This window comes from Micromonospora sp. NPDC048894 (assembly GCF_040649765.1).
Taxonomy (GTDB): Bacteria; Actinomycetota; Actinomycetes; order Mycobacteriales; family Micromonosporaceae; genus Micromonospora; species Micromonospora antibiotica.
Genome location: NZ_JBEZFY010000006.1, coordinates 271732 through 385430 on the forward strand (window position 1 = coordinate 271732; position 113699 = coordinate 385430).

Genomic DNA, 113699 nt, shown 5'->3' on the forward strand with positions numbered 1-113699 from the left:
GCAGCCCATGCGACGTCCCGCAGCCCCAGTCCGTCGGCCCCCCCGCCCCCCCCCCACGGCCGGGACAGGCCGAGTCCCGTCCACCGGTCCGAGGTCACGGTCGGGCCGGGTCGACCAGGAGGGAATGATTTCCACCGGCCGGGATCACGCTCCGTCCGCGTCGGGTTTGCGACCCGGTCGGGTGGGGCACTGCTGGGAGGACGGGCGGACGACCGGGCGGGCGAGTACCGTCACGAGCCGCAGAGACGTCGAAGTCCGAAGTGGCCGCAGACTTCGGCATTCGAGGAGGTAATCACGATGTTCGGCAGCAACCTTCTGGAGCGCCGCAGCAAGCCCGAGCGGATCGCCGACCAGGCCTGGCACCACCTGCTCTCGGCGGTCGACTCCGCCGGTGACAGCGTGCGGGACGCCGCCAGGTCGGTCCGGGACTCGGGACTGGCCGACGCCGGTGACCTGGTCGGCTCGACCGCCGACGAGGCACGCCGACGGGCCACGCTCGCCTTCGACGCGCTCGCCGGCCGCCGCCCGGCCCTGCCCTGGACCCTGCTGATCAGCGCGGCGCTGGTCGGCGCGGCGATCGGCTGGGCTGCCGGCACCGCCGCGCGGGCTGCCGGCAGCAGAGATGACCGGGCCGCCGACGACATCGAGTTCGTCGACGTGGACCGGCCCAACTCCCCGGTCGGTCTGGACGACTGACCGTCCCACGGCACGCACAGGCCCCGGTCGCGCCCTTCGGCGCCGACCGGGGCCTGTGCCGTCTTCGATCCACTCCGTTGGGGCGATGTTGCGGTAGAGACCCGGGGTCGACGCCGCACCATCGCCGCCACTGAGTCGATCAGCCACCGGCCGGGCGGGTCCCAGGCCGGACACGCGCCGGCTCCCCCGACGGGATCGGGGGAGCCGGCAGGTGTCGGATAGTTGATAGTCGTCAGCGGCTGGTGCAGGTGACCGCCGGGACGGTGTTGCTGCCGGTGACGTTGGCGGTGAAGCCGACGCTGGTGGTGGCCCCGGCACCGAGCGCGCCGTTCCACCCGGCGTCGCGCACCGAGACGCGCGCCCCGGTCTGGGTCAGGGTGCCGCCCCAGAGCGAGTTGATCGTCTGACCGTTGGCGAACGTCCAGCTGAGCGTCCAGCCGGCGATCGGCGCGGTGCCCGCGTTCCGCACCGTCACCTCGCCCTGGAAGCCACCCGGCCACGACCCGGTCACCTGGTACGTCGCCGCGCACCCACCGGTGGGCGGCGGGGTCGTCGGCGGCGGGGTGGTGGGCGGAGGCGTGGTGGGGGGCGGCGTGGTCGGCGGAGGCGTGGTCGGCGGAGGGGTGGTGGGGGGCGGCGTGGTGGGGGGCGGCGTGGTCGGCGGAGGCGTGGTCGGGTTGCTGCCGAGCCGGTCGGCGACCAGGATGCCCCGGCCGTTGGTGCCCAGGTAGACCCGGCCGTAGACCCTCGGGTCCCCGGTGAGCGCCTCGCCCGCGTTGCCGTACTGGTGCTGGTCGTCGTTGATCCGCACCCAGGCCCCGCCGGTGTTGTCGGAGCGGTAGACGCCGGCCTTGCCGTCGACGGTGCCGAAGGTGAACACCGCCGGGTACGTCTGCCCGGGGGCGGCCTTGCCGAAGCCGACGTTCACCGCCGCCGACACCCCGGCCAACTTGGTGAAGCTGGCCCCGGAGTCGGTGGAGCGCCACAGCCCGCCCTCACCGGCCAGCCAGACGTCGCCCTCCTTGCCGGGCACCGCCTTGAACTTCACGTTCCCGGTGGCCGGCAGGCCGGTGGCGGCGGAGGCGGTGAAGCTGGCCCCACCGTTGGTGCTGACATAGAACTTGCCGGCGCTGAAGCCGTAGAACTTGTTCTTGTTGACCCGGTCGGACTCGACGACCGCGTTGGCCGGGATACCGGTGGCGGCGGTCCACGAGTTGCCGAAGCCCACCGAGCGGATGACCTGCTGCCCGGCGTCACCCGGGGCCCAGACGAACTGGCTGCCGTCGGCGGCGGCGGCGACCGTGCCGCCGTTGTTGACCCCGCCCGGCTCGCTGCCCTGGAACCAGTTCGCCCCGCCGTCGGTGGAGAACGCGATGTGGCTGTCGTTGGGGCGGTCGGCGTCGGTGAAGTTGCCGGCCCGCACCATCGTCGCCGGGTTCGCCTCGGCGTAGTCGAGGCTGGTGGTGGTGGTGAAGACCGGCTGGGTGAACAGCATCGGCGGCACCGCGTCGAGGTCGGTGTGCCGGAACCCGCCGATGTCACCGAGCCCGCTGATCAGCGGTGCCCCGGTGGGCGGGCTGATCAGGTCCTGTACGGCGGTCTCCTCCAGGCCCTTGACCATCGGCTTGATGGTGAGCTGGCCACCGGTGTCCCACTTGGTGAGGTCGGTGCTGCCGTAGATGGTCGCGCCGGTGCCGTACATGAAGCGGTTCGAGTCGAACGGGTCGATCTCCACCGACTCGTTCATCCAGCCCAGCTTCGGGGACTCCTCCGGCGGGGCCGGGTTGGCCCCGAAGGTCAGCCACGGCACCGAGCTGATGTCCATCTTGAACTTCTTGGTGCGCTCCGGGTAGCTGCCGAACTCCCAGATCCGGCTCCAGGTCGCGCCGCCGTCGGTGCTGCGCCAGAAGATCGCGTCCGGCCACCAGGAGATCTGGGTCGCGACCATCAGGGTGTTCGGCTTCTGCCGGTCGATGGTCAGCCCCGAGTAGCCGAAGTAGGCGTCGCTGCTGGACGACGGGATCGGGCTGATCTGCGTCCACGCCCCGGTGGCCCGGTTGAACTTCCACACGTCACCCTTGCCCCCGTCGTACGGGCCGCCGGTGTCGCTGGTGGCGATGTAGAGGAAGCCGCCGACGGGGTCCACCACACCCTTGTGGGCCAGGTAGCCGGTGGGCTGACCGGCGATCCGCTCCCAGCTGGTGCCACCGTTGGTCGAGCGGTACACCGGGTTCGCCTTGTCCGCCACGCCGACGTAGATGGTCTGCGTGGCGTTGCCCACCGTACCGGTGCTCTTGTCGAAGGTGACCCAGGTCAGGCCCTGGTTCTGGCTCTGGTAGCCGGTGGTGTCGTTGGGGTCGGCCCGGTAGTTGCCGACGTTGGGGAAGTTCGCCACCTTGGCCCAGGTGACCCCGAAGTCGGTGCTGCGCCACAGGCCGTTGCCGCCCTCGGCGCCGTAGTAGATGACGCTGTTCTTGTTGGGGTCGACGGCGAGCCGCTCGCCCATGCCCCGGCCGGGCATGTTGCCGCCGTTCTTGAACGGCAGCGCGGTGGCCTGCCAGGTGGCACCCTTGTCCGAAGAGCGCAGGATCGCGCCGTTGTTCGGGTCCCAGTCGTTGGTGTACATGCCGACGGCCGCGTACACCCGGTTGGTCTGCACCGGGTCGGTGGCCAGGCTGACCACGCCGTTGTAGCCCCACTTGTCCGCGCCGACCCAGTCGAGCAGCGGCGTCCAGGACTGGCTGGCCTGCTCCCACCGGTACGCGCCGCCGATGTCGGTGCGCGCGTAGATCAGGTTCTTCTCGGTCTGGTTGAAGACGATGCCGGGGACGAAGCCGCCACCGTCGATCCGGACGTTCTTCCAGCTGTACGGTTCGGCCGCCGCCGCGGCGGCCTCGGTGGATGGTGCGACGGTGAACTGTACGGCCACGACGGCCGTGGCAGCGGCCAGCACGGTGGTGACCGCGCCGACGAGACTTCTCCGCATCTGCGGTTCCTCTCGGGATGCCAGGGTGAGGGTGCGACGCCCCGTGGGGACGTCGACGGGTGCGAAGAGCTGCCCTGGCTCCCCGCCGGCACGCTTGGCTCCCGCTGCCGAAGAAGAAGTCAACAGTAACCGCTGCGCCGCCGAATTAGGAAGCGCTCCCAACTAACTCGGCCATCAGAGCCGGTAGATGACGTCCTCGCCGACCATTTCCCGACTGATGCCCAACCCGTCCACCGGTCGGGCGGCCACGTCCGCCCACGGGGTGCCGGGCGCCCAACCGGGCAGCAGCACCACCGTGCGCACCCCCACCTGCCGCAGGTACGCCACCGAGGTCGCGTCCGGGAAGGTCATGCTCGCCGCCCGGATCCGCTCCTGGGACTGTGGGGTGAACGAGGCCAGCCCGTTGACCACCTTGGGGAACCCGTCGGTGGACCACAGCATCACGTGCAACTCCCGGATACCGTCGCTGGGCAGCACCAACGCCGGGCCGGTCAGCCCGCGCAGCACCGCCGGTTGCACCGGTGCCGGCACGTGCGGGGTGCGGTTGACCCCTTCCAGCAGGACCAGCACCAGCGGCACCAGCAACGCCAACCGGGCCAGCCGCCACTGCCCGCCGTCCCGCTTCGGGGCCGGCTTCCGGGGGGCCGTCTGCTCGGCCGCCGGTTCGGACCACGCCGCCGACCGCAGCATCGGTCGCGCCGCCGCCTGCGCCTGCCCCGGTACGACCACCTCCGCCGGCACCGCCGCCCGCACCGGTACGGCCCCCTCCGCCGAGGGTGCCAGCGCTCCCCGGTCCGCCGCCATCGCGACGGCCGGGTCCGCCGGTCGCAGCGTCGGCGGCGCTCCCGGTTCCACCGCCCCGGACACGACCGACTCCGCCCCCGGCACGGCCGACTCCGCCCCCGGCTCCGGTGGTTGCCCCCCGGTCGGCCCCGGTGCCGGTTCCCCGTCCCGCACGGCCCGGGAAGCCGGCTCGCGCACCGTCAACGCCCCGGCGGCGAGCAGGCCGAGCAGCAGGGTCGTCCACAGCACCAGCCGGCCCGGGGTGCGCACCCCGTCCCAGCCCGGGGCGTGCTCGACAAGCGTCACGTAACCGGGGTTGCCGTCACCGCCGAACGTGGTGCCCGCCGCGAGCGCCACGCTGACCAACGCCGCGCCGGCCAGCATCAGCCGGTGCCGCAGCCGCCACGCGGAGAAGAACAGCCCGGCCATCGCCAGGGACAACAGCACCACCCCGGGCAGCAGGGTCATCTCACCCGGGAAGCCGAGCGTGGCCCGGGCCGCCTCGTGCCGCTCCCCCCACAGCCAGGACTCCGGCGGCGCGGTGACGAACCCCCGCCACGGCGGGGAGAACATCTCGATCTGGGCCACCGTGCGCCGACCGGACGGGTTGCGGGCCACCACCTCGAAGTACGGTGCGGCCATCGCCAGGGTCACCACGGCGAAGCCGATCCCCCCGGCCAGGTCGGCCAGGAGCAGGCCACGCGGCACCGCCGGCCGGGACCGCCGCCGCCGCCACACCACGGCGTACGTCACCGCCACGCCGAGGCAGATCAGTCCCAGCGCGTACGCGAAGGGCAGGCCGATGCCGAAGCCGAGGGTGACCTGCCAGGCGGCGACCGCCCACCCGGCGACCGCCCAGCCGGGGCGGACCCGGTCGGGCCGGTGGCCGTGCCGCAGCGACCAGCCGTGCCCCCGGGCCAGCATGGCCAACGCGAGGGCGATCCCGCCGATGCTGATCACGTGCAGGTGACCGGCCTGGGCGAGCTTCCACGGGGCGTACGCGAAGGACACCCCGGCCACCGCCGCACCCGCCCGGCCGGCCCCCACCTGCCGGGCCAGCGCGTACGCCCCGAACAGGGCGAGGGCGTGGGTCAGCATGTAGAGCAGGTTGTAGCGGATCACGGCGGCCACCGGACCGTCCCCGATCATCCCGAACGGGGCGTACCCGAGCAGGGTGTCGGAGTAGGCATAGGTGTACGGCTCGGGATAGAACGTGTTGGAGTGCCAGACCTGGAACGGGTTGGTGAGCAGGGCGTGCCCACCCCAGGCCACCTGCCACGCCTGGAGCGTCGGATCACCGGTGTCCTGCGGGATGGTGCTCGCCGGATCCCGCAGGGTCGGCCAGGTCAGCACCACGGCCAGCAGCAGCGCGGCGACCGCCGCCAGGGTCCATTCGTGCCGGGCCACCCGCCACGACACCCCCGCCAGCCGGCGGCCGAACACCCGAATCTGATCGACGTCCATCTCTCCACCCCGTCCTTTGCCGTCCGTCAGACTGCCCGAGTCCGATCCGGTTGTCGACACCGTGACCCGCCCGATTTTCAGCCCGGGCTCCCCTTCGTCGTCCGAATCCGATCCGCTGGCGACCACCGGATCGGACTACCGGTTCGGGTCCGGGGCGACCACCGGGGCGGGTTCGGCCCGGTCGCGGACCACCAGGGCGGATCCGGTCGCGGACCACCAGGGCGGGCCCGGTCGCGGACCACCAGGTCGGGCCCGGTCGCGGACCACCAGGGCGGGCCGGTCGCGGAGCACCAGGGCGGATATGGGCGGACCATCGGGGCGGGTCCGGGCGGACGAGGACCACCCGGGTCGGGTGAGTCGGCCTCACCCGGGCTGCCGGAGGGTGGGAGGCATGACTGGACCCGACGGACTGATCCGACCCGGGACGCCGGCCCCCGAGTTCACCCTGCCGGCCACCCCGGACGGGCGACGGACCGGCCCCGGGCAGTTCCGTGGCCGGCCGGTGGTGCTCGCCTTCTATCCCGCTGACTGGTCCCCGGTCTGCGGCGACCAGATGGCGCTCTACCAGGCCGCGATGCCGGAGTTCGAGCGGTACGACGCGGTGGTGCTGGGCGTCTCGGTGGACAGCCTCTGGTCACACCGGGCCTTCGCCGAGGCCCGGGGCGTCCGGTTTCCGCTGCTGTCCGACTTCGAACCCAAGGGTGAGGTGGCCCGGGTCTACGGGGCGTACACGCCGCAGGGGCAGGCCGGTCGGGCCCTGGTGGTGCTCGACCCGGCCGGGACGGTGACCTGGAGCTACCTGTCCCCCGCCGAGGTGAACCCGGGTGCCGACGGCATCCTCGACGCGTTGGACCAGCTCGGCACCGGGCGGCAGGTGGTGGCCCGATGAGCACCCCGTTGCAGGTCACCGCCCGACTCCGGGTGCCGGTGACGGAAACCGACCACATCCGCGGGCCACTGGACGCACCGGTCACCATCGTGCAGTACGGCGACTTCCAGTGCCCGTACTGCGGGGCCGCCCACCCGAACCTGACCGAGGTGCTGCGGCAGCGCCAGGACACCGTACGGCTGGTCTACCGGCACTTCCCGATCACCAACCTCCACCCGTACGCCGAGCGGGCCGCCGAGGTGGCCGAGGCGGCCGGCCGCCGGGACCGGTTCTGGGAGATGCACGACTGGCTCTACGAACACCAGGACCAACTCGACCCGGTGCACCTGTCGCTCGGCGTGGCGCAGGTGGGTCTGCCGCCGGACGAGATCGACGCGGAGGTCGACCGGCACGCGTACGGCGACCGGGTCCGTCACGACTTCACCGGCGGCATCCGCAGCGGGGTGAACGGCACCCCCACCCTCTTCATCGGCGACCACCGTCACGAGGGCCCCTTGGACCTCCCCACCCTCCTGACCGCAGTAGACACCACCACCCCCTGACCCACCCACCCCACCCAGCCCCACCCACCCACATTGATCAAGAGGTTTGCGTCAACCAACCCACCTCCGCCCCGTTGATCAAGAGGTTTGCGTCAACTTGAAGATCGAACTTGACGCAAACCTCTTGATCAACGGGGCGGCAGGGTTGGCGGGGCGGGGGTGGCGGCGGCGGGGGTGGGGCAGGGGGCAGGGTGGGTGGGGTGGGGTTGTTAGAGGAGGCGGAGGGAGCGGGCTCGGCGGACGGCTTCGCGGCGGCGGGTGGCGTCGAGCTTGCGGTAGATGTTGCGGACGTGGGTCTTGACGGTGTTGACCGACAGGGAGAGTTCACCGGCGATCTCGACGTTGGACAGGATGCTCTGGAGATACCGCAGAATGGTCAGCTCCCGCTCGGTGAGCGGCTCGGGGAGCGCCCGTTCCGGACCGCCCGGCCTACACTGCGGGTCACCCGATCCGTGCTCGGTCGGTTGTTCGGCGTCGCGTACCAGGTCGCTGACCGCCGGCCAGTGCGCCGTACCCGAGTCCAGGTGGGCGGCGAGCAGGTCCCGGACCTCCGGTTCGGCCCGGGTGAACACCCGGCGGTAACCGTGTCGGCCGGACAGGTCCAGCACCCGTTCCAACAGCCGACCGGCCCGGCGCTCGTCACCGGACCGCCGGGCCAGCACCGCGTCGAGGACACCGGTGGCGAGCCGTACCGACAGCGGCCAGCCGGCGGCGTCCGGGGCGTCCCAGTCGGGTAGCGCGTGACCGGCGGCCCGGACGTCGCCCGCCCGCAGCTCCACCCGGGCCAGCGCCAGGCCCAGCACCGGGTCGGGGTCCGGCTCCCGGGACCGCTCGGCGAGCAACCGGCGGGCGGTGTCCAGGTCCCCCTGTTCACCCCGTAGGTCCGCCTCCAGCGCGAGCAGCCGATCGGCCAACCCTCCGCCCCCCACCAGCCCTCCACCCCACACCCCGTCTCCGGCCAGCCCTCCGTCCCCGGCCGGCCCCACATCCCACACCCCGACCTCGACCAGCCCCCCATCCCCGGCCGACTCTCCGCCCCCGGTCAGACCTCCACCCCACACCCCACCCCCGGTCAGCGCTGCGCCGGGGAGGGTACGGGCTCCGGTCAGCTCGTCCCGGGCCCGGCGCACCACCTCGATCGCCGCCGCCGGCTCGCCGGCGTCACGCAGCAAGGTCGCCCGACACAGCGCCACCACCGCACCGACCGTGCCCCCGCCAGGTGCCACCCCGACCATGACCGGAGCAGCCGCCGCACCGACCCCCACCCCCGCCCCACCCCGAGCAGCCGCCGCACCGAACGCCACCCCGGCCCCGACACGAGCGGACGCCACCCCGAACCCGACCGGGGTAGGCAGCGCACCGATCGCCGCGTCGGCCGTAGGGGTGCCGGATGTCGTACCGCCCGCACCGGATGCCTCGCCCGGCATGGCCGCGCCGGCCGCCGCCAGTTCGGCGGTCGCCTCCGTGGGCTGGTCCCGGTGCAGCGCCACCAGGGCCAGGGCCAGATGGGCGTAGCCACAGTCGACCCGACTCGACCAGCCCTGGCAGGGGGGCATGACCAGCGCCGCGTGGGCGGTCTCTTCGGCTGGCGCAAGCTCACCGGCCAGGGCGAGCAGCAGTGCGGTGCGGGTCGCGTCGACCAGTTCGGTCCGGGGCCGCCCGGCCTGCCGGGCCGCCGCCAGCGCCCGGGTGAACCATGCCCCGGCCGACCGTAGTTCCCCCTCGGCCAGCTCGACCAGGCCGAGCGCGGTGCCGGCCACCGCCAGGACGTCCACGTCCTCGCCGGTCCGGGGGTCGTCGCCGGTCGGTGCCACCGCTTCGGGGTGGTCGCCAACGACGGCCGGCCGGTGGGTCGGCGTCGCGGCGGGCCGGCAGGGCGGCGGAGTCGGCGGCAGGGCAGGCCCGGTGACGGTGGCGAGCAGTCGGGCGGCGGCCCGGCGTACCCCCGGATGGTCGCCGGCCAACCGGGCGAGGGTGAGTTCCAACGCCAGGGCCAGCCGGTGGAACCGGTCACGGCGCGGAGCCGGCAGCGAGCGGGCCGCCGCCACCGCGTCGCGCAGCCAGGCGGTCGCCGCCTCCCGGTCGCCCGCGTACGCCCGCTCGGTGCCGGCGGCCAACGCCAGCTCCGGGTCCCGGTGCACCGCCTCGGCGGGCGGCGGCGCGGGCGAGGCCACATCCGGTGTCCCCCGGTCGTACGGCAGCAGCTCCGGCCAGTGGGTCAGCAGCAACCCGGTGGCCCGGTCCCACTGCCCGGCGGTGAGCGCGTGGCGCAACGCCTCGGCCGGCCGGTCGTGGTCGGTGTGCCAGTCGGCGGCCCGCCCGTGCAGCTCGGCGCGTTCCCCGTCGGCGAGGTCGGCGAGTTCCTCGCGCAGCAGGTCGGCCAGCAGCGGATGCGGTCGGTACCAGGGTGGGTCGCTGTCGTCGCGGTGCAGGAATCCGCCGTCGCGGGCCAGCCCGGCCAGCAGGTGCCCGGCGTCGGCACGACCGGTCAACGCGTCGGCCAGGTCGGCGCGGACCGCCGGGCCGACGGCGCAGCGCCGCAGCACTTCCCGGGCCGGCGGCGGCAGCTGCCCCAGCACCTCGGCCCGCAGGTACGCCGCCACGTCCGGGTGGTCACCCCCGAACCGGGCCGCCCACCGCTGCGGATCGGACTGCCCCCGGGCGGCGAGCGCGGCGAACCGCAGACCCGCCGGCCAACCACCCGTGCGGTCCCGCAGCCGGGCGACCGCCGCCGCAGGCAGGGGCACCCCGTGCGCCACCAGCAGGTCGGCCACCTCGTCGGTGGTGAAGGCCAACTCGTCGGGGCCGATCTCGGTCAGGTCACCGGCCAGCCGTAGCCGGTGCAGGGCCGGTGGCAGGTCGGTGCGGGCGGCGGCGATCAGGCGCAGCCGGCCGTCGGCGTGCCGCAGCAGGAACTCCAGGCCGGTGAGCACCGCCGGGTCGGTGACCCGGTGCAGGTCGTCGACGACGAGCCGGACCGGGCGTTCCCGGGCGGCCAGGGTCGCGGCGAGCGCCTCCAACTGCTCCGACCGCACCGGCACGACCGACGGCTGGGCGGCCGACGCGCCAGGCCGCCCGGCAGGCGGTGCGCCAGGCAGGGCGGCAGGCGGTGCGCCAGGCAGGGCGGCGGGTGGTGCGTGCGGCGGTGGCTCGGCCGCGCCCCGCAGGGCTGCCGTGAGGTACGCCCAGAGCCGCTCCCCGCTGTCGCCCGCCTCGACCTGAACCCAGGCCGGGGGGTCCTCGTCCGCCGCTCGCGCCCAGGCGGTGAGGATCGTCGTCTTGCCCCACCCTGCGGCGGCCCGGACCAGGGTGAGGGTGCCGGCAGCTCCGGCGTCGAGGCGGGCCGACAGCCGGGGACGCCACAGCATCGGCTCCGGCGGGGCGGGCGGGGTGAGCCGGGACGCCAGCAGCGGCGGGCCGGCGGGCACCTCGGCGCTGTCGTGCTGCTGCGGCATCCGCCCTCCCCCGGTCAGCGCGTTCCGCCCCGGTCGGCGCCCTCCGGCCGGTCGGCGCGTTCCTCCCGGTCGGCGCGCTCCGGACCGGTCGGCGGCGGTTACCCGGACCGGACCGGTTCACCCCTTCGGGACGAGTCCGGTTCACCCGGTCCCCACCGAGGATGGGCGGATCGGGCAGCCGGTGTGGCGTGACCGGCTGCTGCGCACCGGTCCCGGCGAAGAGGCGGGTGGTACGGATGGGACGACTGACCCGTGGCGGGTTCACCCTCCTTCGGGCGCACCGGGCGGGGGTCGACGCCCGGTCGGGCCGCTGGCAGGTGGTCACGGTCGGGGTGTCGGCGGCCGAGCTGATGCCCGACGGGCGGTGGCCGGAGCCGCTGCGCCCACTGGCTGACGCGGTGGAGCTGCACCTGCGGCCGGCCCCCGGTGGGCGGGGCACCGAGCTTTCGGTCCGCCCCCTCGGCGGGGTGGCGACCCTGCCCGGGATGGCCGCCCACCTGGTCGGCGACGATCCCGACGGCTACCTGCGGCAGGTGTTGCGCACGGTCCGGCAGCTCGCCGAGACCGGTGAGGTGCTACGCGCCGACCGGCCCGCCGCCGAACGCCCCGCGACCGCGCCACCCGGGACCGGGCCGCACGCGACCGGGCCGCCCGCGACCGGGCCGCCCGCGACCGGGACCGGGCCGCACGGGACCGACGGCCCGGTGGTGCCCGGATGAGGGCGCTGTGCTGGGAGGGCGTCGACCGGCTCGCGGTACGCCAGGTGCCCGACCCGGAACTGCGCAACGCCCACGACATGATCGTCCGGGTCCGGCGCAGCACCACCTGCGGGGCCGACCTGCCGATGCTCGCCGGCCGGGTGCCGGGCCTGGCCGCCGGGGACGTGCTCGGGCACGAGTTCCTCGGCGACGTGGCCGAGGTCGGCCCGGCGGTCCGGCGGCACCGCGTCGGTGACCGGGTGGTGGTCTGCGCGGCCGTGGCCTGCGGGAACTGTTGGTACTGCCGGCAGGGGCTCTACTCGTGCTGCGACAACGGCACGGCCACCGGGACGGTCGGCGAGGCGGCCTGGGGGCAGCCCACCGGCGGCTGCTACGGCCATCCCCGGACAGCGGGTGGGTTCGCCGGCAGCCACGCCGAGTACGTCCGGGTGCCGTACGCCGACGTGGGGGCGTTCACCGTGCCCGACCCGGTCAGCGACGACCGGGCGGTCTTCGCCTCGGACGCCGCCCCGGCCGGTTGGATGGGTGCCGAGCTGGGTGCGGTCCGCCCCGGTGACGTGGTCGCGGTCTGGGGGGCGGGTGCGGTGGGGCAGCTCACCGCGCAGGCGGCGACGGTGCTCGGGGCGGAACGGGTGATCGTGATCGACCGGTACCCGGAACGGTTGCGGATGGCCGAACGGCACACCGGCGCCGAGACGTTGCACTACGAACACACTGATGTCCCCGCCGAACTGCGGGAACGCAGTGGTGGCCGGGGGCCCGACGTCTGCGTGGAGGCGGTGGGGGTGGCCGACGGCGGGGGCCGGCCGGTCTCGCTCGCCGACCGGTTCACCGGCCGGGGCGGCCCGGTCGAGGACCCCCTGGCGGTACGGGAGGCGGTGCACGCCTGCCGCAAGGGTGGCACGGTCTTCGTCTCGGGCACCTTCACCGGTTTCGTGGACGCCTTCCCGCTGGGCGCGGTGATGCACAAGGGTCTCACCCTGCGCAGCGCCCGGCAGCACGGTCAGCGGTGGATTCCGATGCTGCTGGACCGGATGGCCCGCGACGAGCTGCGTACCGAACACCTGGCGACGCACCGGTTCGACCTGGACCAGGCCCCGACGGGGTACGCGCTGTTCCGGGACCGCGCCGACGGTTGTGTGCGGGCGGTGTTCAGCCCGCACGGCTGAGTCGTCCGGGTGGGTGCCGGTCGCCGCGGTGCGGACCGGTCCACCCCCGGTGCCCAGGTGAGGGCCGGATGCGGGTGGCACACTCGGCGGATGTCCCACGACCGCCCGTACGACATCGTCCTGTTCGGCGCGACCGGCTTCACCGGCGGGCTGACCGCCGAATATCTGGCCCGGCACGCCCCGGTGGGGTTGCGTTGGGCGTTGGCCGGCCGCAACCCGGCGAAGCTGGCGGCGGTCCGGGACCGGCTCGCCGCCATCGACCCGGCCCTGGCCGGGCTGCCGCTGCTCACCGCCGACGTCACCGACGCCGGGTCGCTGCGGGTGGTGGCGGAGGCGACCCGGGTGCTCGCCACCACCGTCGGACCGTACGTGCACCACGGGGAGCCGCTGGTCGCGGCGTGTGCCGCCGTCGGCACCGACTATCTCGACATCACCGGTGAGCCGGAGTTCGTGGACCTGATGTACGTGCGGCACCACGCCGAGGCGGTGCGTACCGGGGCCCGGTTGGTGCACGCCTGCGGTTTCGACTCGATCCCGCACGACCTGGGCGTCTGGTACACGGTCCGGCAGTTGCCGTCGGACGGGCCGATCATGGTGGACGGGTTCGTCCGGGCCGGGGGGAAGTTCTCCGCCGGCACGTACCATTCGGCGCTCACCGCGTTCTCGCGTACCGCGCAGACGAAGCAGGCGGCGCGGGCCCGGCGGGCGGTCGAACCCCGCCCGGACGGACGCCGGGCCCGCGCGGTGGCCGGGAAGTTGGGCCGGTCCGCGGCGACCGGCATGTGGGCGGTGCCGCTGCCCACCATCGACCCGCAGGTGGTACGCCGGTCCGCCGCGGCCTGCCCGGAGTACGGCCCGGACTTCCGCTACCGGCACTTCGCCGCCGTCAAGCGGCTGCCGACGGTGCTGCTGGCCGGGGTGGGGATGGCCGGGGTGGTCGGGCTGGTGAAGCTGCCACCGACCCGGCGCTGGCTGCTCGGCCGGCTCGCCTCCGGGCAGGGTCCGAGCGCCGCGCAGCGGGCCCGGTCGTGGTTCCGGGTGCGGTTCGTCGGCGAGGGCGGGGGCCGCACCGTCCGCACCGAGGTCTCCGGCGGTGATCCCGGCTACGACGAGACCGCCAAGATGCTCGCCGAGTCGGCCCTCTGCCTGGCGTACGACGAACTGCCCGCCACCAGCGGGCAGCTGACCCCGGTGACGGCGATGGGCGATGCGCTGCTGGACCGGTTGGTGAGGGCCGGCATGACGTTCCGGGTCCTCCCGGCGCGGAGCTGACCGGGGCGACGACCCGACGGCTTGACCCTCGACCTGGTGGAGGCGACAGCATCATGGGCGTGGAGAGCGAACTGCTGAGTATCGGCGAGCTGGCCCGGGCCAGTGGCCTGACGGTCAGCGCGTTGCGGTTTTACGACCGGTGCGGGGTGCTGACGCCGACGCTGGTCGACCCGGTGAACGGTTACCGCTGGTACACCGACGCGCAGGTGACGCCGGCCCGGCTGGTGGCCGGGCTACGTCGGGTCGGTATGCCGCTGGTCGAGATCACCGCCGCGCTGCGGCTGCGGCACGAACCCGCGCGGGTGGGGCGGTTGTTCGACGCCCACCTACGCCGGTTGGAGGACGGTCTCGCCGACGCCCGCCGTGAACTCTCCCGGGTCCGCACCCTGATCGATCCCGAGGAGTACCCGATGACCACCACGATCGTGCTTGCCCGCGCCGACCTGGCCGCTGCCGTCGACGCCGTCCGGTTCGCCGTCGGCACCGACCCCGATCTGCCGATGCTCACCGGTGTCCTGTTGGACGTGGAGTCCGACGGCGTACGACTGGTCGCCACCGACCGGTACCGGATGGCGTTGGCCCGGGCCGGCGGTCGGGTGGACGGCCCGCCGGTGCGGGCGCTGCTCCCGGCGGCGGCGGTCGACGAGTTCCGGGCCCTGCTGGATGCCGACACGCAGGAGCAGGCGCACCTGACGCTCGCCGGGGGCCGGGTCGCCGTCACCGTCGCCGGTGCCGTGGCCAGCTCGGCGGTGTTGCCGTACGAGTTCACCGACTACCGCCGGCTGCTGCGCCGACCGGCGGACGCACCGGCCCGGCAGGTACCGGTCGACGTGGCGAGGCTGCGCGCCGCGCTGCGGGCCGGTACCCCCACGGTCACCCGGGTGCACGAGGGGGTGCCGCTGCCGGTGACCGTGCTCGGGGTGGACGACCACGACGGGCTGCGCCTGGTCGACGCGACCGAACTGGCCGGGCCGGACCGGACCGACCTGCTGGTCGGCGTGAACGGGGACTTCCTGCTCGATGCCCTGGAGGCTGCCGGTGGCCCGCAACTGATGCTGGAACTCGACGGCCCGATCGCCCCGCTGGCCGTCCGGCGGCCCGGTGACGAGGACACCTTCTCCATCCTGATGCCGATCCGCCTCTGACGGTCATGGGCCGGCCGGCCGGCAGCCCAGCCGGCGTTCCGCGTCGGCCTCGGACCCAGCGGGTCCGGTCCCACACCGGCCGCACCCCGTTTCGCCTCGCCCCGGCGCAGCACGATCAGGTGCCGGGCGGTCGCCGGGTGACCCGCCTTGGCACCGGGCCTGCCGGAGAGTGACCTGCGGCGGGCACCGGGCCCGCCGGTGCGCCATCGACGGACAACGACACCCCACCATTACGGAGGGTAGCTACAACCCTCCCCCCACCTACTCCCCTGTGCACGCTTTGCTCTGCTGCCACCGAAGCAACAGGCACGGCGGGTAACCGTCGCGCCGGTGGCAGCAGAGCAAAGCGTCGGAGTGGGGGTGGTGAGGGGTGGCGAGTCGATGCGGCATTTGAGCAGCTCAGAGGGGATCTGCCGCTGGAAGCCCATCCGGGCACGGTAAGAACAACACCCCAAGGATCACCCAGAGTGACAAAATGGGGGTCGGCGTCGACTCATCACCGTAAGTCACCGCTCGGGTCGACGGCGTCATCTGTCGGGATCGGACCGGACGACCGGGCCCCTGCGGCGCGGCCGGCCGGCGGTCCCACCGGCGCGGACACGACCGCTCCGGGGACGGCGGTCAGCGCGGCACCGGCCGGACAGCACCCCGGCCACACCACGCACGGCAGCGCCGATCGGACCCGTGGGACCGGTGGGGCCAGAGCAGCGCCGATCGGACCGGTCGGGCCAGCAGCACCGATCGGGCCGGTGGGGCAGCGCGGGTGAGGCCATGCCTCCGGCCGGGGCCGGATGGCGGCAGGCGCGACGGTAGCATCGGAGGGTCCCACCCCGACCGCCTGGACGGAGCGTACGGAGCAGCATGCTCGACATGGAGTTGATCCGCAAGGATCGCGAGGCGGTGGCGACCGCGCTGGCGAAGCGTCTGGCTCCCGCCGAGGTCAATCGGATCCTGGACGAGATCCAGCGACTCGATCAGGAGCGTCGCGCCCTGATCACGGAGATCGACGCCGAGCGGCAGCGCCGCAAGGCCGACGCCCGGGCGTACGCGCAGGCGAAGCGGGCCGGCACCACGCCGGAGTCCGTCGCGCCGGAGGTCGAGCGCAAGCAGCTCGCCGACCTGGAGTCCCAGCTGGACGAGGTGCAGTCCCGGCTGCGCGGCACGATGAGCGAGCTGCCCAACCTGCCCGCCGACGACGTGGTGCCCGGCGGCAAGGAGGCCAACCGGGTGGTGAAGACCTTCGGCGAGCCCCCGGTCATCGAGAAGATCCGCGACCACGTGGAACTGAGCCGCGCACTCGGCCTGGTCGACCACGAGCGCGGCGTCAAGCTCGGCGGTTCGGGCTTCTGGATGTACACCGGCCTGGGCGCCCGGCTGGAATGGGCGCTGATCAACTGGTTCATCGACGAGCACGTGCGGGCCGGCTACGAGTTCCTGCTCCCGCCGCACCTGCTGCTGGACACCGCCGGCTTCGCCGCCGGCCAGTTCCCGAAGTTCTACGACGACGTCTACCACCTGGACCGGGAGTCCGCCCCGCGCGGGCAGTTCCTGCTGCCCACCTCGGAGACGGCCATCCTCGGGGCCTACCAGGACGAGATCCTGGAGACGTCGAAGCTGCCGCTGAAGGCGTTCGCGTACACCCCCTGCTACCGCCGCGAGGCGGCCGGCTCGCACTCCGACGAGCGCGGCACCGTGCGTGGGCACCAGTTCAACAAGGTGGAGATCTTCCAGTTCACCCTGCCGGAGCAGGCAGACGCGGCGCTGGAGGAGATGCTCGCCCACGCGGAGAGCCTGGTCGAGAAGCTGGGCCTGCACTACCAGCGCAGCCTGCTGTCCGCCGGTGACGCCAGCGCGTCGATGAAGAAGACCCTCGACATCGAGGTGTGGATGCCGAGCACCGGCAAGTACAAGGAGGTGTCGTCGGTCTCGTGGGCCGGTGACTACCAGGCCCGCCGGGCCGCCATCCGCTACCGCGAGCCGGGGGGCAAGCAGACCCGGTTCGTGCACACCCTCAACGGGTCGGCGCTGGCCACCAGCCGGCTCTTCCCGGCCATCCTGGAGCAGTTCCAGCAGCCCGACGGCTCGGTAGTGGTGCCCGAGGTGCTCCGCGACCGGCTCGGCACCGACCGGCTCACCCCGCTGCGCTGAGGCTCGCGGTGCGGGGCGGGGCCTCCGGGCCACCGCCCCGCACCACACCACCCGGCCCGCCGCACACCCGGCCCGCCGCACACCCGACCGACATCAGCCAGCCGCGCACCAGCCCGGCGGGGTCACCGGCCGGTTGTCTCACACCCGTTCGGTGTCACCGGTCCGGGTACGGCTGCGGTGCAGCAGCGCCGCCACCGCGAGCAACCCGAGCAGCAGCCCGGCGAGCACCATCGGCCCGGCCGTGTCCAGGGCCGTCACCAGCATCCGTTGGACCCGGGCCGCACCTACCACCACCGGGTCGCCGAAGGCGTCGTGCCGACCCTGGGCGAGCCGGACCTCGTACCAGCCGTACCAGGCGACGTAGCCGCCGGCGACGAGCAGCACCAGGCCACTGAGGCGGGGCACCCAGGCGCCCGCCCCGCGCAACCCACTCACCACCCGCCCGCGCAGCAGCGCCACGCCGAGCGCCGCCACCGCCACCACCAGACCCATCCCGAGCGCGTACGCGACGAACAGCGCCAGCCCGCGCAGGGTCGAGCCGGCCTGGAGGCTGGTCACCACGATCGCCAGGAACGGCGCGATCGAGCAGCTCAGCGACGCCAGCGCGTACGCCATGCCGAACAGCGCCATGGACGGCAGCGAGCGGGTCAGCCGGGGCGCGCGGGCCGACGGACGCGGGGTGGGCAGGCGGCGTCCGGCGAGCAGCCACAACCCGAGCGCCAGCAGGCCCAGCCCCAGGGTCACGGTCAGCCACGGCAACCGTGGGCGCAGCCAGTCGGCCAAGGGTGCCACGGCCAACCCGAAAGCCCCGAACACCACGACGTACCCACAGGTCAGGCCGGCCGCCGCGGTGAGTGCCCGGCCGATCGCGCCGCGGCCGTCCGCGGGCCCGGCGACCAGCAGCGACAGGTACGCCGGCAGCATCGCGAAGCCGCACGGGTTGACCGCGCCGAGCATCCCGGCGGTCAGCGCGAGCAGCAGCGGGCCGGTCATCAGCCGGCCAGGGCGGCGACCCGGCGGGTCAGGTCCTCACCGTCGAGGAAGCCCTGGTGGACGACCTTCCCCTCCCGATCGATGATCAGGAAGGTGCTCTGTTCGACGATCTCGAAGCGCCGCCACAACGCGCCGGCCCGGTCGTCGATCTGCGTGGTGCCGCCGAGTTCGAACTCGGTGACGAAGCTGTGCATCGCCTTCTGCTCGCCGAGGCCGGCCACCCCGACGATCGGCACGGTGTCCCGGTATTTCGGGGCGATCTCGGCGACCGTCCACGCCTGGCTGGCGCAGGTGGCGCACCACGGCGCCCAGAACCAGAGCACCACCGGCCGGCCGGCCAGGGCGGCGGCGGAGAACGCCGTACCGTCGAGGGTCTTGGCGGTGAAGCGCAACGCGTCGGGCACCGGGGCGGGTGCCCCGGTGGTGGCGGGTGCGGCGGTCGGGGTCGGCTCGGCGGGCAGCGGCGACGAGGTGGCGATCGGCACGGCGACCTCGGCGGCCGGTTGCGCCGTCGTCGGCCCGACGGCGCACGCCGAGGCGGCCAGCAGGGTGCCGGCCAGGGTGGCGGCGACGGCGAGCCGGACGGCCGGTCGGCCAACCGGCCGGGTCCTGGGGTACGACGACCGCATCCGAATCTCCTCTCGGTGGTGCTACGTGACCCCGACGGTGCCGGGTGACCTCGACGGTGCTACTTGACCTCGACCAACCGCAGCGCGAGCTCGGGGCAGACCTTGACGGCCTTCATCGCCCCCTCCTTCAGCCAGGTCGGCACGGGGGTGGGCGGGAAGGCGGGGTAGCCGTTGCCGTCGAGCCGGATGAAGTCCGGTACGACGTGGGCGCAGAGTCCGTGCCCGTCACAGCGGGACCAGTCCAGGGTGAGCATCTTCGGGTTGGCGTCGGGGGCACCGGGCAGCCCCATCACGCCCTTGACCCGTTTGCCGCACCCCTCACCGGTGGTGTGCTGCCGCAGGTCGTCGGCGAACACCTCCATCGCGGAGAGCGCGAAACGGGAGGTGCCGTCGGGGTGGCTGCACGCGCCCCGGCCCTTCACGTCACCGGCGGCGGCCCGCACGACCTCCACCGGGGCGCTGCCGGAGACCGCCAGGTCGACGGCGCGGGCCAGGTCGGGCAGGCCCCGCTTGCACGGCCCGCACTGGCCGGCGGACTCCCCGGCCAGGTAGCGGACCACCTGGGCGGCTTCGCCGAGCGGGCAGGTGTCGCGGCCGAGCGGGATGATGATGCCGGCGCCGAGGGTGCCGCCGACGCTGGTGAGGCTCTTGCGGGTGATCTCCGCCCGCTGCGCCGCCTCCCAGGTGATCCAGCGGCCGTGGTAGCCGCCCATCAGGATGCCCGGCCCCTCCGGCACCTCGCACAGTTCGAGGATGTCCCGTAGCGGGGTGCCGGCGGCGCACTCCACCACGGCGGCGCGTTTGGCCTGGCCGGTCACGGTGAGCAGGACGGTGCCCGGCTCGTCGTCGGTGCCGAGCGCCGCGTACTCGTACGGGCCGAGCCGGGCGGCGATGGCCACCTGGGCGTACGTCTCGGCGTTGGACAGCAGGGTGGGCAGGTTGCGTACGCCCGAGTCGCTGGACCGCTTCTTGGTGCCCGGCGGGATGTGCGGCAGTCCGTTGATCCCGTTGACCAGTGCGCCGCCCTCGCCGGAGATGAACCGGTGCGGCACGGTGACGATGGTGGTGGGGACCGGCATCCGACGTTCGGCGAGTGCCTCGGTGAGCGAGTCCCGGCCGATCAGGTCGTCGGCGACGCAGAGCACGATCTCCTCGGCGTCCAGCGCGTAGGCGGACAGGGCGGCACCGTCGAGGATCAGGTGCGGGGCCCGGGTGAGCAGCACCTTGTCCTTCCAGCTCGCCGGTTCCCCCTCGGTGGCGTTGACCACCACCACGGCGGGCAGGTCCTGCCGTTCACAGGACTCCAGCACCGCCTTGAACTTCCGGTAGAACGGGAAACCCGCGCCGCCCTTGCCCTTGAGCTGGATGGCCTCGGCCAGTCGGAGCAGGTTGGCCGGTTCCATCGGGCCGATCGGGCCGTGCACCGTCTCGTGTGCCATCAGGTCCAGCCGACCGAACTCGGCGAAACCGGCGGTGAGCCGGGGCTCGCCGATGCAGGCGACCGGGGGCACCTTGGTCCGCATCACTTGGCTTCACCGCGCAGCCCGGCCCAGTACGCCCCGTCGACGGCGTCCGCGTTGGCTTTGCCCTTGCGCCGGCTGCGGCCGTCGCCGGTGGCCTTGCGGGCCCGCCGGGAGGCCAGGTCGACCAGGGTCGGGGTGTCGTCGACCGGGATGTCGTCGGCGACGTAGCGGGCCGGCGGACGCCAGTAGTCCGGCTCCTCGGGCACGTCCGGCTCGACGCTGTGCCGGCCGGAGCCGCTGCGCGGGGCGGCGGAGATGGGTTCGGCCGAGACGGGCCGGCTGGACTCCCACCGGTTCGGGCTGTCCCACGGCTCCTCGGGCTCCTCGGTGCGCCGCCGGGGCGGGGCCGAGTAGCGGGCGGCCAGGTCGTCGTCGTCGCGTCGGGCCCGCCGACCGGTGGAGACCGGGGCGATGTCCTCGTCCTCGTACCGGGACCGGCGGGTGCCCGACACGGGGGCCACGTCCTCCTCGTACCGGGACCGGCGGGTGCCCGACACCGGGGCGACGTCCTCCTCGTAGCGGGACCGGCGGGTGCCCGACACGGGGGCCACGTCCTCCTCGTACCGGGACCGGCGGCCACCGGAGACCGGGGCGACGTCCTCGTCGCGGCGGCGACTGCCGGACACCGGCGCGACGTCCTCCTCGTAGCGGGCGCGGCGACTGCCGGACACCGGGGCGACGTCCTCCTCGTAGCGGGACCGGCGACTGCCGGAGACCGGGGCGACGTCCTCGTCGCGGCGGCGGGGCCGTTCGTCGCGTTCGTCGCGCTCGACGGTGCGGCGTCGGGCGGCCGGTTCCAGGTCACGCTCGCGGCGGGGGGCCGACGTCTCCCGGGCGGGTCGGCCGCCCCGGACGGGTTCCCGCAGGGTGCCGGGCTCGGGCACCACCGGAACGGTGAACCGCTCGGGGTCACGACGCCGGGCAGTGCCGGTCGGCGCGTTCCAGGACGGGGTCAGGGTGGTCTCGGCCCAACCGGTCCGGCTGTCCTTGGTCTCCTCCTCCTTTTTACGGCCGAGGCCACTGAGCAGCGTCCGCCCCTTGCCCTCGTCGGTCGCCTTGGCGGTCATCGCCTTGTTCAGCGCGGCGGCCTGCTGCTGCTCACGGGTGCGCTTGCCGAGGTAGACCGACAGCCGCACCATCAGCGCCACCACCACCAGCAGCACGCACGCCAGGTAGCTGAGCACCACCCAGGACTTGGCGGCGCGGCCGGCGTTGAGGCCGTGGAACAGGGCGAACGGCCAGGAGAGGTACGCCAGGGAGTGCAGGCTGCGCCAGAACCACTTGGGGCCGACACCGGCGAAGCGGACCCGGACGATGCCGGTCCAGAACACGCTCACCATGAGGAACGCGGCCACCGTGCCGAGACCGACGTAGAGCCCGCTGCCGCCGATGAACGGGACCACGGCGTCGGTGGGGCCGGCCCGACCGATCGCGATCTTGGTGATGACGTGGAACACCAGGCCGGCGACACCGAGGACACCGGTGGCCCGGTGCGCCGACTGGAGCAGCACCCGGTGCCGGATCATCAGGACCAGCCGGTCGGTGGCGAGCAGGCCCATCATCACGGTGAGGCTGAGCGCCACCAGGGCGACCACCCCGGCGAAGAACTCGGTGAAGAAGAACCCGTACGCGTACATCACCGTGCCGTTGCCGGTCATCTCGACGCCGGCCCAGAGCAGGCCCAGCGCGGAGGCCACCATCAGGGCCAGCACGGATTTCGACACGGTCCGGACACCACGGCTACTGGTGGAGGTCCGGACGGTCGCGGCCTTCTCGTTCTGCTTTGCCCGGGCCATCTGCTCCTCGATCGTCTAACGGCGGCGCCACCACCGGCCGACCTTGCTCCCACCTCCAGTACGGACCTCCGGGGCGTACGGATCAGTGCGGCTGGTGAAAATTCTCGGCGGAGTGTCGAACCACCCCGGCCCGGCGCGCGTGTAGCCCCCGGCGCACCGCGTCGACGGCGCACCGGCGCAGCGACGACCGTCCATCCGTTGACCGGTGGCGCCCCGTCGGGCGAACCTGTCCGGACGATTCACGCCGACCGGAAGCTATGCACCCGTTAGTCTTTGTTTGTGCTGTTTGACCGAATGATCGACCGGTGGGGGCGGGGTCCACTCGCCGCCGTCGTCGGCGTACCGGCGCTGCTGGTGCTGGCCGTGCTGGTCGGCGCGGCACTGCGCTACGACGCCCCCGCGCCGACCCGCCGGGCCGCCCCGCCACCGGCCGCGACTACCGCCCCGGCCGAGGACGAGACCGTGCCGCCCGCCGCACCGGCCCCCGCCGGACTACCGGTGATCGACTACGAGCCGGCACCCGCCGGCTTCCCGGCCGACCCGCGCCCGCTCGACGTCACGCCGTTGACCGAGGGGCTCACCCCGACCCGGAACATCGCCGCGTACGACGCCCCGGGCGGACGACCCCGCGCCCTGCTCGCCCCCACCATCAACGGGGTCGAGCTGACCATGCCGGTGGTGGAACGCCGCACCGGCTGGACGGCGGTCCTGCTGCCCTCGGCGAGCCGCCGACTGGCGTGGCTGCCGGCGGGCGGCTGGACCCCGGTGGCCCTGCGTGACCAGCTCGTGGTGCAGCGGCGGACCCACCAGCTCACCTGGTACCGGCACGGCAGCCCGCAGCACACCTGGCCGGTCAGCCTCGGCCTGCCCGGCCAGGAGACCCCGCTCGGCCGGACCTTCATCCTCGGCACCACTCCCCCGCCCGAGCCCGCCTACGGCGGGGTGGACGTCTTCGCCCTCGGCGCGATCCCCGACGACCTGGACGCGGTGCCCACCGGCCTCAAGGGCGCGCACATCGGCCTGCACACCTGGCAGGACGACGACACCCTCGGCGAGAACGTCACCAACGGCTGCATCCGACTCACCCGTACCGCCCAGCAGACCCTCCTCGACGAGGTCCGCCCCGGCACCGAACTGGTAGTCGTCGACACCCTCCCCACCTCCTGAGCCAGCGCACCGCCGCCCCCGCCGCCTCGCCGCCTCCGCCGGCCCCGCCGCCCCCGCCGCCCCGCCGGCCCCGGTGATCAAGAGGTTTGCGTCAAAATCTGGCCGTCGGATGACGCAAACCTCTTGATCACCGGGCGTATTCGGGCCCGCCGGATGGGGTGGGGGCATTGCGGGGTGGGAGGTGGGTATGCGGCCGGGGTTGGGGGTGGGTGAGGTCGGGGAGGACGGCATGGGGAACACGTCGAATGCGCGGGTCGACACGGTGGTGCTCGTGCACGGGCTGTGGATGACACCACGTAGTTGGGAGGGGTGGGTCGAGCGGTACGAGGCACGCGGGTTCCGGGTGCTCGCCCCGGCCTGGCCGGGCTTCGACCGGGAGGTGACCGCGCTGCGCGCCGACCCGGGCACGATCGCCGGCACCACCCTGCGGCAGGTGATCGACCACTACGCGGCGGTGATCCGTGAGCTGCCGAGCCCACCGATCGTGATCGGCCACTCGTTCGGCGGGCTGGTCGCCCAGGTGCTGGCCGACCGGGGGCTCGGCGCGGCCACCGTGGCGGTCGCGTCCGCGCCGGTCAAGGGGGTGCTCCGGCTGCCGATCAGCACGCTGCGGGCGTCGTACCCGGTGCTGCACAGCCCGGTCAACCGGCACCGGGGGGTGCAGATCAGCCCGGACGAGTTCCGCTACGCCTTCGGCAACACCCTCCAGCCGGACGACTCCGACCGGGCCTGGCGGCGTTACGCCGTACCGGCCGCCGGGCACGTGCTCTTCGAGGGGGCGTTCGCCAACCTCGACCCGCACTCCGCCGCGACCGTCGACACCGGGCGCGACGACCGGCCGCCGCTGCTGCTGATCGCCGGTGGCGAGGACCACGTGGCCCCGCCGTCGCTGGTGAAGGCGAACGCCGGGCTCTATCAGAAGTCGCGGGCGGTGACCGCGTACCACGAGTTCCCGGGCCGCTCCCACTTCACGGTGGGTGAGCCGGGCTGGGAGGCGGTCGCCGACCACGCCCTGGACTGGGCGGTGCGGATGACGCGGACCCCGGCGACGGCGGGCAGCGCACCCCGCCGCTGAGCCGGACGGCACCGCAGCGTCACGGCCGGTCGGCCCGGACGCGCGGCACCGCCCCTCACCGGAGCCCGCTCACCGCCACCCGCGCCGCCGGGAGCACTCGCCGTCGTGGTCGGGGCGGAGCAGGCAGCGCCGACCACCGGAGAGCAGCCGGTCACAGAACACCCAGTGGCGGACGTTCTGGTCGTCCTCGACGGAGACGGTGGTGCCGCCCGGGTCGGTCTGCGGCAGGACGTGCGTCCAGTGCGCCACCACCCGGGCCAGCCGCTGCGCGGAGAGCAGATCGTCGGTGACCACCGGCAGGTGGATGACGAAGCGCCCGGTCACCGGTCCCACTCCCGCTCGTTGCGGCCGTGCGCCCGCTCGGCTTGCAGCTGGCACAGCGCGATCCTGACCCGGCCGGCCTCCCGCCGGCTCTGCCGCAGCGCGTCGTAGGCGGCGGCCAGCTCACCGGCGACCTGGTCGAGGAACTCCCGCACCTCCTGCGGGTCGAGCCCGCGCCGCCCGAACCGCGCCGGCCGGAACCGCCGCTCCCGCACCTGCCACGGCAACAACCGATTGGGTACGCCCGGACGACGCCCCACCGACGCCGGCAGCGGTCGTCGGCTCTCCGGAATCCGGCGGAAGAAGTCACGCATGACGGAACCTGCCTCTCCTGACGATCGACCCGGGCGGGGGTGGGTCCACCGGCCCGCCGCGCACCGGCGGACCCACCCCGTGCACCCGCCGTCGCAGCGCTCACCAGCCACCCGACAACGGGGATCAGATGGCCGCTGAGCAGCGGGAACTTCCCAGCGACCGCCGAAGCAGTCAAACACCGGAAGCCACTGATTGCAACGTCTCAATTGCGCTGCGCGACCGCACGGCTAGCTATAGACACGCACTCTGTGTAATGTGTCCATTACTGCGGAGACGCGGGGCCGTCGAAAATGGACGGGAGGGTGTTCAGGCCAGCCGAGCCGGGAGGACGATGGTGTCACAATCCGTGACCGGGACGACGATGCTCCGCCGCCAGATCGGGCGGAAGTTCGAGTCGTTGCGCAGGGCGGCCGGGCTGACGATGGAGCAGGCCGCCGAGCAGTTGGACCGGGCACGGGCCACCCTGCACCGGATCGAGAACGGTGCCGAGCACGTCCGCTACCGGCAGGCCGACGTGCAGCAGATGCTCGACCTCTACGGTGCCTCCACCGAGGACAGCGAGTTGCTCCTGGCCATGACGGCGGCCACCCGGGAGAACAAGAACTGGTGGCACGACTACGTCGGCTCCGGCCTGCCCCGCTGGTTCCAGCTCTACATCGGACTGGAATCGGCCGCATCACACATCCGCCAGTACGAGGCCGAGTTGGTCCCCGGCCTGCTCCAAACCCGCGCCTACGCGGAACATGTCTCCCGACTCCCCAGCGGCGGGATCGACACCAGCGACGACGAGACGCATCAGCGGGCTGTTCAACTTCGGGTGGAGCGACAGGCGTTGCTCATCCGGTTCTCCCCGCCGCAACTCAGCGTGATACTCAACGAGGCCGTGCTACGTCGGCCGGTGGGCAGCAAGGAGATCATGGCTGAACAGCTTCATCAGATCATCAAGGCCGCAGAACTACCCAACGTCACCGTAAGAATGATGGAATTTTCTGCCGGACTACACGCCGGAATGACGGCTGGAAGCTTCTCGATGCTGGAGTTTCCGCAGGACGCCACCGGCAGGGAGGTGGAGCCGCCCGTGACCTACATCGAGTCCGCGACGGGGGCGATCTACCTGGACAAGCCGCACGAGACGGCCGTGTACGGCGCTATCTGGGCCGACATGACGAGCCGTGTCCTCAATGAGTCCCGGTCAATGAGCCTGATCCACCGAATAGCAGAGGAGCACTCCCGTGCCTGACCTGACCGGTGCCGTCTGGCGCAAGTCCACCCGCAGCAACGCTGGCGGCAACTGCGTCGAGGTCGCCGACAACATGCCCGGCGTCGTCGGACTCCGCGACAGCAAGGACCCCACCGGCCCAGTCCTCACCTTCGCACCCCGAACGTGGACGCGTTTTCTGGCGAGCCTCAAGCAGCAGCCGCCCCGGTACTGAAAGGGACACCGCACAGACCGGGCTGCCCTGCCCCCGATCTGGTGCCGGTGCGCGACGCGGATGGCGTCAGCTTTGCGACACCCACCTCGACACGCCAGACCGAACGGCACACAATCGGCCGCCCCGACCTGCATAGGTGAGGGCACGTCGAATTCGCCGCCCGGAAGGTGCACCGTGTCACGCTACTTCGGCTGGGTCAAGGATCATCAGAAGTTGGCTCTCGCCGGAGTCATCATCGGCGCGGCGAGCCTCTTGGTGGCGACACTCGGCTTTGGGCGTGATCTGTTCGGCATCGAATTCTCGCAGGCCAGCCATCCCGCACCTACCTCAGCGGCCGGGCCGAGTCCTTCCGCGTACCTGACGCCGCCGGCTTCCGAGGACCCGACCTTCGACATCTCGGAGAGCCCGAGCGATGAGGCGCGTCCCACGCCCACCGAGACGGTCGACCCCACACCCACGCCGGAGGACAGCCCTGAGGAAGTCTCGGTCCGCTACCTCGACGAACTCGACGCGGAGGACCGCAACGGGGGTTATGTCAAAGGGCTGGTGACCATGGGCAACAAGCCCTACGACCGGAGCATCGAACTCAGCTGCAACGGCACCAACACCTACTTCGTCTTTCCCGTCGCAGGGATGCGGACCCTCGACTTCTGGCTGGGCATCGACGACAACACCCCCGGTGCCTCCGGGCTGGTCGCCGACGTGGCCTTCTACCGGGACAGCGGAGGACAGCTCGACAGCAACAAGGTGGCCAAGCTGGGGCCCGCCACCCATGTCAAGGTCGATATCACCGGTACCACCCAGTTGAAGATCCGCTGCACCGGCCGGAATGCCAACTCGGGCCGTCAGGCCAACGTGGCCCACGTCGCCTTCGGCAAGGCGGTGCTCACCGCTTCCCCGCGCTGACCGGTACCGTCTGGCGCAAGTCCACCCCGCAGCAACAACGGGACCGACTGCGACGAGGTCGCCGACGACCCTTCCGGAATCGCCGGGCTGCACGACAGCGAGGACCCAACCGGCCCCACCTCCACCTTCACACCCCCGGCGTGGACGCGCCTCCTGACGAGCACCGCGCTCAAAGAGACCGGACCGTCCCGGCTGCACCAGCACAGGCCAAGCCTGACTGACCGTTCGACCGTGTCGGCCTACCCGCCGGGCAGGCCGGCACGCGCCGTCACCGCCGGCACCCGCTCGCTGTCGTGGTCGGGCCGGCGCAGCGAGCACTTTCCCGGGAACGTCAGTCCCAGGTCTCGCTGATGTCGAGGATCTCCATTCCCGGGGGCAGCGCCGGCGTCAGGGCCTTCGGATCCCGGGTGACCAGATAGCAGCGGTAGAGCACGGCGGTGGTGACGGCATGCGCGGCATCCAGCGACACCTGTGTACGCGCCGCCAGCCGCGCCACCCGCCGGCTCGTCGCGGCATCGTAGACGGCCACCTGAATGTCACGGTCCTCGGTGAACAGCAGGTCGAGCAGGGCGGCGGAGGCGGTACCCGCCAGTTCGAGCTGTGCCTGCCCGAGGCAGAGCGCGGGTACCCACAGCTGCTGCTCCGGGTCCTCCTCGGCGAGGGTGAGCATGGCACCGGGCTCGACGCTGGTTCCCGAGGCGTAAGCGAGCAGCGCAGAGGTGTCGAGGACCAGGCCGTTCACGCCGCGGCGCTTCCGTCCTCGTCGAACTGGCGAAGCCATTCGAGATTCCGGGCATGCTGCTCGTCACTGATCGGTGGCAGAGCTGCCAGACGACTCCTCGTCGATTCCACGTCGTCGTCGGTGACGACGTAACCGAGCTGCGCCCAGCGCGCCCGGAGGTCGTCCGCCCGCATCTTCCGACGGAGGACTCCCGCGATGAAACCGGACGTGTTGCCCTGGGTGCGTTCGACGTAGGCGGCCACGTCGTCGGGCAAGCTGATGGTGATACGGCGAGTCATACTCTCAGCATAACTGCTGCATACCGACGATCGGCCCATCACGTCATGACGCGCCGTCACCACCACGTGCGGGCATCCCCACGTGCACCCCGCCGGAGATGTCGCGCGCCTGCACCACCGGGCCGGTGACCTGACCCGACACCGTGTTCGTCACCGCGTCGGCCCGTACGGTCGTCGGCTGGAAGGTCTCCCAGCGGCGGCGCAGCTCCTGGTCGAAGTCCGGATCACGGGCGGCGGCGTCGCCCAGTGCCCGACGCAACTCCACGGCCCGGTCGTCGCCCTCGGCGGATGTGGGCTCGGCGACGAGCGAGGCCCGAAGCTCCCGGTGGCCGGCCGCCTTACGGCGAACGAGATGCATCAGCGACGCGAGGGCCTCCCTGCCCGCATCGGTCAGGCCCTCGACGGCACGGGTCGACAGTGCCACGGCGATCGCCGTGAGAATCGGGTCATCCATCCTGTTCCCCCTGCTGTTCCGGCACGGCGTCGTGGTGGTCGAGGGCAGCCAGGCGTCGTCGTACGTCCGCCGCGAGGGGGTCGTCGAGTTCCAGCAGCGTCAGCAGCGCGTCGGCCAGGGCTTCGCGGGCGGCGTGCGGCTGGTGGAGCTGGAGGTGGGCGTCGCCCTCGTACGCGCGGGCCAGGGCGGCGTGCCGGCGGTCACCGAGTTCGCGGAACAACGCGGCGGCCGAGGTCACCGCCGCCAGCGCCGGCGCGGGCTCACCGGTGTGCAGCAGCGTCTGCCCCCGGTGGAGCGCGACGAGCCCCTGACTCCACCGGTTGCCCAGCCGCTCGAACACCGTCATCGCGTCGTCGTACGAGACGAGGGCCTCAGCGAAGCGACCGGCGCCACGTTGCGCGTTGCCGAGGCTCATCAGGGCCAGTCCGGTGCCGCGTTCCTCGCCCAACTGGCGGAAGGTCCGCAGCGCCTCCCGGGCGTAGCGGGTCGCCTCGGGGAAGTCTCCCCGGTCCTCGTCCACCAGGCCGCATCCGCGCAGGGCGTACCCGGTGGTCCACGCGTCCCCGACCTCCCGTGCCGCGTGCAGCGAACCGGCGTAGCAGCGCCCGGCCTCGTCGAGGTCGCCCCGGTCCCACCAGGCATCGCCGAGGCTGAGCAGCAGCCATCCTTCGGCACGACGGTCGCCGAGGTGACGGGCGCAGTCCAGGCCCGCCAGGTGGCTGTCGATCCACGCCTTCCAGTAGGACCTACGCTCGAAGAAGGCCATGCTGGCGAGCGCGATCTGCCAGCCGAGCCGGTGATGGCCCCACTCGGGCGCGGCACGGATGACGTCGAGCAGGTTGAGCCGTTCGTGTTCGCACCACCGCAGCGCGTCGTCGAGCGTCGCGTCGGGTGGGACGTCGACGTCGGGCAGGGGCCGGCCCTGCGGAAGGATCGCCCGGTAGGCCGCATAGGTGTGGTGCAGATACCACCGCAGCAGCCGCTCCCGGGCGGCGTGGACGGCCTCCGGGCTCTCGTCGAGGGTCGCTCGCTCCATCGCATACAGCCTCAGCAGATCGTGCAGGCGGAACCGGTGCGGTCCGCTGCGGGTGAGCAGGTGCAGTCCGACAAGCGAATCGAGGTGGCGACGCGTGACCGAGGGGGCGAGCCCGGTGAGGCGGACCGCCGCGTCGAGCGCGATGTCGGCTCCGGGGTGCAGGCCGACCAGCCGGAACACCCGGGCCGTCTCGGCGGCCAGCGCCTGGTAGGACCAGGAGAAGACCGTCCGGACGGCCGACAGGTCGTCCTCCTCGACGGCCAGCGCGTCGAGGCGGCTCTCCTCGGCGGTCAACTCCTCCACCAACTCGGCGAGCGGCCGTTCCTCGTCGAGCCGGGCGCGGTCGGCGACGATGCGCAGGGCGAGTGGCAGATGGGAGCAGAGTTCGATCAGCCGGTCCACCATCTCGGGTTGCCGGTCCACCCGATCGGCACCGACAGTCACCCGGAGCAGCCGGGTCGCGTCGTGGCTCGACAACACGTCCAACACCGCCCGGATGGCGCCGTCGCGGACGGTCAGCCCCGACAGCCGGCTGCGGCTCGTGATGATCACCATGCAGCTCGGTGCGGCGGGGAGCAGTGGCCGCACCTGCTCGGCGGTGGCGGCGTTGTCGAGCAGGATCAGCATCCGCCGGCCGGTGGTCAACGACCGGTAGAGCGCGGTGCGGTCGTGCAGGTCGCGCGGCACCTTCTCGGCGGGCACGTCCATCGCCCGGAGGAATCCGTCGAGGGCCTCGTGCGGGGTCAGCGGCGGAACGGCGTCATATCCGCGCAGGTTGATGTAGAGGTCACCGTCGGGAAAACGCTCCCGTACCCGGTGCGCCCAGTGCACGGCCAGCGCCGTCTTGCCCACCCCGGCGCTGCCCGAGATCGTGGAGATCGTGACGACGGGCAACCGCGACTTGTCGGTGATCAACTCAACCTCGTCGAGGAGCGAGTCGAGTTGCTGAATGTGCACCTCGCGGTCGATGAAACCCTTGGTCGCGGGTGGCAACTGCCGGGGCGACGGCAATGGCGTCTCCGTGACCGCACGCAGGTTCACGTTGCCCTGAATGAGCCCGGCCTGGATCACCGCCCCGCTGCGGCCGGAAAAATCGTTGTCCACCCGGCCCCGGTCGTCACTCATGACACCGTCTAATGGGGAATCGACGGGCCGGGAGAGCGCCGATCGCATTGACGTCCGGCAGTCCGTGTCGACCTCGCAACATCGTGGTGCCGATCAGGCCGCTGCCGCGACGGTGGGCGGCAACGCCGAGAAGGGAATGGCCCTCGTCCAGGCCCGGTCGCGGCACTGGCAGTGCTTCAACACCTCGGCCGGATCTTCGGTGGTGCTGAAACCCACGAACTGGTCGTCGTCGGTGAAGTGCAGGAACGCGACCAGTTGCGAGTCGAACAACCAGAAGTCGTACTGCGGCAGCGCCAGCTCGGTCGCCCGGCGGCGGTCGAGGTAGCGGATGTCCTCGCCCGCCGCGATGTTGTGGGGCGTCACCGACATCTCGAAACGCAGGTAGTCGCTCGGTGGCTCGTCGACGACCCGCACCCGCTCCACCCGCTTGCCCTTCGCCGTCTCGGCCCGCATCAGGTCGAGCCACGACCGCAGCCATCCGACGCCCGGGTCTCCCCCGGCGAGAAAGACCTGGAACGGCTCGTCCTCGGACGGCACGCCGTACGACCGGCGGACCTCCAGCTTGAAAGCGGCGTGGTGGAAGTCCTCGAAGAGGCGCTGGAACGTGGCGGGGTCGGTGACGAGCGACCCCATGTCAGTCTTTCTGCTCGAACCAGGACATCAGTGCCCGGGGCACCACGACGAAGGTCTCGTCGGGCAGCACGTCCCGCAACTGGGCGAGCGCCTCCGGATCGGTCAACCGGTAACCCTGCACCACGATGTCACCGTCATCGGTCTCGTACAGGCTCGGGCACGAGCCCGAATTGCTGGAAGTAGCGAGGAATTTTATCTTCACGGTCCCCCCCCCGAAGTCGACAACTACAGATAGTAGTCAACCGGGTACCGCAATTCAATAGGAGCCCACCCATCGAGTCGCCTCGCCGACAAACGTGAATAATGTCGAGGAAACTAATTCATCTCAATCGCGGAAGTCCCGTGCCCGCCGATGTCGATGGTCTCTATTCCCGCAAAGTGAGGGATCGCCCCGTCAACACAGCCGTCACCGGCCACCCAGCCGTTGCCACAGAAAGCGCCACGTCAACGCCGACAGGAACGCCCGCTGCTCGTTGTTGCTCGCCGCCCCGTGCCCGCCCTCGACGTTCTCGTAGTACGCCACGTCGTGACCGTGCTCGCGCAGCAGGGCCGCCATCTTCCGGGCGTGCCCCGGGTGCACCCGGTCGTCGCGGGTCGAGGTGACGAACAGGACCGGCGGGTACGTCACCCCGGGCCGCACGTTGTGGTACGGCGAATAGTCCCGCAGGTAGGCCCAGTCGGCCGGATCGTCCGGATCGCCGTACTCGGCCATCCAGGAGGCCCCGGCGAGCAGCAGGTGGTAGCGGCGCATGTCCAGCAGCGGCACGTTCGCCACCACCGCGCCGACCAGCGTCGGGTAGCGGGTCAGCATGGTCCCCATCAACAGGCCGCCGTTGCTGCCGCCCTCGATGCCGAGCTTCTCCGGGGTGGTGATCCCCCGGGCCACCAGGTCGGCGGCGACGGCGGCGAAGTCCTCGTACGCCCGGGGGCGGTTCCCGCGCAGCGCCGCCCGGTGCCACTGCGGGCCGTACTCCCCGCCGCCGCGGATGTTCGCCACCACGTAGCTGCCGCCCCGGGCCAGCCAGGCCCGGCCGACGACCCCGTCGTAGTGGGGCGTCAGCGATATCTCGAACCCGCCGTACCCGGTGAGCAGGGTGGGCCCGGCGGACGCCGTCGGGTCGCCGACCACGGAGTAGGGCACCCGGGTCCCGTCGGCGGAGGTGGCGAAGAACTGGCGCACGGCCAGGCCGGTGGCGTCGAAGGACGCCGGCTCCTGCTTGAGGGTCTCGACCGGGCCGCCGATCCGCCCCAGCCGCAGCGTCGCCGGCCGCAGGTGGCCGGTCGAGGCGATCAGGTAGTCGTCGCCGACGTCGGGGTCGGTGTCCACGATCCAGGTGTCGTCGTCGGCCGACACCCCGGCCAGCGGCTCCCGCCGCCACCGGACCCCACCGGCCGCCGCCCCCTGACCGTCGCCGGACCCCGGACCGCCGCACGACCCCGGCCCGCCGGGACCCTGCCGGCCGTCGGGACCAGGCGGGACATCGCGGGCCGGCGGGCCGGCGGGGGTCAGCACCTCCAGCCGCCGACGTACGTCGACCAGGGTGGCCAGGATCAGGTGGTGCCGGGTCCAGACGTGGTAGCTCAGCGCCGTCCGCTCGTCGGGTTCGAACAGCACGGTGAGGTCGCGGTCCCCGGCGAGGAAGTCGTCGAACCGGGCCACCAGCAGCGCCCCGGCGGGGTAGGTGACCCCGGCGACCTCCCACGGCGAGCGCGGCCGGATCAGCAGCCACTGCCGGTGCACGTCCCACCGGGCGTCGTCGGGCACCGGGACCGGGACCTGCCCGCCGTCGGGGGTCAGCAGGAAGCTCCGGGTCCGGTAGAAGTCCAGGCTGCGGCCGACGAAGTCGCGCTCGAATCCGGGCGTCGGGTCGTGCGAGGCGTACGCAGAGACGTCGTCGACCTGTCCCTCGTACACGATCTCGGCCTCGGCCAGCGGGGTGCCCCGCCGCCACCGGCGGATCACCCTCGGGTAGCCGGAGGTGGTCAGCGAGCCGGGGCCGAGGTCGGTGCCGACGTAGATCCGGTCGGTGTCGATCCAGGTGACGTCGCTCTTGGCCTCGTCGAGGGTGAACCCGTCGGCGACGAAGGCGCGGGTGTCCAGGTCGTACTCGCGGACCACCACCGCGTCCTTGCCGCCCCGGGACAGGCTGACCAGGCAGCGTCGGTGGCCGGGTTTGAGCACCGTCACCCCGCCCCAGACCCAGTTCTCGTCCTCTGCGGCGGCCAGCGCGTCGAGGTCGAGCAGGACGTCCCAGGCCGGCTCGGGCCGCCGGTACTGCGCCAGTGTGGTGCGCCGCCACAGCCCCCGGGGGTGCGCCGCGTCCCGCCAGAAGCCGTAGTAGAACCCGTCGCCACGCCAGCCGGGGTACGGGATGCGGTCGTCGGCGTCGAGCACCTGCCGGATCTCCGCCTGCACTTCGGCGAACGTGTCGTCATCGGTCAGCGCCGCGACGGTCGCCGCGTTGCGCTCGCGGACCCAGCCGGCGGCGTCCGCCCCGTCCAGCTCCTCCAGCCAGCGGTACGGGTCGTCACCCTCATCGATCAGCGTCACCCCTGCCACTATTCCCGACCGGTCAACCCGCACCGGACCGATATCCACCGTGCGACCACGACATGATCACCGCCAGCACCGGCCAGCCCCCTGGGTGACCCGGCCGGCACGGCGGACTGAGCGGTCCCGCCGACGAAACGGTCGTCCCGGGACCTTCCGCCCTGGCATGGGCGCGGCGTCGCCGGGTATGACGGGGGGCATGAGGGCGAGCTTCCGGCTTGGCCGGATCGCGGGGGTACCCGTCGGGGTCAACTGGAGCGTCCTGGTCATCTTCGTGCTGATCGCGTGGCTGCTGTCGGCCAACCAGTTCCCCCGCGCGTACCCCGACCGGCCCGGCTGGGCGTACCTGCTGGCCGGGCTCGCGGCGGCGGTGGTCTTCTTCGTCGGCCTCCTGGCCCACGAGGTGTCGCACGCGGTGGTGGCGAAACGCAACGGCCTCCAGGTGGAGGGGATCACGCTGTGGCTGTTCGGCGGCGTCGCCGAGCTGCGCGGCGAGCCCTCCGACCCGGGCGCGGAGCTACGCATCTCCGGGGTCGGCCCGCTGGTCAGCCTGCTTCTCGGGGTCTTCTTCGGGGCGATCGCGGTGCTGCTGGCGCTGGCCGGGCAGGAGGGGCTGCTGCTCGGCTCGGTGTCCTGGCTGGCCGGGATCAACGTGCTGCTGGCGGTGTTCAACATCCTGCCGGCCGCCCCGCTCGACGGGGGCCGGCTGCTGCGCGCCGCCGTCTGGAAGGCCACCGGTGACCGGGCCCGGGCGTCGGTGGTGGCCGCCCGCGCCGGCTGGGTGCTCGGCGTGCTGCTGATCGGCCTGGGCATCTGGCAGTTCCTGGCCGGCTACGGGGTGGGCGGGCTCTGGTTGGCGCTGATCGGCTGGTTCCTGATCGGCGCGGCCGGGATGGAGGAACGCCAGGCCCGGCTGGGCAGCGCACTGACCGGCGTCCGGGTCGGTGAGGTGATGACCCCGCAGCCACAGACCGCCTCGGCGGAGCTGACCGTCGCCGACTTCGTCGACCACTACCTGTTCGCCTACCGGCACACCGCACTGCCGCTGACCGAGAACGGCCGGCCCGTCGGCCTGGTCACCCTGGACCGGGTACGCGGCATCCCGGCCGACCGGCGGGCCGCCACCACCCTGGCCGAGGTCGCCTGCCGGGCCGACGACCTGGTGCTGGCCCGGCCGGAGGAGCAGCTCAACGACCTGCTCCCCCGGCTCAACGAGTGCTCCGACGGCCGTGCCCTGGTGGTGACCGGCGACCAGCTCGTCGGCATCGTCTCCCCCAGCGACATCAGCCGCGCCGTCCAACGCAGCAGCCTGCGCCCCCACCGTTAGCCGGCGGTGCGCTCCACCGGGATCCACAGCTCGGCGTCGGCGTGGGTGCCGCCGGCCGAGATGCGGACGCTGGAGATCTCCGGCCCCGGCCGGCTCCGGTACGGATTCGACGGGAACCACTGGGTGAACACGTCCCGCCACAGGTACTGCACGGCGGCCGGGAACTCCCCGGAGCTCTCGAAGACCGCCCACGTCCCCGCCGGTACGTCGAGCGCGTCCAGGTCGTCCGGCACGTCCGCGCCGGTCACCGCGCCGTACCAGTAGTCCAGCTCGACGCCCTCGGACCGGTCCTCGCCGAGCAGGTCGCTGACGTTGACGATGCCCGCCGGCTCCTGGTCGGACAGGGCCTCGATCCGGGCCGTCGTCTCCGCCGGGATGCCCTTGACGAACGCCACGATCGCCGGGTTCATCCCCTCGTGCACCAGGGGCACCCGGGCCCGCTGCCCCACCAGCCGGAACGCCGGCTTCTCCACCACCCGATACCGCATGTTGCCACTCCCTTCGACGACGAGCCGGAAGGACAACCGCTGCTGGGAGTGCAACGCGGCCCCCGTGCGCCGCGCCTCACCCGGCCCGATGCCGTGCATCGCGCGGAACGCCCGGGTGAACGCCTCGGTCGAGCCGTACCCGTGGCGGATTGCGACGTCGAGCAACGTCCGCTCTCCCGCCAGCACCTCGGCCGCCGCGACGGTGAGCCGCCGCCTGCGGACGTACTCCGACAGGGGCATCCCGGCCAGCGCCGAGAACATCCGCCGGAAGTGGTACTCCGAGGTGAGCGTGATCCGCGCCAGGTCCGCCACCTCGATCGGTGCGTCGAGGTGCCGCTCCACGTGTGCCAGGGCCTCGTTCAGCCGGTCCAGCATGGGATTCTCCTTCCGCTTACGTGATCCACGCTAGGCAGCCGGGGGGACGTGGGCCCGACTTCTGTTGCCCGCTGCGGTCGGGTGCCGGGCGAGCCGGCCGGACGACGAACGAGTCCGTCAACTCGACTGGACGGATTTCCGTCAATGCGTCCAATACATTTGACGCGCGGCGGGACAGTTGGAATGATCTGCCGTGTGTTCGAGGAACATCCTGATGAGTTGTTCGCTGCGCGACTCAACCACCTGTTCGAGGTCGCGCGCCGGCCGGGTGGCCTGCGCTGGGAAAACTCCGAGGTGGGGGCCCGCTGTGGGCTGTCCCGCGCCCAGCTGCACAATCTGCGCAATCCCAAGCAGGGCGGCAACCGCAGTCGCGGGCCGACCTGGGAGACCATAAATGCGCTCGCGTCGTTCTTCGAGGTCGAACCGAACTACTTCTTCCTGCCCGCCGCCGGCACACCGCAGAGCGACCTGGGTCGCCGGATGGCCGATCTCGGGGTGCAGCACGTGGCGATGAACACCGTCGGCGAGGACCTCGCCCAGGTTAAGGCCACCGTCATTGCCGTGCTGGCCCACATTCAACGGATCGAGGATCAGCTCGGCGGTCACGTGGTGACCGGGGAAGCCGACGGCGTCGACGGGGAACGATGGACCACCGAGCAGCGCGACTGATCGCCGGGCTGACCCTGCCCACCCCCTGGGACCTCACCGCCCTCGTCGGGCAGATCGCCAGGCAGCGGGACCGCCCCGTCCATCTCCTGGCCGTCGAGATGCACGGCGGCGTCCTGCACGGCCTGTGGGTCGCCACGCCACGGGCCGACTACATCGCCTATCCGGCCCGCAGCGGTCCGTTCAAGCAGACCGCGATCGTGTTGCACGAGGTCGCACACATGTGGCTCGGGCACCCCTCGCGGGACCTCGCCGAGCTCGACGGACGGGTCAGCCACCGCCCCTACGACCAACGGCACGAGTTCGAGGCCGACGAGTTCGCCGAGACGATCCTCCGGCGCGCGGCATCACCCCCGGCACCGCCACCCCTGGAACCGGACGACGTACTCCGCGTCATCGACACCTTCGGAACGGGCACCCCCACCGATGATCTTCACCATCCTCGTGGCCTCCGTGGCGCTGTGCGCCGCCGGGTACACCGCCTTCACCCTGCTCGGTGGTCGTGAGCACGGCCCCGCACGCGCCTGGATGGGCGGCAGTCTCTTCTGCCTCGCCCTCGCCCTCGCCACCGTCGCCCCCGGCATAAACGACGCTGTCGACGGCCTGGTCGGGGTTCCCCACGTCAGCCGGCTCATCGCCCACGTCCTCACGGTGTGGGCGGCCATCGCGGTGTCGTGCATGCTCGTGTACTGGACGCGTAGCCCCGAATCCACCCGACGGGCCGTCCGGCGGCGGCTGCTCCTCGCCGGCTCGGCGACCGTCGTCCTCGCGGCGTTGTTCCTGATCGCCCGGACACCCGCCGCGCCGGGCGACTGGTTCGCGACCTACCATCGACGGCCGCCTGTCATGATCTACATGACGCTGTTCGGCGGGATCCTCACCTACGCCCTGATCGACCTGGCCCGCCTGTCGCTGCGCTACGCCACCCGCGTCACCACCCGACCGGTCACCCGCGTCGGTCTGCGCATGTTCGCCGCCGGTGGGCTGATCAGCCTCGGCTACTCGGTCACGATCGTGGCGGTGGCCGTCGCCGGGCAGTTCGGCATCGACGTCGGCACCGCCTGGACGTACGTCACCATGACCAGTCAACTGACCGGCATCGGGCTCATCGCTGCCGGCTCCGCTGTGCCCGGCACCACCGCAGCGGCCTCGGCCGCCCTGCGTCGGGCCCACGACGCACACCAGTGCGAGCGGATGGAGCTGCTCTGGCGGGCGATCGTCCAGGCCCACCCGGCCATCCCCCGACGGCAGCCCCACCCGACGCACTGGTGGGGACGCGGGCTTGCCTGGACGACCAGTTGGCTGGGTGACGGGCGCAGCCTGTCCCGCCGGGTCCTGGAGATCCGCGACGGCTACCTCCAGCTCACCCCGTGGTTCGACGGCGCAGTGCGGGACCGCGCGCTGCAACTCGGCCAACGGGCCGGCATGACCGGAAGTGACCTGATGGCGACCGTGGAGGCCACGGTCGTCGCGGTCGCCCTCGACGCCAAGGCCGCCGGGGACGATCCGGTCGATACCGGCCGGGTCGAGGCCGGGGGGACAGATCTCACCAGCGAGGTGGTCTGGCTGGGCCGGGTGTCGCAGGCCCTGGCACGATCCCCGGTCGTGGTGAGCGTCCGCGCCGGGCAGGCCCACGCCCGCGCCGCCCCCGCCAACGGATCTCCCGCACCGTCCACCACGTCAGAATGAGATAGGGCAGCACGTGACCGAACACGCCACCACCGGCGGCACCCGCACCTCGACGCGGATCGCCCAGGCCATCACCGAGGTACTCCAGCCCGCCGTGTGGGCGGCTGCCATGCCCGTCGTCGTGGCGGTGCTCGCCGCCCGGACCGTCCCCGCCGGCCTCGGTTGGGGAGCGCTCGCGGCGCTGTTCACCGCCGTCGTGCCGTTCGGGGCGATCCTCTACGCCAAGCGCACCGGCCGGGTCACCGACCATCACCTCAGCCGCCGGGAGCAGCGCAGAGGAGTGCTGCTCGTGGGTATCGCATCGGTCGCCGTGGGTCTGGCCCTGTTCGTGGCCCTGGGCGCTCCCCGGCCGCTGATCGCCGTGATCGCCGTGATGCTGGCCGTGCTGGCCGGCACCACCGCCGTCAACCAGATGTGGAAGATGAGCGCCCACACGGCCGTCTCCGCCGGTGCGTGCACCGTCCTGGTCCTGCTGGTCGGGCCGGCGCTGGCGGTCGGGGTGCTCGTCGTGGCGCTGATCGGTTGGTCCCGGGTGCATCTCGGTGCGCACACCGTCGCCCAGGTGGTCGCCGGCGCGGTCTCAGGGACGGTGCTCGCGGCGGGGTTCTACACGGCTGTCGTCTGAGCCACACGTCGACAGGTGGCGCGCTGTCCGGGGTGTAGGAGTGTCCCGTGCCGCGACGGGGGTGGGTGCGGGACACTCCCACACCCCGGACAGACCCGCCACCCGCAGCACCGGGGCGTCGGCCCCGACAGCCGACCCCGTCAGTCGCGCGGGAAGTAGCGGTCCAGCAGCGGGGTGCGGAACACCCCGGCCGGGTCCAGCTCGGTGAGCAGGGCGGCGAAGTCGGCGTACCGGGGGAAGGCGGCGGCGACCACGGCCGGGTCGAGGGTGAAGACCTTGCCCCAGTGCGGCCGGGGGTCGAACGGGGCCAGCCGGGCCTCGATCTCGGCCAGCACCGGCTGCACCGCCGCCGCGTCGTCGACCCAGGTGAAGTGCACGGCCAGCGTGTCGCGCCCCTGGTTGGGGCTGAGCCACAGCTCGTCGGCGGCGACGGTGCGCAGCTCACAGATCTGCAACACGGGGGCGATCCGGTGCCGCATCTCGTGCAGGGCGGCAAGCGCCTCCGCCCCCGCCGACCGGGGCAGGTGGTATTCGGACTGGATCTCGTCGCCGCTGCTCGGCATGAAACCGAGCCGGAAGTGCGGCAGCCGCTCGTGCCACGGGCCGGGCTCGCCGAACTGCGGGGTGCAGCTGACCGGATCCATGCCGGGCACCGGGTGCGCCGGCCGGTCGGCCGGGGTGGTGCCGAGCCAGTCCGGCTCCGGCGGCGGGGCGTCGGCGAGCTGCTTGCGCCAGACCTGGTCGATGTCCGTCGACCGCCAGGTGGTGAACCCGCTGACGCTGTACGCCGAGGCGAGCGCCGCGTCCAGGGCACCGACGGGCAGGCCCTCACGGACGTACTGGCGGACGGTGAAGGTGGGCAGCACGTCCAGGGTGACCCGGGTGACCACACCCAGCGCGCCGAGCGACACCACCATGCCGGCGAACCGGTCGCCGGCGGACCGGTCGACGGTGAGCACCTCCCCGTCGGCGGTGACCAGTTCGAGGCCGGCCACGGCGGCGGCCAGGTTGCGGTTGCCGTCGCCGGAACCGTGGGTGCCGGTGGCGACCGCACCGGCCACCGAGATGTGCGGCAGCGAGGCGAGGTTGGCCAGGGCCAGCCCCTGCTCGTGCAGCCGGGTCGCCACGTCCCCGTAACGCAGCCCGGCGGCCACGGTCACGGTGCCGCGTTCCCGGTCGACCTCGACGGTGGGCGGCAACCCGGCCAGCGAGACCAGGTCGCCGGTGGTGTCGCCGATCCGGTTGAACGAGTGGCCGCTGCCGACCGCCCGTACCCGGTCACTGCCGGCGACCAGCCGACGCAGCTCGTCGAGGGTGGTCGGCCGGTGGAAGGCGCGGGCGGCGTAGTGGACGTTGCCGGCCCAGTTGTGCCGGGGCACCCCGCTCACGCGTCGCCGCCCTCGGTCAGCGCCGCGTGCAGATCGTCCAACGCCTCGTCGACCTGCCTGACGTCGTAGCCGCGCAGGGCGACCGGCAGGCCCTGCGCCCTGGCGGCGGCCACCTCGTCGCGGACCGCCCGGCACCGCGCCGGGTCGTCCGAGTCCAGTGCCGTCCGGGCGTGTCCCACCAGTGTGTCGACCACGTCGGAACTGTACCCGCGCAGTCCGACGCTGAACTCGGCACCGGAACGGACCGCGACGTCGCGGTCGTCGCGGAACCGGTCGCCGGCGTACCGGGCCAGGGCCGCCGCGATCTCGTCGGGGTTCTCCCGCACCTGACCCAGGTCGAGCAGTTCGGTCGCCGGCCGGCCGTCGACCCGGGCGTCGGGCGGCAACCCCACACCCTCGACGGGTACGCCGAGCAGCCGTACCCCGCCGGTGCCGGATGCCGGGCGGTCCAGCACGACCAGGGCCAGCTCGGCCCAGCGGAGCTGCCGGCGCAGGCCCTGTCGGCGTACGGTCAGGCCGTCGGCGTCGATGACGAACCGGAACGGTCGCAGGCTGTTGGCCAGCCCCACCCCGCCCAGCGCGACGCCCCGAGGGCGGTGGTCGTCCGCAGCGGCCCGCCGCCGGTGGCCAGCAGCACCGTCCCGGCCAGTACGCACACCGCCGCCAGCACCTGCCGGCCCCGTTCCCGGTGCAGCTCCACGTCGTCTCCCCGTCGATGAGCGCGGTCCCGGTGCATCATCCGGCACGGTTGTCGACGGCGTCCACGGGGAACCATGGCGCGATGAGCAGCTACCGCGACCCGATCCTGCACGGCGACGTCTACCCGTCCGAGGAGGAGATCGACCCGACCGGGGTCGGCCTGGAGCCGGCGAGCGCCCCGCCGTCGGCGTACCCGCAGCACGGTGTGCCGACGCCCGCGCCGCAGCCCCCGTCGACGCCCGCGGTGGCGGGGACCGGGGCGCACTCGATCGTCACCCACCACCTGGACGGGTCGACGCAGGTGGTGACGGACCTGGACGGGGACGGGATCGCCGACGTGGTCCAGTTCGACCTGGACGGGGACGGCATCGCGGACATCACCTACCTGGACAGCGACCGGGACGGCCGGTTGGACACCGTGGTACGCGAGCCGGGTGGCCGCCGCCACCGCTGACCACCCGCCGGTCCCGGCCTCCGGCCCCGGACTCCCGCCTGCCTGCGGTGGGCCGGGTCAGAGCTGGGGCATCACCTCGGCGGCGACCAGTTCCAACTGGTCCAGGTCGGCCAGGTCGAGCACCTGGAGGTAGATCCGCTCGCTGCCGGCCTCGGCGTAGCGGCCGATCGTGTCGACCACCTCGGCGGGGGTGCCGGCGACCCCGTTCTGCCGCAGCTCGGCCGGTTCCCGACCGATGACGGCGGCCCGACGGGCCACCTCGGCGTCGTCCCGGCCGCAGCAGAGCACCAGCGCGTTGGACCAGCGCAGGGTGCCCGGGTCGCGACCGGCCTCGGCGCAGGCCGCGCGGACCCGGCCGAACTGGGCCACCGTCTCGTCGACCGAGACGAAGGGCAGGTTGAACTCGTCGGCGTACCGGGCGGCCAGGCGCGGGGTGCGCTTGGGGCCCTTGCCGCCGAGCAGGATCGGCGGGCGGGGCTGCTGCACCGGCTTGGGCAGCGCCGGGGAGTTGGCGACCGGGTAGTGCTTCCCGGCGTGGTCGAACCGCTCACCGGCCGGGGTCGCCCACAGCCCGGTGATGACGGCGAGCTGCTCCTCCAGCCGGTCGAAGCGCTCCCCCACCGACGGGAACGGGATGCCGTAGGCGGTGTGCTCCTCGGCGAACCAGCCGGCGCCGATGCCCAGCTCGACCCGGCCGCCGCTCATCTGGTCGACCTGGGCGACGGTGATCGCCAGGGGGCCGGGCAGCCGGAAGGTGGCCGCCGTGACCAGCGTGCCGAGCCGGATCCGGGAGGTGTCCCGGGCCAGCCCGGCCAGGGTGGTCCAGGCGTCGGTGGGGCCGGGCTCGCCGGTGGACGACCCCATCGCCACGTAGTGGTCGGAACGGAAGAACGCGCCGTAGCCGGCGTCCTCGGCGGCGCGGGCCACCGTGAGCAGTTGGTCGTAGGTGGCGCCCTGCTGGGGCTCGGTGAAGATCCGCAGTTCCATTCCCCGAGCATAGGGAGCCGGGTGGTCGGCCGCTCAGGCTCCGCCGGGCGGGCCCACGTCGGGCAGGGTGATCGCGGTCGCGGCCCGGCGGATCGGCTCGGTCACCCGGCGGATCATCCGCTCCCGGCCGGGCAGCCGGGGCAGCAGCCGCAGCATCGTCAGCTGGACGCGGATCTGGGCGGTGGAACCGAGCACCATCCCGCGCAGGTTGCGTTCGGCCAGCTCCTGATTGGCCCGGACGAAGGGACGCAGTTGCCGTTCGTGGTCGGCGAATCCGACGGTCGGGTCCCCGCCGGCCCGGGCCAACGCCGCCGCCAGCACGTACGCCCCGACCAGGCCGAGGCTGGTGCCCTGGCCGGAGGCGGGTGACGGCCCGTACGCGGCGTCCCCGACCAGCGCGATCCGCCCGGTGGACCAGTGGTCCATCCGTACCTGGCTGATGGCGTCGAGGTAGAGGTCGTCGGCGTCGGCGGCCGCGGCGAGTAGCCGGGGCACCTGCCAGCCGAGACCGGCGAACTCCCGGGCCAGCAGCGCACGACGCCCGGCGGTGTCGCCGGGGGCGGGGACCTCGGCCGGGGACCGGAAGAGGAACAGTGCGCGGGCGTCGGGAGCGCCCGCGGTGCGGTAGACACCGACGCTGCGGCCCGGGGTGACGTGCATCAGCTCGGTGCGGTCGAGGCCGAACTCGGCCGGCACGGTGCACACGGCGATGTGGTGGCCGAGCGGGCGTACCGGGTCCGGGGCGTTGCCGAAGGCCAGCCGGCGCACCTGCGAGTGCGGCCCGTCCGCCCCGATCACCAGGTCGAACGTCTGCCGGTGGCCGCTGGCGAAGCCCACCCGTACCGCGTCGGCGGTGGGGGTGAGGGTGGTGATCGAGTCGCCGAGCAGGAGGGGGACGTCGGTGGTGGCAGCGGCCAGGAGGTCGACCAGTTCGCCGCGCATGATCTCGACGTCGTCGCCTTCCCGCCCGCCGAAGAGGCTGGCGTCCATGGCGGCGAGGGTGTCGCCCCGGGAGTCGACGAACCGGGTCCGGAGCATGCCGGTGTCGTGCCGCCGGACCTGGTCGCCCAGCCCCATCCGGTCGACCACCTGCAGCGCCACGCCCCGGATGTCGACCTTGTAGCCGCCCGCGCGCAGGGCCGGGGCCCGCTCGACGACGGTCGGCCGGAAGCCGTGCCGGCGCAGCCACCAGGCGAGGGTGAGGCCGGCGACGCCGCCGCCGGAGATCAGGACATTCGTCATGCCGACGATAGTACGAACGTGTCAGACGATTGTACAAGACCTTTGTGCGAGGGACCCGCTACGCTGTGCCCATGGGCAATCGGGAGGACCTGCTCGCCGGCGCGAAACGCTGCCTGATGGAGAAGGGCTACGCCGGCACCACCGCACGGGACGTGGCCGCCGCGGCCGGCACCAGCCTGGCCGCCATCGGCTACCACTTCCGCACCACCCGGGCCCTGCTGGACCAGGCGCTCTTCGAGGCGATGGAGGAGTGGGGCCAGGAGCTGGAACGGGCGTTCACGGTCGACGCCGGCCCGGACGCCACCCCACGGCAACGGTTCGAGGCGGCCTGGACCCGGGTGATCGAGTCGTTCGACCGGCTGCGCCCCCTCTGGGCCGTCCAGTTCGAGCTGATCTCCCAGCTCGACCGCTCCCCCGAACTGCGGGAGGCGCTCCGCGCCGCCAACCACCGCGCCCGGCTCGGGCTGGCCGCGATCTTCCACCAGCTCGACCCCGAGGCCGACGAGGCCGAGGCGCTGGCCCTCGGCGCCTTTTACCAGACCCTGCTCGGTGGCCTGGCCGCCCAGTCACTTGTCGACCCGCAGAGCACCCCGACCGCAGCCGACCTGACCCGCACCCTCATCCGGATCACCGACGAACTCACCGACCAGACCGCCACCGCGCGGCGGATGCCCGCCGCACCGGCACCACCGCCAGGCGGGGAGCCGGGTACAGGTACCCGGGCGACGGTCAGCGGGCGCGGCGGCGGACGAGCCGGCTACCGAGGCTGACCAGGGTGCTGCCGACGCCGGTGCCGAGCAGCACCAGCACCGCCCCCACCACCCAGAGCCCCGAGTCGTCGGTGGCCGCCGCGTGCCCCGACCAGCAGGCCGTGAACGCCACCGTCATCACCGGCGCGACCAGCACCGGGCTGAGCAGCCACCCGGCGACGGCGGCGACCACGACCAGGGTGAGTACCGCGCCGACCACCTGCCAGACCGCGTACGGCCCGCTGGTCGCGCCGGTACGCGGGTCCGTCGAGTAGCCGCTCTCCCACCCCAGCCAGGCCGCCCAGGTGCCGATCGTCGCGGCCGCGAGGAGCACACCGCCGAGGAGGGTACGGGTACGCGTCATCTGCACGCCCCGATCATCGTCCGCCGGGTGGGTCACCGGATGAGCACCCGTACTCACGATCACCGTCACACCACCCTTCGCAGCGACAACCGCCCTGGTCGGGGCGCGTGTGGCGCGGGTTGACCCGATCAGCGAGACTCGGTCGGACCACCCCCGGGGGCCGTCCCCCGGACCCCGGCGAACGGTTGGAGCCCATGGCACACCCCTACCTGTTCTGGCTGGCCGGCGCGGTGCTGCTGGTGGCCGCGGGCGTGGTGACCACCCTGCTGCCCCACCGTCGGGCCCGCTCCGAGCAGCGGCGGACCGCCTGGTCGGCCGCGCGGGCGGCGATCGACAGCGCGGCCGTCAGCCGGGACGCCGCGCCGGACCGGGTGCCCGAGGCGGAACGGTTGCTGACCCGCGCCGAGTCGCTCGCGGGTGCCCGCGGCGGGGTGGACGCGGCGCGGGCGGCGGCCGAACACGCCCGGCAGGCCGACCGGTTGTGGCGGGGACAGCGATGAGCGCCCGCGGATACCGCCGCCTGGCCGAGCCGTTGCGCTGGGCGCTGCTCGGGGTCGCCGTGCTCGTGCTGGTGGTCTTCCTGCTCGCCCAGCGGCAGCAGGGCATCGACGTCAGCTACGGCCGGTCACCGGCGTCGACGGCCGGGGTCGCCACGGACAGCGCCGGCACCGCCGACCGGGCCACCGTGCCGTCGGTGGACGAGATGACCGCGCTGGTCGCCGCCGCGCCGGTGGTACGCCTACCGGGGGCGGTGGCGTACTGGAACGAGCAGCGGGTCCGGGAGGTGGCCGGCGACACCCGGATCCTGGTCGCCCCACCCGGCCTCGACAAAGATGAACGCGAGCGGGTCCGGGACGTGGAGAACGCCACGATCCGGGTGATCGGCACCGAGGTCAGCGGCGGTTTCTACCAGGCCAGCTCCGACACGCTGCCCGCCTGGCGGGCGCAGTTCGCCACCGGGGACGTGACCGACCTGCTGATCGCCCTGATCACCGCGCTGCGCAAGGAGTCCACCCCGGCCGACCGGGACGAGCTGCGCTGGCGCGAGCCGAGCGGGCCGGAGCTGACCGCCGTCCTGACCGACCTGCGGGCGACCGGTAGGCACGTCGCGCCCGGCGCGACCCTCACCGACGTGCCCGAGACCGCCGCCCGCAACGCCTTTCCCGACGGCGCCTGGTACGTCGCGCTGCCCGTGCAGCGCTACGGCAAACCCCTGCCCCGGTACGGCCCCGCCCTGAGCGCCCAATTCCCCGACCAGCCGATCGTGGTGATGTACGGGCTCTGGATCGAATACCACGGGCCCGGCGCCGCGGACTTCGCGGAGCTGGCCGGGGCGAGCTTCTACGGCCAGTTCGCCAGCGTGCTCAGCCGCTCCGACTATCCGCAGCGCAACGTGCTGGGCGTCTACCTCAACCGGGTCACCGACCTGCGCTACGCGGGCCTGTTCGAGCGGCCGTTGCCCTACCGGCCGGCCGATCCGCTGCGGGTGGCGCTGCCGGCGCTGCCGTGGCTCTTCGCGGGCTGCGTGGCGGCGTTCCTGATCCTGTCGGCCCGGTCGCTGCGCCGCCCCGACCGAGGGCTGGGCCGCCGACGGGACACCGCCCCGGTCCGGCTGGCCGGGTTGACCGCGCTGGCCGTCGAGGTGTCCCTGCTGACCGACGCCCGCAGCAACCCGGCGCTGACCCGGGGCATCGTCGCGCTCCAGGCCGCCCGGTCGGCGTGGGAGGAGAAGCTGCCCGCCCGGCACGTCCGTACGCTGCTCGACGAGGCGGCGGCCGAGTTGGACGACACCGCCCGCCAGGTCGGCATCGCCAGCTACCGCCCGGACAACTACCTGCGAGGCCGGCTGTCATGACCCGTTCCGACTCCCGGCGGACCGGTGCCGGCCCCTCCCGGCCGCAGCGCGCCGATCCGTCCCGGCGGACCGGTGCCGGCCCTTCCCGGCCGCAGCGTGTCATCGGTCTGCTCGGTACCCCGTTCGGCCTGGCCGTGCTGGCCTGCCTGGCGCTGGCCGGCTGGGCGGTGTGGAGCGGCGGGGCGCTGGACGGGCCGGTCGCCCGGCAGGTGCGCACCACGTCGTTCCATGCCGACCCGGGGCTCGACGTGGACCGGGCCGCAGCGGAACGGATCATCGGCAACCGCCGGCTGGTGGTCATCCTGCGCTCCCCCGGGGCCGACCTGCGCGACACCTGCAAGCAGGTGCACCGGGCCGCCGACGGGACCGTCGTGCTGGTGCTCAGCCGCGACGGCGACGACTACGACACCTACGGCTGCGCCCTGGTGCCCGGATACGACAAGAAGAACCTGGGCAAGGCCGCCGCCGCAGAAATGATCATCGGCCGGGGCATCGACACCTTCGCCGACCGCCCGCTGGAGGCGGTGAAGGTCATCGCCGTCAACTACGACCGGCTGGTCAAGGCCGGCACCGTACCCGACGGGGCCCGCACGATCAGCCCGTCGCTGCCCCGGTTCCTGCTCGCCGCCGCGGCGGTGAGCGGGGTCGTCGCCGGAGCGTCGCTGCTCTACCTCGGCGGCCGGCGGGCCGGGCGGCTCGCGGCGGCCCGGCGGGTCCGCCGCGACGGGCTCACCGACAGCCGCAGCGCACTCAGCGCCGCCACCGCCGGGCTCGCCCAGCAGATCATCGACCTCGACCCGACGTACGCCCTGTTGTACGGGCGTCAGGGCGACGACAGCGGCTTCGCCCGGCGCTACCGGCAGTTGACCTCCGACCATGCCGCTCTGCTCGACCGGTTGGCGACCCTGGACGACACCGACGAGGCAGCCGTCGGGAAGCTGACCGCCCACGTCGAGTCGCTGAGCCGCCGGGCGCAGGCGCTCGCCGACAAACAACCGGAGCGGCACGACGCGCAGCCGGGGAAGAGCTAGCTCCTGCCCGGTTCCGTCGCGCGGTCGGGTGTCCGAAGCACGACTGACCGGGGACAGCTATGGCGCTGGCGGCGAACCGCTTCGTAGTGTGTTCGGGTTCGTCCGATGGCCGCCCGGGGAGGATGAGGACCGCTGAGTTCCACCCGATCCGCTCCCCCTCCGGAGAGGGTCGTCGCGGTCCGCGCCGGTGACCGGCCATGAGTCTCGTCCGTCAACTCGCCGCGTTGCCCACGGATCGCGTCGTGCAGATTCCGGGGGTGCCCACCGGCACCGTCGCGGCAACCGTCACCGGGGAACCGGTCGGCCCGGCCGCCGTCGTGCTGCAACCCGGCCCGACCCGTACCGCCGGTTCCTTCGTCCACGCCGTCCTCGACGAGCTGGAACGGGTGGCGGTGGGGCTGCTACCGGGGTGGCTCCCCGAGGCCGCCGACCTCCCCCGCGCCGACCCGTACGGCCTGGCCGCCGTCCGGGCCGCCGCGGTCGCCCGGGCGCGGGGCTCCGCGCACTCCGCCGCGTTCCTGGCGCACCTGGCCACCGTGGCGTTGTCCGGCCGACGACCACCGGTCGACCCGTTCCCCCCGGAGATCCGGTGTCCGGGGCTGACCCGGGTGGTGGCGCAGGGGTTCGGACGCCCTCGGGCGAATCTGCTGATCGAGGTGCCCGCCGGCCTCGACCCGGCCGGCGAGCAGGCCGTCGTGGCGGGCGCGGAGTGGCTGTGTCACCACGGCCGGGTCGGCGTGTGGTTGGCTGGAGCACCCTTACGGCACGAGGACCGGGTGGTCACCGTCGTGCTGACCCGGGAGGCGGCGGACGGGCAGCGGGGACCGGTGCCGACGACACCCCCGGCGGTGGTCGGGCGACCCCACCCCGGTAGCGCGACCGAGGCGCTGTTGGAGGCCGCGCTGGCCGGCCAGAGCTGGTCGGCGGGCCGGATCTGGAACCGGTACCACCAGCCGCACCCCCTCTCACCCGCGGTCTGCCTGGACCTGCTCTGGCCCGACGAGCGGTGTGTCGTCGAGATCGACGGCCCGGAGCACTGCCGGCCGGACCGGTTCGAGGCGGACCGGCAACGCGACGTGCGGTTGCAGTTGGACGGTTACGCCGTCCTGCGCTTCACCAATGCCCGAATCAACCACGACGTCGGGGCGGTGGTGCACCAGATCGGCACCCTGATCCAGGCCCGGCGACGTGACCTGGCGGAAGGAAGATCCCATGGCCGGCGACGACCTCACCCCCTCTGAGGCCGCGATCCTGTTCGTGTTGATGGCGGAGGCCCGGGAGGTGCCCAACACCGAGTTGCGCAACCGGTACGGCGTCGACGTGCGCAAGTCCTACCGGGACAAGCTCAACCGCCTCGGATTCGTCGACAGCCGCCGGGAGGGCAACACCTTCCTGCACCAGCTCGCCGACAAGGGTTGGGTCCGGGTGCAGGAGGATCTGCCCTTCCAGTCGGCGCAGGGCCGCATCCTCGGCGGGGCGCTGACGGCGTTGCAGGTCAACCTGCGGGACCGGGTCATGGTCCGCAGCGACTACCGCTCGTTCGGTGAGCTGTTCGCGCTGACCGACGTACGGGCCGGTACGGCGGAACCGGACCTGCGGCGCACCCTGGGTCTGCGCGTCCGGCACGCGTACGCGGCGCTGGCCGCCGAGCCGGGGGCCTGGGTCAGCCTGACCCGACTGCGGCCGTTCTTCGGCGACGTCGACCCCGCCGACCTCGACGAGGCGCTGCGGGACCTGGAGCGCGAGCCGGACGTGGACATCGTCCCGGAATCCAACCAGAAGGCGCTCACCACGGCGGACGTCGCGGCGGCCCTGCGGCTGGGCGGCCAGGACAAGCACCTGCTGGCGATCGGGGTGGGATGACCGTGGCGGAGCACGCGGCCCTGGCGGCGCTCAGGCTCGACTGGGCGCCGGTGCCCGACGACGTCTGGCGGCCCTCGCCGTTCCATGTGGAGGGTCTGCACACCGCCGTGGCCCGCGACGTCCTCGCCGGGGTGGCCGACGCCCGGGACAGCGCCGACAGCAGCCCGATCGGGTTGGTGCTGCAGGGTCAGCGTGGCTCGGGCAAGACCCACCTGCTGGGCTGGATCCGCCAGCAGGTGCAGCAGCAGGGCGGCTACTTCTTCCTGGTCGGGCTGCTCGACGCGCACGGCTTCTGGGACAGTGTGCTCGCCTGCATGCTCGACGGGCTGTCCCGCCCGGTGCCCGGCGCCGAGAGCCAGCTCCGGCTGCTGCTGCGCCGGCTCTCCTCGATGGTCGGGGCGCCCCGCTCGGCCCGCCGGGCGGTGATGGGTGACACCGAACTGACCCGGCCGGCCCTGGACGCGTTCGTCGACGGGCTCGTCGGGTACGCCCCGCACGTGGCGCGCGCCTGCCGGGAGACGGCCCGGGCGCTCGCGCTGAGCGCCTCGGAGGACGGCACCCACCGCGACATCGCGGAGAACTACTTCACCTCCGGTGAGGAGGGGGAGCCGGGCGAGCGCGGCGCCTGGGGCATGCGACGGGCACCCCGCAACGCGCAGCAGATCGTCCAGGAGATCTCCTGGCTGCTGGCCCTCACCGGCCCGTCCGTGATCGCCGTCGACCAGATCGACACCCTGATCGCGCAGTCCGTGGCCGCCGGTGACGTCCTGCGCCACCGGTCGGGCGGGCAGGACGACCCGGAGCAGGCCGCCGTGCACGCCCGGATCGCCGACGGCCTGATGTCACTGCGCCAGCTCACCCGCCGCACGCTCACCCTGGTGGCCTGCCTGCCGACCTCGTGGACGATCATCACGAGCCGGACGGTGGACACGGTGAGCGACCGGTTCCGGGTGGCACCCCGGCTCACCACCATCCACGACGCCACCCTGGCCCGGCAGATCGTCGAGCGGCGGTTCGCCGCCCGGTTCGCCGAGCGCGGCTTCGTACCCCCGTATCCGTCGTGGCCGGTGCGGCCCGAAGCCTTCGCGCAGGCCGCGCAGATGACACCCCGGCAGTTGCTGATCGACATCGACCGGCACGTCCGGGCCTGCGTCGCCGCCGGTGAGGTGCGGGAGCTGACCCGGCTCGGTGCCACGGCGGAACCGCGACCCCACCGCCCGCGCCTGTCCCCCGTGGGGGACCTGGAGCGCTTCGACACCAGGTTCGCCCAGCTCAAGAGCGAGGTCGACGTGTCCGGCCCGCTGGCCCGTGACAGTGAGGACAGCACGGTCCCCGCCCTGCTCGCGGCGGGCCTGACCGCCTGGGTGGTGGAGCGCGGCGAGGGCGGTGGATCGTTCAGCGTGGATCCGCCGCCGAGCGCCCAGCCGCCGCTGCACGCCCGGCTCCGGCTCACCCTCGACGAGGCCACCGAGGACCAGGTCCACTGGTGTTTCCGGGCGATCAGCGAGGAGCACCATGCGATCGCCGCGCTCACCCGGCTCCGCAAGGCGTGCACGGTGGCGGGGCTCGACGCCCGGGTGACCCGCCGCAAGCTCTTCCTGCTCCGCAACGGCGCCTGGTCGAGCGGGGCCAAGACCAGGCAGGCGATCGCGGCCTTCACCCGGGCCGGCGGGACGATCCTCCCGTTGGACCCCGAGGATCTTCGCATCCTGGGGGCCCTGCGGGTCATGCTCGCCGAGTCACCCGTCGACCTGCGGGGTTGGCTGACCGCCCGTCGACCGACCCGGAACGTCACCGTGTTGCGACAGGCCCTGGGCTCCGTGGCCGACTGGCTCCCCGACCCTCCCGGTGGCGACGCAGCCGATGCGGCGGTACGACCGGACCGCACCGAACCGGTCGCCGCCGGACCGGTCGAGACGACGGCGGCCGACGTGGCACCGGCCGAGACGGAACCGGCGGGAGCGGGTGACGTGGGGGCGGGTGACGGGCGCTCCGGGGCGGGGCGGGGTGATCCGCCGCCGGCCGACGGTGGGCAGGCCGGTCCGCACCTCATCGTGGGGTACGACCACCGCACCGGTGCACCCGTGCCGCTCTCCCTCGAAGCCCTCCGCAAGCACACCACCCTCTTCGCCGGCTCCGGGTCCGGCAAGACGGTGCTGATCCGGCGGATCCTGGAGGAGTGTGCTCTCGCCGGGGTCTCCGCCATCGTCCTCGACCCCAACAACGACCTGGCCCGGCTCGGTGACGGGTGGCCGGAGCCACCGCCGCAGTGGCGTGCCGGGGACGCGGAGAAGGCCGATGCGTACCTCGCCGGGACCGACGTACTGGTGTGGACGCCGCGCCGGTCGTCGGGACGTCCGCTGAGCTTCCAGCCGCTACCGGACTTCCGCGGTGTGCGCGACGACCCCGACGAGTTCCACGAGGCCGTCGAGGCGGCGGTCGCCGCACTGGCGCCCCGTGCCCAGCTGACCGGTCGCACCAACAAGGTCCACCTGGGGCTCGCCGTGCTGCGTAAGGCTGTCGAGCACTACGGCCGGCGCGGCGGCAGCCGGGTGCAGGGCCTGATCGACACTCTCGCCGACCTGCCGGACGGGCTGCTGGACATCGACGGGGCGGACAAGATCGGGGTGGGGATCGCGCAGTCGCTGGCGGCCGCGATGGTCAACGATCCGCTGTTCGGCGGCGAGGGCAGCCCGATGGACCCGGGGCTGCTGTTGACCCCCGAGCCGGGCCGGCGGGCGCGGATCTCCGTCATCAGCCTCGTCGGCCTGCAATCCGACGAGGCCCGGCAGGGCTTCGTCAACCAGTTGCAGATGGCGCTGTTCGCCTGGATCAAGCAGCATCCGGCGAACGACCGGCCGCTGCTCGGGCTGCTGGTGATGGACGAGGCACAGACGTTCGCCCCGTCCGGCGCGATGACCGCGTGCACCCAGAGCACGCTGGCGCTGGCGGCCCAGGCCCGCAAGTACGGCCTGGGTCTGATCTTCGCCACCCAGTCGCCCAAGGGGCTGCACAACCGCATCCCGGGCAACGCGGCGACCCAGCTCTACGGCCGGCTGAACAGCCCGATCCAGCTGGAGGCGGCCCGGGAGATGGCGAAGGCGAAGGGCGGCGACGTCGCCGACATCTCCCGCCTCGGCACCGGTGAGTTCTACCTCGCCGCCGAGGGTGCCGCGCCGGTGAAGATCCGTACCCCGCTGTCGCTCAGCCACCATCCGCGCAGCCCGCTCACCGCCGAGGAGGTGCTGGACCGGGCCCGCCGCCGGTGAGCTCGACGACCCCGCCACCCTGCGGATCTTGCCACCGGGATCTAGCGTGGAAGGAGCCTGCTCACCGGCAGTAAGGATCATCGATGTTGCGCAAGCATCTGGTCGGGTTGATCGTCGGCGTCGTCGTCATCGTGGTGCTGGGTGCCGCCGCCGTGGTCTGGATCACGCTCAACAAGCCGGAGCCGACCGGGCCGGGTCCGGACGCGGCGGCACCGGCCGGGGCAACCACCTCCGGGGCAACGCAATCGCCGTCCGGCAGTCCCACCCCGTCGACCGCCGCGCCCGGCACGGCCGCTTCGGCGTCGCCGGAGTCCGGCCCCCGGCGGATGAGTCGCCTCCTCTACGACGACGGGCAGAACACGGCGACCGTCACGGGTCTGGAGGTGACGGCGGGTACGGTGCGGGTGCAGCTGCGTTATGCGACCCGGTCCCCCGGCGGCTGGGTGCTCAGCTGCCCGGCCCGGACGGCGGATCTCCAGTCGTCGCATCTGACGCTGGGCGACGGGCGGCAGGTCTTCCCGGTCGACACGTACTGCGCGTCGCAGCGGCCCGGCACGGATTTCACCCTGCGGCCCGGTGCGGTCCTGGAGAGCTGGGGCGTGTTCCCGGTCGTGCCGTCCGGCGACAGCCCCTTCTCCCTCACCTGGTACGACCTGGGCACCGTGGAGGGGCTGAAACTCTGAGCGGGCCGAGGGGCCGGCAGTGGCCGGGTCAGTGCGACGGGGACGACTCCGCCAGGTCGGTGTCGGCTGTGGGTGGGGCGGGGCTGCGGGCTTCGGTGGCACACACCCCGGCGAGCAGGTCGGCGGTGCTGTGCGCCCGCACGTCGGCGTACGTGCCGTCGGCGAACCGGGCGACGACGGCCCGGACGTGCCGCTCGGCGGTGTCGGCGAGCCCGTCGTAGACGGCGGCGAAGGTCTCCCGGGCGGGGCCGCGCAGCCAGCCGGCGGGCAGCAGCCGCAGCGGTAGCTGCGGGTCGAGGGTGGGGAAACGCCGGAAGGTGTCCATCACCTCGGTCCGGGCCCGCACCGCCTCGGCGCCGTCGACCTGACCGGCGGCGATCCGCGGCAGGAGGGGCCGCCAGCGCCGCAGGAAGCTCTCGTACTGGGCGGCGACGGCCGCGACGTCCCAGGCGTCGAGCGGGTCGCGCCCGGCGACCGCGTCGAGGTCGACCCGCCGGCCCCGGAAGACGGTGACCGCGCCGAGGTGCAGCTGGGTGAGCTGGGCCCGGGCCTTCGGGGTCAACTCGTGCGGGGAGATCCACAGCCCGTCGTACAGCGGCGCGTAGCCCAGCCAGCGTAGCCGGCCACGCAGGGCCCGCCGTTGCGCGCTGCGCTCCTGCGGCAGGGAGAAGGCGACGAGTGTCCAGCACTCGTCCCACGGTTGGGTCGTGGTGGTGGCGGCCATCACCCAGCTGCCGCCGACGGAGAGGCTGACGGCGGCGGACCGGCTGAGCCGGTACGAGCTGCGCCGCCCCTGCCGGCTGCCCTCCAGGACGCCCCGGCGGGCCAGTCGGCTGATCACGGTCCGCGCGCCGGCGAGGCTGACGTGCGACTCGGCCAGCAGCGCGACGATGGCGGCGGACGGCAACCAGGCGCGGGTACGCAGGGTGTAGTCGGCCAGCAGGGTCACCGCGACGCCCTGGGGCGAGTTGCCGGCCTGCCGCCGGGGCAGCCGTACCGGGTGGTCCCCGTCGTCGGGGAATATCTCCTCGATGTCGAACGGGTGTGGCACGGGGACGCTCCGGGCTCGGCTCGGCGACGGTGGCACCGACTGTAGACGGCGTACCCGGGCCCGCCTACCGGGCGTGGTTCCACGGTGGACCGGGCGTACGTCGGTGATCGACCAGTGTATCGAGGCCATTCGATTGACACTTGTCGGACCGAAGAGAACACTAAGTGCCATGCAATGCCACCTCGGGCCGGGGCAGGGCATGCCGGACGCCAAGGGCCGGCGCGGACCACACGGGCATCCGGGCGCACCCGTGCCGCGCGGCCGATCTCAACCTGTGAGGGAGTCACGCCCCATGAGAATCAGACGGAAACTGTTACTCGCCCTGGCGGCGCCACTGGTGGCCACACTGACGGCCGCCGCCCTGGTGGTACCGACGCTCCAACCGGCGTACGCCGCGTCGTTGGTCGAGGTGACCAACTTCGGCGACAACCCCGGCCGGATGCGGATGCACATCTACGTACCGAACATCCGCCCGACCAACCCGGCGGTCGTGGTCGCCATGCACGGTTGCGGCGGCACCGGCCCCGGTTTCTACTCCAGCAGCGAGTTCGCCTCGCTGGCCGACCGGTACGGCTACATCGTGATCTACCCGTCCGCGACCCAGCAGGCCGGCTTCGGCAACTGCTTCGACACCTGGTCGGACGCCGCGAAGCGCCGGGGCGGTGGCAGTGACCCGGTGTCGATCGTCTCGATGATCAACTATGCCCAGCGGCAGTACGGCGGCGACCCCCGCCGGGTGTTCGCCACCGGCAGTTCCTCCGGCGGCATGATGACCAACCACATGCTGGCGCTCTACCCCGACGTGTTCGCCGCCGGGGCCGCCTTCATGGGGGTGCCCTACAACTGCTTCGCCAACGCCGCCGACTACCCGCCCGGCGCCAGCCAGTGCACCGGCGGGAACATGAACCGCACCCCGCAGCAGTGGGGTGACGCGGTCCGCCAGCAGGCGTACCCCGGCTACTCCGGTCCCCGGCCGAAGGTGCAGCTGTGGCACGGCACCGCCGACACCCTGGTGCCGTACTCGCTGCTCCAGGAGACCATCGAGCAGTGGACCAACGTGTTCGGGCTCAGCCAGACACCCACCTCCACCGACACCCCCCAGGCCAACTGGAACCGCCGCCGCTACGCCGACGCCAGCGGCAACGTCCTCGTCGAGGCGTACAGCGTCCAGGGTGCCGGGCACAGCCTGCCCTCCGGTGGGATGGCCGCCGTCGCCCTCGGGTTCTTCGGCCTGACCAACCCGCCCCCGACCACCCCGCCCCCGACGACCCCGCCTCCTACCACGCCGCCGCCGACCACCCCGCCTCCTACCACGCCGCCCCCGACCACCCCGCCGCCGACGACGACCCCGCCGCCCAGCTCCGGGGCCTGCCGGGTCACCGCCAGCGTCAACGCCTGGAACAGCGGCCTGACCGAGAACCTGACCATCACCAACACCGGTTCCAGCGCCGTCAACGGCTGGTCGCTGGTCTTCACGCTGCCCGGCGGGCAGAGCATCACCTCCGGGTGGAACGCCTCCTACTCCCCCTCGTCCGGCCAGGTGACGGCCCGTAACGCCAGCTACAACGCCGCCATCCCGGCCGGCGGGTCGGTCGACATCGGATTCCAGGCCAACCACACCGGCAACACCGCCAAGCCCACCTCGTTCACCCTCAACGGCGCGGCCTGCACGGTCGCCTGACCCCACCTACGGGTGCGGGGACGGTCCCCGCCCGACCGCACCGCCACCACGACTCTCCCCCGCCCGCCGTCGGGCGGGGGAGAGCGCGACGGCGGAGCGGCAAGCACGGCAGCGGTGCGGCAAGCACGGCAGCGGGTGGGAAGCGCCGAGCGCGGCGGTGGGCGGGTCCGGCGGCGACAAGCACTCCGACATCGACCCCGGCCATTTCGGAAAACGTACGTGGCCGGTGCGGCACCCCCGTCGTAGTACCCTGTCGGCCAGCGTTCCGGCAAGGCGGAAGGACCTCCCGTGGCGGCGTTCTACCTCTCCTCCATCGCCCATCTGCACGGGACGAAACACCTCGTCCGGGAGCTGGACGAGGTGGGTGCCGACAATCCACGGTTGCTCGACGACGGGCTGGAGTCGTATGGAGTGACGACAATGTCCTCGATCGAGATGGCCGGCGAGGTCGGTGCGCGTGCGCTCGCCGGCGGGCTGGTGCCGGATGCGATCGTCTACGCGACGGAGACCGCCGACGGGGACGGCGTACGCAGGAACAACGTGCGCCTCGCCCGGGCCGTGGACGCACCCGGCGCCGCGACCCAGACCGTCGCCGGTCACGGGTGCGCCAACCTCGGCCTGCTGCTGGGCACGGTGCAGGGGCTGTTCGCGACGACCGACGTCGACACCGTCCTCGTCGTCACCGCGGACCGTGTCGTCGGTCGCGGCCGGATGATGGACGCGGAGCTGTCGGTCCTCAGCGACGGTGCCGCCGCAGCCCTGGTGACCCGGCACCGGCCGGCGGGTGACGGGCTCGTCCTGCTCGTCAACGGCATGGCGCTGCGCAGCGACTGGCGCGGTGACCTCACCGACAACAGCCCCGCCGCGCAGCGCCGCAACGTGCTGCTCGGCCGGTCGGCCGTCAAGGCCGCCCGGGAGGCCACCGGTCGCGGTCCGCGCGACTTCACCCACGCCCTGTTCAACAACTACCGGCTGCCCGCCCAGCGGTTCCTCACCGGCGCGGCCGGCTACTCCTTCGACCAGCTGCTGCCCGGTCGCCTGGCCGCGCACGCCCACGAGTTCGCAGCGGACCTGCTCGTCAACGCCGACCTGCTGGCCGCCGACGGCGTGCTCACCGCCGGCGACCGGTTGGCGCTCGTGGCCACCGGACCGCACTCCTGGGCCGTGATCGACGCCGAGGTCGTCGGCTAGGCCCGGTATGGAAGCAGGTGGTGACTAGACTCGCCGCATGCGGCAGGCGATGAAGGAGCTGACCTTCTCCGAGTGGTACGGCTTGGGCCCGCTGGCGCTTGCCGGCCTGGCGGGCATCCGCGCCATGGTGGCCGACGAGCCCTTCGCCCGCTGGGCATGGACCAGCATCGTCGTCCTCATGCTGATCCTCTGCGCCGGCTACGTCATCTGGACGAGGAAGCAGCGCTCCTGAGACCTGCGCCACGGCCGTTCGTCGACAGCGGCGACAGCGACGCCGGCTGCGCGGCGCACGGCAGCCTGTCGGACCGGGTCGCGACAGCGCGGTGGCGTCCGAGCCGGTTGATGCCGCATTCGACGGTTCCCGCACCTCAGCGGGACCCGTCGGCGGCGACCGAGGCCAACCGCAGGTAGTCCACCTTGCCGTTCTGGTTGAGGGGCATCGCCTCGAGCCACTCGACCCGGGTGGGCGTCATGTACGGCGGCAGCACCCCGCGCAGCTCCGTGGCCACCCGGGCCGGCTCGGTGTCGCCGGTGCAGAACGCCACCAGCGACTCGGCCGGGGCCTGCCCGAGCAGGACGACGGCAGCGTCGATGACGCCGTCCAGCCCGCGCAGCGCCGCCTCGATCTCGCCGAGTTCGACGCGGTAGCCGCGGATCTTGACCTGCCGGTCGAGGCGGCCCAGATGGACCAGGTGACCGTTCTCGACCCGGACCCGGTCACCGGTGCGGTACCAGTGCGCCGGGGTGAGCGGTCCGGTCCCGTCGTAGACCCGCGCACGGGCGTCGCCCCCGGCGTCGAAGCTGAGGAATCGCGCGGTGTTCTCCTCGGGATCGAGGTAGCCCGCGAACCGCTGGACGCCCCGCACGCACAGCTCGCCGTCGCGCCCGGCCCGGCCGTCGCGGTCGACCAGGATCCAGTCGTGCTCGGGCAGCACCAGCCCGATGGGCACCGTCGCGTTGCTCGTCGTCGGCCAGTCGGTCGGTGACCCGGGTAGCCGGTACTCAGCACAGCTCACGGTGAGTTCGGTAGGACCGTACACGTTCTCGATCACGCTGCGCGGCGCCGCCGCGTGCCACACGGCCGCCTGCTCACGGGTGAACGGCTCCCCGATGAAGATGCTCCAGCCGAGGTCGGGCATGGCGTCGGGGGCGAGCAGCCGCAGCCGGCGCGCGTAGGAGACCTGCGACGGCACCGAGAACCAGTGGGTGATCCGTCGCTCGTTGACGAACGTCGCCGGACGCAGGAGTTCCCTGGCGGTGGCGACCACCAGCGTCGCGCCGCTGCTCCAGGCCGCGAACAGGTCGAACACGGACGGGTCGAAGGTCAGGTCGAAGTTCTGCGTGAGCCGGGAGCCGACGCCGATGTCGTAGCGGCGTACCACGTGCTGCACGTAGGCGGCGGCACTGCGGTGGGCGATCGGCACCCCCTTGGGCACTCCGGTGGAGCCGGAGGTGAACAGGAGGTAGGCGACGTCGTCGCCGGTGACCGTCCGTCCGCCGCCGTCGGGTACGCCGCCGACCACCGGCCGGTCGTCGTCCGGGTGGACCAGACGGACGCCCACGTCGGCCAACGCACCGAGGAGGGCCGGATCGACCTCGTCGACGACGACGGCGGCCAGGCCGGCCCGGCGCGCGATGCCGGCGTTGCGCGTCACGGGAGCGCCGGGGTGCAGGGGCACCACGGTCGCGCCGAGCCGGAGCACCGCCAGATAGGCGAGGTACGAGGTCACGGAGCGGGTCGAGAACAGCCCGACGCGGGTGGCGCCGGGGGCCGTGGCGGCGATCCGCGCCGCGAGGAGGCCCGCGCGTCGCCAGAGTTCCGGGTAGCTCAGGAACTGGTCGCCGACTTCCAGCGCGACCGCCTCCGGATGGTCGGCAACCGATCGCCGCACCAACCCGGCAAGGTCGACGGCGGTCCCCACGCCCATGAACCGACACCCCCACATATAGACCGACATCTACCGGTGCGTCAGGGAAGGTACCCCACGATCCGCCCGTCGCCGACCCCTCCCGGCTGGGCGGACGGCCATCCGACAGTCGTCCACACTATCGACGTTCTTACATATAGATTTAGGTCACGATCCGGTAACGCTGCCCCAACTTGGGAGATTTCATCCACTTGAGAGGGTTGCCGGGGCATGGAAAATGGTGTCCAGGAAACCGCCTATTCACATTCGGCGTCGAATGCGTGCCAATGTCGGCCTTCGATGCCTGTGTCCTCCCTGTGATCTGTGCCGACGTCTTCCCTGACCGCTGATAAGGAGACATCCGTGGCGATAACCCTCAAGCCACTCCATCCGCTCTTCGTCGCAGAGGTGACCGGCGTCGACCTGACCACGCCCGTACCGGAGGACGTCTTCGCCGAGATCCACGCGGCCTTCGAGCGCTACGCGGTCCTCGTCTTTCCCGACCAACCGGTCACCGACGAGCAGCAGACCAGCTTCAGCAGGCTGTTCGGGCCGCTGGAGACCGCCCCGAACTTCGCCGGCAAGGCGCTGCGGCTGAGCAACGAGTTCACCGACATCTCCAACCTCGACCACGAGGGCAAGCTCCTCGACCCCGAGGACCGCCTCACCCGCTACAACCTGGGCAACCAGATGTGGCACACCGACAGCTCCTTCAAGGCCGTCCGGGCGAAGTGTTCGCTGCTGTCCGCCCGGGAGATCCCCCCCACCGGAGGCGAGACCCAGTACGCGGACATGCGCGCCGCCTACGACGCGCTGCCGCCGGAGCGCAAACGCCAGGTCGAGAACCTCGTCGCCGAACACAGCATCGCCCACTCCCGGGCGAAGTCCGGGTTCGACAGCTTCAACTCCGACATCGCCACCGCGCTGCCACCGGTGCCGCAGCGGGTCGTCGACCACTACCCGGGTTCCGGCCGCAGCAGCCTCTTCCTCGCCTCGCACGCCTCACACATCGTCGGCTGGCCGGTCGAACAGGGGCGGGCCCTGCTCGAAGAGCTGGTCGAGTTCGCCACCCAGGACCGGTTCGTCTACACCCACCACTGGCGCGTCGGCGACCTCACGGTATGGGACAACCGCTGCACCATGCACCGCGGCCGCCCGTACGACCTGCGGCAACGGCGGGTCCTGCACCGTACGACGGTGTCCGACGTCGTCACCAACTACCAGGTGACGATGGCGCACGCGGAGTCGCGCGGATGACCGCCACCCGGCGGCTGGTCATCGTCGGCGGTGGTCACATGGGGCTGGCGATCATCCGCGGGCTGCTTGGCGGACCGGCCGGTCCGGAACTCGTCGTGGTCGAGCGCAGTGCCGCCCGACGCGAACTCCTCGCCGACCTCGACGGACTCACGGTCGTCGCCCACCTGGATCTGGCCGAGGGCGACTTCGTCGTGCTGGCCGTCCCGCCGCAGGTCTTCGCCGAGTTCGCCGACGCCGAACGCCACCGGTTCACCGCGTGGACGCCGGTGCTGTCGGTGATGGCCGGCCTCACCGCCGAGACGATCGCCACGGCGCTGGGCACCACGCAGGTCGTCCGGTCCATCCCCAACACACCGTCCGAGGTGTTCCAGGGGATGTCGGTCTACCACGCCGGCCCGCAGGTGTCGGCGGAGACCACGGCCCAGGCGGAGGCCCTGCTGGGGGTGATCGGCCGGGTGCTGCGGGTCGACCGCGAGGAACTGGTCGACGACGCCACCGCGATCTGCGGCGGCGGACCGGCGTTCGTGAGCTACATCGTCGACGCCTTCTGCCAGTTCGCCGCCGCCCGGGGCTTCAGCGAGGCAGCCGGCCGGGAGATGGCGGTGCAGGTGTTCGGCGGGACCGCGACCCTCATCGCGGAGAGCGGGAAACCGCCGATGCAGCTCTGCCACGAGGTGATGACGCCCAACGGCACCACCGAGCGCGGCATCGCCGCGTTCGACGCCGCCGGGCTGAAGGGCTCCATCCTGACCGCGCTCACCGCCGCCGCGCAGCGCTCACGGGAACTGGCCCGCCCCCACGGGCCCGGATGCGCGGTGGGGTGAGGTGTCCCCCACCTACGACGTGGTGGTCGTCGGGCTCGGGATCATGGGTGCGTCGGCGCTCCACCAGCTCAGCCGGCGGGGAGCGCGGGTGTTGGGCGTCGAGGCCCACGGACCGTTGCACGACCTGGGTTCCTCGCACGGCCAGACCCGCATCTTCCGGCGGGCGTACTGGGAGGGCGAGCAGTACGTCCCGCTGCTGGACAGCTCGTACGAGGGGTGGTGGGAACTCGACGCCGCGACCGACGAGACGATCGCGCTGCGCACCGGCGGCCTGTTCGTCGGCTCCCCCGACTCCAAGCTGGTGCAGGGCTCCCGGGACACCGCGCTCCGGTGCGGGATCAACCACGAGTACCTCGACGCGGGCGAGATCACCAGCCGGTTTCCCGCCTTCCACGTCCAGCCCGACGCGGTCGCCGTCCACGAGCCGGACGCGCTGATGCTCTTCGCCGACAACGCCCGGCTCACCTACCTGACGCGGGCGACCGCCGCCGGCGCCCACCTGGTCCACGGACGTGCCGTGCGCACGCTCTCCCCCGGCTCCGGGGGCACCGTCACGGTCGTCGGCGACGGGTGGGAGGTGAGCTGCGGCGCGGTGGTGCTGACGGTCGGCGGCTGGGTGGGTCGCTTCCTGCCCGGTGAGATCGCCCCCGCCGTCACCCCGATGCGCATTCCCGTCTTCGAGTTCGACGTGGCCGAGGCGCGGGAGCGGGACCACCTGCCCGGACGCTTCCCGGCCTTCCTCTACGAGGACGCCGGGGGAGCCCTGGTCTACGGGCTCCCCCGCTGGCGGTCGGTCGACGGCGGGCTGAAGATCGGCTTCCACAACCGGCAACTGTCACCGCAGGACGTCGACGGTGACCGGCGTCCACCCAGCGACGCGGAGCGGCATGAGCTGTGGCGGACGATCAGCCCGGTGCTGCCGGCCGTCCAGCCCACGGGCCGGGGTCGCTCCTGCATCTACACGATGTCGACCGACGAGAGTTTCCTCATCGGCCGCTCCCGGGAACTCGACGGCGTCTGCTACGCCAGCGCCTGCTCCGGCCACGGCTTCAAGTTCGCCCCGGGCATCGGGGAGGTCCTGGCGCAGCTCGCGCTCGACGGACGGTCGACGGTGGACATCTCCGCGTTCAGCCCCGACCGGCTCTGACGCCCCGCCAGGTTGACCCGCGCCGTGCGCCCCGCCCCGACCACCCGCAGTGGTGGCCCGTGCGGGACCGGTCAGACCGCGGCGATGAGGCGTTCGAGGGCGAGTTGCAGGCGCTTCGGGTCCTGGGCGAAGCAGATCCGGAAGTAGCCGTCGAATCCGTCGCCGAACGCGGAGCCGGGCGCGATGCCGACCCCGGCACGGGCGACGAGTTCCTTGGCGTACGCCAGGGAGTTGTCGACGCCCTCGATCCGGAAGAACGAGTAGAAGGAGGCCGGGACGTCCGGCGCGAGGATGCGCGGGTGGCCCTGGAAGGCGTCCGCCACGGTCTCCCGGCCCCGCGCGCTGCGCTCCACCATCTCGGCCACGAACGGCTCACCCTCGCGGATCGCCGCGACCCCCGCGTGCTGCACGAAGGTGGCCGACCCGGTGCTGTTGATCGCGCTGAGGTTACCCACCTGGTGGGCCAGGCCGGCGGGGTGCACCAGCCAGCCGAGCCGCCAGCCGGTCATCGACCAGGTCTTGGAGAAGCTCTGCACGACGAAGAGCGCGTCGTTGTCGTCGGCGACCTCCAGCATCGACGGCGTCGCGACGGACCCGTCGAAGACCAGCCGGTTGTACACCTCGTCGGAGATGATCCAGATGCCCTTGCGCCGGGTCAGCTCCAACAGTTCCCGCTGCTGGGCCGAGGTCATCGTCCAGCCGGTCGGGTTGCCGGGTGAGGCCAGGAACACCGCGCGCGTCCGGTCGTCGCAGTTCGCCTCGACCTGCTCGAGATCCAGCGACCACCCGTCCGGGTCGGCTTCGAGGTTGACGAACCGTACGGTCGCGCCCATCGACTCGACGGCGATGACGATGTTCGGCCACACCGGCGCCACGACGACGACGTTGTCCCCCGGCTCCACCAGGCACTGCAACGAGATCATGATGGAGGTCATCCCCGACGAGGTCGCCGACAACCGCTCCAGCTCGACCTCCACCCCGTTGGTACGCCGGTGGTACTCCTGGATCGCCTGCCGCAGTGGTGCGATGCCCCGGCGGTCCGCGTAGCGGGTCTTGCCCTGGTCCATGGCGAGTTCGGCGGCCTGCCGTACGACCAGCGGGGTGGGGAGATCCGACTCACCGAAGCAGAGACTGACGGCGTCGGGATAGTCCTGGCACAGGCGCGCGACGGCCACGATCTCCTGCGTCCGCATGTGCGCGAGGGCGGCGCGGAACGGGGGGACGTCGTTGCGCGGGGCGGTCGGCATGGGTGGTCTCCTTGACGGCTGGGGCGCACGTCCGGCGCGGGGAATGGGCGACGCATCGAAGTCTGGCGTTGTCAGCGCACCCGCGGCAATCGGATCCACGGCCACGGATTGGCCATCTCCCCGACCGGAACCTCGATCACCGTCGGCACCCGCTCCCGGGCGAGGCCCTTCTCGATCTCGGCCCGCAACTCCTGCGGGTCGTGGGCGCGGACACCGACCGCGCCGAACGCCTCCGCGAGCTTGACGAAGTCGGGGTTGTGCAGTTCGGTGCCGATCGTCTGGGTCAGGAACTTGCGCTGGGCGCGCTTCACGTTGGCGTAGGACCCGTCGTCGAAGACGACGGCGACGACCCCGATCCCGTGCTGGACCGCCGTCGCCAGCTCCGCCGCGGTGAACAGGAAACCGCCGTCACCCGAGATGGACAGCACCGCGCGGTCCGGGTAGGCGACCTTGACACCGAGCGCCGCCGCGAACCCGAAACCGAGCGCCCCGACGTACGTCGGCAGCACGTAGGTCGACGGGCGCAGCACCGGGAACATCAGCCGGGCGACGTAACCCACCTGGGTCATCTCGTCGACGAAGAACCCGTCCTCCGGCAACGCGGCACGCATCGCCCGGACGAGGTCGACCTGGGGGGCGAGCTTGTCGAGCTCGGCGTCCACCGCGTGCCGGGCGTCCGCGACCGCGGCCCGCCACTGCGACCGCCGCGCAGGCGGCGGCAGCCCGTCGAGCAGCGCGCGGAGCACCTCGGTGGCGTCCCCCACCAGGGACACCGCCGGCGGGGACACCCGGTGGATCTCCTCCTCGTCGAGGTCGACACGGATGATCCGCAGGCCCTCGGTGCCCCACTCGACCTGGGGCCGCAGCAGCCGGGTCCCGACAGCCAGGACGACGTCGGCGTGCGGCCACAACCGGTGTGCGACGGGCAACGACACCGACAGCTCATGGTCGTCCCGCAGCACCCCGCGCCCGCCCAGCTCCGTCGTGACGGGCGCCTGGAGCAGCTCGGCGAGCCGGGCGACCTCCGCCGTCGCGCCGCGCGCCCCGCTGCCGACGAAGATGACGGGCGTGCGGGCGGCGGCCAGCTCCGCGCGGGCCGCCTCGACGGCGCGCGGGTCCGGCGGCGCGGGGGGCGGCGACGCCGGCCACGGTGGGGCGGCGGTGACCTCCGCGGCCAGCACGTCGGTCGGGATCTCGATCGCGACGGGCCGGGGGCGGTGGTGACCCAGCCGGTGGAACGCCTCACCGAGCACGCGGGTGATCGAGGCGGGCTCCTCGACCCGGGCCGCCCACCCCGTCAGCGACCGGAGCACGCCCAACTGGTCGGGGATCTCGTGCGGGACACCCAGGTTCCGCCCGAGCACCGGGGTGGGGATCTGGGTGGCGACGCACAGCACCCGGGCGTCGCCCGCGTAGGCGGTGGCCAGCCCGGTCAACGAGTTGAGCACGCCCGGCCCGGAGATGACGAGGTACACGCCGACCCGGCGGCTGGCCCGGGCGTACCCGTAGGCCATCAGCGCGGCGGCCTGCTCGTGCCGGGTGTGCACCACCCGGATCGTCGTGTCGGCGAGCGCCGCGAAGATGGCGTCGTGCTGCTCACCCGGCACGGTGAAGACGACCTCCACCCCTTCCTCGACGAGTTTCGCGACGAGGTGCTCTCCGACGTTCATGCGGCCTCACCAATCGCTCTCGGCACCGACGGATCTCGGACTTCCCGGCCGGTTGCCGGCGGCGACGGTGTCCACCGCCCGGCCGCGACACCCGGCCGCACCGGCCCGGTCGCCGTCCGGCGCACACCTGTGGACCCGGCACGCCGACGCGTCCCGCACCACGGACTGCCACAATTCGCCGGAATGGACGTGATCGGTACGAAGGGTGGCGACAGTTCCAGCGGGTCGGCCTTTCAGGAGGATTCGTCGCGCAGAAGTGGCACTCAGGGTGGTGTTCGGTGAGGCGAAGTCGGTGCCGTGGTGCGTCATGTCCGTTGCTGCGCTGCTCATTGCGGTGTCGTCCGACAGATCAGAGAACACCGCCGTCAAATGCTAAACGTCAATAACCTGGGCCGCAACCAGCACGGCGTCGATCAATGTCGCCCGTAGCGTGTATGTTGCCGCCATGACGCCCGCTTCCCCGGCTGATTCCGGTCGACTCCTGCCGCTGCCCCGCAGCTTCCACCGGGTCCTGGTGATCGCCGCCCACCCGGACGACGCCGAATTCGCCTTCGGCGCCACCGTCGCCCGCCTCACCGGCGAGGGCGCGCAGGTGACCTATCTGGTCGTCACCGACGGCGCGCAGGGTGGCGAGGATCCGACCGTGCCGGCCCCCGAGCTGACCGCCACCCGGTATGCCGAGCAGCGCGACGCGGCCCGGATGCTCGGCGTCACCGACGTGGTCTTCCTGGGGCTGCCCGACGGCCTGCTCACGGACACCCCCGCGCTCAGACTCGCCCTGACCCGCCAGATCCGGCGGCACCGGCCGGAACTCGTCCTCACCCACCAACCGCTGCGGTCGCTGCAGTTCCCGATCGGTGCGTCCCACCCCGACCACCTCGCCGTCGGGCAGGCCGCGCTGAACGCCGTCTACCCCGACGCCCGCAACCCCCGGGCCTTCCCCGAGCTGCTGGCCGAGGGTCTGCCCGCACACCGGGTGGCCGAGGTCTGGGTGCCGGGGCACGAGCACACCGACCTGCTCGTCGACGTCGGGGAGACCGCCGAGCTGAAGGTGTCGGCCATCCTCGCCCACCGCAGCCAGTTCCGCAGCTCACCGGATCCCCGCGCCGACGTCCAGTGGGTGGTGGACCGGATGCGCGGCAACGGCACGGCCATCGGCTGCGAGTACGCCGAGGCGTACAAACGCATCGTCACGGACGCGGCCGGCGCGGCCGGTCCGACCCCGACGGCCCGGCGGCCCACCACCGAGGTCCCGACCCGCACGCCGTGAACCGACCTCCCGGCCGCGCCGCCCGACGAACCCGGCCGGGGCCGGCGGGTGGACGGTGGGGACCCACCGTCCACCCGATACCGCCCCGGCGGCGGACCCGGACGGTCAGGCCGGGTTGCTCAGCTCGTACAGCCGGGCGGCGAGATCGAACTGGGCCTGGGTGTCGATGTCGATCGTCAGGTTCGTCGCCTGGTGCCAGATCGGGCGGGCACCGACCAACCCGATGGTCGTCGCCACGTGCCGGGTCATGATCGAGCAGGAGAACCCGAGCTGGTAATAGGTCGGCAGCTCCTGCGAGGGGCGGTGCCAGGGGCCGAACCCGAACCCCATCGGGTTGAAGTTCGGGTCGAGGAGGTACTCCTTCATCGGGTACACCACCACGATCGAGTCCGCAGCGGCCGTGTCGCGGGCCCGCCAGGTACGCACCACCTCCCCGTGTTCGTCGAAGAACGGGTCGGTGGCGTGGCACCACATCACGTCGTCGTCGCCGGGCAACTGCTTGCAGACCTCGTTGACCACGGACTGGAACGGGTACGAGTTCTCCGTGAGGTGCCGGGGCCGGGGCAGATAGGTGGCGCCGTACCGGTCGGCCAACTCCCGGGTCGACGCGTCCTCGGAGGACAGGCAGACGTCGCCCGGATCGTCGGCCAGCCGGGCGAGTTTCTCGACGAGAATGTCGAGCAACGACTTCCCCCCGGCGAACGGGCGGTAGTTCTTGTCGGGCACCCTCGTCGACGAACGCTTGGCGGGGATGACGAACTTCATGACGGTCTCCTGTCTCCAGCCGGATGGGTCGTCGCCGGCCGACGGGCCACGGGGACTCGGCGGGCCGGCGACGCGGCCGACCCCCACCCGGTCACCTAGACGGCCAGGTGGCCGACGGTCTCGACGAGTTCACCGAACCGGGCGAGTTCCGCCGCGTCGAGCGTGGAGAAGTACGGGACCATGATCGCCGCGGTCAACCGTTCGGCTTCCAGCCGCTGCTCGCGTACCTCGGCCGGGTCCCGGAACGGCCCCCGGTAGCCCATCCGCTCGGCGTAGGCGGGCCCGGTGCGGGGCGGCGGATGGGGGGCGGCGAGGATCGCGTCGAGCGGCGTGAGGCCACAGGCCAGGATCGCGGCGATGTGGGCGGCGCCGCGCAGTTCGCGGATCAGGTGGATCGTCAACGCGGCCCGGCCGGGCAACGCCACCGGGGGCGGGAGTCCCCGCCAGCCGGTGAAGAGGGCGCCCACCGCCGCAGGTGCCGCATCGACGACGCGGCGGCCCAGGGTGTCGATGACGCCGAGCGTGTCGGGGTCGACGTCCGCGAAGACCCGCTCGCCCCAGCCGGTGATCCGGTCCCGGTAGTGCAGCGCCACGTCGTGGTGGGTCAGGCCCGCCGGCACCGCGAGCCACGCCCGGCGCACCTCCTCGACCGGCTCGAACGCGATCGCCGCCGCCGCCACCTCGACCGGGCAACTGCCGAGCACGCCGGCCCGACCGACGATCCAGAACTGAACCCCGGTCGCGAATCCCAGCTCCACCCCGTACGCGTTGGTGGACTTCGCCATGATCCAGCTGCGACTCAACTGCTGCACCGGCTCACACACCCGGTCGATGGTCTCCGCAGCCGTGGCTGTCGCCATCTGTCCTCCCTCCCTGGCCACCCGCCTGGCAGGGGCGGGGATGGCGTACCGCGTCGGCTCTGCCGCGTGGACGGACGACCGCCGACGCGCCCGGGGTGCGGCAGCGCGGGTCGCGACGCCGGGAAGGCCCGCCGATCCCGCCGGCCCGGTCAGCCGGGCGAGAGCCACGACGTCAGGACGTCGGCGAGCCGTCGCAGGTCCGGGATGTCGATCCGCTCGGTGGCCTGATGAGCGTCCTCGATGGATCCAGGGCCGAAGACTACCAATTCCTCGGCCAGACCGGAGTACCGCAACGCGTTGGCACCGAAGGGTGCGACCGTGGGCCGGGTGCCGCAGGTCCGCGCCAGGAACTGCACGAGTCCGCTGTCGGGCCGCTGGTAGAACGCGGGCGAGGCGGGCCTGCCGTCGGGCGTACGCGGCAGCAGCGAGACCACGTCGCAGGGCACGGGGCAGGCGGCCCGGGCGATGGCGGTCAACTCGGCCAGCACCTCGACCGGGTCCTCGCCGGGGACGATGCGCCGGCCCACGGTGATCGAGCAGCGGTCGGGGATCACGTTGCTGCCGGAGCCGCCCGTGATCTGGGTGACCGACAGCGTGCCGCCGCCCAGCTCGGTGCGCCCCGGGGTCGCGCTCAGCCGCTCGTGGGCGGCGGCGAAGGCGGCGAGCACCGGCACCATCGCGTCGATGGCGTTCACCCCGAGGTCGGGTCGCGCCGAGTGCGCCGCCACCCCGTGCGTCGTCACCTCGATCAGGACGAGCCCCTTCAGCCCGTGCACGGGCCGGAACTCGGTCGGCTCGGCCACCAGGAGCTGATCGATCCGCAGGCCCTGTTGTCTCGCCCAGGGGGCGAACCGGGTCGCCCCGAGCAGGCCGCCGGCCTCCTCGCCGATCGAGCCGACCAGCAGCAGGGTGGGGTCGGGGCGGCGGCCGTCGCGGTGCATCGCGGCGAGCAGCGCGAGGACCACCCCCATGGTCGCCTTGGTGTCCAGGGCACCACGACCCCAGACGGCGTCGTGCTCGATGCGTCCGTCGAAGGGCGGGTCGGTCATGTGCTCGACGGCGACGGTGTCGGTGTGCACGTCCAGCACCACGAGCCGGTCGGACCGGCCCGGAAAGCGGCCGTAGACGTTGGGTCGGTCCGGCCGGACCTCGTCCAGCACGACCTCGGCGGCACCGCAGCGGTCGAAGCGGTCCGCGAGGTGCCGGGCGATCGCCCCCTCACCGACCGGACCGTGCTCCTCGGCTCTCGGCCCGGTGTGCAGCGGGTTGACGCTGGGGATGCGGACGAGCTCGGCGACCGCCTCCGCCAGCACCCGGCCGTCGAGATCCATTGCAGGATTATCGATGCGTGACCCCGGGATGACAATCTCCGCCATCGATGCCTGGCGCGGTCACCCGCCCGGCACCGGATCGGCGTCCGCGCTGTCGAGCAGCTGCCGCAGGCTGCCGTCGACGAAGAACTCCCCCAGGTCGACCGGGACACCGAGGGCGTTCATCCGGGTCACGATCTCCACCGCCAGCTGGGAGGTGCCGCCCGACTCCAGGAACGGCACGTCGGGGTCGACGGTGTCGAGGTCCAGGACCGACTTCCAGGTCTCGACGATCCGGGCGCGGACGTCGTCGCCGTCCGTCCGTTGGCGGGTGACCGTGCCGCCGCCCTCCAGCGCGGACCGGACGGTACGCCGGTCGGCCTTGCCCGGCCCGAGCGTCGCGATCGCGGGCACGATCTCGATCCGGTGCGGCACGCAGTGCACCGGGGCGTGCCGGCGCACGTGGTCCACGAGGTCGACCGCGCTCGCCGTCGCCCCCGGCCGCAGGACGACGTGCGCGCCGGCGACCGCGCCCAGGGCCGGGTCGGGCAGGCCGACGACGCACGCGTCGAGGACGTCCGGATGGGCGACGAGGATCTGCTCGACCTGCAACGGGAAGACGTTCTCGCCGCCACAGACGAACATGTCGTCGATGCGGCCGACGAAGAAGTACCAGCCGTCGACCACCCGGAAGATGTCCTTGGTCCGCAGCCAGCCGTCGAGGTAGCGCTCGCGCGTCGTCACCGGGTCGAGGATGGTGCCCTCGGAGATGAGGTCGCTGCGCAGCCACAGCTCACCCTCGGCGCTGTCGCGGCCGGCGTCGTCCAGGACCCGGGCGGTGACCCCCACCCAGGGCCGCCCGCAGCTCTCCAGCGGCTGCTGCTCCCCCGGCGGTTGCCCGAGGCACGGCGCGCACTCGGTGAGCGCGTAGACGTTGAGGATCTCGGTGCTGCCGAAGGCCGACCGCAGGCGCTGGAGCAGCTCGGGGGTGGACGGGCCGCTGGCCACCCGGACCGAGCGCAGGTGGCGCAGGTCGAGGTCGCGTAGCAGGGCCGTCTCCCGCAGCAGCACGGCCGCCTGCGAGGGGGTGAACAACACGGTCGAGCAGCGGTGGCGGGCCAGCTGGCGCAGCACGTGCGCCGGGTGGAAGGCACCGGCGAGCACCCCCGTCCAGCCCCGCAGCAGACCGAGCATGACGCCCGCGTTCATGCCTCCCGTGTGGTAGAGCGACGTGGCCACCAGATAGCGCGTCGGCGTGCCGGGCTCCCCCGGCGACGAGGCGGTGTAGGCGCCGCTGCGGTAGCGGGACAGCAGGTGGAAGTGCTCGTGGGTCTTGATGATCATCTTTGGTCGTCCGGTGCTGCCCGACGTCGAGAAGGCGACCGCCGGATGCCGGGGCGGCACGTGCTCCGGCAGCGCGACCCGCTCGGCACGCAGGAGTTCCGCGAACGGTCGCCCCCAACGCCCGCTGACCGTGAACCGGTGCGGCACGGCGGAGTCGGCGACGGCGTCGTCCACCCCCGATCCGACGCCCTCGACGATCGCCGCCACGCACCCCACGTCCGCGAGGTACGCCTCAGCCGTCGGCCCCGGCAGCCCCGGGTCGCACAGCACGGCGGTCAGGCCGGCCCGGATGGTGCCGTAGACCGCCTGGAGCAGCCCCGGTCCCGGCTGGGTCGAGATCAGCACCCGGTCGGCCGGCGCGAGTCCGAGCGCGGACAGCCCTGCCGCGACCCGGTGCACGGCCTCGTCGAACTCGGCGTAGGTCACCCGGGTCTCGGTGCCGTCGGACTCGGCGATGAAGGCGATCCGATCCGGAGTCGCCACCACGTGCTCACGAAACAGCAGTGCCCCGTTTGTCTGCATCGGACCTCCACAACCATGGACGTCAATGTTCGGACAGAAAGTTACACGACCATTCGGCGGCGGTGGGCCGGCCACCCGGCGCGGCGGGCACCCCGGCACCGTCCATGTCGGATTCCAGATACTTGTGATCTTGGATGGAGCGTGAAACCTTCTGTGCCATTACCTGGGACGCGACCTGTCGCAGCCGGCCCGTCCCGGGCGGGTCGACCCGACCGGGCCAGGGCGCGACGCAGCACCGAATTGTGGATACGACCAGGCTCCTGCGACGCCTCGACACCGACGGGACGCCGGACCCGGCGGGCGACCAGCCGAACCCGGGTGCAGCCATCTCCGTACCGCCCGTCCCCATCCGAAACCCTTCACAGAGAGAGTCCCGACACGTGGATACCGCCCCGTGGGTTGACTTCATGGAACGATGGAACGAGGGACGCGTGAGCGCGGCGGAGCTCACCGACTGGCAGACGACGGCGCTGCGGACGGTGCTCGGCCACGTTCACGACAGATCGCCCTTCTACCGACGGCACCTGGCGGGTGCGAACCTCGACATCGAGGAGCTCGCGGACCTGGCGCACCTGCCCTACACGACCAAGGACGACCTCCGCGAGGCCATGCACGACATGCTCAGCGGGCCGGTCGGCGACGCGCAGTTCTACTTCGAGACCACGGGGACGACCGGCCGACCCACCCCGTGCCCCCGGGCGGCGATCGACTTCGACCTCAACGTGCTGCCGCTGGCGCACGCGCTCGACCGCATCGTGCACAAGCACTTCCCGGACGGCGGCGAGCGCCCCATCCTGGCCGTGGTGGCCCCCAACGACGTCCACGCGGCCTGCCTGAGCCTGTCCTTCGCCGCCAAGCAGATCGGCATCGCCAAGCTGGACCTGTTTCCGATCACCCCGACCCTCGGGTTCGCCCGGTTCTTCGAGGTGCTCGTCGAGCTGCGGGTCAACATGATCCTCTGCTCGCCGGGGCTGCTGATGGCGCTGGCCGAGATGAGTTCCTCCTACGGTGTGGAGGTGCCGGACGACCTGGCGGTCAAGGTGCTGCTCACCACCGGCGAGATGTGCTCGGACGGCATGGGCCGGCTACTCGCCCAGACGTGGAACGCCGAGACCTACAACTTCATGTACGGCTCCCAGGAGGCGGGGTGTCCGGCGGTGACCCGCCCGGACGGCACGGTGGTGGCGATCGAGCCCACCTACCTGCTGGAGGTGCTGGACCTGGAGACCGAGCAGACGCTGGGGCTGGAGGGCTACGGCGAACTCTGCCTCACCACCCTGGTGCCCGGCCTCAAGCCCCTCATCCGCTACCGGACCGGCGACCTGGTCTCGATCGTGCCGGACGACTCCGGCCGGCGGACCGTCAAGGTGCTCGGCCGGGTCAAGGACATGACCGAACTCGGTGGCCGCAGGCGCAGCGCCGCCGAGATCGACGACACCATCCTGGCCGATCCCGAGCTCAAGTACGGGTACGAGCTGGAGGTCGACTCGGTCGACGGCCAGGACCGGGTGCAGGTCCGGATCAAGGCCAAGGAGGGCGCCGACCACGACCACCTCAAGACGCTCGTCGCGGACCGGGTCACCGCCGCGTTCGGCGTCCCCACCGAGGTCACCATCCATCCGTTGCTGGATCTGAAGAGCGCCACCGGTGGCTGGGTGAGCTGGAAGACCGCCCGGATCAAGGACCGTCGGGTGCCGCAGTCCGACGACATCGAGTCCCGCTCCGCAGCCGATCTGGCGCGGGCCGTCGAGCGGGCGATCTGAGATGACCGACCATGTGCTGACCGGTGCGACCGGGTTCGTCGGCAGCCACCTGCTGACCGACCTCCTCCTGGACGACACCGCCGGTAACGTGTCCGCGCTGGCCCGGGGGACCTCGCGGCAACCGGCGAGCGACCGGGTCCACGCGGCGTTGGACGAGGCGGGGGGTGACCTTCCGCCGGCCCGCCGCCGGATGACCGTGGTGGAGTCGGAACTGACCGAACCGCGCTGCGGGGTCGCCCCCGACGCCGTCCGGCGCGGTGCCGGGCCGCTGGTCTTCTGGCACCTCGCGGCGTCGTTGCAGTGGCGGCGGGGACAGCGCGAACAGGTGTTCCGCACCAACGTCGAGGGCACCCGGCACGCGTTGGAGCTGGCGACGGAGCTCGGTGCCGACCTGTTCGTCTACGTGTCGACGGCGTTCACCTGCGGCACGCTGCACGGCGAGGTGCCCGAGGCGCTGCACCGGCCGCCCCGGTTCAGCAACGTCTACGAGGAGAGCAAGTGCGCGGCCGAGCACCTGGTGGCCGGCTTCGACGGGCCACGGCGGCTGATCCTGCGTCCCTCGATCATCACCGGCACCTCGCACGACTACCGGCCCAGCGGCAGTTACACGGGCCTCTACGGCTTCCTCAGCGAACTGCGCAAGTTCCGGGAGATGCTCGGCGATTCCGACGAGTCGGTCCGCTTCACCGCCGACCGCAGCACCCGGCTGTCCTTCATTCCGGTGGATCACGTCGTGGCGGACCTGCGGGCGATCGTGGCGGCCGAGATGGCGTCGCCGCGGCAGGACATCTACCACGTCAGCGGGCGTTCCGAGGCCGCTACCGGCGACATCCTCGACTACATGCTGAAACTGCTCGGGTTGGAGGACCGCCTGTTCGTCATCAACGAGAGCTTCGACGACCCCTCCACCCTGGAGCGCTTCTTCGCCAAGCGGATCGACTTCTTCTCCGAGTACCTGCGCAGGGAAAAGCGGTTCGTCCGTACCGCCGCACCGGAGCGCGCCGTTCCGCTCGCGGAACTCGTGAGGTTCATCGATGCCGAGAATGCGCTCTGACCGAACGGGCACCGCCACTCGCGGCGGGCCCGGTCCGGACGGTGTGCCGTCGCCCCGGGGGGCGGGTGCCGGTTCCCCGGCCACGTTGGACCCGGTCGGGAATCCGTCGGTCGCCGTCCGTACGGACGGCGACCCCACACCTGCCCGCCCGACATCACGTCATTGGGGGCAATAATTGCAGACATTCATATGCTTGTGATCATGAATGTCTATGTGACACCGTTCGTTGCCGTGACCGGGGGGTACGGCTCGTCGCAAATCCTATTGCCCACCGGTCGAGTCACCATCGGTCCACGGGCGCGATCCGCTGAACCACAGACCGCGCACCTCGGCCCGGCAGTCGCACCAGGATCGCCACACACATCGGGGAAATGGCCATGACCAATGCCGGGTGTCTGTTCATCGTCAGTGCTGGCCCCACGGGACGGATGACCGTCCGAGGATCCCTCGGCGTGACCGCGTCCATCGACGGAGTCTCGCAGGGCGGCGCACGCCCCGGTGGGTCCGATGGCTGAGGTACCGCCCACCGGCACCGACGTCCCCCCGGTGGGCGGCCCCGACGGTGACACCTACGAGGCCGAGTTCGGGTGCGGGCACCACTTCCGCCTGTTCGACCGACCGGGGACCTTCCACGTCAGCCGCGCCGGTATCGCCCTCGGCGACTACCTGGTCCGCAGCCTGCGCGGACGGGACATCACCGGCCGCATCCTGGAGATCGGCACCGGAAGTGGCGCGATCGCGCTGCTGCTACGCCACCTGGGCGCCACCTCGGTCACCGCCACCGACATCTCCGCCTCCGCCGTCGCCACCGCCCGACAGAACGAACTCGCCAATTTCGGTGTCCCGACCATCGACTTCTGGCACAGCGACCTCTTTCCGCCCGCCGTGGACGGGGAGCCGGCCCTGTTCGACCTCATCGTCTTCAACCCGCCCGGCTGGCGCACCCCGTCGGACAATCTCATCGCGGAACTCGACGAGAAGCACCATTCGCTCGGCCTGGAGGCGATGTTCTACGGCGACAGCGTCCTGCTGCGCTTTCTGCAACAACTGCCCGACCACCTGACCGCGAACGGACGCGCCATCATCGGGCTGAACTCGCTGATCGGCATCGCCGACATCTTCACCCGTTCCCGGTCGACGCATCCACCCCAGGACGGCAGCGTCATCCGGTCCCGGCTGCTCGAACGCATCGAGATCCCGCTGCTGTTCTACACCGACGAGTGGTTGCAGGTGAAGAACTCGCTGCTGGCCCAGTTCGAGAAAGGGCGGCAGGAGTACGCCGCCAGCTACGTGACGAAGGGCGACACCATCCACTGGTTCTACGAGATCACCGAGGTCACCGTGCAGGGGCAGCCGACGGCCCCGGTCCTGCCGGGGCGGGAGAACACCCGGCAGCCCGCCGGCCGGGCAGTCCGCGACCTGCCCGGCGGCAACCCGTGCCTGCTCCCGTACGCGGGTGGTCCGGCGCAGTTGGCCCCGGTCGCGCGGCACTCGGGTGAGCCCGAGCCACTGGTCAGCTAGCCATGACCGACCGCACCGGCCCGCACCGACACACGGCGTCGTGGTCGTGGTCGCGGGGCCACCTGCTGTGGGAGCCTGCGGTGGCGGACGTGCCGTGCGGCGGGGGCGACCGGCCGGGCCGGCCCCCACGTGCTGCGGGAACGGCCGGCCCGGGCGGCTCCGGCCGACCGTCGGCCGGCGGCAACCGGCGGCCCGGCGGTTGCCGTCGTCGGGCCCGGCCGCGGCAGCCGACCTCCCGGCAGCGATGACAGTCACCACTGGAGGCCCACATGGACCACGATCAGGTAGCCGGACGGCAGGCGCGGCCGGACGTCGCCGGCGGGGCACCGGTCGGCCGGCAACCCGACCGGGCAGCCGACCCCGGGCCGACCACCGGGCCGACGCCCACGCCGGACGACACGTCGGGGCTGCCCCCCGGCTACCGCCCCTGGCCGGCGCTGTGGGCGATGCTGGCGGGCATCTTCATGATCCTGCTGGACTCCACCATCGTCTCGGTGGCCGCCGACGCCATCTGGGTGGACCTCAAGACCGACCTCAACGCGGTCGTCTGGGTCACCAGCGGCTACCTGCTGGCCTACGTGGTGCCGCTGCTGCTGGCCGGCCAACTCGGTGACATGTTCGGCCCCAAGCGCCCGTACCTGCTCGGTCTGCTGCTGTTCACCGCCGCCTCGGTGTGGTGCGGGCTGTCACCCACCGCGGAGGTGTTGATCGCCGCGCGGGTGGTCCAGGGCCTCGGCGCGGCGCTGATGGCGCCGCAGACGATGGCCGTGATCACCCGCACCTTCCCCCGGCAGCAGCGCGGCACCGCCATGGCGGTGTGGGGTTCGGTGGCGGGGGTGGCGATCCTGGTCGGGCCGTTGGCGGGTGGCCTCCTCGTCGACGGGCTCGGCTGGCAGTGGGTGTTCTTCATCAACCTTCCGCTGGGCGTGGCCGCCTTCGTCGCCGCGACGGTGCTGGTGCCGACGCTGCCGGCCCACCGGCAGCGGGTCGACCACCCGGGCATCGCGTTGAGCGGGGTCGGGCTGTTCCTGGTGGCGTTCGGGCTCCAGCAGGGGCAACGGTACGACTGGGGGCTCGTGCGTGAGGTGGGTCCGGTGCCCATCACGGTGTGGAGCCTGATCGGCACCGGCGTCGCCACCCTGCTGCTGTTCGTGTGGTGGCAGACCCGGGCGGCCCACCCGCTGATGACGCTGGCGCTGTTCCGGGACCGCAACTTCGCCCTGTCCAACGTCGCCGTCGCCTGCATGGGTTTCTCGATCACCGGCATGGCCGTCCCGCTGATGCTGTTCGCGCAGAAGTCGATGGGCCTGAGCCCCACCGGGTCGGCGGCGCTCCTGATCCCCCTGGCCGTCCTCGCCGGGGCGCTGGCGCTGCCGGCGGGCAAGCTGGCCGACCGGGTGCACCCCCGCTACCTGACCGGGTTCGGTTTCGCCACCAACGCCGGCGCCCTCTTCTGGCTGGGTCTGGTGACCGGGGACGACACCCGGGTGGGCACCGTCCTGGCACCGCTCGCCCTGGTCGGTGTCGGCAACGCGTTCATCTGGGGGCCGCTGACGGCGACGGCCAACCGCAACATTCCGCTGCGGCTGGCCGGCGCCGGTTCCGGTGTCTACAACACCACCCGTCAGGTCGGTGCCGTGTTGGGCAGCGCCGCCGTCGGCGTACTCATGCAGCACCAGGTCGAGAGCAGGTTCGGGCAGTCCGGCGGCACGGTGTCGGCGGGGGCCGCCGCCCAGTCCACCGGGCCGCTGCCCGAGGTGCTGCGCGGATCATTCGCCGAGGCGATGGGCACGAGCATCTTCCTGCCGGCCGCCGCGTTGGTGCTCGGCTTCGTGGTGGTGCAGTTCTTCACCCACACCGAGCCGACTCACGATGCGTGAGCGGTGGCGGACCCGAACCACCGGGCCAGTTCGGCACGCAGTTCCTGCTGGTCGTCGCCGACCCACGCCACGTGTCCGTCCGGGCGCAGCAGCAGCGCGGGCACGTCCAGTTCCTCGCTGACGTCGTCGACCCGGTCGACCCGGTCCGCCCAGCCCGCCACCGAGAGCCCGCCGGTCTGATCCAGCAGCAGCCCCCGCCCCTGGTGCATCAGCCCGTAGAGGCGTCCCCGCTTCAGCCCCACGTCGCGCAGCCGCCGGCCGAGCAGGTCGTGGCCCGCACCGAGGTCATACCGGACCGAGATCGCGGTGATCTTCTCGATCAGGTACCGGTTGACCTCCTCGAAGTCCATCAGCTCCGCCACCAGCTTCCGCACCGCCTGCGGGCCCGCCTCCAGCGCCATCAGCTCGGTCTGCGCGCGGGTGTTGTCCAGCACGTCCGCCGCCACCGGCCGGCGCTCGGCCTGGTACGTATCCAGCAGCGCGTCGGGTGCCCAGCCGGCGACCTGTGCGGCCAGCTTCCAGCCCAGGTTGAACGCGTCCTGGATACCGAGGTTGAGCCCCTGTCCGCCCAGCGGCGGGTGCACGTGCGCCGCGTCGCCGGCCAGCAGCACCCGGTCGACCCGGTACCGGTCGGCCAGCCGGGTGGCGTCGCCGAAGCGGGACAGCCAGCGGGGCGAGTGCACCCCGAAGTCGGTGCCGGCGGTCGCCTGCAACTGCTGCCGGAAGTCCTCGATGGTCGGGGGGACCGCCCGGTCCTCGCTCACCCCTGCGGCGGGTACGACGACGCGGTACAGCCCCTCGCCGTCCCCGACCGGGCCGACCCCGAACCGCAGCTGCGTCCTGCGTACCCGGGTCATCACCGCGACGACCTCGTCGTGCGGCGCGGTCAGCTCCATCACGCCCAGCAGCGTCTCGTTCCGGGTGGGCTCACCGGGAAAGCCGACACCCAGCAGCTTGCGAACGGTGCTGCGACCGCCGTCGCAGCCGACGAGATAGCGGGTACGCAGGCGGGTGCCGTCGGCCAGCTCGGCGGTCACCGCGTCGGCGTCCTGGCTCAGCCCGACCAGTTCGGTGCCCCGCCGGATCTCGACGCCGACCCCGGTGGCGTGCTCGGTCAGCAGCCGCTCGGTGACCGGCTGCGGGATGCCGAGGATGTATCCGTGCGCGGTGTCCATCCGCGACGGCCACTCCTTGGCGATGCCGGCGAAGTAGCCGCCGACCTGGAACTGTTTGCCGTGGGCGAGGAACCGCTCCAGCAGGCCCCGCTGGTCGAGAACCTCGATGCTGCGTACGTGCATGCCGAGCGAGCGCACCACGCTTGTCGGTTCGGCGTCGCGCTCCAGCACCACCACCCGTACGTCGTGCAGCCGCAGCTCCGTGGCCAGCATCAGGCCGGTCGGTCCGCCGCCCACGACGATGACGTCGATCATGGAATCCCCGTTCGGTTGTTCGCGCCGCCCGTTGCGTCGATACCAACACATGCTTCGCGAATCACAGATTTCGCCAGGTTCTGGCGTCGAGTGGAGATTCTGCACCAGCACCGGGGTCTTGCCACAAGCCCCAGGGTGCGATATACGTTAGAGGTGGCAGGGAGGCGTCTACTCCCTGCCTTTGCTTTTGCCCGCTCCCGGCCTTCGCCGACCCGACCCGCCGCCGCCTGCTCGACAGCCTTCGCCGGGAAGACGGTCAGACCCTGGGCCAACTCTGTGCCCAGCTGGCCATGACCCGGCAGTCGGTGACGCAGCACATCGGCGTGTTGCAGGAGGCCAACCTGGTCAACGCCGTCCGGCGAGGCCGGGAGAAGTGGCACTATCTCAACCCCGTCCCCATCCACGAATTGCCGCAACGCTGGATCGCCGCCTTCGAGGAACCTCGGCTGCGGGTGCTCGACGGGATCCGCCGACAGGCAGAGGAGCCGCAGATGAACGTCACCAGGCCCACGTTCGTATACGTGACCTACATCCACGCCACCCCGGAACGGGTCTGGGAGGCGTTGACCGATGCGGACCTGACCGGCACCTACTGGGGCCACCGCAACGTCTCCGACTGGCGGCCCGGCTCCCGGTGGGAACACCAACGCACCGACGGCTCGGGCATCGCCGACGGCGGCGGCACGATCCTCGAAGCGACCCCGCCGACCCGGCTGGTGATGACCTTCGGCAACGTCGACGCCGAAGCCGGGCCGGACGCCTCCACGGTCACCTTCCTCATCGAACCGCACCGGGACATCGTCCGACTGACCGTCACGCACGTAAACCTGCCGTCCGACGACGACTTCGAGGCCGTCTCCGCCGGCTGGCCCGCGGTCATGGCCAACCTGAAGTCACTGCTCGAAACCGGCCGCGTGCTGCCCCAGGCGCCCTGGGAGATGCCCGCCGCCCAGCAGAACGGCCACGACGGCACAGAACGGACCGACTCGACGCGCCCCACGCCGACCCTGCCGCCCGTAACGGATGAACCTGGACAACCCCGGGTACGCGGGCACCGGCAGAGCACCGACTGACCATGTCTGCGCTGGTGGGCCGGAGGTACCACCATGCGAACCACACCGCCACGATCGCCGGTGACCCGCTTCCACTCAGGTTTGCCGACCCAAGGGCGTCAGGCCGATGATCCTCGGGCGGCCACCGTCAGGACACCGCGAGCAATCGGAACTCGCAGCGGACGCCGCTGGCCTTGGCGAGCCGACCATCACCGGTCACGAGTGGGCAGGCCACCAGCTCCGCCGCCGCGACGTAAGCCGCGTCGTACGCCGTGACATTGCCCCGCAACTGCCACATCCGGTCGAGCAGCACAGCGATGGCAACCTCATCGATGACCAACGAGGGCAGGGTGTCGATCGCCTCCTGAGCCCGGGCAAGGCCCAGCTTCCCACCGAGAACCTTGCCTCTGATCACCGACATGACCTCAACCAGAAGATGGCTCGGTGCGGCCCAGTGCGGATCTCCGGTCAGCTCCGCCCGCGCCGCGTCGCCGACCGGCCCGTCGTCGACCAGGGCATCGGCCAGAACCGACGCATCCACGACGATCATGCCGCGCTTCCCCATGGTCCGCGCTGCTCCCGCTGGTCATTCAACTCGGCCGCGCTCTCCCCCGGTAGGGAGCGAGCACCGTCCGATCGGCCGGCGAAGCGATCAAGGGCCGCGGTGTTGCGCAGCCGCCGGGCCTGCGTTTCCACCAGATCCAGCAGGTACGCCTGGAGTGACTGCCCGCGCGCCTTGGCCTGTGCCGCCAGGGCGTCTCGTACTTCTTCCGGCACGTCCCGAATCTGGAGAGCAACCATGCATTCATTATGCATGCATCATCAACCGCTCGCCAGGAAAGGCTCGAAACTTCGATCAACCGGTTCGCATGACGACTGCGACATGGCCAAGAACCGCAGGTCAGAGAAGTCCGTGGGGCGGGCGGGGCTCGAACCCGCGACCGAGGGATTATGAGTCCCCTGCTCTAACCCGCTGAGCTACCGCCCCGATACCGCGCCGGATCGTAACCTGCCCGCCAGACCACCTGCCAGCACCCGAACCGGTAGGACGAGAAGTCACCGCCCGGTACGATGGGCAACGCGAGAATAACAGTCAGCAGTCGATCCGGACGCACCCGAACCGGTGTTGCGCGAGCCTGCGGATCAGCCCGCCGCGCGCAGTTCCGTGAGCACCGCCCCGGCCGTACGCCAGCCGCTGGCCAGAGCCCCCTGGATGGACGGACTGTCCCGGTGGTCACCGGCCACGAAGATCCCTCCGCCGAGCGCCACCGGCTTACGCAGCCGTCCCTGCGGCGGGGGTGCGGCGGGCAGGGCGTGCGGCACCGACACGGTGGTCAGGTGGTCCCAGTCCGCTGTGGAGCATCCGTAGAGCCGGTCCAGTTCGGCCCGGACCGTCGGCTCGGGCGGAGCGTCGGGGCCGACCACGGAGGTCGCCACGAGGTGCCGCCCGGCCGGGGCGTACGACGGGACGGCCCGGCTGACCACCACCGTGTTGGCGACGAGTTCCCGCCGGTCGCCGTCGACGAGCAGGATCGGCTCGTCGAGCGGCGCCTCGGGGGCGCTGTGGTAGTAGGTGGTGTAGCTGTGGGTGCGTACCCGGGGCAGGGTGGGCAGCAGCGTGGTCGCGGCCGGCGGGTCGGCGGCGACCACGACGGCGCGGCAGGCGATCTCACCGTCCGGGGTGCGGACCCGGCCGGGGGCGACCGAGGTGACCGGGGTGTCGCAGGTGATCAGGTCGGCGGGCAGCGGGGCGGCCACGGCCTGCGGCAGCGCGGCCATCCCCCGGGCGGGCAGGCCGATGCGGCCCCGGACGAAGGACCGCAGGATCATCGCCAGCACGCGGCTGGAGGTTTCCAGTTCCCGGTCGATGAGCACGCCGGACAGGAACGGCCGGATGAGCTCCTCGATGATGGTGTCGGACAGGCCGGCCCGGCGCAGCGCCGCCTCGCTGGTGGTCTCCGGCGCGGTCAGCAGCCGGTGCGCCGGCAGGGTGGCGCAACCGGTGGCGAGGGCGGCGAAGCGCAGCCGGTCGGCCAGCGAACCGATGCCGGCGAGCGCGGTAGCGGGTGCGCCGCCGGGTTCGCGCAGCGGATGGACCAGCCGGTCGAGCCGGTCGCCGCGGCGGACCAGCACCCCGGAGGTGAACCACCCGAGGTCGAGGGTGCCCAGGTCGAGCAGGGTGCCGAGCCTCGGGTACGCGGTGTTGAGCACCTGGAAGCCCCGGTCGAGCAGGTAGCCGTCGACGGTGTCGGTGGCGACCCGGCCGCCGATCCGGTCGCCGGCCTCCAGCAGCCGCCAGGGCACCCCGGCCCGGTGCAGCCGGCGGGCGACCGCCAGCCCGGCGAGTCCACCGCCGACGATCACCACGTCCGTCTCAGCGGGCACGTTGCACCTCCGTGTCGTTGCGCGCCGACCGGGACAGCCGGCTCGGCCACCACACCTTCGGCCCGATGTCGTACGACAGTGCGGGCACCAGCAGCGAGCGGACCACGATGGTGTCCAGCAGTACCCCTACGGCCACCGCCACACCCAATTCGACCAGTACCACCAACGGGAGTACGGCCAGCGCGGAGAAGGTGGCGGCGAGCACGATGCCGGCGGAGGTGATCACCCCGCCGGTGACGGTCAGCCCGGCCAGCACCCCCGCCCGGGTGCCCCGGCGGACCGACTCCTCGCGGACCCGGCTCATCAGGAAGATGTTGTAGTCGATGCCCAGGGCGACCAGGAAGACGAAGGCGAACAGCGGGAACGACGCGTCGACGCCGGGAAAGTCCAGCAGGTAGCGGAAGATCACCGCGCAGAGGCCGAGGGTGGCCAGGAACGACAGCACCACCGTCGCGATCAGCAGCACCGGCGCGACCAGGGCCCGCAGCAGCAGCGCCAGGATGACCGCGATCACCGCCAGGACGACCGGGATGATGACGTTGCGGTCCCGGGTGGACGCGTCGGAGGTGTCCACGTCGATCGCGGTGAACCCGCCGACGACGGCGTCGGCGGCCGGCACCCGGTGCACCGCCTCACGCAGGTCGCGGATGGTCCGCTCGGCCGCATCGCTGTCCGGCGGGTCGGTGAGGGTCGCCTCCAGCTGCACCCGCCCGTCGACGACCAGGGGCGGGGCGTCCGGGTCCGGCGGACCGGTCTGGTCACGCCGGGTCACCGGGCGGACGGCGGCCACCCCGGGCACGCCCTGCGCGACCTGGGCGACCTGCCCGGCGCTCTGCTGGCGGGTGAAGATGGTCGCCGGGCTGCCGGTGCCGGCCGGGTAGTGCCGGGCGATCACCTCCTGCCCGGCGACCGAGTCGGTGCGGTCGGTGAACAGCTCCGACTGGCCGAGGGTGGTCGCACCGAGCTGGGTGAGGCCGAGGGTGAGCAGGGCCAGCACCACGGCGGTGGTCAGCCAGACCACCCGGGCCCGCCGGGCGACGAAGCCGGCGATCCGGGCCCACAGCCCGTGTTCGGCCTGTGGGTCCGCCCGGTCCACCCTGGGGGTACGCGGCCAGAACGCCCGCCGGCCGCCGAGCACCAGCAGGGCGGGCAGGAACGTCAGCATCACCAGCAGGGTGGCGGCGATACCGATGGCGGCGACCGGGCCGAGCGCCCGGTTGGAGTTCAGGCTGGACAACAGCAGGCAGAGCAGACTGACGATGACGGTCGCGCCGGAGGCGGCGATGGCCGGGGCGGCACCCCGCCAGGCGGCGCGCATGGCGTCCCAGGGGCGCTCGTGCCGGTGCAGCTCCTCCCGGTAACGGGCGATCAGCAGCAATGCGTAGTCGGTGCCGGCGCCGAAGACGAGCACGGTGAGGATGCCCTGGGCCTGCCCGTTCAGCTTGATCACGTCGTTCTTGGCCAGGGAGTAGACGAAGACCGACGCCAACGCGTACGACATCCCTGCCGCCAGCAGCGGAAAGACCCAGAGCACCGGGCTGCGGTAGACGATCAGCAGGATGATCAGCACCACCACCAGGGTGACCAGCAGCAGTGGCCCGTCGATGGCGGAGAAGACCTCGATCAGGTCGGCGAGCAGACCGGCCGGGCCGGCGACGTCCACGGTGAGCCCGTCGCGGTCGCCCCCCGCGATGCTCCGCAGTTCGTCGACCACCTGGCCGATCCGCTCCCCCTCGGAGTCGTCGATCGGCACCACCACCTGCAGGGCCTGCCCGTCCTGGCTGGCGATCGGTGGGGGCAGCGGCCCGACGACCCCGTCGACCTGGGCGAACCGGGCACTGTCGGCGACCGCCCGCCGGGTGTCGGCGGGGGTGATGCCGGTGCTTCGGGCATAGACCACCAGGGCGGGGGTGGTCGGCTCCGCGACGAAGCCGGCGGCCAGGTCCTGCGCCCGGGTCGCCTCGGCGTCGGCAGGCAGGAAGGAGGCGTTGTCGTTGGTCGCGACGTCGCCCAACTTTCCCGCGTACGGCCCGGCGATCCCACCGACGACCAGCCACGCCAGCACGACCGCCACGGCGATCAGCGTGGCCGCGCCCCGGCTCCGCCCACCGGCCATCCCCGGTCCACCCCTCAATCGACGCAGCAATCGACGCAACAGGAGTCTAGGTCGACAGTTGTCATCCTGCCGTCCGAATACGCCGCCCGGGGCCGAAACCGCCCATCCACCTCGCGTCAGCCCTCACGCCACCTGCCGGCGCTGCCCCGAGTCGTACTCCCGGCCCCCTCACCGCCCCGGCCCCCTCACCGCCCCCGACCGGCGCACCCACCCTCCGCACCCGAGGATCGTGGAGACTTCTTGCTGCCCCGGCGACAACAAATCTCCACGGACGGACCCGGCGGCACCGGCGACAGCAGCCGGACACCGAGCGAGGCGAACGGAAGCGGGGCGGGCAGCAGAGCGGGGCGGGTAGCGGCGACGCGGGCAGCAGAGCGGCGCGGGCAGGGGGGGCAGCAGAGCGGTGGGCGAAAACAGCAGAGCAGCAGAGCGGAAGAGCGGGGCGGGTAGCGGTGGCGCGGGTGTGGCGATGACCGCGCGCGGGTCGCGGCGGCGGGGGCGGGCGCAGGGAAAAGCCCGTCGGCAGGTGCCGACGGGCTCGTGGTGGGGATTGTGCTCCCCCGTTTGGACTCGAACCAAAAACCTGCCGGTTAACAGCCGGCTGCTCTGCCAATTGAGCTACGGGGGACTGCCGTGTCGCAGTGAACCGGATCTCTCCGGCGCTCGGCGACGGCACAAGAGTACAGGACTTCGGGGGGGTTCGGTCCAGGGGGTTGCCGCTTTCGACCGCGTCGCCACGGGGTGGGACGATCAGCCTCAACAATAAGGACAAATCGCCATCCCCACCCAAGCAGGTATGACTGCGGAGCAGGATGGGTAGTTAGCTGTCGACCGAGAAATTGTGGGGCGCGACGATGGTCGTTCCCGACCGGCACCACCGGACGGGAACGACGGGAGCGTCAGGTACGGAAGGAGCCGCCATGCGCGGAAAGATCATGTTTCTTGGCGGGCTGGCTGCGGGCTTCGTCCTGGGCGCCCGTGCCGGCCGGGAGAAGTACGAGGAGCTGGTGGTGCGGGGCCGCAAGGTGCTCGACCACCCGACCGTCCAGGAGGCGGCCGGGGTCGCGCAGGCCCAGGCCAACCGCCTCTACAGCGAGGGCAAGGACAAGCTCGGCCAGTCCAAGCTCGGCGAGAAGCTGCACACCGGCAACGGTGGCAAGCCGGAGCTGACCCCGGCGGACGACGCCTTCGCGGGCGCCCCCGCCACCGTCGGCGCCAAGTCGGGCGTCAGCCCGACCAGCTCGTCGGTGACCACCCCGAAGCCCAAGGCGCCGGGCACCGGCACCAACGGCAGCACCCTCTGATCGTCCGTACGTCGTTCGGGCCGGTCGCCACGTGGCGACCGGCCCGAAGTACGTCTCAGTCCTTGCCGCTGCTGAACGCCGCGTCGAACGCCGCCGTCGGGGCGTCGAAGGCGAGCCGGCGGACGAACTCCAGCGCCTCCGGCGCACCGACCAGCCGGTCCATCCCGGCGTCCTCCCACTCCACGGAGATCGGCCCGGTGTAGCCGATCGCGTTCAACGCCCGGAAGCAGTCCTCCCAGGGGACGTCACCGTGGCCGGTGGAGACGAAGTCCCAGCCGCGCCGCAGGTCGGCCCAGGGCAGGTGGGAGGCGAGCCGGCCCCGCCGACCGTCCCCGGTGCGTACCTTCGCGTCCTTGCAGTCGACGTGGTAGATCCGGTCGGCGAAGTCGAAGATGAAGTTCACCGGGTCCAGCTCCTGCCACACGAAGTGCGACGGGTCCCAGTTGAGGCCGAACGCGGGCCGGTGGTCGATCGCCTCCAGGGTCCGCTTGGTGGTGTAGTAGTCGTACGCGATCTCGCTGGGGTGCACCTCGTGGGCGAACCGCACCCCCACCTCGTCGAAGACGTCGAGGATCGGGTTCCAACGGTCGGCGAAGTCCTGGTAGCCGCGTTCGATCATGGCCGGCGGCACCGGCGGGAACATCGCCAGGGTGTGCCAGATGGACGATCCGGTGAAGCCGACCACCGTGTCCACCCCGAGCTTCGCCGCCGCGCGGGCGGTGTCCTTGATCTCCTCGGCGGCCCGCTGGCGTACCCCCTCGGGTTCGCCGTCGCCCCAGATCCGGGCGGGCAGGATGTCCTGGTGCCGCTCGTCGATCGGGTGGTCGCAGACGGCCTGGCCCACCAGGTGGTTGGAGATCGTGAAGACCTTCAGGTTGTGCTTGGCCAGCGTCTCCCGCTTGCGCTCGACGTACGAGTCTTCGGCGAGCGCCTTGTCGACCTCGAAGTGGTCGCCCCAGCAGGCGATCTCCAGTCCGTCGTAGCCCCATTCGGAGGCGAGCCGACATACCTCCTCGAACGGCAGGTCGGCCCACTGGCCGGTGAAGAGCGTGATCGGTCGCGCCATCGTCTGTCTCTCCCCTGTTGTGGTGGGGATTCCTGGGCGGGACCGGGGCGAGGGTGACCGGGCCGGGCCGGTACGTCGGCGGCCGTGCCGGATCACCGGTGGGTGCACGCGCACCTGGGCCCAACGGGTTGCGCCTCCCGTCGGGTCACCGGCCACCCGCAGGTCGCCACCCACCACTCTAAGCCCACCCCACCCCCCACGAAACCCCTCTCCCCCACCCACCAGCCCCCGCTCCCCCACCCGCCTCAGCCCGCCCACTCGCCCACTCGCCCACGACGATCAAGAGGTTTGCGTCACGACGGGCGACCCGCGTGACGCAAACCTCTTGATCACCGATGCGAACCCACGGACGGGAGCCGGGGGCGGAGTGGGTGGGTGGGGTTACTGGGGGAGGGTCCACTTCTGGTTGGGGGCGGAGGAACTGCACGTCCAGAGCAGGACCACGGTGTTGTCGGCGGAGTTGTTGCCGGAGACGTCCAGGCACTTGCCCGAGGCGGGGTTACGCAGGGTGCCGTCGGACTGCGACGACCAGACCTGCGGGCTGCCACCGGTGCAGGTCCAGAGCTGGATCTTCGTGCCGTTGGCGGTGCCGCCGCCCGAGACGTCCAGGCACTTGCCCAGCGCCTTGATCGGGCCGTTCGGGGTCACCGTCCAGGTCTGGCGGGCGCTGCCGTTGCAGGTGAAGATCTGGATCTGGGTGCCGTCGGCGGTGGCGCCGTTGCGCACGTCCAGGCACTTGCCGCCCAGGCCCTTGATCGGGCCGGTGCCGTTGGTCGGCGTGGTGCCGCCCAGCTCCTTGATCCGGATGTTGCGGAACGAGGCGTCGTCACCGGTGCCGTGGTTCTGGATGCCGATGTGGCCGGCGAGCGAGCGCACCGGGTTGGTGTTGGTGAAGTCGTTGATCTTCGCTCCGTTGAGGAAAACCTGGAGCCGCTCCCCCTCGACCAGCAGCTCGTAGGTGTTCCACTCCCCCGGCGGGTTCAGCGCCGCGTCCCGGGCTGCCTGGTCGGCGGCCTGGAACGAGTAGACCGAGCCGGTGGTCCGGTCGACGGTGTCGGTGGCGTCGATCTGCACCTCGTAGCCGTTGTCCATCGCCGAGTTCGGGTCGCTCGACGGCGGGAAACCGATCAGGACGCCGGAGTTGTCGTCCCCGTCCACCTTCCAGTCCAGCTTGAGCGAGTAGTTGGTGAACTGCTTCGCGCTGTACCAGAGCATGCCCAGCCCGCCGACGGAGCTGAGGGTGGCGTTGGAGTTGGTGAAGCTGCCCGGCCCGGCCTGCGACCAGCCGTTGGTGGAGCCGTTGTAGAGGGCGGTGTAACCGGTCTCGGGCCGGCAGTCGGCCTTCGTCCGGCCGGCCGCGTACCGGATGCCGCCGAGCAGGTGGGCCCGGAACGCCGGCTCGGAGTACGCCGACTGGTTGTGCCCGGCGCCGGTGTAGAACGACCGGCCGCCGTTGTACGTCTTGCACCACACGTGCGGGTGGTCGGCCCCCATCCCACCCCCCGAGTACGACGACTCGTCGAGGTTGGCCAGCACGTGCGCGGTGGAGCGGGCGTTGGTGCGGAAGTTGTACCACTCGTCGGTGCGCTGCCAGGTCGGGCCGAGGTGGGCGGTGGCCGCGTGCGCGCGGTCCTCCACCCGTACGGTGGCCTGCTGGATGGCCGGGTGGGAGGCGAACCACGCCCCGACCAGGTTGCCGTAGAACGGCCAGTCGTACTCGGTGTCGGCGGCGGAGTGCACGCCCATGTACCCGCCACCGGCGGCGATGTACGACTCGAAGGCGCTCTGCTGGCTGGCGTTGAGCACGTCGCCTGTGGTGTTGAGGAAGATCACCGCCTCGAACCGGGCGAGGTTGGCGCTGGTGAACTGGCCACCGTCCTCGGTGGCGGTGACGGTGAAGTTGTTGGCCGCGCCCAGGTCACGGATGGCCTGGGTGCCGACCGCGATGGAGTCGTGCCGGAAGCCGGCGGTCTTGGAGAAGACCAGCACGTCGTAGGCGACGTCGGCGGCCGACGCGGGGGTGGCCGGGGCGGTGCAGGCGAGGGCGGCGAGGACGGCGGTGGCCGCGCCGAGGATGGGCCGGAAAAGTCTCATGTCGTGCTCCAGTACGCCGGGGGCGCGGGACCGGACACTGCCGGTCCCGCGCCCGTCAGGTCAGGGCAGGGTCCACTTCTGGTTTGCGGCGGCGCTACAGGTCCACAGCAGGACCACGGTGCTGTCGGCCGAGGTGTTGCCGGAGACGTCCAGGCACTTGCCCGAGGCGGGGTTGCGCAGGGTCCCGTCGGTCTGCGCCGACCAGACCTGCGGGCTGCCGCCGGTGCAGGTCCACAGCTGGATCTTGGTGCCGTTGGCGGTGCCGCCGCCGTTGACGTCCAGGCACTTGCCCAGCGCCTTGATCGGGCCGTTCGGGGTGACCGTCCAGGTCTGCCCGGCCCCACCGTTGCAGGTGAAGATCTGCACCTGGGTGCCGTCGGCGGTGGCCGCGTTACGCACGTCCAGGCACTTGCCGCCCAGGCCCTTGATCGGCCCGGTGCCGTTGGTCGGCGGCGGGACGGTGCCGGTGTTGAGGGTGAACGCGTCCAGGTCGTAGAGCAGCCCGGTGCCACCGGCGAAGGTCAGGTAGAGCGTGGTGGTGCCGGTGGGTGCGCCGGACACCGTGCCGGTGACCGTGGTGAAGGTGTCCCAGCCGCCGGTGACCGGCACGGTGGCCTGCCCGAGCACGGTGCCGGTGGCCGAGCCGGCGCGGATCTGGAGGGTGCCGCCGGCACCGGCCGAGGAGACCCGGGCGGTGAACGAGGTGACGTTGCCGATCTGGTACGGGGAGAACCCGATCCAGTCCCCGTTCTCGATGTTGCCGACGGTCTTGCCGCCCTCGGCGGGGGTCTTGTCGAAGGTGGCGACGCCGGACGAGGTCTTGAAGTGCTCGGCCTGCCGGTGCCGGGGCTGGAGGGTGTGCTGGGTGTGCGTGGTGAGCCCACCGGCGTCGGTGTACTCGGCGTCGAAGATCGCGAAGATGTTCGCCGCGTCGTCGTGCTCGCCGTCGACCGGGATGGTGATCGTGCCGGAGCAGCCGTCGACCGAGGAGATCTGGTGACCGTGCTGGTCGTGGCCGAGCACGTAGGTCATCTTGACCTTGGTGCAGTCGACCGTGCCGTCCTCGGGGTCGGTGACGGTGATGCTGAACGGCACCGTGTCACCGAAGGAGAACAGCGAGCCGTCGACCGGGCCGTTGATGGTGACCGTCGGGGCGGTGTTGCCGACGCTGACCGTCACGCTGTTCGTGCCGGTCGCCCCCTGCGGGTCCCGCACGGTGAGCGTCGCGGTGTACGAGCCGTCCGCGGTGTACGTCTTGGTCGGGTTGGCCGCCGTGGAGGTGGTGCCGTCACCGAACGCCCACGAGTAGGTCAACGCCCCGCCCTCGGGGTCGGCGGAACCGGCCGAGGAGAAGTTCACGGTCAGCGGCGCGGGTCCGGAGGTCCGGTCGGCGCTCGCCCGGGCGGCCGGCGCCCGGTTGCCGACGCCGACGTAGTCGAAGCGGTACAGGGCCGAGTTGGCGTCACCGTTGTAGTAGCCGGTGCCGTAGTCGAGCAGGTAGTACGCCCCGTCGGGGCCGAACGCGGAGTCCATCACCTGCTTGCCCACCCAGGGGAAGCTGTCGATGGTGCCGGGCGACCCGTCGGAGTTGACGTGGATCGGCTTGACCCAGCCCCGGCCGAACTCGGTGGCGAAGAACTGCCCGTCGAAGGTCTGCGGGAACTTCGTCGCCGAGGGGTTGTTCGGGTCGTACCGGTAGACCGGGCCGGCCGCCGGGGATTCGGAGCCGCCGCCGAACGCGGCCGGGCTGCCGGCGTCGCCGCCGTACCGGATCCAGGAGGGCTTGGCCGGCGGGAGGGTGGTCAGGCCCGTGTTGCGGAACGAGTTGTTGGTCGGCCCGCCGGTGCAGTTGTACTTGGGGCCGGTGGAGTTGGTCGCGAAGTTCCACTCGTTGTACGTCTCGGACGTGGTGTTGGTGCCGGTGCAGTACGGCCAGCCGTAGTTGCCCGGGCCGGTGACCCGGTTGAACTCGACCTGGCCGGAGGGGCCCCGGTTGGCGTTGGTGCTGCCGGCGTCCGGCCCGTAGTCGCCGACGTAGACGACGCCGGTGGCCTTGTCGACGCTGATCCGGAACGGGTTGCGGAAGCCCATCGCGTAGATCTCGGGGCGGGTCTTCGCGGTGCCCGGGGGGAACAGGTTCCCACTCGGGATCGAGTACGTCCCGTCGGCGTTCATCTTGATCCGCAGGAGCTTGCCCCGCAGGTCGTTGGTGTTGCCGGCACCGCGCTGGGAGTCGTACGCCGGGTTGCGGTTGGTCCGCTCGTCCAGCGGCGAGTAGCCGGCGGAGTCGAAGGGGTTGCTGTCGTCGCCGGTGGACAGGTAGAGGTTCCCGGCGGCGTCGAAGTCCATGTCGCTGCCGACGTGGCAGCAGATGCCCCGGTCGGTCGCCACGTCCAGCACGTCGACCTTGCTGGTCTGGTTGATGGTGAAGTCGCTGTTGAGGGTGAACCGGGAGAGCCGGTTGACGCCCTGCCAGGCTGACCAGTTGCTGCCGGTGGCGGGCGCGTCGCCGCCGGGGGTGGACAGCGGCGGCGCGTAGTAGAGGTAGATGAACCGGTTGGTGGCGAAGTTCGGGTCGACCCCGAGGCTCTGCAACCCCTCCTCGTCGTGGGTGTAGACGGGGATGGTGCCGATCACCCGGGTCACGCCGGCGGAGTCGGTGCGCCGCACGGTGCCGTTGCGGGCGGTGTGCAGCACGGACCGGTCCGGCAGCACGGCCAGCGACATGGGCTCGCCCATCTCGTTGACGCCCCGGGCCAGCTCGACCTGCTGGAAGTCGCTGGCGTTGATGGTGTGCGCGGCGGCCGGGGCGGCCGGGCCGGTGGTGGTGGCGGCGACCGTACCGGCGGTGACGGCCAGCAGCAGTGCTGCTGCGGAGGGTAGCCACCGTCGGGAACGGTGACCGGTGTAGTCCTTTGTGGACATTGGAGGGCTGTCCCTTCCTGACGGATCACGGCCAGGGCGGGACGCGTGCCGCCGCGCCGGATGCCGGGGTGGTGGGGTGGAGTGGTGGGGTGTGGCAGGGCAGGCCGGGCGGCCGGGGGTGCCCCGGTCGGCCGGTCAGAACCCTCGGCCGGGGCGCGAACCGCCGGCGGAAGGTCGCTCGTCGAGGGGTTACCGCGCCGCCGGTTCACCTTGACGAAACATGCCCGTGATGCCACAAACATTAATGGTGACCTATGTCAATGTCCATACCCTCTGCCCACCGGTGTGGGTTTTCATCAGATGAAGCCCGTCCACCGGTCGGGCATCCCCGGTCCCGCGCCGAGCAGCGGCGGGCCGGTCGACCCGTGGGTCACCGAACGGTGACGAGCAGTTCCACCCCGGGTAGCCCCGACCTGCCGCAGCCCGGCGGCACCGGCCGGCAGTCGGGGACGACCCGGCCGTACGGGAATCCACATTCATCTGATGAAAGACCGGGCGGCTGCCGGTCGGAGCACCGCCCACCGCGCCGGACCCACAGCCCGGACCGTCGGAGCGGCCCGGCTCAGTGCTGCCGGTGCACGGCCTGGTCGGCCAGGCCCGCCAGGGCGGCACGGGCCGGCTCCGCCAGCGGCACCTGGGCCAGCGCGACCCGGGCGGCGTCGGCCCGGACCCGGATCAGCCGCTCGATCTTCTCCCGCGCGCCGGTCGCCTCGATGATGGCCCGCAGGTCGGCGGCCCCCGCCGCGTCCAGCTCAGGGTTGCCGAACAACTCCCGCAGCCGGGCGGCCTGCGCCCGGTCGGCGGCGTCGCGGGCCATCGCCATCATCACCGTCGGCTTACCCTCCCGCAGGTCGTCCAGGATCGACTTCCCGGTCACCGCCGGATCACCGAAGACACCCAGCACGTCGTCGCGGAGCTGGAAGGCGTCCCCCAGCGGGTCACCGAAGTCGACGAGCGCGGCGACCAGCTCCGCCGGGGCCCCGGCCAACGCCGCACCGATCTGCAACGGCCGGGTCACCGTGTAGCGGGCCGCCTTCATCCGGATCACGGTGAGCGCGCTGGCCACCGAGCCGTCCCCGACCCCGGAGACCAGATCCAGGTACTCCCCCGCGATCACCTCGGTACGCATCCGGGCGAAGACCCGGTACCCCTGCCAGATCTGCGCGGAGGTCATCCCGCACTCGTGGAACATCTGATCCGACCAGGCCGCGCAGAGGTCCCCGCAGAGCAGGGCGGTGTTGCGGCCGTAGGTCTCCGGGTCGCCCCGCCACGCCGAACGGGTGTGCAGCTCGGCGAAGACCCGGTGCACCGACGGCGCACCCCGACGGTGGTCACTGCCGTCGAGGATGTCGTCGTGGATCAGCGCGAACGCGTGGAACAGCTCCAACGCCGCCGCGGCCACCACGATCGGGCGGTCGTCCGCTCCCCCGGCACCCCGCCAACCCCAGTAGCAGAACAGCGGACGCAGCCGCTTCCCGCCGGCCAGCACGAACCGGTGCAGGGCGGTGAAGATGCCCCGTGGGGCACCGTCCGGCCAGTCCGGGCCCTGCCGGTCGAGAAAGGCCACCAGCTCGGCGTCAAAGCGGGTCCGCAGCTCACTGGCGTCGGTCGGGGCGGCGGTGAGGGTCACCGCCGGTCCCCCGTGCCCGGCGGGCCGGTCGGGGCCGTCGACGCCCCGTCGGCACCCGCTCCCAGCCCGGCGAGGTCCAGCAGCAGCGCCTTGACCTCCGTCGCGGCGAAGGAGTCCCGGGCCAGCGACGGGTCGGAACAGAGCAGCACCGGGCCGTCCGCCGGGTCGGCCGGCAACCGGCCGTGCGAACCCCGGACCGCCCGCGCCCCCGCGTCCAGACCCACCACGCTCATCAGGTAACGCATGCCGAGCTTCTTGCGGGCCAGCGCCACCCCCGCCCGCCGCTTCGCCGCACCCGGCGCGGCCGGGTCGAAGAACAGCTCCGCCGGGTCGTACCCGGGCTTGCGGTGGATCTCCACGTTCCGGGCGAAATCCGGGGCACGGGCGTCGTCGAGCCAGTAGTAGTAGGTGAACCAGGAGTCCGGCTCGGCCACCAGCACCAGTTCACCGGCCCGCTCGTGGTCCAGACCGGCCGCCGCCTTGCCCTCGGCGTCGAGCACCTCGGCCACCCCGGGCAGCCCGGCGCAGAGCTTCGCCACCGCCGCCACGTCCGCCGGGTCCTTCACGTAGACGTGGGCTATCTGGTGGTCGGCGACGGCGAACGCCCGGGACGTCCACGGGTCCAGGTACTCCATGCCGTCCTGGGTGTAGACCCGCAGCAGCCCCTCGGCGCGCAGCAGCCGGTTGACGTCCACCGGGCGGGAGACGTCGGTGATGCCGTACTCCGACAGTGCCACCACCGTCGCGTCGGCGGCCCGTGCGGCGTCCAGCAGCGGCGCGAGCACCGCGTCCAGCTCCGCCGCCGCGGCGGCGGCCCGCGGCGAGGACGGCCCGAAGCGTTGCAGGTCGTAGTCGAGGTGCGGGACGTAGACCAGGGTCAGGTCGGGGGCCTGGTCGGCGAGGATCCGCTCAGCCGCCTGACAGATCCAGCGGGACGAGGGCAGCCCCGCCCCCGGCCCCCAGTAGGTGAACAGCGGGAAGGTGCCCAGCGCGGCGGTGAGCGTGTCGTGCAGCTCCGGCGGGTCGGTCCAGCAGTCCGGTTCCTTGCGCCCGTCGGCGTAGTAGATCGGGCGGGGGGTGACCGTCCAGTCGACGTCCGCGCCCATCGCGTACCACCAGCAGACGTTGGCCACCGTGTAGCCGGGCTCGACCCGGCGGGCCGCCTGCCACACCTTCTCCCCGCCGACCAGCGCGTGGTGCTGCCGCCACAGCAGCACCTCACCGAGGTCACGGAAGTACCAGCCGTTGCCGACGATGCCGTGCCCGGACGGCTGCTCACCGGTCAGCAGGGTGGCCTGCGCCGAGCAGGTGACCGCCGGCAGCACGGTACCCAGTTCGGCGGAGAACCCCTGCTCGGCGACGGCACGCAACCGGGGCATGTGGGCCAGCAGCCGGGGGGTCAGCCCGACCACGTCCAGCACCACCAGCCGGCGGCTCATGCCGACATCCCGCTGCGCCCGGCACGGCGGTGGCACCGCACGGTGCCCGGTCGGTGACGCTCGCTCATCGTCGTACCCCCAGGGTCGTCGGGACGGCTCGCTCGGCCGGGGTGAGGCCGAGGGTGACCAGTTCGTCGCGGGCGAAGGCCAGCTCGGCGGCGATCCCGAGGGCCAGCTCCGCATCGGTGCGGGGACGCCGCGCCGCCGGCAGCACCCCCCACGTGTACGTCTCGACGTCCAGGTGGTCGCAGCCGGCCGTCGGGCCGGCGAGCAGCGCGGCCAGCGCGGTGCGCAGCACCGGCAGGGTGGAGGTCAGCGGCGGCTCGGGCGGGGCGTGCAACGGCACGTGGTAGTGCACCCGCCACGCCCCGGGCAGCCGCGCGGCCAGCGCCTCATCCAGGTCGTCGGCCGCGTACCCCGGGTCGGCCGGGTCGGCGGCGTGGGCGCAGCCGGCGGTGCGGGTCTGGTGCAGGAACCTCGGCTCCACCCAGCGGCCCAGCGCCTCGGCGTCGGCGACCGGGTCGGCCGACTCCAGCGCGGCGGAGACCTGCACCTTGACCACCGGCAGCCCGGCGGAACGCAGCCGGGCCAGCGCTTCGACGGGCTCCTCCCAGGCGCAGGCGAGGTGGGCCAGGTCGAGACAGATCCCGAGGCGTTGCGGGTCGAGGTCGGCCAGCAGCGCGGCGGCCTGCCCGCTGCTCTCCACCACGCACCCCGGTTCCGGTTCGAAACCGACCCGCACCGGGCGGCCGGTGTCGCGTTCCACCTCGGCCAGGCCGGCGGTGAGCGCGTCGAGCCGGCGGCGGGCCGCCCCGGCGTGCGTCGGGTCCCAGGGCTGCCGCCAAGCCAGCGGCAGGGTGGAGATCGATCCCCTGGCGGCGTCGTCGGGGAGCAGGTCGGCCAGCACCCGGGCCAGGTCCAGGGTGTAGCGCAGCCGCTGCCCGGTGGTCCAGTCCGGGTGGTAGACCGCGCCCTTGACCACCGGGGCCTGGAAGGCCGCGTACGGGAAGCCGTTGAGGGTGACCACCTCCAGCCCCCGGTGGGTCAGTTCGGCGCGCAGCCGGCGACGGGCGGCCGGGTCGGCGGCCAGCTCGGCGGCGACGGGGGCGGCCAGCCACAGCCCCAGGCCGAGCAGGTCCGAGCCGAGCGCCTCGCGCACCGGCAGGGCGTACGTGTCGAGTTGGGCGAGGATGCCGGCGGTGTCCTCGGCGGGGTGCACGTTGGTGCAGTAGCCGAGGTGGACGGTGCTGCCGTCGGCGTGCCGCAGCCGCATCAGTCGCCGCCGCGCAGGATGGAGTTGCCCTCGAAGGTGCCGCTGGACGGGGTGTCCAGGTCGGTCAGGTCGAGCCGGCCGGACTGCCCGTAGAACTCCACCGGGTTGCGCCAGAGCACCAGGTCGACGTCGTCGTCGGTGAATCCGGCGGCCAGCATCGCCTCACCGGTGGCCCGGGTCAGCAGCGGGTCGGAGCGGCCCCAGTCGGCGGCCGAGTTGACCAGCATCCGCTCGGTGCCGTACGTGCGCAGCAGCTCCACCATCCGCGGCGGCGACATCTTGGTGTCCGGGTAGATGGAGAAACCGAGCCAGCAGCCGCTGTCGCGGGCCAGCTTCACGGTCACCTCGTTGAGGTGGTCCAGCGCCACCCGGCCCGGCGCGATGCCGCTCTCGGCGACCACCGCGAGGCTGCGTTCGACGCCGCGCGCCTTGTCCCGGTGCGGGGTGTGCACCAGGGCCGGCAGGTCGTGGTCGACGGCCAGGGCGAGCTGGGTGGCGAACGCCTCGTCCTCGGCCGGGGTCATGTCGTCGTAGCCGATCTCGCCGACCGCGACCACGGCGTCCTTCTCCAGGTAGCGGGGCAGCAGGTCGAGCACCGGGCGGCAGCGCGGGTCGTTGGCCTCCTTGGGGTTCAGCGCCACGGTGGCGTGGTGCCGGACGCCGAACTGGCCGGCCCGGAACGGCTCCCAGCCGATCAGCGAGTCGAAGTAGTCGGCGAAGGAGGCGGCGCTGGTGCGCGGCTGCCCCAGCCAGAAGGCCGGCTCGACCACGGCACGGACCCCGGCGGCGGCCATCCGCTCGTAGTCGTCGGTGGTCCGCGACGTCATGTGGATGTGCGGGTCGAAGATGCGCATTCACGCCTCCCTGATGGTGAGCCGGTCGAGCAGTGCGGTGGCGTCGGCGGGGAGCTGCCGACCGGCGGCGTGCCGTTCCGCCGCGAGCGCGGCGAGCATGGTGGCCAGTTCCCCGTCGGCCCGGTCGTCGAGGTCGGCGACGACGGCCAGCGGCACCCCGATGAAGACGCACTTGAGCACCGCCTGCCGCCAGGCGTCCGCCGCCAGGTGCCGGGCGTACGGGCCGAGCGCGGCGGCGACCAGCCGGGTGTCGTTGGTGCGGATCGCGTCGTGCAGCAGCGGCACCCCGGCGTCGCCGATCGGCAGCAGCGGCAGGGCCTTGAGTACGGCCCGCTTCTCGGCGGCGTCGCCGTACCGGTAGACCTCCTCGGCCTGCGCGGCGGCCTGGTCGGCGGGGAGCGCGGCCAGCAGCAGCGCCCGCGCCGCCTCGTCGGCGGTCCAGCCGGGGGCGCCGGGCAGGTCGTGCCGGCCGCACCGCCGGGCGGCGGCGGGAAAGTACCGTCCGACCGCGCCGGGCTCGGCCGCGACGCGGCGCAGTGCGGTCTCCAGCCAGTCGGGATCGGGTGCGCCCTCCAGCGCGGCCCGCAGTCGATCCGGTGTCATCCGTCTCCCCTCCCCAGGTGTGTGCGTCCGGCGGTGGTCAGTCCGCCCCGGTGGTGCCGGCGGGGGCGGGTGCCGCGCCCGCCGCGAGGCCGGCGTCCCGGGCGGCGGTACGCAGGAAGTCCAGCGACCGGGCCGCCACGGTGGGTGCGGCGTGCGAGTGCCGGGGCAACTCCACGGCGACCAGTCCCCGGTAGCCGGCGTCGGCCAGGGCGCGCAGCACCGGCGGGAAGTCGATCTCGCCGGTGCCGAACTCCAGGTGCTCGTGCACCCCCCGGCGCATGTCGTCGATCTGCACGTTGACCAGGTGCCCGGCGACCTGGCGCACACAGTCCGCCACGGTCGACGACTCCAGGCAGCGGCAGTGTCCGATGTCGAGGGTGATGCCGAAGCGGGCCGGCTCGCCGAGGGCCCGGTGCAGCCGACGCCAGCCGGCGATGTCCTCGACCAGCATTCCGGGCTCCGGTTCGAAGCCCAGGGTCACCCCGGCCCGGTCGGCGGCGGCGGTCACCGTCGCGCAGCCGGCGACCAGCCGGTCCCACGCGACCTCGGGGGCGACGTGACCGGGTCGGATGCCGGCCCAGAAGGAGACCGCCTCGGCACCGAGGTCCGCGCCGACGCGGACGGCCCGGTCCAGGAAGTCGATCCGGCCGGCCGGGTCGTCGTGCAGCAGCGTCGGGGCATGCTTGCGCCACGGGTCGAGCAGGTAGCGGGCACCGGTCTCGACCACCACGCCGAGACCGAGCGCGGCCAGCCGGTGCGCCACGGCGTCGACCCGGCGGGCCAGTCCCGGCGCGTACGGGTCGAGGTGGTCGTGGTCGAGGGTGAGCGCGACCCCCTCGTAGCCGAGGTCGGCCAGCACCGTCAGGGCGTCGTCGAGCCGGTGGTTGGCGAAGCCGTTGGTGCCGTAGCCGAACCGCAGCCGGTCCACCTCGCCGGCCGGCGGGCCGGCGGGGTCGGCCGGGCGGTCCGGGGCCGGGCTGCGGCGGGGCGTGCCGGCAGCGGTCGGCGGGACGGCGTCCGGGGCGGTCATGTCGGGGAGAGTTTCCGGGCCAGCCGGCCGCCCAGCGGCGCGGCGAGCGCGACCAGCGCGCCGACCAGCCCGGCACCGGCGCGGGCGGTGAGCGCACCCTGCAACGAGGGCAGCCCGGTGATGCCGGCCCCGACGGCGGCCCGGACCCGGCCGGCGGTGGGGTCGGCGGCCACCCGGGCCTGCGCGCCGCCGTACCGGGCGACGTACCAGCCGGCCAACGCCACCGGCAGCGCGCCGGCGAGTGACCGGCCGACCCCGACGGCACCGGTGCGGACGCCCGGTGCGCTACGACGGCCGGGCGCGTCGGTCGCCGCCGGCGCATCGTCCACGGGGGACGGCCGGCCAGCGGGACGGGGCGGGGTGGTGGCGCGGGGCAGGGTGGTGGCGGCCAGCGCGACCAGGGCGGTGCCGGCGAGGGTACGCCGGGGCAGCGCCGCGTCGGCCCCGGTCACCTCACGACGGGACAGGGCGGTGACCGTCCAGGTGTGCGCGGCGACGGTCAGCGCCGCCGGCAGCGCCCGGACCGGTCGGCCGGACGACGCGCCGAGTAGCACGTCCAGCCCCCGGCAGGCGGCCATCACGGCGGGACCGGCGGCGGTGTTCTTGGCCACCAGGTCGTACCCCCAGATGGTGGCGGCGAGCGGGAGCGCGACGGCGGTGGCCCGCCGGCCGCCCACGGCGGCGGCCAGGCCCAGGCCGGCGGCGGTGAGCCCGATGGCGACCCCGGCGGCGGCGGCCGGGGTGATCCGGCCGCTGGGGATCGGCCGTTCCGGGCGTTCCTCGGCGTCCAACCCCCGGTCGGCCCAGTCGTTGGCGGCCATCCCGGCCCAGTAGAGCAGGACCGACGCGCCGGCCAGCCCGGCGGTACGCGGGCCGAGCACCCCGGCCGCCGCCGCCCCGGCCACCAGGTCCCCCGGTACGGACAGTGCGGCCGGTGCCCGGACCAGCTCGGCCAGGTCGGCCACGCTGGTCACCCGGCACCCCCGGCGTGCAGCTCCCGGGTGAAGTCGACCAGCCGCTGCCACTGCTCGCTCAGCGAGTGGGTGGGTGCGTCGATCGGGTCCTTGAAGAAGAAGGCCAGCTCGGGCAGGGGGCCGACCCGGCCGGCGGCGTGCGCGGCGGCGGTGAGCCGGGCCAGGTCCAGCACCAGCGGGGCGGCCAGCGCGGAGTCGCAGCCGTGCCAGGTGAACTCCATCCGCATCCCGGTGCCGAGGAACCCGGCGAAGGTGATCAGGTCCCAGGCGGTCTTGAAGTCACCGAGGTCCTCGACGTAGTCGATCCGGGTGCCGCCCTGCGGCACGTAGCCCAGCGTCTCGCCGAGGACCCGCTGCTTGCTGTCCACCTTGGCGGCGTTGGCGCCCGGCTCGGCCAGGGTCGCCCCGTCGCCGCCACCGAGCAGGTTGACCCCGGACCAGGAGCGCACCGCGAGGTGACGCATCGCGAACATCGGGGCGAGCACCGACTTGACCAGGGTCTCCCCGGTCTTGCCGTCGTGCCCGGCGTACGGCAGGCCACGCTGCGCGGCGAGCGCGGCGAGCGCCGGCAGGCGCAGCCCGGTGGACGGGGTGAAGTCGACGTACGGGCAGCCCGCCTCGACGGCCGCGTAGGCGTACAGCGAGCTGGGCGGCAGCACCTCGTCGCCGCTGGCGAGGGCGGCCCGCAGGGCGTCCGGGTCGGCGTGGCCGGGGTGCGGTGACGGGGCCGGTTCGGTGGCCGAGACGTTGACCACCACCACCCGGTCGAGCCGGTGCCGGTCGCGGAACGCGGTCAGGTCGGCGGTGACCGCGGCGGCCCGGTCGGCCTGACTGCCGCCGGTCGGCGCGGGCCGCAGGTCCTCCTCGACGGCGGCCAGGTCGGCGGCGAGCGCGGCGGCCAGCCGGCCGGGCAGCACCCCGGCGGCGGCGAGCGCCTCGGCCCGTTTGGTCAGCGGCGTGGTGGCCACGTCGTGACCGCCGAAGACCAGGTCGGCGAAGGGGGGCAGGGCGGGTCCCCGCAGGTCGGGCAGTTCGGTGACGCAGCCGGTGGGGGCGGTGAGGCCGGCCCGTAGGGCGAGCCCGCCGACGATGCCGGTGGTCGCGACGGAACCGCGCGCTCCCACCAGCCAGACACCCGTACGCATGGTGCTCCTTCCGGATGGAACGTGCTCGGTTCGGTCGTGCCGGCGGGGCGCGGGGTGGCCCCGCCCGCCCGGTCGTGCGGGATGGCACCGGTGACGGCGTAGACGTCGGCGGCGTCGACGCCGTACCCGGTCCCGCACGGCGTGCGGGCGGGGCTGGCAGGCAGGGCCGGTTCGGCGTCTCGGCCCTGCCTCCCCGCATCCGGCCAACGGCGGCGGCGCGCCCTCGGCCGGACGAATGGGTGGTGATGAACCGGATTCCCCAGGGAACCCGAATCATACTTATCTATATTCCTACTGGCGGCCCTCCGGTGCGACCGGGGAATCCCGGTCCGGCCGCACCGGACGGCCATCGTGCGCGTGTCCCCGGGCCGGGTGGCCCGGGTGCGCGCCCTCCACTGCCGACCCCGGCCCGGCCGCGGGGCGCAACCGCGGCCGGTCCCTCGCCGGTCGACGGCGGAGGTGCCTGGGTCAGACGGCGAGCGCGGCCAGGGCCGGCTCGACGTCGGTCCACCGTGAACCGAGATCCGCCGAGCGGGTCACCGCGTCCAGCACCAGCTGGACCTGCAACGCGTCGGCGAACGACGGGGTCGGGTCGACACCGTTGGCGACCGCCTCGACGAAGTCGCGCATCTCGTGGGTGAAGGAGTGCTCGTAGCCGATGATGTGGCCCGGCGGCCACCACGCCGCCATGTACGGGTGTTCGGCCTCGGTGACCAGGATCCGGGTGAATCCCTGCTCGGTCGCCGGCCGGGAGGCGTCGTAGAACTCCAACTCGTTGAGGCGTTCCAGGTCGAACACCACCGAGCCGAGCGAACCGTTGATCTCCACCCGGAGGGCGTTCTTACGGCCCGTGGCGAACCGCGTCGCCTCGTACGTGGCCAGTGCCCCGTCGTCGAGCCGGGCCACGAAGATCGCGGCGTCGTCGACGGTGACCGTGCCGGTCGCCGTCGCGGTGCCGTCGACCTCGGCGGCCAGTCCGCTCGACGCACCCGGCAGCGGGCGCTCCTTGACGAACGTCTCGGTCACCGCGCTGACCCCGGTGATCCGTTGGCCGGTCACGAACTGGGTCAGGTCGATGATGTGCGCCCCGATGTCACCGAGGGCACCGGAGCCCGCCTTGTCCTTCTGCAGCCTCCAGACCAGGGGGAACTGCGGATCGACGATCCAATCCTGGAGGTACGTCGCGCGGACGTGCCGGATCGTGCCGAGCCGGCCTTCGGCGACCAGTTGTCGCATCAGCGCGACGGCCGGCACCCGGCGGTAGTTGAACCCGCACATGGACCGGATCCCGGCGGCCCCGGCGGTGGCGGCGGCAGCGGTCATCGCCCGCGCCTCCTCCACCGTGTTGGCCAACGGTTTCTCGCAGATCACGTGCTTGCCGGCGGCGAGCGCGGCAAGGGCGATCTCGGCGTGGCTGTCACCTGGGGTGCAGATGTCGACCACGTCGATGTCGTCCGAGGCGACCAGGGCACGCCAGTCTGTGGTGTGCGTGTCCCAGCCCAGCCGGTCGGCTGCCTCGGCGACCTTCGCGGCGTCCCGGCCGCAGATCTGCGCCATCCGAACCCGGGCAGGCAGTTCGTACACCCGGTTCACGGTGCGCCACGCCTGTGAGTGCGCGGCGCCCATGAACGAGTATCCGATCATGCCGACCCGGAGTTCGCGGTGATGAGTGGACAAGGTGGGTCTCCCCCCGTGTATCAGAACCCGAGCTTGAGGTAGTTGCTCGCGTTCTCCTTGGTGATCGTCTCCGAGGCGAGGACGATCTCCTTGGGCACCTGGAGTTCCACCAGGTCGGACATGCCCTTGCCCTGGCCGATCAGGCGGGCCAGGGAGATGGCCGAGGAGGCCATCGACGGGCTGTAGGTCACGGTCGCCTTGAGCACCGTGTTGTCGGCCTGGATGTCCTCCATGGCCTTCTTCGAGCCGGCGCCGCCGACCATGAAGAACTCCTTGCGGTTGGCCTGGTTGACGGCGGCCAGGACACCGATGCCCTGGTCGTCGTCGTGGTTCCAGATCGCGTCGATCTTGGGCAGCGCCTGGAACAGGCCGGTGGCGGCCTGCTGGCCGGAGTCGGCGGTGAACTCCGCCGGCCGCCGGTTGGCCACCTTGAAGCCGGCCGCGGCGAGGGTGTCGGCGAAACCCTTGGACCGCTGCTGGGTCAGCTCCAGCGAGTCGATGCCGGGGATCTCGCCGATGACCGGGGCGCTGACACCCTTGGCCTTGAGCTGCGCCACGATGTAGTTCGCGGCGGCCACACCCATGCCGTAGTTGTCGCCCATGATCTGGAGCCGGTAGGCCAGCGCGTCCGGGAAGGCACGGTCCAGGTTGACCACCGGGATCCCGGCCTTCATCGCCTCCAGGCCGAAGGCGTTGAGCTCCTTGCCGTCGTGCGGCAGCACCACGATGACGTCCGGCTTCTGGGCGACCAGGGTGGACAGCGCGGCCCGCTGGGCAGCCGCGTCCGCACCCGCCTCGACGGTCTTGAAGTCCACGTCGGAGTACGCCCCGGCCTGCGCCTTGGCGTTGTTGGTGATGGCGGCGATCCAGCCGTGGTCGGCGGCGGGGGCGGAGAAGCCGATGGTGACCTTCTTGCCGGGGGCGGCGTTGCCACCACCGGAGTTGTCGGCCGCCTTGGTCTGCGCCGCGGTCGGTGTGGACTCGTTGCTGGTGCAACCGGCGAGGAGCACACCGGCGCCGACCGCCGCACCGCCGAAGAGCAACCGGCGACGGGACAGGTCACGGGGCTGGGTCATGACGACCTCCTGAAATGACGGATGGTGGGGTGAAAAAGGTTGTGCTGATCCCGGCCACCGTCGGTGGCCGCCGGAATTGCGCTGGTGCGAAGGGGTAGGGACGTGCCCGGTCAGGCGGAGGTGGTGGCCTTGTTGCGGCCGAGGAACTGGGTGACGCTGCGGAACTGCACCTGCTGGATCAGGACGGCGCCGACGATGATGCCGCCCTTGACCATGTTCTGCGCCTCGGTGGACAGGCCGTTGATGGCGAAGAGGTTGGTGATGGTGGAGAAGATCAGCACCCCGAGCAGGGAGCCGACGATGGTGCCCCGGCCGCCGCTGAGCAGCGTGCCGCCGATGATGGCCGCGGCGATCGCGTCCAGCTCGTACAGGTTGGCCATGGCCGCCTGGGCGGAGTTGGCCTGCGCGGTCAGCATGATCGCGGCAATGCCGCAGCAGAGCCCGGACAGCGCGTACAGCAGCAGGGTGTGCCGCCGCACGTTGATCCCGGCGAGCCGGGCCGCCTCGGGGTTGCCGCCGACGGCGACCGTACGCCGGCCGAAGGTGGTCCGGTTGAGCAGCACCCAGCCGGCGGCGACCACGGCGGCCAGGATGTAGACCAGCAGCGGGATGCCGAGCAGGTCGGTGCTGGCGATGCCGTTGATGAAGGAGTTGTTCGACACCTGGGTCTGCTTGCCGGAGATCTGTGCGGCCAGGCCCCGGGCGGCGACCATCATGGCCAGCGTGGCGATGAACGCCACCAGCCGGCCGTAGGAGATGAGTATCCCGTTGACCACCCCGACCGCCGTGCCGACCACGATCGCGGTGAAGATCATGCCGCCGGCGCCGTAGCTCTGGGTGGCGAGCGTGGTCGCCCACACCCCGGCGAGGGCGACGATCGCGCCGACCGACAGGTCGATGCCGCCGCCGATGATCACGAAGGTCATCCCGACGGTGACCACCCCGACCACCGAGGCGAGCTTGAGGATGGTCAGCGTGTTGCCCCACACCCAGTCCGGGTTGGAGTAGAGGTCCCAGCGGGTCGCGGCGCCGATCACGACCAGCACCACCAGCACGCCGATCAGGCCGAGGTTACGCTTCGCGCCCTCACCCCCGTCGCCCTGCCAAAAGGACAACCCGCCCGTCCGCGGCTTCTCCTTGAGCGACGCCGTCACCGCCGGGTCGACCGGCGGGGACTGCGCCGGCAGGTCCGCCGGCCGGTCCGGTGTCGCGGTCCCGGTCGACTCACTCATGCCGTCACCTCGTTATGTCCACTGCGCTCGCTCATGCCGGCGCGCCTTCCATCAGAGACCCCGCCATGACGAGGTCGAGCACGGTGTTCTCGTCCAGTTCGCCGGCGGGCGCCTCGCGCACCATCCGGCCCTCGCGCATCACCAGCACCCGGTCGGCCAGACCGAGCACCTCGGGTACCTCGCTGGAGACCAGCAGCACGCCGACCCCCTGGGCGGCCAGGCCACGGATCACCCGGTACAGCTCGGCCCGGGCCCCCACGTCCACCCCCCGGGTCGGCTCGTCGAGCAGCAGCAGCCGGGTGTCGCCGAGCAGCCAGCGCCCGACCACCACCTTCTGCTGGTTGCCGCCGGACAGGGTGCGTACCGCCCGGCGCACGTCGTTGGGCCGGAGCTGGAGTTCGTCGGCGATCCGTTCCGCCTCGGCCCGCTCCCGCCCGGCGTTGGTGAAGCCGAGGCGGGCGTACCGGGAGAAGGTCGCCAGGGTGACGTTGCGGTGGATCGGCTCGCCGAGCAGCAACGCCTGACTCTTCCGCTCCTCCGGGGCCATGCCCATGCCGGCCCGTACCGCCGCGCCGACGCTGCCCGGCCGCAGGGTCCGGCCGCCCATCCGGACGGTGCCGGACTCGGCGCGGCGGGCCCCGTAGATCGTCTCCAGCAGCTCCGAGCGCCCGGAGCCGACCAGGCCGGCGATGCCGACGATCTCACCGGGACGGACGCTGAGCGAGACGTCGGCGAACTCACCGGTGCGGCTCAGCCCCTCGACCCGCAGCAGCTCGTCACCGGCGGTCGGCGCGGTCGGGCGGTCCGGGAAGACGTACTCGATGTTCCGGCCGGTCATCCGGGCGACCAGGTCGCGGGTCGGGGTGTCGCGGGCCGGCAGGTTCGCCGCCGTGGTCCGGCCGTCCTTGAGTACGGTGACCCGGTCGCCGATCTCGCGGATCTCCTCCATCCGGTGCGAGATGTAGATGACCGCGATGCCCTGGGCGGTGAGTTCCCGGATGATCCGGAACAGGTTGTCGACCTCGTCGTGGGCCAGCACCGCGCTCGGCTCGTCCATGATGATCAGTCGGGCCTCGTGGGACAGCGCGCGGGCCATGCTGACCACCTGCTTGCCGGCGGCCGGCAACGCGCGCACCATCCGGCCGGGCGGGATCTCGCCGTGGCCGAGCCGGCTCAGGATCTCCCGGGTACGCCGGGCCATGTGGCCGCGCCGGACGAACCCGGCGACCTTGGGCTCGTGGCCGAGGAAGGCGTTCTCCGCGACCGAGAGGTCCTCGACCAGGTCGAGTTCCTGGTAGATGGTGGCGATGCCGGCGCGCATGGCGGCCTGCGGGTTGGCGAAGTGCACCGGCTCACCGCGCCACTGCACCTGGCCGGAGTCCGGCCGGTGCACCCCGGCGAGCACCTTGATCAGGGTCGACTTGCCGGCGCCGTTCTGCCCGAGCAGGCAGTGCACCTCACCGGCCCGCACCTCCAACTGCACGCCGTCGAGGGCGCGTACCCCGGGGAAGGTCTTGACCACGTCGGTCAGCCGGAGCACCACCTCACCGGCGACGGTGTCGGCGGGCGCCTCGACCAGCGGGCTGTTGTCCCCGGCGGCGGAGGTCGGTGCGTTGCTCATGATGCCTCCCCGAAGGCGACGTCGCTGGCGAGGACGGCCGCGCCGGCCACGCCGGCGCGCGGTCCCAGCTCGGACAGGACGACCGGCAGGTTGCCGGTGGCCAGCGGCAGCGACCGGCGGTAGACCACGCTGCGGATCTCGGCGAGCAGGATGTGCCCGAGGTGGGCCAGCCCGCCGCCGATGACGATCATCGAAGGGTTGGTGAAGCTGACCAGCCCGGCCAGCACCTGCCCGACCCGGCGACCCCCGTCGCGGATCAGCTGGATGCAGGTGACGTCACCCTCGATCGCCGCCTCGGCGACGTCGCGGGCGGAGACGGCACCCCGGGCGGCGAGCCGCTCGGCCAGCGCGGGCGAGGCGCCGGTACGCGCGGCGACGCCGGCCTCCCGGGCCAGGGCCGCTCCGCTGAAGAGCGCCTCCAGGCAACCGGCGTTGCCGCAGGAGCAGGTCGGCCCCCCGGCGTCGACCTGGATGTGCCCGATGTCCCCCGCGCACCCGTCGGTGCCCCGGTAGACGTCGCCGCTGAGGTAGATCCCACACCCTATTCCGGTGCCGATCTTGATGAAGAGGAAGTCGTCGACCGAGTGCGCCACCCCCCCGTGCCGCTCCCCGATCGCCATGATGTTGACGTCGTTGTCGACCACCGCCGGGCAGCCGTGCTCCCGGCTGAGCAGTTCGCGCACCGGGTAGCGGTCCCAGCCGGGCATGATCGGCGGCGACACCGGCAGCCCGTCGCGGAAGCTCACCGGCCCGGGGACCCCGACGCCGACGCCGTTGAGCCGCTCGTACGCCCCGTCCACCCGGGCCTTGTGCAGCAGGTCGTTGACCCGGTGCAGGATGGCCTTCGGACCGGAGCGGATGTCGGCCACCTCGGCGTACGCGGCGACCGGCTCCAGCCGCCCGTTGACCACCTCGACGTCGATCGAGCTGGCGCCCATGTCGACGGCGGCGAACCGGAGGTCGGGGTTCAGCTCGACCAGGGTGGAGCGACGGCCGCCCCGGGAGGCGGCCAGTCCGGCCTCGGCCACCAGGCCCAGCCCGACCAGGCGTTCCAACTCGGCGAGGAGCCGGGGACGGGGCATCTGCAACCGGTCACCCAGCTCGGCCCGGGACGCGGGCCCCTCGTCGCGGAGCAGCCGCAACAGCTGCACATGCAGGGGATCTGCCGCCCGCACGGGACTCACCTCCGTCTCAGGGTTCACATTGACGTCACGCCGATGTGTTGTGGTCGACACAGTAGGAGAGTTCCGAGGCGCATGTCCATACCTTCAGTCGTTCCGCCGGCAACTTTTGTCCGAAAGAACAAAAGCTACTAGTGGATCAAGAAAAGGTTGACAGACTGAGAAACATCCGCAACGACCTGCTACCACCACCGGGTGACCCTCGCACACCGGCCCCGCTCCGCGCGGCCGAAGCACTACCGGATCAGGCCGGCCGTGACAAGTGGCCACCCCGCCACGGAGACGCGGCGGGGTGCGGCAGGCGGGGCGGGGCGGCGTGGGGCAGGCGGGGCGGCGTGGGGTCGCCGGGGCAGGGGCGCGGCAGGTGCGGGGTGGGCGACGCAGGCTGGGCGGCGTGGGGTCGCCGGTGGGTCAGCGGCCGGGGGCGGCGTTGCGCTTCTTACGCAGCTTGCGGTCGTCGCGCAACTCGACGTACGGCTCCTCGTCGGGGTCGTGACCGGCGGAGATGGCCCGGCCCCGTTCCAGCTCGGCGTCGAACTCCGCACCGAGCAGGATCGCGATGTTGCTCAGCCAGAGCCAGACCAGGAAGATGATCACGCCGGCCAGCGCGCCGTAGGTCTTGTTGTAGGACCCGAAGTTGCTCACGTACAGGGCGAACAGGCCGGAGACGAGCAGCCAGAGCAGCACCGCCAGCACGCCGCCCGGGCTGACCCAGCGGAACCCGCCGTGCCGGGCGTTCGGCGACGCCCAGTAGAGGATCGCGAACATCAGGCTGACCAGCACCAGCAGCACCGGCCACTTGGCGATGTTCCACACCGTCAGCGCCGTGGAGCCGAGCCCGATCGCGTTGCCGACCTGCTCGGCGAGGCCGCCGGTGAAGACCACGATCACCGCGGCGGCGAGCAGCAGCACCCCGACCAGGGCGGTCACCCCGAGCCGGATGGGCAGGGTCTTCCACACCGGCCGCCCCTCCGGCACGTCGTAGATGCTGTTCGAGGCGCGCATGAACGCGCCCACGTAACCGGAGGCCGACCAGAAGGCGGCGACCAGACCGATGATCGCGGCGACGCTGGCCAGCCCACCGGACTGGCCGGCCTGGTCGATCGCGGTCTCGATGATGGTCCGGATGTTCTCCTCCGGCACCACCTGGCCGACCGTGTCCCGGACCCCGCTGGTGGCCCGCTCGCCGAGCAGACCGAGGATCGAGATCAGCACCAGCATCCCGGGGAAGATCGACAGCACCCCGTAGTAGGTCAACGCGGCGGCCCAGTCGGTCAGGCTGTCCTCCTGGAACTCCCGCCCGGTGCGCTTGAGCGCCGCCTTCCAGTCCGCCCGATGCAGGTCCGTGGGGCTGTCCGGGCCGTCGTCGGGACCGACCGGTCGGGTACGCGCGTCGGCCTCCCGCCGGTCACCGGGCAGCCGATCGCCCGACGGCCGGTCGTCGGACCGGTCCCGGCCGCGCCGCGCAGCGGTCACGGTGGCCGCGTCGTCGCGGTCGGCGTGGGTCTCGTCGGAGGCCATCGCCCCTCCTCGGGGATCTGCGGATGTCACCCTCCGACATGCCCCACCGACCCCGCCGACTAAACCGGCAGCACAGACCCGTCACCTCGCGGGCAGACGACGACCAATCCCAGACAGGGGCGCCTCGACCAGCCGCTCCGGCCAGGGTTCCCGATCATGGGATCGAACCCAGCCGCGTTGATCTGTGCGCACCCTGGTTCGACATCGCAAGTTTGCTATAGTTGGCAAGTGTCCCGGCCAGTCTTCTACCACCCTGAGGCCGGAACCGAGCTTCACGCCCTCCCCACCACCGAACAAGCAGCAATCGGTCACGCGGTCGAGAAGTTGGAAAGCCAGGGCGTGAGCCTCGGCTACCCCCACTCAAGCTCCATCAAGACTGCGAACGGCCTACGGGAACTGCGCCCACGTGGTGGACACAGCCGGTGGCGAGCCATCTACGGGCAGGCCGGCGCCGCGTTCATCGTCGGAGCAATCGGCCCTGAAGCCAGCGTCAACCAGCGAAGATTCAACCGAGCAGTGACAGCCGCAGAACAGAGGATCAAAGACATAGAGGACGCGTGATGAAGCTCTCCGACCTGAAAACCTCGCAGCAAGTCATCGACGAACGCCGCAAGGATCCGGCGTTCCGCGCCGAGTGGGACCGGACAGCATTCGCCCGCGACGTGGCTCTCCGCATCGTGAAGTACCGCGAAGACAACGGTCTCACGCAGACTGCCCTGGCGCGCATGGTGGGCATGACCCAGTCCGTCATTGCCCGCTTGGAGTCCGGCGACCAACCACCCTCCATCGCCACCCTGGCAAAGCTCTCCAAGGGAACCGACATGAGCTTCGACGTCAGGATCACCCATGGTGAGGTCGAGTTCATAGCCGCATAGAGTCTCGACCCCGGGGCGAGACTCTGTGTCGACCTTCCCTGCGTGGCAAGCGACACATCGACGTTTCGATCAAATCCACGAGGCGCCGCTACGGAGCACTGCGCCACGGATCGCCGCCGTTAAGGTCGGCCGCCCACCTGCGCCACGAAGGCACACCAGGCGCGCGGTCCGAAGGCCAGCACCGGCCCGTCCGGGTCCTTGGAATCACGTACGGCCACCACGCCGGCCAGGTTGTCGGCCACCTCGACGCAGTTGCCTCCCTGACCGTTGCTGCGGCTGCTCTTGCGCCACCGGGCGTCGCTCAGATCCATGTCTCCGCCACTTCTGCTATCAGTTCCAAGGACTGCTGCTGCGACAGTGCCTCACCACGGATCGATTCCCAGACCTCGACCATCTGCCGAAGATAATCGGAGCGGTCGACCACCTGCCCATGGAGCTGACCCTCCTGGTAGACGACATCCTCCCCGTGCGGCGAGGTGGCGATCACGAAGGGGCCATTGATCCCAGGGTACGCGCCGGCCGAAAACGGCACGACCTGCATTCGGACCCGAGGCAACGTGGATCCCGATTTCACCAGATGACGCAACTGCTCGCGCATCACCTCCGGTCCGCCGATCTGGCGACGCAGCACGCACTCATCGATGACGGCGGTGAGCAGTGGCGGCCGGTCCCGGGTGAGTATCACTTGGCGATCGAGGCGGGTCGTCACCTGCTGTTCGATCTCGTCGGTCGCGAACAGCCCACCTCCGGACAGCAGTGCATGAGCATAAGCCTCGGTCTGCAACAGGCCCGGCACGCAAAGCGGTTCGAACGTGCGCAGCGCCGTGGCTTCCTGCTCGATGCCAGCCCAGTCCCGAAACCAGGGCACCACGGTTTCTCGGCTGATCCGGCGTTGGATGCGTTCGAAGCGGCCGTCGGTGGTGAACACCGTGTCGCAGCGGCGCGCGAAGTCCAGGCTCGGCCGACGCTCGCAGGTCTCCACCTTGGCCACCAGCGCGCCCGAATAGCTCAGCGCCTCGGCCAGCGCCGCCTGGGACATGCCGTTGGCGGCCCGCACGAGCCGCAACTCCTCCGCGAAGTGGTCCAGCATGGACGAACGTTCCACCAGACAGCCTCCGTACATCCTCGTACCGTTCCGGGTCGACCGGTCCACGCCTGGGCCGTCGGCAGGTCGAACCTCCCACCGTAGTCGGATCATCAACAGAATGTCACTCAGCGGGACCGCTCCCGGGATCGGACGGTGGGCGGAACCAGGCCGGGAGCGTCCGTCGGTGTCGTCGGCGGGCGCTCCCCTCCACCAGTGACGGAGGCTCGACCATGCGCCAGACCAGCCGGCCCCGCTGCGGATTCCCGCGTCACCCCCACCCCCGCAGCGGTCGGCCAGGGGTGCGCTGATGCCCCGGTACCGCCCACATGTCGCGGCCCGTCCCTCCTGGCGTTGCCGGGTGTGCGGGGCGGCCTGGCCGTGCTCGCCGGCCCGGTTGGCGCTGCTCGGCGAGTACCGCGAGGATCGCACCGCCCTGCTGTTCTACCTGGGCACCCTGTTGGGCGAGGCGATGAGCGATCTCGCCACCCTGCACGACGGTGTCGCCCCACCCGACCTGACCGCACGCTTCGTGACCTGGGCAAGAGCCCGCTGACCCGGTCGGTATCGGTCCGCCTGGGTCGGCCTCGGTCGGTATCGGTCGGCCTCGGTCGGCCTGGCCGGTCACCACGATCTCGCCGCGCCGGGCTCGAACCGCACCGCCAACCCCGGCCCCCGCGACCATGATCGACTCAACGGGGCCGAGATGGCGGCATCCGTCTCGCGGCGACCACGCGACATGGCCGGAGTTGCGAGACGTACCCGCCGAGAGTCAGAGGTCGGCCGGGGCGGTGGCGGCGCGGGCGGCGGCGACCAGTTGGTCGGTCTCGGCGCGTACCCCGTCGGCGTCGACCGGGGTGCCGGGGTCGTAGCGGACCGTCCAGGTCAGACCGTCCGCCCCGGCCACCCGCCGGGCCGCGATCCGGCCCGAGCCGCCGGGCACCGGGTGCTGCTGGGTGTACGCCACCGAGCGGGTCACCCGCGCCCGCACCTGGTGCGGCAGGTCCCCCGGATCGAGCAGCAGGTACGTCTCGACGGGACCGTCGGCGACCACCAGGTAACCGTCCCGCTCGTCGATCGTCTCCGCCACCGTGACGGTCAGCTCCCGCCCGGACCAGACGGCCTTGAGGATGTCGTGCCAGCCCAGCCGCTCCGCCCGACCGGGCAGCCAGAGCCCGAGGTTGGTCGCCACCAGCACCCCGCCGCCACCAGAACCGGTACCGGCCGACGCACCGCCAACAGCCGACGCACCGCCAACGACCGACGCACCGCCAACGACCGACGGGCCGGTGCCAGCCGACGCACCGCCAACGACCGACGCACCGCCAACGACCGACGCACCGCCAACGACCGACGGGCCGGTGCCAGCCGACGGGCCGGCGACAGCCGACGAGCCGGTGGCGACGGAAGACGTACCGTCAGCGGCAGGCACATCGTCGGCGGGCGGCGGGCCGGTGACAGCCGACGGGCCGGCAGTGACAGGCACACCGTCAGCGGCAGGCACATCGTCGGTGGGCGGTGCGTCGTTGCTGCCGCCGTTGCCAGGGGCGGCCCAGGCCAGCACCCGCTCCCCGGCGGTCAGGGCGGGGCGGGCGGCGGCGGGCAGCTTGGGCTTGCGGCCGAACAGTCCCATCAGAGTCCTCCCGCGGCCTGCTCGCGCAAGGCCCGCGCATGCTGTTCCAGCGAGAGCAGTTCCCCGAAGAGGGCGAAATACTCGTCCTTCTGGTTGACCGGGTTGATCCGCTGGATCTTGGACTTCAGGTCGCGGATCCGGGCGGTCACCGAGCCCCACTGCAACTGGGCGAGGGTGCTGGAGACGTACCTCGGGTCGGGTTCGCCGTCGATCCGC

The 113699-nt window shown here is 72.4% G+C and carries 98 protein-coding genes, 2 tRNA genes and 3 pseudogenes (1 of these 103 running past the window's edge); 44 read left to right on the forward strand and 59 right to left on the reverse strand.

Going from position 1 to position 113699, the window contains the following annotated elements:
• The first annotated feature begins 297 nt into the window (after positions 1–297).
• On the forward strand, positions 298–696 hold the full coding sequence (locus tag AB0C22_RS15785) for a hypothetical protein (RefSeq protein ID WP_208568904.1): 399 nt from the start codon (positions 298–300) through the stop codon (positions 694–696).
• Positions 697–928: 232 nt separating this feature from the next.
• On the opposite strand, the gene AB0C22_RS15790 is transcribed toward AB0C22_RS15785, so the two are convergent.
• The gene (locus AB0C22_RS15790; RefSeq protein ID WP_357535537.1) at positions 929–3682 is read right to left on the reverse strand and encodes a cellulose binding domain-containing protein; all 2754 of its coding nucleotides are present in this window, start codon (positions 3680–3682) and stop codon (positions 929–931) included.
• A 174-nt stretch (positions 3683–3856) separates the two neighbouring features.
• Positions 3857–5929, reverse strand: coding sequence for a hypothetical protein (locus tag AB0C22_RS15795; protein ID WP_357535539.1), 2073 nt, complete (start codon positions 5927–5929; stop codon positions 3857–3859).
• Between the two features lie 391 nt (positions 5930–6320).
• Between AB0C22_RS15795 and AB0C22_RS15800 the strand changes: the two genes are divergently transcribed.
• Positions 6321–6818 carry a redoxin domain-containing protein gene (locus AB0C22_RS15800; protein WP_219464143.1) on the forward strand — a complete coding sequence of 166 codons (498 nt, stop codon included), beginning with the start codon at positions 6321–6323 and terminating at the stop codon, positions 6816–6818.
• Positions 6815–7360, forward strand: coding sequence for a thioredoxin domain-containing protein (locus AB0C22_RS15805; RefSeq protein WP_208568900.1), 546 nt, complete (start codon positions 6815–6817; stop codon positions 7358–7360). Before AB0C22_RS15800 ends, AB0C22_RS15805 begins: the two co-directional genes overlap by 4 nt.
• Positions 7361–7569: 209 nt before the next feature.
• On the opposite strand, the gene AB0C22_RS15810 is transcribed toward AB0C22_RS15805, so the two are convergent.
• Positions 7570–10815, reverse strand: a complete 3246-nt coding sequence (locus tag AB0C22_RS15810) for a LuxR C-terminal-related transcriptional regulator (RefSeq protein WP_357535541.1) — start codon at positions 10813–10815, stop codon at positions 7570–7572.
• A gap of 305 nt (positions 10816–11120) precedes the next feature.
• On the opposite strand from AB0C22_RS15810, the pseudogene AB0C22_RS15815 reads away from it, so the two are divergent.
• From AB0C22_RS15815 to serS, 5 genes and pseudogenes are all read left to right on the forward strand, one after another.
• Positions 11121–11405: pseudogene (locus AB0C22_RS15815) on the forward strand (hypothetical protein); the annotation flags it as partial.
• 125 nt (positions 11406–11530) lie between these two features.
• On the forward strand, positions 11531–12703 hold the full coding sequence (locus tag AB0C22_RS15820; RefSeq protein ID WP_357535543.1) for an alcohol dehydrogenase catalytic domain-containing protein: 1173 nt from the start codon (positions 11531–11533) through the stop codon (positions 12701–12703).
• A gap of 90 nt (positions 12704–12793) precedes the next feature.
• Positions 12794–13975: a saccharopine dehydrogenase NADP-binding domain-containing protein gene (locus AB0C22_RS15825; RefSeq protein WP_357535545.1), complete on the forward strand. Its 1182-nt coding sequence runs from the start codon at positions 12794–12796 to the stop codon at positions 13973–13975.
• 71 nt (positions 13976–14046) lie between these two features.
• The gene (locus AB0C22_RS15830; RefSeq protein ID WP_357535761.1) at positions 14047–15120 is read left to right on the forward strand and encodes a MerR family transcriptional regulator; all 1074 of its coding nucleotides are present in this window, start codon (positions 14047–14049) and stop codon (positions 15118–15120) included.
• Between the two features lie 861 nt (positions 15121–15981).
• On the forward strand, positions 15982–17268 hold the full coding sequence (serS, locus tag AB0C22_RS15835; RefSeq protein WP_357535547.1) for a serine--tRNA ligase: 1287 nt from the start codon (positions 15982–15984) through the stop codon (positions 17266–17268).
• A gap of 138 nt (positions 17269–17406) precedes the next feature.
• Here serS and AB0C22_RS15840 read toward each other — a convergent pair whose 3' ends face one another.
• The 4 genes from AB0C22_RS15840 to AB0C22_RS15855 are packed head-to-tail and all read right to left on the reverse strand — an operon-like array spanning position 17407 to position 22137.
• On the reverse strand, positions 17407–18261 hold the full coding sequence (locus tag AB0C22_RS15840; RefSeq protein WP_357535550.1) for a cytochrome c biogenesis protein CcdA: 855 nt from the start codon (positions 18259–18261) through the stop codon (positions 17407–17409).
• Positions 18261–18890, reverse strand: a complete 630-nt coding sequence (locus tag AB0C22_RS15845; protein WP_357535552.1) for a redoxin domain-containing protein — start codon at positions 18888–18890, stop codon at positions 18261–18263. Before AB0C22_RS15845 ends, AB0C22_RS15840 begins: the two co-directional genes overlap by 1 nt.
• A 59-nt stretch (positions 18891–18949) precedes the next feature.
• Entirely contained in the window at positions 18950–20416 is a 1467-nt protein-coding gene (locus tag AB0C22_RS15850; protein ID WP_208568893.1) for an NADH-quinone oxidoreductase subunit NuoF family protein, read from the reverse strand.
• Entirely contained in the window at positions 20413–22137 is a 1725-nt protein-coding gene (locus AB0C22_RS15855; protein ID WP_357535554.1) for a ferric reductase-like transmembrane domain-containing protein, read from the reverse strand. Before AB0C22_RS15855 ends, AB0C22_RS15850 begins: the two co-directional genes overlap by 4 nt.
• Positions 22138–22488: 351 nt before the next feature.
• On the opposite strand from AB0C22_RS15855, the gene AB0C22_RS15860 reads away from it, so the two are divergent.
• Positions 22489–23376 (forward strand): L,D-transpeptidase, encoded by an 888-nt coding sequence (locus AB0C22_RS15860; protein WP_357535556.1) that lies wholly within the window; start codon positions 22489–22491, stop codon positions 23374–23376.
• 229 nt (positions 23377–23605) lie between these two features.
• The gene (locus AB0C22_RS15865; protein ID WP_219464157.1) at positions 23606–24451 is read left to right on the forward strand and encodes an alpha/beta fold hydrolase; all 846 of its coding nucleotides are present in this window, start codon (positions 23606–23608) and stop codon (positions 24449–24451) included.
• Between the two features lie 69 nt (positions 24452–24520).
• On the opposite strand, the gene AB0C22_RS15870 is transcribed toward AB0C22_RS15865, so the two are convergent.
• Entirely contained in the window at positions 24521–24775 is a 255-nt protein-coding gene (locus AB0C22_RS15870; protein ID WP_208568889.1) for a hypothetical protein, read from the reverse strand.
• The gene (locus AB0C22_RS15875; RefSeq protein WP_219464159.1) at positions 24772–25086 is read right to left on the reverse strand and encodes a DivIVA domain-containing protein; all 315 of its coding nucleotides are present in this window, start codon (positions 25084–25086) and stop codon (positions 24772–24774) included. Before AB0C22_RS15875 ends, AB0C22_RS15870 begins: the two co-directional genes overlap by 4 nt.
• Positions 25087–25448: 362 nt before the next feature.
• Between AB0C22_RS15875 and AB0C22_RS15880 the strand changes: the two genes are divergently transcribed.
• From AB0C22_RS15880 to AB0C22_RS15895, 4 genes and pseudogenes are all read left to right on the forward strand, one after another.
• Positions 25449–26327, forward strand: coding sequence for a helix-turn-helix transcriptional regulator (locus AB0C22_RS15880; RefSeq protein ID WP_219470269.1), 879 nt, complete (start codon positions 25449–25451; stop codon positions 26325–26327).
• Positions 26320–26520, forward strand: coding sequence for a DUF397 domain-containing protein (locus AB0C22_RS15885; protein WP_219464161.1), 201 nt, complete (start codon positions 26320–26322; stop codon positions 26518–26520). The genes AB0C22_RS15880 and AB0C22_RS15885 overlap by 8 nt, the downstream gene beginning before the upstream one ends.
• Before the next feature lie 174 nt (positions 26521–26694).
• Positions 26695–27426, forward strand: a complete 732-nt coding sequence (locus AB0C22_RS15890; RefSeq protein WP_357535559.1) for an NPCBM/NEW2 domain-containing protein — start codon at positions 26695–26697, stop codon at positions 27424–27426.
• Positions 27423–27588 (forward strand): annotated as a pseudogene (locus tag AB0C22_RS15895) (DUF397 domain-containing protein); the annotation flags it as partial. The gene AB0C22_RS15890 and the pseudogene AB0C22_RS15895, both read left to right, overlap by 4 nt.
• Before the next feature lie 169 nt (positions 27589–27757).
• Here AB0C22_RS15895 and AB0C22_RS15900 read toward each other — a convergent pair.
• From AB0C22_RS15900 to AB0C22_RS15930, 7 genes are all read right to left on the reverse strand, one after another.
• The gene (locus AB0C22_RS15900; RefSeq protein ID WP_219464164.1) at positions 27758–28168 is read right to left on the reverse strand and encodes a hypothetical protein; all 411 of its coding nucleotides are present in this window, start codon (positions 28166–28168) and stop codon (positions 27758–27760) included.
• The gene (locus AB0C22_RS15905) at positions 28165–28446 is read right to left on the reverse strand and encodes a hypothetical protein (RefSeq protein WP_145921196.1); all 282 of its coding nucleotides are present in this window, start codon (positions 28444–28446) and stop codon (positions 28165–28167) included. The genes AB0C22_RS15900 and AB0C22_RS15905 overlap by 4 nt, the downstream gene beginning before the upstream one ends.
• A 43-nt stretch (positions 28447–28489) precedes the next feature.
• Positions 28490–28900, reverse strand: coding sequence for a hypothetical protein (locus tag AB0C22_RS15910; protein WP_357535561.1), 411 nt, complete (start codon positions 28898–28900; stop codon positions 28490–28492).
• Complete coding sequence (locus AB0C22_RS15915) at positions 28893–31061, reverse strand: tetratricopeptide repeat protein (protein ID WP_357535563.1); 2169 nt, start codon at positions 31059–31061, stop codon at positions 28893–28895. The genes AB0C22_RS15910 and AB0C22_RS15915 overlap by 8 nt, the downstream gene beginning before the upstream one ends.
• A gap of 93 nt (positions 31062–31154) precedes the next feature.
• Positions 31155–31694 carry a DUF6879 family protein gene (locus AB0C22_RS15920; RefSeq protein WP_357535565.1) on the reverse strand — a complete coding sequence of 180 codons (540 nt, stop codon included), beginning with the start codon at positions 31692–31694 and terminating at the stop codon, positions 31155–31157.
• A gap of 1 nt (position 31695) precedes the next feature.
• Positions 31696–31818, reverse strand: a complete 123-nt coding sequence (locus AB0C22_RS15925; RefSeq protein ID WP_357535567.1) for a hypothetical protein — start codon at positions 31816–31818, stop codon at positions 31696–31698.
• A gap of 282 nt (positions 31819–32100) precedes the next feature.
• Complete coding sequence (locus AB0C22_RS15930; RefSeq protein WP_357535569.1) at positions 32101–34254, reverse strand: prolyl oligopeptidase family serine peptidase; 2154 nt, start codon at positions 34252–34254, stop codon at positions 32101–32103.
• A gap of 190 nt (positions 34255–34444) precedes the next feature.
• Here AB0C22_RS15930 and AB0C22_RS15935 point away from each other — a divergent pair, with 190 nt between their 5' ends.
• Positions 34445–35572 carry a site-2 protease family protein gene (locus AB0C22_RS15935; RefSeq protein WP_357535571.1) on the forward strand — a complete coding sequence of 376 codons (1128 nt, stop codon included), beginning with the start codon at positions 34445–34447 and terminating at the stop codon, positions 35570–35572.
• On the opposite strand, the gene AB0C22_RS15940 is transcribed toward AB0C22_RS15935, so the two are convergent.
• Positions 35569–36435, reverse strand: coding sequence for an AraC family transcriptional regulator (locus AB0C22_RS15940; protein ID WP_208568877.1), 867 nt, complete (start codon positions 36433–36435; stop codon positions 35569–35571). The two genes, AB0C22_RS15935 and AB0C22_RS15940, sit on opposite strands and share 4 nt — an antisense overlap.
• Positions 36436–36630: 195 nt before the next feature.
• Here AB0C22_RS15940 and AB0C22_RS15945 point away from each other — a divergent pair, with 195 nt between their 5' ends.
• Genes AB0C22_RS15945 through AB0C22_RS15960 form a run of 4 tightly spaced genes read left to right on the forward strand, consistent with a single transcriptional unit; the run spans position 36631 to position 39415 of the window.
• The gene (locus AB0C22_RS15945) at positions 36631–37104 is read left to right on the forward strand and encodes a helix-turn-helix transcriptional regulator (protein WP_357535573.1); all 474 of its coding nucleotides are present in this window, start codon (positions 36631–36633) and stop codon (positions 37102–37104) included.
• Entirely contained in the window at positions 37080–37607 is a 528-nt protein-coding gene (locus tag AB0C22_RS15950) for an ImmA/IrrE family metallo-endopeptidase (protein WP_219464171.1), read from the forward strand. The genes AB0C22_RS15945 and AB0C22_RS15950 overlap by 25 nt, the downstream gene beginning before the upstream one ends.
• Positions 37528–38790, forward strand: a complete 1263-nt coding sequence (locus AB0C22_RS15955) for an MAB_1171c family putative transporter (RefSeq protein WP_219464172.1) — start codon at positions 37528–37530, stop codon at positions 38788–38790. Before AB0C22_RS15950 ends, AB0C22_RS15955 begins: the two co-directional genes overlap by 80 nt.
• A 13-nt stretch (positions 38791–38803) precedes the next feature.
• On the forward strand, positions 38804–39415 hold the full coding sequence (locus AB0C22_RS15960) for a hypothetical protein (protein ID WP_357535576.1): 612 nt from the start codon (positions 38804–38806) through the stop codon (positions 39413–39415).
• A 140-nt stretch (positions 39416–39555) separates the two neighbouring features.
• On the opposite strand, the gene AB0C22_RS15965 is transcribed toward AB0C22_RS15960, so the two are convergent.
• Genes AB0C22_RS15965 through AB0C22_RS15975 form a run of 3 tightly spaced genes read right to left on the reverse strand, consistent with a single transcriptional unit; the run spans position 39556 to position 41503 of the window.
• Positions 39556–40794, reverse strand: a complete 1239-nt coding sequence (locus tag AB0C22_RS15965; RefSeq protein WP_219470274.1) for an FAD-binding protein — start codon at positions 40792–40794, stop codon at positions 39556–39558.
• Between the two features lie 5 nt (positions 40795–40799).
• Entirely contained in the window at positions 40800–41372 is a 573-nt protein-coding gene (locus AB0C22_RS15970) for a hypothetical protein (RefSeq protein WP_357535578.1), read from the reverse strand.
• On the reverse strand, positions 41315–41503 hold the full coding sequence (locus AB0C22_RS15975; protein WP_357535580.1) for a hypothetical protein: 189 nt from the start codon (positions 41501–41503) through the stop codon (positions 41315–41317). The genes AB0C22_RS15970 and AB0C22_RS15975 overlap by 58 nt, the downstream gene beginning before the upstream one ends.
• A gap of 81 nt (positions 41504–41584) precedes the next feature.
• Here AB0C22_RS15975 and AB0C22_RS15980 point away from each other — a divergent pair, with 81 nt between their 5' ends.
• Entirely contained in the window at positions 41585–41956 is a 372-nt protein-coding gene (locus AB0C22_RS15980) for a hypothetical protein (RefSeq protein WP_357535582.1), read from the forward strand.
• Positions 41957–42013: 57 nt separating this feature from the next.
• On the opposite strand, the gene AB0C22_RS15985 is transcribed toward AB0C22_RS15980, so the two are convergent.
• Both AB0C22_RS15985 and AB0C22_RS15990 read right to left on the reverse strand, forming a co-directional pair.
• Positions 42014–42943 (reverse strand): LLM class F420-dependent oxidoreductase, encoded by a 930-nt coding sequence (locus AB0C22_RS15985; protein WP_219464177.1) that lies wholly within the window; start codon positions 42941–42943, stop codon positions 42014–42016.
• Positions 42944–42976: 33 nt separating this feature from the next.
• Positions 42977–44185, reverse strand: a complete 1209-nt coding sequence (locus AB0C22_RS15990) for an FAD-dependent monooxygenase (RefSeq protein ID WP_357535584.1) — start codon at positions 44183–44185, stop codon at positions 42977–42979.
• A 71-nt stretch (positions 44186–44256) separates the two neighbouring features.
• Between AB0C22_RS15990 and AB0C22_RS15995 the strand changes: the two genes are divergently transcribed.
• Positions 44257–44955, forward strand: a complete 699-nt coding sequence (locus AB0C22_RS15995) for a TetR/AcrR family transcriptional regulator (protein ID WP_219464180.1) — start codon at positions 44257–44259, stop codon at positions 44953–44955.
• On the opposite strand, the gene AB0C22_RS16000 is transcribed toward AB0C22_RS15995, so the two are convergent.
• Complete coding sequence (locus AB0C22_RS16000) at positions 44915–45298, reverse strand: hypothetical protein (RefSeq protein WP_219470276.1); 384 nt, start codon at positions 45296–45298, stop codon at positions 44915–44917. The genes AB0C22_RS15995 and AB0C22_RS16000 overlap by 41 nt on opposite strands.
• 194 nt (positions 45299–45492) lie before the next feature.
• Here AB0C22_RS16000 and AB0C22_RS16005 point away from each other — a divergent pair, with 194 nt between their 5' ends.
• From AB0C22_RS16005 to AB0C22_RS16035, 7 genes are all read left to right on the forward strand, one after another.
• A complete protein-coding gene (locus AB0C22_RS16005) occupies positions 45493–45798 on the forward strand; it encodes a DUF6403 family protein (RefSeq protein WP_219464181.1) in 306 nt (101 codons plus the stop codon).
• Entirely contained in the window at positions 45795–47153 is a 1359-nt protein-coding gene (locus tag AB0C22_RS16010; RefSeq protein WP_219464182.1) for a hypothetical protein, read from the forward strand. The genes AB0C22_RS16005 and AB0C22_RS16010 overlap by 4 nt, the downstream gene beginning before the upstream one ends.
• On the forward strand, positions 47150–48184 hold the full coding sequence (locus AB0C22_RS16015) for a hypothetical protein (RefSeq protein WP_357535587.1): 1035 nt from the start codon (positions 47150–47152) through the stop codon (positions 48182–48184). The genes AB0C22_RS16010 and AB0C22_RS16015 overlap by 4 nt, the downstream gene beginning before the upstream one ends.
• 197 nt (positions 48185–48381) lie before the next feature.
• Entirely contained in the window at positions 48382–49425 is a 1044-nt protein-coding gene (locus AB0C22_RS16020; RefSeq protein WP_357535589.1) for a DUF559 domain-containing protein, read from the forward strand.
• Positions 49397–50047 (forward strand): hypothetical protein, encoded by a 651-nt coding sequence (locus AB0C22_RS16025; RefSeq protein ID WP_219464185.1) that lies wholly within the window; start codon positions 49397–49399, stop codon positions 50045–50047. Before AB0C22_RS16020 ends, AB0C22_RS16025 begins: the two co-directional genes overlap by 29 nt.
• Positions 50044–53316: an ATP-binding protein gene (locus tag AB0C22_RS16030; RefSeq protein WP_357535591.1), complete on the forward strand. Its 3273-nt coding sequence runs from the start codon at positions 50044–50046 to the stop codon at positions 53314–53316. The genes AB0C22_RS16025 and AB0C22_RS16030 overlap by 4 nt, the downstream gene beginning before the upstream one ends.
• A gap of 83 nt (positions 53317–53399) precedes the next feature.
• Positions 53400–53999, forward strand: a complete 600-nt coding sequence (locus AB0C22_RS16035; RefSeq protein WP_219464189.1) for a hypothetical protein — start codon at positions 53400–53402, stop codon at positions 53997–53999.
• 28 nt (positions 54000–54027) lie between these two features.
• Here the strand turns inward: AB0C22_RS16035 and AB0C22_RS16040 are convergent, their stop codons facing one another.
• Positions 54028–55050, reverse strand: a complete 1023-nt coding sequence (locus AB0C22_RS16040) for a PaaX family transcriptional regulator C-terminal domain-containing protein (RefSeq protein WP_357535593.1) — start codon at positions 55048–55050, stop codon at positions 54028–54030.
• A gap of 292 nt (positions 55051–55342) precedes the next feature.
• On the opposite strand from AB0C22_RS16040, the gene AB0C22_RS16045 reads away from it, so the two are divergent.
• From AB0C22_RS16045 to AB0C22_RS16055, 3 genes are all read left to right on the forward strand, one after another.
• Positions 55343–56731, forward strand: coding sequence for a PHB depolymerase family esterase (locus AB0C22_RS16045; protein WP_357535595.1), 1389 nt, complete (start codon positions 55343–55345; stop codon positions 56729–56731).
• Between the two features lie 288 nt (positions 56732–57019).
• On the forward strand, positions 57020–57922 hold the full coding sequence (locus tag AB0C22_RS16050; RefSeq protein ID WP_208568860.1) for a hypothetical protein: 903 nt from the start codon (positions 57020–57022) through the stop codon (positions 57920–57922).
• Positions 57923–57959: 37 nt separating this feature from the next.
• Positions 57960–58154, forward strand: coding sequence for a hypothetical protein (locus tag AB0C22_RS16055; protein ID WP_357535597.1), 195 nt, complete (start codon positions 57960–57962; stop codon positions 58152–58154).
• A gap of 136 nt (positions 58155–58290) precedes the next feature.
• Here the strand turns inward: AB0C22_RS16055 and AB0C22_RS16060 are convergent, their stop codons facing one another.
• Positions 58291–59850 (reverse strand): AMP-binding protein, encoded by a 1560-nt coding sequence (locus tag AB0C22_RS16060; RefSeq protein ID WP_357535599.1) that lies wholly within the window; start codon positions 59848–59850, stop codon positions 58291–58293.
• Between the two features lie 342 nt (positions 59851–60192).
• Between AB0C22_RS16060 and AB0C22_RS16065 the strand changes: the two genes are divergently transcribed.
• From AB0C22_RS16065 to solA, 3 genes are read left to right on the forward strand one after another with little or no spacing between them, the layout of a single operon-like run.
• Complete coding sequence (locus AB0C22_RS16065) at positions 60193–61086, forward strand: TauD/TfdA family dioxygenase (protein ID WP_219464198.1); 894 nt, start codon at positions 60193–60195, stop codon at positions 61084–61086.
• Positions 61083–61910: a pyrroline-5-carboxylate reductase gene (gene proC, locus AB0C22_RS16070; RefSeq protein ID WP_219464199.1), complete on the forward strand. Its 828-nt coding sequence runs from the start codon at positions 61083–61085 to the stop codon at positions 61908–61910. Before AB0C22_RS16065 ends, proC begins: the two co-directional genes overlap by 4 nt.
• 1 nt (position 61911) lies before the next feature.
• Positions 61912–63057: an N-methyl-L-tryptophan oxidase gene (gene solA, locus AB0C22_RS16075; protein WP_219464200.1), complete on the forward strand. Its 1146-nt coding sequence runs from the start codon at positions 61912–61914 to the stop codon at positions 63055–63057.
• A 71-nt stretch (positions 63058–63128) separates the two neighbouring features.
• Here solA and AB0C22_RS16080 read toward each other — a convergent pair whose 3' ends face one another.
• Positions 63129–64304, reverse strand: a complete 1176-nt coding sequence (locus tag AB0C22_RS16080) for a pyridoxal phosphate-dependent aminotransferase (RefSeq protein WP_219464201.1) — start codon at positions 64302–64304, stop codon at positions 63129–63131.
• 71 nt (positions 64305–64375) lie between these two features.
• Positions 64376–65974 carry a thiamine pyrophosphate-dependent enzyme gene (locus AB0C22_RS16085; RefSeq protein ID WP_357535602.1) on the reverse strand — a complete coding sequence of 533 codons (1599 nt, stop codon included), beginning with the start codon at positions 65972–65974 and terminating at the stop codon, positions 64376–64378.
• Positions 65975–66419: 445 nt separating this feature from the next.
• On the opposite strand from AB0C22_RS16085, the gene AB0C22_RS16090 reads away from it, so the two are divergent.
• The gene (locus tag AB0C22_RS16090) at positions 66420–67244 is read left to right on the forward strand and encodes a PIG-L deacetylase family protein (RefSeq protein ID WP_219464204.1); all 825 of its coding nucleotides are present in this window, start codon (positions 66420–66422) and stop codon (positions 67242–67244) included.
• 105 nt (positions 67245–67349) lie between these two features.
• Here the strand turns inward: AB0C22_RS16090 and AB0C22_RS16095 are convergent, their stop codons facing one another.
• From AB0C22_RS16095 to AB0C22_RS16110, 4 genes are all read right to left on the reverse strand, one after another.
• Positions 67350–68009: a hypothetical protein gene (locus AB0C22_RS16095; protein WP_219464205.1), complete on the reverse strand. Its 660-nt coding sequence runs from the start codon at positions 68007–68009 to the stop codon at positions 67350–67352.
• A 95-nt stretch (positions 68010–68104) separates the two neighbouring features.
• Positions 68105–68869: a hypothetical protein gene (locus AB0C22_RS16100; protein ID WP_219464206.1), complete on the reverse strand. Its 765-nt coding sequence runs from the start codon at positions 68867–68869 to the stop codon at positions 68105–68107.
• 149 nt (positions 68870–69018) lie between these two features.
• Entirely contained in the window at positions 69019–70200 is a 1182-nt protein-coding gene (locus tag AB0C22_RS16105) for a M20/M25/M40 family metallo-hydrolase (RefSeq protein ID WP_219464207.1), read from the reverse strand.
• A gap of 60 nt (positions 70201–70260) precedes the next feature.
• Positions 70261–72045, reverse strand: a complete 1785-nt coding sequence (locus tag AB0C22_RS16110) for an AMP-binding protein (RefSeq protein ID WP_219464208.1) — start codon at positions 72043–72045, stop codon at positions 70261–70263.
• Positions 72046–72476: 431 nt separating this feature from the next.
• Here AB0C22_RS16110 and AB0C22_RS16115 point away from each other — a divergent pair, with 431 nt between their 5' ends.
• The 4 genes from AB0C22_RS16115 to AB0C22_RS16130 all read left to right on the forward strand — a co-directional run bounded on the left by AB0C22_RS16115 (position 72477) and on the right by AB0C22_RS16130 (position 78263).
• On the forward strand, positions 72477–73808 hold the full coding sequence (locus AB0C22_RS16115) for a hypothetical protein (RefSeq protein WP_219464209.1): 1332 nt from the start codon (positions 72477–72479) through the stop codon (positions 73806–73808).
• Position 73809: 1 nt separating this feature from the next.
• On the forward strand, positions 73810–74862 hold the full coding sequence (locus tag AB0C22_RS16120) for an SDR family oxidoreductase (protein WP_219464210.1): 1053 nt from the start codon (positions 73810–73812) through the stop codon (positions 74860–74862).
• Between the two features lie 507 nt (positions 74863–75369).
• On the forward strand, positions 75370–76383 hold the full coding sequence (locus tag AB0C22_RS16125; RefSeq protein ID WP_219464211.1) for a class I SAM-dependent methyltransferase: 1014 nt from the start codon (positions 75370–75372) through the stop codon (positions 76381–76383).
• A 269-nt stretch (positions 76384–76652) separates the two neighbouring features.
• Positions 76653–78263, forward strand: coding sequence for a DHA2 family efflux MFS transporter permease subunit (locus tag AB0C22_RS16130; RefSeq protein WP_219464212.1), 1611 nt, complete (start codon positions 76653–76655; stop codon positions 78261–78263).
• Here AB0C22_RS16130 and rox read toward each other — a convergent pair.
• Positions 78251–79693: a rifampin monooxygenase gene (rox, locus tag AB0C22_RS16135; RefSeq protein WP_357535606.1), complete on the reverse strand. Its 1443-nt coding sequence runs from the start codon at positions 79691–79693 to the stop codon at positions 78251–78253. The genes AB0C22_RS16130 and rox overlap by 13 nt on opposite strands.
• Positions 79694–79833: 140 nt before the next feature.
• Here rox and AB0C22_RS16140 point away from each other — a divergent pair, with 140 nt between their 5' ends.
• Positions 79834–80766, forward strand: a complete 933-nt coding sequence (locus tag AB0C22_RS16140; protein ID WP_357535764.1) for an SRPBCC domain-containing protein — start codon at positions 79834–79836, stop codon at positions 80764–80766.
• A gap of 127 nt (positions 80767–80893) precedes the next feature.
• Here the strand turns inward: AB0C22_RS16140 and AB0C22_RS16145 are convergent, their stop codons facing one another.
• The 6 genes from AB0C22_RS16145 to AB0C22_RS16170 all read right to left on the reverse strand — a co-directional run bounded on the left by AB0C22_RS16145 (position 80894) and on the right by AB0C22_RS16170 (position 85874).
• Complete coding sequence (locus tag AB0C22_RS16145) at positions 80894–81310, reverse strand: type II toxin-antitoxin system VapC family toxin (protein ID WP_219464215.1); 417 nt, start codon at positions 81308–81310, stop codon at positions 80894–80896.
• Positions 81292–81546: a hypothetical protein gene (locus AB0C22_RS16150; protein WP_092381133.1), complete on the reverse strand. Its 255-nt coding sequence runs from the start codon at positions 81544–81546 to the stop codon at positions 81292–81294. Before AB0C22_RS16150 ends, AB0C22_RS16145 begins: the two co-directional genes overlap by 19 nt.
• 113 nt (positions 81547–81659) lie before the next feature.
• Positions 81660–81733 (reverse strand) — tRNA-Ile (locus AB0C22_RS16155).
• Between the two features lie 155 nt (positions 81734–81888).
• Positions 81889–83130, reverse strand: coding sequence for an NAD(P)/FAD-dependent oxidoreductase (locus AB0C22_RS16160; protein WP_219464216.1), 1242 nt, complete (start codon positions 83128–83130; stop codon positions 81889–81891).
• Positions 83120–85246 carry an MMPL family transporter gene (locus AB0C22_RS16165; RefSeq protein ID WP_357535609.1) on the reverse strand — a complete coding sequence of 709 codons (2127 nt, stop codon included), beginning with the start codon at positions 85244–85246 and terminating at the stop codon, positions 83120–83122. Before AB0C22_RS16165 ends, AB0C22_RS16160 begins: the two co-directional genes overlap by 11 nt.
• A 555-nt stretch (positions 85247–85801) precedes the next feature.
• Positions 85802–85874: transfer RNA gene (locus AB0C22_RS16170), tRNA-Asn, on the reverse strand.
• A 292-nt stretch (positions 85875–86166) separates the two neighbouring features.
• On the opposite strand from AB0C22_RS16170, the gene AB0C22_RS16175 reads away from it, so the two are divergent.
• Positions 86167–86550, forward strand: coding sequence for a hypothetical protein (locus AB0C22_RS16175; RefSeq protein ID WP_219464218.1), 384 nt, complete (start codon positions 86167–86169; stop codon positions 86548–86550).
• Positions 86551–86605: 55 nt separating this feature from the next.
• Here AB0C22_RS16175 and AB0C22_RS16180 read toward each other — a convergent pair whose 3' ends face one another.
• The 17 genes from AB0C22_RS16180 to AB0C22_RS16260 all read right to left on the reverse strand — a co-directional run bounded on the left by AB0C22_RS16180 (position 86606) and on the right by AB0C22_RS16260 (position 109891).
• Positions 86606–87616, reverse strand: coding sequence for a sugar phosphate isomerase/epimerase family protein (locus AB0C22_RS16180; protein WP_357535612.1), 1011 nt, complete (start codon positions 87614–87616; stop codon positions 86606–86608).
• A 381-nt stretch (positions 87617–87997) separates the two neighbouring features.
• Positions 87998–89710 carry a ThuA domain-containing protein gene (locus tag AB0C22_RS16185; protein WP_219464219.1) on the reverse strand — a complete coding sequence of 571 codons (1713 nt, stop codon included), beginning with the start codon at positions 89708–89710 and terminating at the stop codon, positions 87998–88000.
• Between the two features lie 60 nt (positions 89711–89770).
• A complete protein-coding gene (locus AB0C22_RS16190; protein ID WP_357535614.1) occupies positions 89771–92635 on the reverse strand; it encodes a carbohydrate-binding protein in 2865 nt (954 codons plus the stop codon).
• 562 nt (positions 92636–93197) lie between these two features.
• A complete protein-coding gene (locus AB0C22_RS16195) occupies positions 93198–94265 on the reverse strand; it encodes a polyprenyl synthetase family protein (protein WP_208568837.1) in 1068 nt (355 codons plus the stop codon).
• On the reverse strand, positions 94262–95704 hold the full coding sequence (locus AB0C22_RS16200; RefSeq protein WP_357535616.1) for a nucleotide pyrophosphatase/phosphodiesterase family protein: 1443 nt from the start codon (positions 95702–95704) through the stop codon (positions 94262–94264). The genes AB0C22_RS16195 and AB0C22_RS16200 overlap by 4 nt, the downstream gene beginning before the upstream one ends.
• Positions 95705–95768: 64 nt before the next feature.
• Entirely contained in the window at positions 95769–96977 is a 1209-nt protein-coding gene (eboE, locus tag AB0C22_RS16205; RefSeq protein ID WP_219464223.1) for a metabolite traffic protein EboE, read from the reverse strand.
• Positions 96977–97831, reverse strand: a complete 855-nt coding sequence (locus AB0C22_RS16210; protein ID WP_208568834.1) for a TatD family hydrolase — start codon at positions 97829–97831, stop codon at positions 96977–96979. Before AB0C22_RS16210 ends, eboE begins: the two co-directional genes overlap by 1 nt.
• Positions 97832–98434: an EboA domain-containing protein gene (locus tag AB0C22_RS16215; RefSeq protein ID WP_194821097.1), complete on the reverse strand. Its 603-nt coding sequence runs from the start codon at positions 98432–98434 to the stop codon at positions 97832–97834.
• A gap of 37 nt (positions 98435–98471) precedes the next feature.
• Positions 98472–99464, reverse strand: a complete 993-nt coding sequence (locus tag AB0C22_RS16220) for a sugar phosphate isomerase/epimerase family protein (RefSeq protein WP_357535619.1) — start codon at positions 99462–99464, stop codon at positions 98472–98474.
• Positions 99461–100438: an SCO3242 family prenyltransferase gene (locus AB0C22_RS16225; RefSeq protein WP_219464227.1), complete on the reverse strand. Its 978-nt coding sequence runs from the start codon at positions 100436–100438 to the stop codon at positions 99461–99463. The genes AB0C22_RS16220 and AB0C22_RS16225 overlap by 4 nt, the downstream gene beginning before the upstream one ends.
• Positions 100435–101583, reverse strand: a complete 1149-nt coding sequence (locus tag AB0C22_RS16230; protein WP_219464228.1) for an inositol-3-phosphate synthase — start codon at positions 101581–101583, stop codon at positions 100435–100437. Before AB0C22_RS16230 ends, AB0C22_RS16225 begins: the two co-directional genes overlap by 4 nt.
• Positions 101584–102051: 468 nt before the next feature.
• The gene (locus AB0C22_RS16235; protein ID WP_219464230.1) at positions 102052–103260 is read right to left on the reverse strand and encodes a Gfo/Idh/MocA family oxidoreductase; all 1209 of its coding nucleotides are present in this window, start codon (positions 103258–103260) and stop codon (positions 102052–102054) included.
• A gap of 20 nt (positions 103261–103280) precedes the next feature.
• On the reverse strand, positions 103281–104336 hold the full coding sequence (locus AB0C22_RS16240) for a substrate-binding domain-containing protein (RefSeq protein ID WP_357535622.1): 1056 nt from the start codon (positions 104334–104336) through the stop codon (positions 103281–103283).
• Between the two features lie 110 nt (positions 104337–104446).
• Positions 104447–105568, reverse strand: a complete 1122-nt coding sequence (locus AB0C22_RS16245; protein WP_357535624.1) for an ABC transporter permease — start codon at positions 105566–105568, stop codon at positions 104447–104449.
• 31 nt (positions 105569–105599) lie between these two features.
• The gene (locus tag AB0C22_RS16250; protein ID WP_357535626.1) at positions 105600–107189 is read right to left on the reverse strand and encodes a sugar ABC transporter ATP-binding protein; all 1590 of its coding nucleotides are present in this window, start codon (positions 107187–107189) and stop codon (positions 105600–105602) included.
• Entirely contained in the window at positions 107186–108364 is a 1179-nt protein-coding gene (locus AB0C22_RS16255; protein ID WP_208568827.1) for an ROK family transcriptional regulator, read from the reverse strand. Before AB0C22_RS16255 ends, AB0C22_RS16250 begins: the two co-directional genes overlap by 4 nt.
• 417 nt (positions 108365–108781) lie before the next feature.
• Positions 108782–109891, reverse strand: a complete 1110-nt coding sequence (locus AB0C22_RS16260; protein WP_357535628.1) for a YihY/virulence factor BrkB family protein — start codon at positions 109889–109891, stop codon at positions 108782–108784.
• A 228-nt stretch (positions 109892–110119) separates the two neighbouring features.
• Between AB0C22_RS16260 and AB0C22_RS16265 the strand changes: the two genes are divergently transcribed.
• A complete protein-coding gene (locus tag AB0C22_RS16265; protein ID WP_357535630.1) occupies positions 110120–110452 on the forward strand; it encodes a type II toxin-antitoxin system RelE/ParE family toxin in 333 nt (110 codons plus the stop codon).
• Positions 110452–110766: a helix-turn-helix transcriptional regulator gene (locus AB0C22_RS16270; RefSeq protein ID WP_357535632.1), complete on the forward strand. Its 315-nt coding sequence runs from the start codon at positions 110452–110454 to the stop codon at positions 110764–110766. The genes AB0C22_RS16265 and AB0C22_RS16270 overlap by 1 nt, the downstream gene beginning before the upstream one ends.
• Positions 110767–110885: 119 nt before the next feature.
• Here the strand turns inward: AB0C22_RS16270 and AB0C22_RS16275 are convergent, their stop codons facing one another.
• Positions 110886–111077, reverse strand: coding sequence for a DUF397 domain-containing protein (locus AB0C22_RS16275; protein WP_357535634.1), 192 nt, complete (start codon positions 111075–111077; stop codon positions 110886–110888).
• Positions 111068–111856, reverse strand: coding sequence for a helix-turn-helix transcriptional regulator (locus AB0C22_RS16280; RefSeq protein ID WP_357535636.1), 789 nt, complete (start codon positions 111854–111856; stop codon positions 111068–111070). The genes AB0C22_RS16275 and AB0C22_RS16280 overlap by 10 nt, the downstream gene beginning before the upstream one ends.
• A gap of 304 nt (positions 111857–112160) precedes the next feature.
• Here AB0C22_RS16280 and AB0C22_RS16285 point away from each other — a divergent pair, with 304 nt between their 5' ends.
• The gene (locus tag AB0C22_RS16285) at positions 112161–112406 is read left to right on the forward strand and encodes a flavin reductase (RefSeq protein ID WP_357535638.1); all 246 of its coding nucleotides are present in this window, start codon (positions 112161–112163) and stop codon (positions 112404–112406) included.
• A 216-nt stretch (positions 112407–112622) separates the two neighbouring features.
• On the opposite strand, the pseudogene AB0C22_RS16290 reads toward AB0C22_RS16285, so the two are convergent.
• A pseudogene (locus AB0C22_RS16290) lies at positions 112623–113081 on the reverse strand (hypothetical protein); the annotation flags it as partial.
• Positions 113082–113482: 401 nt separating this feature from the next.
• Positions 113483–113699 carry the final stretch of a DNA primase gene (dnaG, locus tag AB0C22_RS16295; RefSeq protein ID WP_357535640.1) on the reverse strand. 1658 nt of this gene lie beyond the right edge of the window, so the window shows 217 of its 1875 coding nt (coding positions 1659–1875); its start codon lies off the right edge, out of view; the stop codon is at positions 113483–113485.

What these genes read in the sequence shown, in the direction of transcription:
- AB0C22_RS16215 (WP_194821097.1), bottom strand. Translation starts at nt 98,434, where the DNA reads ATGACACCGGATCGACTGCGGGCCGCGCTGGAGGGCGCACCCGATCCC.
- AB0C22_RS15915 (WP_357535563.1), bottom strand. Translation starts at nt 31,061, where the DNA reads ATGAGTGACGACCGGGGCCGGGTGGACAACGATTTTTCCGGCCGCAGC.
- AB0C22_RS16145 (WP_219464215.1), bottom strand. Translation starts at nt 81,310, where the DNA reads ATGGGGAAGCGCGGCATGATCGTCGTGGATGCGTCGGTTCTGGCCGAT.
- AB0C22_RS16120 (WP_219464210.1), top strand. Translation starts at nt 73,810, where the DNA reads ATGACCGACCATGTGCTGACCGGTGCGACCGGGTTCGTCGGCAGCCAC.
- AB0C22_RS16045 (WP_357535595.1), top strand. Translation starts at nt 55,343, where the DNA reads ATGAGAATCAGACGGAAACTGTTACTCGCCCTGGCGGCGCCACTGGTG.
- AB0C22_RS15790 (WP_357535537.1), bottom strand. Translation starts at nt 3,682, where the DNA reads ATGCGGAGAAGTCTCGTCGGCGCGGTCACCACCGTGCTGGCCGCTGCC.
- AB0C22_RS15785 (WP_208568904.1), top strand. Translation starts at nt 298, where the DNA reads ATGTTCGGCAGCAACCTTCTGGAGCGCCGCAGCAAGCCCGAGCGGATC.
- AB0C22_RS16175 (WP_219464218.1), top strand. Translation starts at nt 86,167, where the DNA reads ATGCGCGGAAAGATCATGTTTCTTGGCGGGCTGGCTGCGGGCTTCGTC.
- AB0C22_RS16110 (WP_219464208.1), bottom strand. Translation starts at nt 72,045, where the DNA reads ATGCAGACAAACGGGGCACTGCTGTTTCGTGAGCACGTGGTGGCGACT.
- AB0C22_RS16010 (WP_219464182.1), top strand. Translation starts at nt 45,795, where the DNA reads ATGAGCGCCCGCGGATACCGCCGCCTGGCCGAGCCGTTGCGCTGGGCG.
- AB0C22_RS15940 (WP_208568877.1), bottom strand. Translation starts at nt 36,435, where the DNA reads ATGCTGGACCGGCTGAACGAGGCCCTGGCACACGTGGAGCGGCACCTC.
- AB0C22_RS16130 (WP_219464212.1), top strand. Translation starts at nt 76,653, where the DNA reads ATGGACCACGATCAGGTAGCCGGACGGCAGGCGCGGCCGGACGTCGCC.
- AB0C22_RS16015 (WP_357535587.1), top strand. Translation starts at nt 47,150, where the DNA reads ATGACCCGTTCCGACTCCCGGCGGACCGGTGCCGGCCCCTCCCGGCCG.
- AB0C22_RS16095 (WP_219464205.1), bottom strand. Translation starts at nt 68,009, where the DNA reads ATGAAGTTCGTCATCCCCGCCAAGCGTTCGTCGACGAGGGTGCCCGAC.
- AB0C22_RS16220 (WP_357535619.1), bottom strand. Translation starts at nt 99,464, where the DNA reads ATGACCGCCCCGGACGCCGTCCCGCCGACCGCTGCCGGCACGCCCCGC.
- AB0C22_RS16230 (WP_219464228.1), bottom strand. Translation starts at nt 101,583, where the DNA reads ATGCGTACGGGTGTCTGGCTGGTGGGAGCGCGCGGTTCCGTCGCGACC.
- AB0C22_RS15820 (WP_357535543.1), top strand. Translation starts at nt 11,531, where the DNA reads ATGAGGGCGCTGTGCTGGGAGGGCGTCGACCGGCTCGCGGTACGCCAG.
- AB0C22_RS15950 (WP_219464171.1), top strand. Translation starts at nt 37,080, where the DNA reads ATGGACCACCGAGCAGCGCGACTGATCGCCGGGCTGACCCTGCCCACC.
- serS (WP_357535547.1), top strand. Translation starts at nt 15,982, where the DNA reads ATGCTCGACATGGAGTTGATCCGCAAGGATCGCGAGGCGGTGGCGACC.
- AB0C22_RS16125 (WP_219464211.1), top strand. Translation starts at nt 75,370, where the DNA reads ATGGCTGAGGTACCGCCCACCGGCACCGACGTCCCCCCGGTGGGCGGC.
- AB0C22_RS16025 (WP_219464185.1), top strand. Translation starts at nt 49,397, where the DNA reads ATGGCCGGCGACGACCTCACCCCCTCTGAGGCCGCGATCCTGTTCGTG.
- AB0C22_RS16245 (WP_357535624.1), bottom strand. Translation starts at nt 105,568, where the DNA reads ATGAGTGAGTCGACCGGGACCGCGACACCGGACCGGCCGGCGGACCTG.
- eboE (WP_219464223.1), bottom strand. Translation starts at nt 96,977, where the DNA reads ATGCGGCTGCGGCACGCCGACGGCAGCACCGTCCACCTCGGCTACTGC.
- AB0C22_RS15995 (WP_219464180.1), top strand. Translation starts at nt 44,257, where the DNA reads ATGGGCAATCGGGAGGACCTGCTCGCCGGCGCGAAACGCTGCCTGATG.
- AB0C22_RS15935 (WP_357535571.1), top strand. Translation starts at nt 34,445, where the DNA reads ATGAGGGCGAGCTTCCGGCTTGGCCGGATCGCGGGGGTACCCGTCGGG.
- AB0C22_RS15955 (WP_219464172.1), top strand. Translation starts at nt 37,528, where the DNA reads ATGATCTTCACCATCCTCGTGGCCTCCGTGGCGCTGTGCGCCGCCGGG.
- AB0C22_RS16005 (WP_219464181.1), top strand. Translation starts at nt 45,493, where the DNA reads ATGGCACACCCCTACCTGTTCTGGCTGGCCGGCGCGGTGCTGCTGGTG.
- AB0C22_RS16165 (WP_357535609.1), bottom strand. Translation starts at nt 85,246, where the DNA reads ATGGCCGGTGGGCGGAGCCGGGGCGCGGCCACGCTGATCGCCGTGGCG.
- proC (WP_219464199.1), top strand. Translation starts at nt 61,083, where the DNA reads ATGACCGCCACCCGGCGGCTGGTCATCGTCGGCGGTGGTCACATGGGG.
- AB0C22_RS16060 (WP_357535599.1), bottom strand. Translation starts at nt 59,850, where the DNA reads ATGGGCGTGGGGACCGCCGTCGACCTTGCCGGGTTGGTGCGGCGATCG.
- AB0C22_RS16100 (WP_219464206.1), bottom strand. Translation starts at nt 68,869, where the DNA reads ATGGCGACAGCCACGGCTGCGGAGACCATCGACCGGGTGTGTGAGCCG.
- AB0C22_RS16240 (WP_357535622.1), bottom strand. Translation starts at nt 104,336, where the DNA reads ATGACCCAGCCCCGTGACCTGTCCCGTCGCCGGTTGCTCTTCGGCGGT.
- AB0C22_RS15810 (WP_357535541.1), bottom strand. Translation starts at nt 10,815, where the DNA reads ATGCCGCAGCAGCACGACAGCGCCGAGGTGCCCGCCGGCCCGCCGCTG.
- AB0C22_RS15880 (WP_219470269.1), top strand. Translation starts at nt 25,449, where the DNA reads ATGCTCCGCCGCCAGATCGGGCGGAAGTTCGAGTCGTTGCGCAGGGCG.
- AB0C22_RS16055 (WP_357535597.1), top strand. Translation starts at nt 57,960, where the DNA reads ATGCGGCAGGCGATGAAGGAGCTGACCTTCTCCGAGTGGTACGGCTTG.
- AB0C22_RS16030 (WP_357535591.1), top strand. Translation starts at nt 50,044, where the DNA reads ATGACCGTGGCGGAGCACGCGGCCCTGGCGGCGCTCAGGCTCGACTGG.
- AB0C22_RS15805 (WP_208568900.1), top strand. Translation starts at nt 6,815, where the DNA reads ATGAGCACCCCGTTGCAGGTCACCGCCCGACTCCGGGTGCCGGTGACG.
- AB0C22_RS16270 (WP_357535632.1), top strand. Translation starts at nt 110,452, where the DNA reads ATGAAGCTCTCCGACCTGAAAACCTCGCAGCAAGTCATCGACGAACGC.
- AB0C22_RS15840 (WP_357535550.1), bottom strand. Translation starts at nt 18,261, where the DNA reads ATGACCGGCCCGCTGCTGCTCGCGCTGACCGCCGGGATGCTCGGCGCG.
- AB0C22_RS15825 (WP_357535545.1), top strand. Translation starts at nt 12,794, where the DNA reads ATGTCCCACGACCGCCCGTACGACATCGTCCTGTTCGGCGCGACCGGC.
- AB0C22_RS15980 (WP_357535582.1), top strand. Translation starts at nt 41,585, where the DNA reads ATGAGCAGCTACCGCGACCCGATCCTGCACGGCGACGTCTACCCGTCC.
- AB0C22_RS15990 (WP_357535584.1), bottom strand. Translation starts at nt 44,185, where the DNA reads ATGACGAATGTCCTGATCTCCGGCGGCGGCGTCGCCGGCCTCACCCTC.
- AB0C22_RS16185 (WP_219464219.1), bottom strand. Translation starts at nt 89,710, where the DNA reads ATGAGACTTTTCCGGCCCATCCTCGGCGCGGCCACCGCCGTCCTCGCC.
- AB0C22_RS16020 (WP_357535589.1), top strand. Translation starts at nt 48,382, where the DNA reads ATGAGTCTCGTCCGTCAACTCGCCGCGTTGCCCACGGATCGCGTCGTG.
- AB0C22_RS15910 (WP_357535561.1), bottom strand. Translation starts at nt 28,900, where the DNA reads ATGGATGACCCGATTCTCACGGCGATCGCCGTGGCACTGTCGACCCGT.
- AB0C22_RS16260 (WP_357535628.1), bottom strand. Translation starts at nt 109,891, where the DNA reads ATGGCCTCCGACGAGACCCACGCCGACCGCGACGACGCGGCCACCGTG.
- AB0C22_RS16210 (WP_208568834.1), bottom strand. Translation starts at nt 97,831, where the DNA reads ATGCGCATCTTCGACCCGCACATCCACATGACGTCGCGGACCACCGAC.
- AB0C22_RS16190 (WP_357535614.1), bottom strand. Translation starts at nt 92,635, where the DNA reads ATGTCCACAAAGGACTACACCGGTCACCGTTCCCGACGGTGGCTACCC.
- AB0C22_RS16090 (WP_219464204.1), top strand. Translation starts at nt 66,420, where the DNA reads ATGACGCCCGCTTCCCCGGCTGATTCCGGTCGACTCCTGCCGCTGCCC.
- AB0C22_RS16250 (WP_357535626.1), bottom strand. Translation starts at nt 107,189, where the DNA reads ATGAGCAACGCACCGACCTCCGCCGCCGGGGACAACAGCCCGCTGGTC.
- AB0C22_RS16150 (WP_092381133.1), bottom strand. Translation starts at nt 81,546, where the DNA reads ATGGTTGCTCTCCAGATTCGGGACGTGCCGGAAGAAGTACGAGACGCC.
- AB0C22_RS15795 (WP_357535539.1), bottom strand. Translation starts at nt 5,929, where the DNA reads ATGGACGTCGATCAGATTCGGGTGTTCGGCCGCCGGCTGGCGGGGGTG.
- rox (WP_357535606.1), bottom strand. Translation starts at nt 79,693, where the DNA reads ATGATCGACGTCATCGTCGTGGGCGGCGGACCGACCGGCCTGATGCTG.
- AB0C22_RS16000 (WP_219470276.1), bottom strand. Translation starts at nt 45,298, where the DNA reads ATGACGCGTACCCGTACCCTCCTCGGCGGTGTGCTCCTCGCGGCCGCG.
- AB0C22_RS15905 (WP_145921196.1), bottom strand. Translation starts at nt 28,446, where the DNA reads ATGACTCGCCGTATCACCATCAGCTTGCCCGACGACGTGGCCGCCTAC.
- AB0C22_RS16080 (WP_219464201.1), bottom strand. Translation starts at nt 64,304, where the DNA reads ATGCCGACCGCCCCGCGCAACGACGTCCCCCCGTTCCGCGCCGCCCTC.
- AB0C22_RS15875 (WP_219464159.1), bottom strand. Translation starts at nt 25,086, where the DNA reads ATGCGTGACTTCTTCCGCCGGATTCCGGAGAGCCGACGACCGCTGCCG.
- AB0C22_RS15845 (WP_357535552.1), bottom strand. Translation starts at nt 18,890, where the DNA reads ATGCGGTCGTCGTACCCCAGGACCCGGCCGGTTGGCCGACCGGCCGTC.
- AB0C22_RS16105 (WP_219464207.1), bottom strand. Translation starts at nt 70,200, where the DNA reads ATGGATCTCGACGGCCGGGTGCTGGCGGAGGCGGTCGCCGAGCTCGTC.
- AB0C22_RS16085 (WP_357535602.1), bottom strand. Translation starts at nt 65,974, where the DNA reads ATGAACGTCGGAGAGCACCTCGTCGCGAAACTCGTCGAGGAAGGGGTG.
- AB0C22_RS15800 (WP_219464143.1), top strand. Translation starts at nt 6,321, where the DNA reads ATGACTGGACCCGACGGACTGATCCGACCCGGGACGCCGGCCCCCGAG.
- AB0C22_RS16035 (WP_219464189.1), top strand. Translation starts at nt 53,400, where the DNA reads ATGTTGCGCAAGCATCTGGTCGGGTTGATCGTCGGCGTCGTCGTCATC.
- AB0C22_RS16200 (WP_357535616.1), bottom strand. Translation starts at nt 95,704, where the DNA reads ATGAGCCGCCGGCTGGTGGTGCTGGACGTGGTCGGGCTGACCCCCCGG.
- AB0C22_RS16285 (WP_357535638.1), top strand. Translation starts at nt 112,161, where the DNA reads ATGCCCCGGTACCGCCCACATGTCGCGGCCCGTCCCTCCTGGCGTTGC.
- AB0C22_RS16280 (WP_357535636.1), bottom strand. Translation starts at nt 111,856, where the DNA reads ATGCTGGACCACTTCGCGGAGGAGTTGCGGCTCGTGCGGGCCGCCAAC.
- AB0C22_RS15920 (WP_357535565.1), bottom strand. Translation starts at nt 31,694, where the DNA reads ATGGGGTCGCTCGTCACCGACCCCGCCACGTTCCAGCGCCTCTTCGAG.
- AB0C22_RS15985 (WP_219464177.1), bottom strand. Translation starts at nt 42,943, where the DNA reads ATGGAACTGCGGATCTTCACCGAGCCCCAGCAGGGCGCCACCTACGAC.
- AB0C22_RS15865 (WP_219464157.1), top strand. Translation starts at nt 23,606, where the DNA reads ATGGGGAACACGTCGAATGCGCGGGTCGACACGGTGGTGCTCGTGCAC.
- AB0C22_RS16180 (WP_357535612.1), bottom strand. Translation starts at nt 87,616, where the DNA reads ATGGCGCGACCGATCACGCTCTTCACCGGCCAGTGGGCCGACCTGCCG.
- AB0C22_RS16275 (WP_357535634.1), bottom strand. Translation starts at nt 111,077, where the DNA reads ATGGATCTGAGCGACGCCCGGTGGCGCAAGAGCAGCCGCAGCAACGGT.